This is a genomic window from Burkholderia sp. AU16482 (genome assembly GCF_002223285.1).
GTDB classification, from domain to species: domain Bacteria; phylum Pseudomonadota; class Gammaproteobacteria; order Burkholderiales; family Burkholderiaceae; genus Burkholderia; species Burkholderia semiarida.
In genome coordinates this window covers 961,532-1,076,612 of the sequence record NZ_NKEY01000003.1, presented here as the reverse complement: position 1 = coordinate 1,076,612, position 115,081 = coordinate 961,532, and the positions used below count along the sequence as shown (strand labels likewise).

The 115,081-nt window shown below is 66.3% G+C and carries 100 protein-coding genes, 2 tRNA genes and 1 pseudogene (2 of these 103 cut by a window edge); 33 read left to right on the top strand and 70 right to left on the bottom strand.

Annotated features, from left to right (window positions below; all coding sequences use genetic code 11):
* The 6 genes from CFB35_RS07520 to CFB35_RS07495 form a co-directional block, all read right to left on the bottom strand.
* On the bottom strand, positions 1-930 hold the 5' portion of the coding sequence (locus tag CFB35_RS07520) for a fimbrial protein (protein ID WP_059575730.1). Its footprint begins 345 nt before the window's first position; only the first 930 of its 1,275 coding nucleotides appear in the window; its start codon is at positions 928-930; its stop codon lies beyond the left edge, outside the window.
* A gap of 60 nt (positions 931-990) precedes the next feature.
* Positions 991-2,322, bottom strand: a complete 1,332-nt coding sequence (locus CFB35_RS07515; protein ID WP_059575966.1) for a type II and III secretion system protein family protein — start codon at positions 2,320-2,322, stop codon at positions 991-993.
* 65 nt (positions 2,323-2,387) lie between these two features.
* Positions 2,388-3,311: a Flp pilus assembly protein CpaB gene (gene cpaB, locus CFB35_RS07510; protein ID WP_059575732.1), complete on the bottom strand. Its 924-nt coding sequence runs from the start codon at positions 3,309-3,311 to the stop codon at positions 2,388-2,390.
* Between the two features lie 90 nt (positions 3,312-3,401).
* Positions 3,402-3,848, bottom strand: coding sequence for a TadE/TadG family type IV pilus assembly protein (locus CFB35_RS07505; RefSeq protein ID WP_059575733.1), 447 nt, complete (start codon positions 3,846-3,848; stop codon positions 3,402-3,404).
* Positions 3,845-4,345, bottom strand: a complete 501-nt coding sequence (locus tag CFB35_RS07500; RefSeq protein WP_059575735.1) for a prepilin peptidase — start codon at positions 4,343-4,345, stop codon at positions 3,845-3,847. Before CFB35_RS07500 ends, CFB35_RS07505 begins: the two co-directional genes overlap by 4 nt.
* Positions 4,346-4,442: 97 nt before the next feature.
* The gene (locus CFB35_RS07495) at positions 4,443-4,661 is read right to left on the bottom strand and encodes a Flp family type IVb pilin (protein WP_059575738.1); all 219 of its coding nucleotides are present in this window, start codon (positions 4,659-4,661) and stop codon (positions 4,443-4,445) included.
* 678 nt (positions 4,662-5,339) lie between these two features.
* On the opposite strand from CFB35_RS07495, the gene CFB35_RS07485 reads away from it, so the two are divergent.
* From CFB35_RS07485 to CFB35_RS07470, 4 genes are all read left to right on the top strand, one after another.
* The gene (locus tag CFB35_RS07485; RefSeq protein ID WP_059575740.1) at positions 5,340-6,995 is read left to right on the top strand and encodes a collagen-like triple helix repeat-containing protein; all 1,656 of its coding nucleotides are present in this window, start codon (positions 5,340-5,342) and stop codon (positions 6,993-6,995) included.
* A gap of 40 nt (positions 6,996-7,035) precedes the next feature.
* Positions 7,036-8,385, top strand: a complete 1,350-nt coding sequence (locus CFB35_RS07480) for a collagen-like triple helix repeat-containing protein (RefSeq protein WP_059575742.1) — start codon at positions 7,036-7,038, stop codon at positions 8,383-8,385.
* Between the two features lie 144 nt (positions 8,386-8,529).
* Entirely contained in the window at positions 8,530-10,215 is a 1,686-nt protein-coding gene (locus tag CFB35_RS07475; protein ID WP_059575744.1) for a ShlB/FhaC/HecB family hemolysin secretion/activation protein, read from the top strand.
* Between the two features lie 174 nt (positions 10,216-10,389).
* Positions 10,390-10,851 carry a DUF2147 domain-containing protein gene (locus CFB35_RS07470; RefSeq protein WP_059575745.1) on the top strand — a complete coding sequence of 154 codons (462 nt, stop codon included), beginning with the start codon at positions 10,390-10,392 and terminating at the stop codon, positions 10,849-10,851.
* Between the two features lie 110 nt (positions 10,852-10,961).
* Here CFB35_RS07470 and CFB35_RS07465 read toward each other — a convergent pair whose 3' ends face one another.
* The 6 genes from CFB35_RS07465 to typA all read right to left on the bottom strand — a co-directional run bounded on the left by CFB35_RS07465 (position 10,962) and on the right by typA (position 20,649).
* On the bottom strand, positions 10,962-11,372 hold the full coding sequence (locus CFB35_RS07465) for a transposase (protein WP_059575747.1): 411 nt from the start codon (positions 11,370-11,372) through the stop codon (positions 10,962-10,964).
* Positions 11,373-11,520: 148 nt separating this feature from the next.
* Positions 11,521-12,618 carry a cell division protein ZapE gene (gene zapE / locus CFB35_RS07460; protein ID WP_059575749.1) on the bottom strand — a complete coding sequence of 366 codons (1,098 nt, stop codon included), beginning with the start codon at positions 12,616-12,618 and terminating at the stop codon, positions 11,521-11,523.
* 98 nt (positions 12,619-12,716) lie between these two features.
* On the bottom strand, positions 12,717-14,147 hold the full coding sequence (gene lpdA / locus CFB35_RS07455) for a dihydrolipoyl dehydrogenase (protein WP_059575751.1): 1,431 nt from the start codon (positions 14,145-14,147) through the stop codon (positions 12,717-12,719).
* A gap of 81 nt (positions 14,148-14,228) precedes the next feature.
* Complete coding sequence (gene odhB, locus CFB35_RS07450) at positions 14,229-15,506, bottom strand: 2-oxoglutarate dehydrogenase complex dihydrolipoyllysine-residue succinyltransferase (RefSeq protein WP_059575753.1); 1,278 nt, start codon at positions 15,504-15,506, stop codon at positions 14,229-14,231.
* A gap of 135 nt (positions 15,507-15,641) precedes the next feature.
* Entirely contained in the window at positions 15,642-18,506 is a 2,865-nt protein-coding gene (locus tag CFB35_RS07445; protein ID WP_059575755.1) for a 2-oxoglutarate dehydrogenase E1 component, read from the bottom strand.
* A 316-nt stretch (positions 18,507-18,822) separates the two neighbouring features.
* Complete coding sequence (gene typA / locus CFB35_RS07440) at positions 18,823-20,649, bottom strand: translational GTPase TypA (protein ID WP_059575756.1); 1,827 nt, start codon at positions 20,647-20,649, stop codon at positions 18,823-18,825.
* Between the two features lie 329 nt (positions 20,650-20,978).
* Here typA and CFB35_RS07435 point away from each other — a divergent pair, with 329 nt between their 5' ends.
* The 4 genes from CFB35_RS07435 (at position 20,979) to CFB35_RS07420 (ending at position 25,909) form a co-directional block, all read left to right on the top strand.
* The gene (locus CFB35_RS07435; RefSeq protein ID WP_059575757.1) at positions 20,979-21,470 is read left to right on the top strand and encodes a MarR family winged helix-turn-helix transcriptional regulator; all 492 of its coding nucleotides are present in this window, start codon (positions 20,979-20,981) and stop codon (positions 21,468-21,470) included.
* Positions 21,471-21,557: 87 nt separating this feature from the next.
* Positions 21,558-23,054, top strand: coding sequence for an efflux transporter outer membrane subunit (locus CFB35_RS07430; RefSeq protein WP_059575759.1), 1,497 nt, complete (start codon positions 21,558-21,560; stop codon positions 23,052-23,054).
* A 52-nt stretch (positions 23,055-23,106) separates the two neighbouring features.
* Entirely contained in the window at positions 23,107-24,321 is a 1,215-nt protein-coding gene (locus CFB35_RS07425; RefSeq protein WP_059575761.1) for an HlyD family secretion protein, read from the top strand.
* A 28-nt stretch (positions 24,322-24,349) separates the two neighbouring features.
* Positions 24,350-25,909, top strand: coding sequence for a DHA2 family efflux MFS transporter permease subunit (locus CFB35_RS07420; RefSeq protein WP_059575763.1), 1,560 nt, complete (start codon positions 24,350-24,352; stop codon positions 25,907-25,909).
* A 107-nt stretch (positions 25,910-26,016) separates the two neighbouring features.
* Here the strand turns inward: CFB35_RS07420 and truB are convergent, their stop codons facing one another.
* From truB to CFB35_RS07375, 9 genes are all read right to left on the bottom strand, one after another.
* The gene (gene truB / locus CFB35_RS07415; protein WP_059575765.1) at positions 26,017-26,949 is read right to left on the bottom strand and encodes a tRNA pseudouridine(55) synthase TruB; all 933 of its coding nucleotides are present in this window, start codon (positions 26,947-26,949) and stop codon (positions 26,017-26,019) included.
* 13 nt (positions 26,950-26,962) lie between these two features.
* Positions 26,963-27,361 carry a 30S ribosome-binding factor RbfA gene (gene rbfA, locus CFB35_RS07410; RefSeq protein WP_059575767.1) on the bottom strand — a complete coding sequence of 133 codons (399 nt, stop codon included), beginning with the start codon at positions 27,359-27,361 and terminating at the stop codon, positions 26,963-26,965.
* A 114-nt stretch (positions 27,362-27,475) separates the two neighbouring features.
* On the bottom strand, positions 27,476-30,394 hold the full coding sequence (gene infB, locus CFB35_RS07405) for a translation initiation factor IF-2 (RefSeq protein ID WP_059575770.1): 2,919 nt from the start codon (positions 30,392-30,394) through the stop codon (positions 27,476-27,478).
* A gap of 91 nt (positions 30,395-30,485) precedes the next feature.
* On the bottom strand, positions 30,486-31,961 hold the full coding sequence (gene nusA / locus CFB35_RS07400) for a transcription termination factor NusA (protein ID WP_059499058.1): 1,476 nt from the start codon (positions 31,959-31,961) through the stop codon (positions 30,486-30,488).
* Positions 31,961-32,419 carry a ribosome maturation factor RimP gene (gene rimP, locus CFB35_RS07395; protein ID WP_059575772.1) on the bottom strand — a complete coding sequence of 153 codons (459 nt, stop codon included), beginning with the start codon at positions 32,417-32,419 and terminating at the stop codon, positions 31,961-31,963. Before rimP ends, nusA begins: the two co-directional genes overlap by 1 nt.
* 452 nt (positions 32,420-32,871) lie before the next feature.
* Positions 32,872-34,608, bottom strand: coding sequence for a 23S rRNA pseudouridine(2605) synthase RluB (gene rluB / locus CFB35_RS07390; protein WP_059575774.1), 1,737 nt, complete (start codon positions 34,606-34,608; stop codon positions 32,872-32,874).
* 60 nt (positions 34,609-34,668) lie between these two features.
* The gene (scpB, locus tag CFB35_RS07385) at positions 34,669-35,706 is read right to left on the bottom strand and encodes an SMC-Scp complex subunit ScpB (protein WP_059575776.1); all 1,038 of its coding nucleotides are present in this window, start codon (positions 35,704-35,706) and stop codon (positions 34,669-34,671) included.
* Positions 35,707-35,978: 272 nt separating this feature from the next.
* On the bottom strand, positions 35,979-37,181 hold the full coding sequence (locus CFB35_RS07380; RefSeq protein WP_059575778.1) for a pyridoxal phosphate-dependent aminotransferase: 1,203 nt from the start codon (positions 37,179-37,181) through the stop codon (positions 35,979-35,981).
* 75 nt (positions 37,182-37,256) lie between these two features.
* Positions 37,257-38,159 (bottom strand): LysR family transcriptional regulator, encoded by a 903-nt coding sequence (locus tag CFB35_RS07375; protein ID WP_059575780.1) that lies wholly within the window; start codon positions 38,157-38,159, stop codon positions 37,257-37,259.
* 430 nt (positions 38,160-38,589) lie between these two features.
* Here CFB35_RS07375 and CFB35_RS07370 point away from each other — a divergent pair.
* Together CFB35_RS07370 and CFB35_RS07365 are read left to right on the top strand one after the other, a co-directional pair.
* A pseudogene (locus tag CFB35_RS07370) lies at positions 38,590-38,985 on the top strand (transposase); the annotation flags it as partial.
* 201 nt (positions 38,986-39,186) lie between these two features.
* Positions 39,187-39,438: a hypothetical protein gene (locus CFB35_RS07365; RefSeq protein WP_059608805.1), complete on the top strand. Its 252-nt coding sequence runs from the start codon at positions 39,187-39,189 to the stop codon at positions 39,436-39,438.
* A 197-nt stretch (positions 39,439-39,635) separates the two neighbouring features.
* Here CFB35_RS07365 and CFB35_RS07360 read toward each other — a convergent pair whose 3' ends face one another.
* Positions 39,636-39,953 (bottom strand): hypothetical protein, encoded by a 318-nt coding sequence (locus CFB35_RS07360; protein WP_059575782.1) that lies wholly within the window; start codon positions 39,951-39,953, stop codon positions 39,636-39,638.
* A gap of 160 nt (positions 39,954-40,113) precedes the next feature.
* Here CFB35_RS07360 and CFB35_RS07355 point away from each other — a divergent pair, with 160 nt between their 5' ends.
* The 3 genes from CFB35_RS07355 to CFB35_RS07345 all read left to right on the top strand — a co-directional run bounded on the left by CFB35_RS07355 (position 40,114) and on the right by CFB35_RS07345 (position 41,721).
* A complete protein-coding gene (locus tag CFB35_RS07355; RefSeq protein ID WP_059575784.1) occupies positions 40,114-40,830 on the top strand; it encodes a YdcF family protein in 717 nt (238 codons plus the stop codon).
* Between the two features lie 221 nt (positions 40,831-41,051).
* On the top strand, positions 41,052-41,327 hold the full coding sequence (locus tag CFB35_RS07350; protein WP_059575785.1) for a hypothetical protein: 276 nt from the start codon (positions 41,052-41,054) through the stop codon (positions 41,325-41,327).
* Between the two features lie 136 nt (positions 41,328-41,463).
* Positions 41,464-41,721: a hypothetical protein gene (locus tag CFB35_RS07345; protein ID WP_059575787.1), complete on the top strand. Its 258-nt coding sequence runs from the start codon at positions 41,464-41,466 to the stop codon at positions 41,719-41,721.
* 52 nt (positions 41,722-41,773) lie between these two features.
* On the opposite strand, the gene CFB35_RS07340 is transcribed toward CFB35_RS07345, so the two are convergent.
* The 4 genes from CFB35_RS07340 to CFB35_RS07325 form a co-directional block, all read right to left on the bottom strand.
* On the bottom strand, positions 41,774-42,064 hold the full coding sequence (locus tag CFB35_RS07340; RefSeq protein ID WP_059575789.1) for a putative quinol monooxygenase: 291 nt from the start codon (positions 42,062-42,064) through the stop codon (positions 41,774-41,776).
* Between the two features lie 526 nt (positions 42,065-42,590).
* Positions 42,591-43,799: an outer membrane protein assembly factor BamC gene (gene bamC, locus CFB35_RS07335; RefSeq protein WP_059575791.1), complete on the bottom strand. Its 1,209-nt coding sequence runs from the start codon at positions 43,797-43,799 to the stop codon at positions 42,591-42,593.
* Positions 43,800-43,939: 140 nt separating this feature from the next.
* Positions 43,940-44,016, bottom strand: a tRNA-Pro gene (locus CFB35_RS07330).
* A gap of 129 nt (positions 44,017-44,145) precedes the next feature.
* Entirely contained in the window at positions 44,146-44,859 is a 714-nt protein-coding gene (locus CFB35_RS07325) for a bifunctional 2-polyprenyl-6-hydroxyphenol methylase/3-demethylubiquinol 3-O-methyltransferase UbiG (RefSeq protein ID WP_059575793.1), read from the bottom strand.
* 390 nt (positions 44,860-45,249) lie between these two features.
* Between CFB35_RS07325 and CFB35_RS07315 the strand changes: the two genes are divergently transcribed.
* Entirely contained in the window at positions 45,250-47,460 is a 2,211-nt protein-coding gene (locus CFB35_RS07315; protein WP_059575796.1) for a hypothetical protein, read from the top strand.
* A gap of 85 nt (positions 47,461-47,545) precedes the next feature.
* Here the strand turns inward: CFB35_RS07315 and CFB35_RS07310 are convergent, their stop codons facing one another.
* From CFB35_RS07310 to CFB35_RS07245, 13 genes are all read right to left on the bottom strand, one after another.
* Complete coding sequence (locus CFB35_RS07310) at positions 47,546-47,959, bottom strand: MerR family transcriptional regulator (protein WP_059575799.1); 414 nt, start codon at positions 47,957-47,959, stop codon at positions 47,546-47,548.
* Between the two features lie 56 nt (positions 47,960-48,015).
* The gene (locus tag CFB35_RS07305; RefSeq protein ID WP_006486093.1) at positions 48,016-48,402 is read right to left on the bottom strand and encodes an integration host factor subunit alpha; all 387 of its coding nucleotides are present in this window, start codon (positions 48,400-48,402) and stop codon (positions 48,016-48,018) included.
* 72 nt (positions 48,403-48,474) lie between these two features.
* Positions 48,475-50,904 carry a phenylalanine--tRNA ligase subunit beta gene (pheT, locus tag CFB35_RS07300; protein ID WP_059575800.1) on the bottom strand — a complete coding sequence of 810 codons (2,430 nt, stop codon included), beginning with the start codon at positions 50,902-50,904 and terminating at the stop codon, positions 48,475-48,477.
* A gap of 98 nt (positions 50,905-51,002) precedes the next feature.
* A complete protein-coding gene (gene pheS / locus CFB35_RS07295; RefSeq protein WP_059575802.1) occupies positions 51,003-52,016 on the bottom strand; it encodes a phenylalanine--tRNA ligase subunit alpha in 1,014 nt (337 codons plus the stop codon).
* A gap of 148 nt (positions 52,017-52,164) precedes the next feature.
* The gene (gene rplT / locus CFB35_RS07290; protein ID WP_004192938.1) at positions 52,165-52,524 is read right to left on the bottom strand and encodes a 50S ribosomal protein L20; all 360 of its coding nucleotides are present in this window, start codon (positions 52,522-52,524) and stop codon (positions 52,165-52,167) included.
* 30 nt (positions 52,525-52,554) lie between these two features.
* On the bottom strand, positions 52,555-52,752 hold the full coding sequence (gene rpmI / locus CFB35_RS07285) for a 50S ribosomal protein L35 (RefSeq protein ID WP_004191477.1): 198 nt from the start codon (positions 52,750-52,752) through the stop codon (positions 52,555-52,557).
* Positions 52,753-52,942: 190 nt separating this feature from the next.
* Entirely contained in the window at positions 52,943-53,467 is a 525-nt protein-coding gene (infC, locus tag CFB35_RS07280) for a translation initiation factor IF-3 (RefSeq protein ID WP_081066449.1), read from the bottom strand.
* A gap of 49 nt (positions 53,468-53,516) precedes the next feature.
* A complete protein-coding gene (gene thrS / locus CFB35_RS07275; RefSeq protein WP_006486105.1) occupies positions 53,517-55,424 on the bottom strand; it encodes a threonine--tRNA ligase in 1,908 nt (635 codons plus the stop codon).
* Positions 55,425-55,695: 271 nt separating this feature from the next.
* Positions 55,696-55,772: transfer RNA gene (locus tag CFB35_RS07265), tRNA-Val, on the bottom strand.
* Between the two features lie 84 nt (positions 55,773-55,856).
* On the bottom strand, positions 55,857-58,091 hold the full coding sequence (locus tag CFB35_RS07260) for a bifunctional (p)ppGpp synthetase/guanosine-3',5'-bis(diphosphate) 3'-pyrophosphohydrolase (RefSeq protein ID WP_059575806.1): 2,235 nt from the start codon (positions 58,089-58,091) through the stop codon (positions 55,857-55,859).
* 39 nt (positions 58,092-58,130) lie between these two features.
* Positions 58,131-58,484: a RidA family protein gene (locus tag CFB35_RS07255; RefSeq protein WP_006486103.1), complete on the bottom strand. Its 354-nt coding sequence runs from the start codon at positions 58,482-58,484 to the stop codon at positions 58,131-58,133.
* 79 nt (positions 58,485-58,563) lie between these two features.
* Positions 58,564-59,460: an alpha/beta fold hydrolase gene (locus CFB35_RS07250; protein WP_059575808.1), complete on the bottom strand. Its 897-nt coding sequence runs from the start codon at positions 59,458-59,460 to the stop codon at positions 58,564-58,566.
* Positions 59,461-59,583: 123 nt separating this feature from the next.
* Positions 59,584-60,492: a LysR family transcriptional regulator gene (locus tag CFB35_RS07245; RefSeq protein WP_059575810.1), complete on the bottom strand. Its 909-nt coding sequence runs from the start codon at positions 60,490-60,492 to the stop codon at positions 59,584-59,586.
* 135 nt (positions 60,493-60,627) lie between these two features.
* Here CFB35_RS07245 and CFB35_RS07240 point away from each other — a divergent pair, with 135 nt between their 5' ends.
* The 3 genes from CFB35_RS07240 to CFB35_RS07230 are packed head-to-tail and all read left to right on the top strand — an operon-like array spanning position 60,628 to position 62,959.
* Complete coding sequence (locus tag CFB35_RS07240) at positions 60,628-61,185, top strand: ester cyclase (RefSeq protein ID WP_059575812.1); 558 nt, start codon at positions 60,628-60,630, stop codon at positions 61,183-61,185.
* An 11-nt stretch (positions 61,186-61,196) separates the two neighbouring features.
* Entirely contained in the window at positions 61,197-62,207 is a 1,011-nt protein-coding gene (locus CFB35_RS07235) for a polysaccharide deacetylase family protein (protein ID WP_059575814.1), read from the top strand.
* A 38-nt stretch (positions 62,208-62,245) separates the two neighbouring features.
* Positions 62,246-62,959 carry an SDR family oxidoreductase gene (locus tag CFB35_RS07230; RefSeq protein WP_059575818.1) on the top strand — a complete coding sequence of 238 codons (714 nt, stop codon included), beginning with the start codon at positions 62,246-62,248 and terminating at the stop codon, positions 62,957-62,959.
* Between the two features lie 75 nt (positions 62,960-63,034).
* On the opposite strand, the gene CFB35_RS07225 is transcribed toward CFB35_RS07230, so the two are convergent.
* Both CFB35_RS07225 and CFB35_RS07220 read right to left on the bottom strand, forming a co-directional pair.
* On the bottom strand, positions 63,035-63,676 hold the full coding sequence (locus CFB35_RS07225) for a CoA transferase subunit B (RefSeq protein ID WP_059575820.1): 642 nt from the start codon (positions 63,674-63,676) through the stop codon (positions 63,035-63,037).
* A 1-nt stretch (position 63,677) separates the two neighbouring features.
* Positions 63,678-64,382, bottom strand: a complete 705-nt coding sequence (locus CFB35_RS07220; protein WP_059575822.1) for a CoA transferase subunit A — start codon at positions 64,380-64,382, stop codon at positions 63,678-63,680.
* A 220-nt stretch (positions 64,383-64,602) separates the two neighbouring features.
* Here CFB35_RS07220 and CFB35_RS07215 point away from each other — a divergent pair, with 220 nt between their 5' ends.
* Entirely contained in the window at positions 64,603-65,148 is a 546-nt protein-coding gene (locus CFB35_RS07215) for a LuxR C-terminal-related transcriptional regulator (RefSeq protein WP_059575823.1), read from the top strand.
* 122 nt (positions 65,149-65,270) lie between these two features.
* On the opposite strand, the gene CFB35_RS07210 is transcribed toward CFB35_RS07215, so the two are convergent.
* Entirely contained in the window at positions 65,271-65,711 is a 441-nt protein-coding gene (locus CFB35_RS07210; RefSeq protein WP_059575825.1) for a thioesterase family protein, read from the bottom strand.
* Between the two features lie 32 nt (positions 65,712-65,743).
* Positions 65,744-66,526, bottom strand: coding sequence for an SDR family oxidoreductase (locus CFB35_RS07205; protein ID WP_011545236.1), 783 nt, complete (start codon positions 66,524-66,526; stop codon positions 65,744-65,746).
* A gap of 180 nt (positions 66,527-66,706) precedes the next feature.
* Here CFB35_RS07205 and CFB35_RS07200 point away from each other — a divergent pair, with 180 nt between their 5' ends.
* A complete protein-coding gene (locus CFB35_RS07200; RefSeq protein ID WP_089464717.1) occupies positions 66,707-68,380 on the top strand; it encodes an electron transfer flavoprotein-ubiquinone oxidoreductase in 1,674 nt (557 codons plus the stop codon).
* A 151-nt stretch (positions 68,381-68,531) separates the two neighbouring features.
* Here CFB35_RS07200 and aroC read toward each other — a convergent pair whose 3' ends face one another.
* From aroC to CFB35_RS07185, 3 genes are all read right to left on the bottom strand, one after another.
* Positions 68,532-69,632: a chorismate synthase gene (gene aroC / locus CFB35_RS07195; protein ID WP_059575828.1), complete on the bottom strand. Its 1,101-nt coding sequence runs from the start codon at positions 69,630-69,632 to the stop codon at positions 68,532-68,534.
* 267 nt (positions 69,633-69,899) lie between these two features.
* Entirely contained in the window at positions 69,900-71,834 is a 1,935-nt protein-coding gene (locus CFB35_RS07190; RefSeq protein WP_059575968.1) for an MFS transporter, read from the bottom strand.
* 140 nt (positions 71,835-71,974) lie between these two features.
* Positions 71,975-72,430 carry a CBS domain-containing protein gene (locus tag CFB35_RS07185; protein WP_034207093.1) on the bottom strand — a complete coding sequence of 152 codons (456 nt, stop codon included), beginning with the start codon at positions 72,428-72,430 and terminating at the stop codon, positions 71,975-71,977.
* A gap of 157 nt (positions 72,431-72,587) precedes the next feature.
* Between CFB35_RS07185 and CFB35_RS07180 the strand changes: the two genes are divergently transcribed.
* Positions 72,588-72,905: an Mpo1-like protein gene (locus CFB35_RS07180; RefSeq protein ID WP_059575830.1), complete on the top strand. Its 318-nt coding sequence runs from the start codon at positions 72,588-72,590 to the stop codon at positions 72,903-72,905.
* A 15-nt stretch (positions 72,906-72,920) separates the two neighbouring features.
* On the opposite strand, the gene CFB35_RS07175 is transcribed toward CFB35_RS07180, so the two are convergent.
* Positions 72,921-74,249 carry a YihY family inner membrane protein gene (locus CFB35_RS07175; protein WP_059575832.1) on the bottom strand — a complete coding sequence of 443 codons (1,329 nt, stop codon included), beginning with the start codon at positions 74,247-74,249 and terminating at the stop codon, positions 72,921-72,923.
* Between the two features lie 145 nt (positions 74,250-74,394).
* On the opposite strand from CFB35_RS07175, the gene wrbA reads away from it, so the two are divergent.
* From wrbA to CFB35_RS07155, 4 genes are read left to right on the top strand one after another with little or no spacing between them, the layout of a single operon-like run.
* Entirely contained in the window at positions 74,395-75,015 is a 621-nt protein-coding gene (wrbA, locus tag CFB35_RS07170) for an NAD(P)H:quinone oxidoreductase (protein WP_059575834.1), read from the top strand.
* Positions 75,012-75,404, top strand: a complete 393-nt coding sequence (locus tag CFB35_RS07165) for a DUF2069 domain-containing protein (protein WP_059575836.1) — start codon at positions 75,012-75,014, stop codon at positions 75,402-75,404. Before wrbA ends, CFB35_RS07165 begins: the two co-directional genes overlap by 4 nt.
* 18 nt (positions 75,405-75,422) lie before the next feature.
* Positions 75,423-76,844: an FAD-binding oxidoreductase gene (locus tag CFB35_RS07160; protein ID WP_059575838.1), complete on the top strand. Its 1,422-nt coding sequence runs from the start codon at positions 75,423-75,425 to the stop codon at positions 76,842-76,844.
* Between the two features lie 25 nt (positions 76,845-76,869).
* Positions 76,870-77,709: a metallophosphoesterase gene (locus CFB35_RS07155; protein WP_059575840.1), complete on the top strand. Its 840-nt coding sequence runs from the start codon at positions 76,870-76,872 to the stop codon at positions 77,707-77,709.
* 59 nt (positions 77,710-77,768) lie between these two features.
* On the opposite strand, the gene CFB35_RS34930 is transcribed toward CFB35_RS07155, so the two are convergent.
* Positions 77,769-77,921 (bottom strand): hypothetical protein, encoded by a 153-nt coding sequence (locus tag CFB35_RS34930; protein WP_167351608.1) that lies wholly within the window; start codon positions 77,919-77,921, stop codon positions 77,769-77,771.
* Between the two features lie 117 nt (positions 77,922-78,038).
* Positions 78,039-78,980 carry a LysR family transcriptional regulator gene (locus tag CFB35_RS07150; protein ID WP_059575842.1) on the bottom strand — a complete coding sequence of 314 codons (942 nt, stop codon included), beginning with the start codon at positions 78,978-78,980 and terminating at the stop codon, positions 78,039-78,041.
* 136 nt (positions 78,981-79,116) lie between these two features.
* On the opposite strand from CFB35_RS07150, the gene CFB35_RS07145 reads away from it, so the two are divergent.
* Genes CFB35_RS07145 through CFB35_RS07130 form a run of 4 tightly spaced genes read left to right on the top strand, consistent with a single transcriptional unit; the run spans position 79,117 to position 84,037 of the window.
* Positions 79,117-80,730 carry an efflux transporter outer membrane subunit gene (locus CFB35_RS07145; protein WP_143328701.1) on the top strand — a complete coding sequence of 538 codons (1,614 nt, stop codon included), beginning with the start codon at positions 79,117-79,119 and terminating at the stop codon, positions 80,728-80,730.
* Between the two features lie 14 nt (positions 80,731-80,744).
* A complete protein-coding gene (locus tag CFB35_RS07140; protein WP_059575845.1) occupies positions 80,745-82,949 on the top strand; it encodes an FUSC family protein in 2,205 nt (734 codons plus the stop codon).
* On the top strand, positions 82,946-83,149 hold the full coding sequence (locus CFB35_RS07135; protein WP_006476212.1) for a DUF1656 domain-containing protein: 204 nt from the start codon (positions 82,946-82,948) through the stop codon (positions 83,147-83,149). Before CFB35_RS07140 ends, CFB35_RS07135 begins: the two co-directional genes overlap by 4 nt.
* 12 nt (positions 83,150-83,161) lie before the next feature.
* Positions 83,162-84,037 (top strand): HlyD family secretion protein, encoded by an 876-nt coding sequence (locus CFB35_RS07130; protein WP_059575847.1) that lies wholly within the window; start codon positions 83,162-83,164, stop codon positions 84,035-84,037.
* Positions 84,038-84,058: 21 nt separating this feature from the next.
* On the opposite strand, the gene CFB35_RS07125 is transcribed toward CFB35_RS07130, so the two are convergent.
* A complete protein-coding gene (locus CFB35_RS07125) occupies positions 84,059-85,732 on the bottom strand; it encodes a methyl-accepting chemotaxis protein (protein WP_059575849.1) in 1,674 nt (557 codons plus the stop codon).
* A gap of 405 nt (positions 85,733-86,137) precedes the next feature.
* Between CFB35_RS07125 and CFB35_RS07120 the strand changes: the two genes are divergently transcribed.
* A complete protein-coding gene (locus CFB35_RS07120; RefSeq protein WP_059575851.1) occupies positions 86,138-87,373 on the top strand; it encodes an MFS transporter in 1,236 nt (411 codons plus the stop codon).
* 68 nt (positions 87,374-87,441) lie between these two features.
* On the opposite strand, the gene CFB35_RS07115 is transcribed toward CFB35_RS07120, so the two are convergent.
* The 5 genes from CFB35_RS07115 to CFB35_RS35275 form a co-directional block, all read right to left on the bottom strand.
* Entirely contained in the window at positions 87,442-88,236 is a 795-nt protein-coding gene (locus CFB35_RS07115; RefSeq protein ID WP_373453005.1) for a 5'-methylthioadenosine/adenosylhomocysteine nucleosidase, read from the bottom strand.
* Positions 88,236-90,599, bottom strand: a complete 2,364-nt coding sequence (locus tag CFB35_RS07110; RefSeq protein ID WP_059575855.1) for a UvrD-helicase domain-containing protein — start codon at positions 90,597-90,599, stop codon at positions 88,236-88,238. The genes CFB35_RS07115 and CFB35_RS07110 overlap by 1 nt, the downstream gene beginning before the upstream one ends.
* Before the next feature lie 142 nt (positions 90,600-90,741).
* Positions 90,742-91,167, bottom strand: coding sequence for a type VI secretion system amidase immunity protein Tai4 (locus CFB35_RS07105; protein WP_059575857.1), 426 nt, complete (start codon positions 91,165-91,167; stop codon positions 90,742-90,744).
* Positions 91,164-91,295: a type VI secretion system amidase effector protein Tae4 gene (locus CFB35_RS35280; protein ID WP_256939966.1), complete on the bottom strand. Its 132-nt coding sequence runs from the start codon at positions 91,293-91,295 to the stop codon at positions 91,164-91,166. Before CFB35_RS35280 ends, CFB35_RS07105 begins: the two co-directional genes overlap by 4 nt.
* Entirely contained in the window at positions 91,279-91,503 is a 225-nt protein-coding gene (locus tag CFB35_RS35275) for a hypothetical protein (protein WP_256939974.1), read from the bottom strand. Before CFB35_RS35275 ends, CFB35_RS35280 begins: the two co-directional genes overlap by 17 nt.
* 372 nt (positions 91,504-91,875) lie before the next feature.
* Here CFB35_RS35275 and CFB35_RS07095 point away from each other — a divergent pair, with 372 nt between their 5' ends.
* Complete coding sequence (locus tag CFB35_RS07095; RefSeq protein ID WP_059575859.1) at positions 91,876-94,743, top strand: valine--tRNA ligase; 2,868 nt, start codon at positions 91,876-91,878, stop codon at positions 94,741-94,743.
* A gap of 87 nt (positions 94,744-94,830) precedes the next feature.
* A complete protein-coding gene (gene galU / locus CFB35_RS07090) occupies positions 94,831-95,715 on the top strand; it encodes a UTP--glucose-1-phosphate uridylyltransferase GalU (protein ID WP_059575861.1) in 885 nt (294 codons plus the stop codon).
* Positions 95,716-95,768: 53 nt separating this feature from the next.
* On the opposite strand, the gene CFB35_RS07085 is transcribed toward galU, so the two are convergent.
* From CFB35_RS07085 to CFB35_RS07055, 7 genes are all read right to left on the bottom strand, one after another.
* Positions 95,769-96,383: a DUF4136 domain-containing protein gene (locus tag CFB35_RS07085; RefSeq protein WP_059575864.1), complete on the bottom strand. Its 615-nt coding sequence runs from the start codon at positions 96,381-96,383 to the stop codon at positions 95,769-95,771.
* Positions 96,384-96,420: 37 nt separating this feature from the next.
* A complete protein-coding gene (locus CFB35_RS07080) occupies positions 96,421-98,808 on the bottom strand; it encodes a CHASE2 domain-containing protein (RefSeq protein ID WP_059575866.1) in 2,388 nt (795 codons plus the stop codon).
* Positions 98,809-98,818: 10 nt separating this feature from the next.
* Complete coding sequence (locus CFB35_RS07075) at positions 98,819-100,180, bottom strand: FecR domain-containing protein (protein WP_059575868.1); 1,362 nt, start codon at positions 100,178-100,180, stop codon at positions 98,819-98,821.
* Complete coding sequence (locus CFB35_RS07070) at positions 100,177-100,881, bottom strand: response regulator transcription factor (protein WP_027784223.1); 705 nt, start codon at positions 100,879-100,881, stop codon at positions 100,177-100,179. The genes CFB35_RS07075 and CFB35_RS07070 overlap by 4 nt, the downstream gene beginning before the upstream one ends.
* A gap of 268 nt (positions 100,882-101,149) precedes the next feature.
* Positions 101,150-101,584, bottom strand: a complete 435-nt coding sequence (locus CFB35_RS07065) for a hypothetical protein (protein WP_059575870.1) — start codon at positions 101,582-101,584, stop codon at positions 101,150-101,152.
* Positions 101,585-101,794: 210 nt separating this feature from the next.
* Entirely contained in the window at positions 101,795-102,022 is a 228-nt protein-coding gene (locus tag CFB35_RS07060; protein ID WP_006402122.1) for a sulfurtransferase TusA family protein, read from the bottom strand.
* Positions 102,023-102,139: 117 nt separating this feature from the next.
* Positions 102,140-103,075 carry a LysR family transcriptional regulator gene (locus CFB35_RS07055; RefSeq protein ID WP_059575872.1) on the bottom strand — a complete coding sequence of 312 codons (936 nt, stop codon included), beginning with the start codon at positions 103,073-103,075 and terminating at the stop codon, positions 102,140-102,142.
* 109 nt (positions 103,076-103,184) lie between these two features.
* Between CFB35_RS07055 and CFB35_RS07050 the strand changes: the two genes are divergently transcribed.
* Complete coding sequence (locus CFB35_RS07050) at positions 103,185-104,705, top strand: CoA-acylating methylmalonate-semialdehyde dehydrogenase (RefSeq protein ID WP_059575874.1); 1,521 nt, start codon at positions 103,185-103,187, stop codon at positions 104,703-104,705.
* 57 nt (positions 104,706-104,762) lie between these two features.
* On the opposite strand, the gene CFB35_RS07045 is transcribed toward CFB35_RS07050, so the two are convergent.
* The 8 genes from CFB35_RS07045 to CFB35_RS07010 all read right to left on the bottom strand — a co-directional run bounded on the left by CFB35_RS07045 (position 104,763) and on the right by CFB35_RS07010 (position 113,758).
* Positions 104,763-105,647 (bottom strand): MurR/RpiR family transcriptional regulator, encoded by an 885-nt coding sequence (locus CFB35_RS07045; RefSeq protein WP_059575876.1) that lies wholly within the window; start codon positions 105,645-105,647, stop codon positions 104,763-104,765.
* A gap of 283 nt (positions 105,648-105,930) precedes the next feature.
* The gene (locus CFB35_RS07040; protein ID WP_060010081.1) at positions 105,931-107,103 is read right to left on the bottom strand and encodes a Gfo/Idh/MocA family protein; all 1,173 of its coding nucleotides are present in this window, start codon (positions 107,101-107,103) and stop codon (positions 105,931-105,933) included.
* A 31-nt stretch (positions 107,104-107,134) separates the two neighbouring features.
* A complete protein-coding gene (locus CFB35_RS07035) occupies positions 107,135-108,061 on the bottom strand; it encodes a TIM barrel protein (RefSeq protein WP_059575880.1) in 927 nt (308 codons plus the stop codon).
* A 39-nt stretch (positions 108,062-108,100) separates the two neighbouring features.
* The gene (locus CFB35_RS07030; RefSeq protein WP_059575882.1) at positions 108,101-109,114 is read right to left on the bottom strand and encodes a Gfo/Idh/MocA family protein; all 1,014 of its coding nucleotides are present in this window, start codon (positions 109,112-109,114) and stop codon (positions 108,101-108,103) included.
* A 74-nt stretch (positions 109,115-109,188) separates the two neighbouring features.
* Positions 109,189-110,100 (bottom strand): sugar phosphate isomerase/epimerase family protein, encoded by a 912-nt coding sequence (locus tag CFB35_RS07025; protein ID WP_059575970.1) that lies wholly within the window; start codon positions 110,098-110,100, stop codon positions 109,189-109,191.
* Positions 110,101-110,144: 44 nt separating this feature from the next.
* A complete protein-coding gene (locus CFB35_RS07020; protein WP_059575884.1) occupies positions 110,145-111,170 on the bottom strand; it encodes an ABC transporter permease in 1,026 nt (341 codons plus the stop codon).
* 27 nt (positions 111,171-111,197) lie between these two features.
* Positions 111,198-112,763: a sugar ABC transporter ATP-binding protein gene (locus CFB35_RS07015; RefSeq protein ID WP_059575886.1), complete on the bottom strand. Its 1,566-nt coding sequence runs from the start codon at positions 112,761-112,763 to the stop codon at positions 111,198-111,200.
* A gap of 68 nt (positions 112,764-112,831) precedes the next feature.
* Positions 112,832-113,758: a sugar ABC transporter substrate-binding protein gene (locus CFB35_RS07010; protein WP_059575888.1), complete on the bottom strand. Its 927-nt coding sequence runs from the start codon at positions 113,756-113,758 to the stop codon at positions 112,832-112,834.
* 315 nt (positions 113,759-114,073) lie between these two features.
* Between CFB35_RS07010 and iolC the strand changes: the two genes are divergently transcribed.
* Positions 114,074-115,081: the 5' portion of a 5-dehydro-2-deoxygluconokinase gene (gene iolC / locus CFB35_RS07005; protein ID WP_059575890.1), read on the top strand. Its footprint extends 945 nt past the window's final position; 1,008 of the gene's 1,953 nt are visible here — the first part of the coding sequence; its start codon is at positions 114,074-114,076; its stop codon lies beyond the right edge, outside the window.

Sequence of the window (115,081 nt, the reverse complement as noted above, 5' to 3'; positions counted from 1 at the left end):
CGCCGATACGATCGACGCGACGCCCTGATCGCAGACGAGCCATGCTTCGTCGGCGGAGCTCGTGATTTGTGCCACGAATTCGCGATTCGAAAAACCGCCGAGGTCGACGATCTGCTGATCGAAGAATGCGCGAAACCGGTTCAGCAAACCGGCGCACGACGCGTACGACACGTCGCGCAGCGCGCCAAGATCCGCCGGCAGCGTCGTCAACGCAACGCCGCTCTCATGCCGGGTCAGCGCAGTATTCACGAAGGTCCTGTCGATGCGGCGCAGGTTGTGAACCGCATCGATGAAATGGAATTCACAGCGCGTATTCAGGAACAACGCGCCATCACCCGCTGGTAACCCGAGGTCGACGAGCGCGGTCTGGCGACCGGCCGGCGTCCCGCCGTTCGGCACGCCGCTCCCGTCCGGGCTCACCGAGCGCTTCTGCAACCATACGGCCAGATTCGCCGCGAGCGTGCTCACCCCCATGCCCGCACGCGCGCCGAGCAATGCAACGAGCTTGCCGTGGCGGCTCGCCGGCTCGCCGACGTTCTCCAGCAACCCGCGCGTGGTGCGCAAAGCATCTTCCGCCGGAGCCGACACGTCGATGAAATCGCGGACGCCGGCGCGCAATGCAGCGAGCGTGCTCTCCGGCTGTGCGAGCGAACCCAGCGCGACAATGGGCAGCCCCGGATGCGTGGCGCGAATCGCAGCCGCGGCAATGCTCGCCGCCGCGCTGCCGTCGGAGAAATCGATAAAAACGAGCGTCGGATTGAGGCCCGTAATGCGTTGCGCCAGCACACCCGGATCGAGCGATGCGGCCTCGACCGCGCCGGCCGATACGAGCGTATCGGCCAGCCAGCGGACATGTGCCTCATGCTGCGACGCACAAACGAAATAGTCGGTCACGGCGGGTTCACACAAGGATTGAATTCGCGCATTCATGTCGAACACCCCCGATTACACAAGGCGTGGCGTTGCATCGCAAGCCGCGAGACATTCCACTCATTTCGAAAATCCGGGAGCAGCGTCGGGCGACGCAACTCCGCCCAGATACGATTTCCAGACCGGCCCGTCGCGCTGCTCGGACAACTCGCCGGGCGTCGCGGGCAACACTGCACCCTTGGCAATCGGCGCAACGAGATGCGGCGTCACGATGATCAGCAGTTCCTTGTCGTTCTGCTGATAGCTCAGATTCTTGAAGAAGGACCCGATGATCGGCAGATCGCCGAGCAACGGCACCTTGCTCACGTTCGACATCGTCTGGCGATCGATCAGCCCGCCAATCACGAAGCTCTCGCCGTCGCCCAGTTCGACGGTCGTATCCGCGCGGCGCGTCGTAATGCCGGGCACTGCGACGCCGCTGATCGTCACGCTGTTCACGAAGTCGAGCTGACTCGATTCGGGCGCGACCTTCAGCGCGATCCGGCTCGGACTCAAGACCGTCGGCGTCAACGAGAGCCCGACGCCGTATTGCTTCCACTGGATCGCCGTCGAACCGAGCCCCTGCGGCGATGGCACCGGAATCTCGCCTCCCGCGAGGAAGCTCGCGCTCTGCCCGGACAGCGCGACCAGTGTCGGCTCGGCCAACACGCGCGCGAGATTGTTCGCCTCCAGCAGAGACAGGTCGGCAAAGATGCCGCGTCCGGCCGCGTTCACGACCAGGTTGAATGCGGACGCGACTGGCGATCCGAGCGTCGGAACGTATCCCCTGGTCCCCGGGCCCGACCCGCCGCTATAGGATTGCACGCCGCCCGGCGAAAACGATCCGAACGAAAAGCCGTTGCTTTGCTTGAAGAAATTGAACCCGACCTGCTTGAGCACCGAACGGCTGAATTCGACGACCCGCACATCGACTTGCACGACGCTCTTGCCGGGCACCGTCGAGCGGTCGATCACGGCGCCCTTGCCGCTCATGTTCTTGCCGACCGCGGCCGCACGCGCATGTGCCTCGAGCGACGCGGCCGAGCCTTGCAGCACGGCCGTGCCGCCGTATGCATTCACGCGCGGCGTAGCGCCGTCGAGCACGGCTTGCGCGGCCGCGTCGACCACCGCGACGTTCCAGATCCTTGGTTCATCGTGCCCGCGCTCCCACAGCATCACGTTGGTTGCGCCGGGAGCCTTCGCAGTGAGCAGCACGGAACCGGAGCGGCTACCCTTCATGATCAGCACGTCGGCAATTGCCGGATCACCGACTGCGACGCGCTGCAGCGTGCGGCCCGCCGAAATCTGCCGTTGTGCGCCGACGGCGAGTTCGATCGTAGCGCTCGCGCTTGCGAGCGAAGCGAAGGTCATGATGCAGATGGCAATCGCGAATGCAATCAGAGTGTTTTTCATCGTTTGGTAGACCGGCGCGCGGCCTTTTGCTTGTCGTCGCTGGTATCGATGGCCGTCGACCTGGTTCAATAAGCAACCGTTTCCGACCGGCCGCCGCGAATCACTTCGATGCCGCCCCCCCCGCTCGGCCGTACAGGCGGCGGCAGGTGCGACGGCAACGGAGGCAGGTTCGTACTGGCTACGGGCGTTCTCGGTGTGCCCGACAGTTGCTGCAGCGAGACGCCTGCTGCGGCCAGCGCCGACGGCGACAGCTTGTTATCCGTACGTACTGCGACCGTCTGCAGCGCAAGATCGTCGTCACGCGGGTTGCGCAATGCCAAGGTCAGGCGGCCGGTCGCCTCGCCGAGCGTCAGCGCATCGACCTGCGCGGTCGGCACCGCGAGCACCGCGATGCGGGCGCCGGTCGGTTGCCCATTACCACCGTTGTTGTTGCCGCTGTCGCGCTCGGCGGTCGCATCGCCGAACGACAGCACCCTGACCTTCGACAACAGAAGCCGCGCCTGTGTCTGCGAAACCTCGCCGTCAAGCATCGTGCTGCCGACTTCGCGTTTCAGGTTCAGGAACACGTCGACGAAATTTCCGGGCCGCAGGCGGTTGCCGACCGCGTTCGTTTCGTCGACCCGAACCGCAACCGCGCGCTCGCCGGGCTGCACGTCCTCGGCAAGCCCCGACACGAGTGCATCCGCAACGACCGGGGTCGAGGCCGGAATGTCGCGAATCGGCACGCGGCCAGCCAGCGCAGCGGGGTCGCTGAAAGCGCCTGCCGGTGCCGGCACCGTCGCCTGGATCTTCAGCGCATCGGCCGGGATCGGCTGTCCACCGGACAAAGCACGCGTTGCAATGACGATCGGCACCGCCGTTGCCGCCACCATCGGCTGTGCCGGCGTGGGACTTGACACGCTGCGTCCAAGCACCCATGCATAGATTCCGAGCAGAACCGCGATCGCAATCAGCAGCCCCGCGATGATCTTCGTTATGTTGTTGGCCATGTTGTCGTATGGATGCCGGATTGAATCCAATCAGTTTCTTCTTGTCGCGCGATTTGCACGTGACAGATCTATCGCATCATGATGCCCAACTCACAGCATCGACTGCGGAATTTGCACCACTGCCGTACCCGTCAGTGGTTTGGTCATGATCGTCCCGAGGAACGGCATGATCGTCATCCAGCTATCAGGCGTATAGCTCACCGTGACCGTCAGGCAGTACAGCAACGGCGTAGGCGTTCCGTTGTAGTTGCACTGCTGCGCCACCACGTTGGGCGGACTGCTGTTCAGCCAACCTAGAACGTTCTGCGTGGTCGTCTTGGCGTTCGCGACGCGCGTCGAGAGGTCCGGTGCATAAGCCAACCCAGCACGCGCGCCCTCGCTTGCAGCCAGCGTCAAGCTCTGCTGAATAAGGAAAATCATCCCGAAACTCAGAATCGCGTAAAAAATCACGAAGAACAGCGGAAACACGATTGCAAACTCCACCGCTGTCGCTCCACGTTGCCGTCGCCATCTCCGGCATGCGTTCTGTCGTTTCATCGCACGCCCCCGATTGCGACCAGATAGACCAACCAGGCGGCAGCCGGCACCGCGAGGCATGCGGCATAAGGCGTCGCGCGATACCCGCCAACTGCCAGCACTGGCGCGCGCTGCCGCCACAAGCCTCCGAGCGACGTGCGCGACAACAGCATCAGCACGAGCGCGTGCAGCCCTGCAGCCAGACTGGCAGCCACCCAGAGCCAAAGCAGCGCATGCGCACCGCACCAGATGCCGAGCACGGCGAAAATTTTGACGTCTGCTGCGCCCATGACGCGCAGAAGGAAAAACGGCATCAAACCGATCAGGCCGATCAGCATGCCGACCACTGCCTGATGCACGGAAATGCCAAATGGACTCGCGGCCACGCATGCAGCGCCGACCCCGCCGATTAATCCGGCCACGACAAGGGTGTTCGAAATACGGCGGAAACGAATATCGCTGACCACGACCGAGCCAGCCCAGGTCAGAAATATCCCGCTAAAAATGAGATGTTCCATCGCACCACGATCCGCAGCAGATGCAAGGGCGGGCGGATTACCGAGGTAGTCCGCCCGCTACTGCGCCACGACGACTTCCGGAAAAGAAGAAGTCGGCTTAGGTCGTCGGGGTTGCCCGAATCGCGGAGGCAGAACAGTTCGTAGACGAAGGAGACGACACGCACGTGCCGAGATTGGTGAACATGTTGCCGAGACTGCTGCCGATGTTCGTCACCCCGGCGACGATCGCGACAGCGATAAGACCCGCGATCAGCCCATACTCGATCGCGGTAACCCCGTCTTCTTCCTTAAGGAAACGCTTGATGATTGCTTTCATTTTATTCCTCGTGCCTGTATTTACGTTTTCTGGCCTTTTATACGTATACGTCCCCGCATATCTGGCCGTTTGCCCCGGACCGTTCGCCACATCTGCTGTAACGACAACCGGGTGCGCTTTCTTTATAGGTCGCCCCGAAGGGCATTGCTCACGATTTGATGCAAGTTAACATTCGCGATAGCGCTCCTCCTCGAACGTAGTGTACCGAACCGTACATACCCTTACATCTGCTCCGGATTCTATATCCGATCCTATTTGAATTCCAACCTCTTTTAACCACTCTGCCGGAAAAAAATGACCAGGAGCACAACGTATTTGTACGGCGTTTCGGTACGACTTACACATAGGATTTACGATAGGTTAGATGTGCACACCTAATCCACCAGTAAAACAATTGCTGCGTCCACCAAGCCCGTGTGGGCCCCGCGTTACGCCCCGCGCGTAACGCCATTGTTGTGACGTTACGTTACGAAACGGGCGAAACCGTTCTCATTCCCTTGCACTTAAACAGATTCAACAATCTTTCAATTTCCGGAACTTCCTTTTCCGACAAGGAATTGCCTCGTTTAAAACCTGTTGCCGAGCCGTTGGGCATCGAAGTGGCACGACAGTTGCAGAGTAGTCCTCGCACCACTCAACACAACGCAGTTCACAACACACTTCTAATGCGAGGACGAAATGGACATTAAGGTTATCCCTCATGGCGTGTTCCGGACGACTCTGATCGCGGCCACCGTTGCAGCCATGCTTTCCCTCTCCGCGTGCGGCGGCTCCGGCTCCATCAGCCAGGGCCTCGGCGGCGGCTCGAGCTCGGGCGGCGGCGATACGATCTCCACGTCGGGCGGCAATGGCTCGAGCGGTACGTCGGGCACGAGCGGTACGTCCGGCACCAGCGGCACCTCGGGCACGAGCGGCACGTCCGGCACTAGCGGGACCTCGGGTACGAGCGGTACGTCGGGCACCAGCGGAACTTCGGGCACGAGCGGTACGTCCGGCACGTCGGGTGTATCGGCGAATCCAGTGGGAAATGTCCTCGCAAGCACCGGCAACATCATCACGAATGCCGGCGGCACCGTCTCCGGCCTCGGCTCCGTCATCGGCAGCCAGACGCTGCCGGGCGTCAATCCGGCCACCACGCAAGCCGCGGGCGGCATCGTACAAAGCGTGGGCGGCGCGGTTACCGCCCTGGGCAACGGCCTCGGCAGCGGTCTCGGCCAGCTCGGCGCGACGAAGGATCCGGTCGGCACCACGGTTGCCAGCACCGGCGGCGTGGTCAATCAGCTCGGCGGCGCAGTCACGCAAACGGGCAACCTGGTCACGAGCCTCGGCAGCGGCCCGCTGTCGCCGCTCGCGCCCGTCACGGGGGCCGTCGGCGGCCTCGTCTCGACGCTCGGCGGCGCCGTCTCGAACGGCGGCACCACGCTCACCAACGCGCTGTCGACCGGCCCGATCCAGCAAGTCACGCAAACGGTCAGCTCGGCCATCACGCCGATCACGACGATGGTCGGCCAGACGACCCAGACGATCGGTTCGGCAACCGGCCTCGGCGCACCGGTCAACACGCTGCTCGGCACGGTCGGCAACGGCCTGAACCAGGCCGGCGCCCTGCTCGCATCGACGGGCGGCAACCCGGTCACCACGGGCCTCGGCAACACCGTCTCGTCGACCGGCAACACCGTGAAGGCGGTCGGCGGCCTGCTCACGGGCGGCACCGGCGGCGTGACCAACCCGCTCGCTCCGCTCACCGGCATCGTCTCGACGGTCACCGGCGCCCTCGGCGGCGCAACGGGTGGCGGCAGCGGCCCGCTCGCGCCGGTCACGGGTCTCGTCTCCACGGTCACCGGTGCACTGGGTGGCGCAGCAGGCGGCAGCGGCGGCCCGCTTGCGCCGGTCACGGGTCTCGTGTCCACGGTCACCGGTGCACTGGGTGGCGCAGCAGGCGGCAGCGGTGGTCCGCTCGCGCCGGTCACGGGCCTTGTCTCGACGGTCACGGGTGCACTGGGTGGCGCAGCAGGCGGCAGCGGTGGTCCGCTCGCGCCGGTTACCGGTCTGGTCTCCACCGTGACGGGCGCGCTCGGCGGCGCAGCAGGCGGCAACGGCGGCCCGCTCGCCCCGGTTACGGGCCTCGTCTCCGCGGTCACCGGCGCACTCGGCAGCGTAGCGGGCGGCGGTAATCCGATTGCCGCTCCGGTCCCCGCTGTCACCAGCACGGTTGGCGCACCGGCACTGAGCGGCGGCACGGGTGCCGTCACGAACTCGGGTTCGTCGTCGAATCTGCTTGCGCCCGTCACGTCGCTGATCGGCGGCCTGCTCGGCGGCACGCACGGCAAGTAATCCGACATCCATTCATCGAAAAGACAGCGAGGAGTCCATCATGTCCCAGCAACGTTCCATCACGGCCGCCGCCCTGCGCCAGTGGCGCGTGCCCCTCACCGCCTTCGCCGCGGCGTGCCTGCTGGCCGCCTGCGGCGGCGGCGGCGTCAGCTCGCCGCCGACCAGCAGCAACGACAACAACAACCCGAGCACGAGCGGCACGCCGGGCACGAGCGGCACCAGCGGCTCGTCGACCGGCACCAAGGGCGTCATCAGCACGGTCGGCCAGACGGCCAGCGACCTCGGCAGCACGGTCGGCAACATCAGCCTGCCGGGCCTCGGCGACGGCGTGACGAAGGGCGTCGGCAGCACACTGGCGAGCACCGGCACGATCGTCGGCGCGGCAGCCGACGCGGTGAGCAACGGACTCGGGCAGATCGGCTCGACGAAGGACCCGGTCGGCACCACGGTGGCCGGTCTCGGCAACGTCGTCGGTGCCACCAGCAACACGGTGTCCGGCCTGAGCTCCACGGTGAAGGCGCTGGGCACGGGCCCGCTGGCACCGCTCGCGCCGGTCACGACGCCGGTCGGCACCGTGCTGGACACGGTCGCCAACGGCCTGACGGCCGCCGGCACGACGATCGGCTCGACGCTGTCGTCGGGCGCCGTGCAGCAGGTCACGCAGCCGATCAGCTCGGCGATCACGCCGCTCGTGATCACCGCCGGCCAGGTCACGCAGCAGGTCGGCACAACGACCGGCCTCGGCCAACCCGTCTCGGGCCTGCTCGGCCAGATCGGCGGCGCCATCAGCTCGGCCGGCAAGCAGGTCGGCGCAACGTCGAGCCAGCCGCTCGTCGGCGACGTCGGCCAGCTCGTGACCGCGGTCGGCAATACCGTGACCAACGCCGGCGGCCTCGTCAATCCGAACGGCCCGAACGGCGCGGCACCGATTCCCGGCCTGATCACGAGCCTCGTCGGCGGCTCGACGGCAACCGTCCAGAACGGCTCGTCATCGGGTTCCGGTTCGACGAACCCGCTCGGCGGCCTGTTGTCGGGTCTCGGCTCGACGCCGCTCGGCTCGCTCACGGGCGCGCTCGGTGGTGCAACGGGCGGCTCGGGCAGCAGCCCGCTCGCACCGGTCACGGGCCTCGTCTCGACGGTCACCGGCACGCTCGGCGGCGCAACGGGTGGCGCAGGCAGTGCAAACCCTCTCGCGCCCGTCACCGGTTTGCTGAATACTGTCACCGGAGCAGTGGGCAGTGCGGCAGGGTCCGGGGGCTCGAGCCCGCTCGCGCCCGTCACGTCGCTGGTCGGCAGCGTGTCGGGTACGGCATCGTCCGGCAGCGGTTCGACGGGCCTGCTGGCGCCGGTCACGGGGTTGCTGGGTACGCTGGGTAGCGTCGGCAAGTAAGGAGGACGGTCGCGTCATCGCAGCCGGAGCGAATGACGCGGCCGTACCAACACGCCCGGCATGGCGGCACGCGGCGCGCGACACCCTGGTGTCGCGTGCCGGCATTACAAAGAAGACGAAAAGCAAGGCCTACGAGGAAGAACAATGAAATCCAGACTCGACAGATGGATGATGCTGCTCGCCATCGCGGCAGCAGGCACGGCACAGGCACAAACGCGCGTCGGCGGTAACCCGCTCGACTCCCTCCCCCAGATCAACGCACCGAAGACGGGCCCGAACGTCACCGTTCAGGTCGCGCCGCAGGCCCCGCAATTGCAGGAGCTGCTGTCGCGGCACCTGACGCCGAAGACGTTCCAGGTCGAAGGCGTGAAGTCGATACCGTTCGAGGAAATCACGCGCCGCTTCACGCCGCTCGTCGGCAAGGACATCACGATCGGCGAGCTGATCGAAACCGCCAACGGCGTGACGAAGCTGTATCAGGAACGCGGCTACGCGCTGTCGTTCGCGTTCGTTCCCGCGCAGACGTTCGAGAACGGCGTCGTGCGCATCACGGTGGTCGAAGGGTATGTGTCGGACGTCAAGGTCACCGGCAAACCCGGCGCGATGGAACCGAAGATTCGCGCGATTGCCGCGCACATCACGGCCGATCGTCCGCTGCGCCGGGCGACGTTCGAGCGCTACGTGAACACGTTCGGCCTGCTGCCCGGCCTCACGGTGAAAGCGAACGTCCCGCCGCCGCAAACCACCGACGGCGCGACGACGCTCGAGCTCGCAGTCGATCGCAAGCCATTCAACGTCAGCACGGGGGTCGACTTCAACCACCCGGGCGTCCAGGGTCTCATCACCGCGACCGAAAACGGCCTTACGCGGTTCGGCGAGCAGTTGAGCATCTCGGCGCTCGCACCGCCGGGACGCGACAAGCAGACCTACTTCGCGTTCAGCGGCGCGCTGCCGGTCGGCAGCAGCGGCCTGATCACGCGTCTCGATGCGAGCACGTATCGCGGCAAGCCGACCGACAACCCAGGCCTGCCGTCGTCAGTCGAGCGCACGGTCAAGAACGAGAAGCTCGGTCTTTCGGCGTCCTATCCGATCTTGCTGAACAACCAGCGCAGCCTGCTCGGCACCGTGTCTGGCTATGCGTCGCACAACGAAGATCGTTACCAGAGCAAGATCAACGGCAACAGCATCGACACGCGCTCGCAAGTCCGCGTGCTGCAGATGCAGCTCGACTACACGAGTGTCCAGCCGAAACAGGTGCAGAAGCTGAGCGTCAACGTCGCGAAGGGCTTCAACATCCTCGGCGCATCGAAAGCGCAGGACATTACCGTCGGTACGACGACGACCTCGGTGGACAGCCCGATCTCGCTGACTTTCGTTCGCACCGGCGCGACGTTCACGCAGACGAACGAATGGCCGTTCCGGATCGGCACGTCGGTTTCGCTGACCGGGCAATACAGTCCCGACTCGCTGCCGACGTCCGAACAGATATCGTTCGGCTCGACCCGTTACGCGCTCGGTTACCAGCCGGGCGAAACGTCGGGCGACTCGGGCTGGGGGATGTCGCTGGAAGTCAACCGCGGCTTCACGCCGGGCTGGACGTATCTGAAATCGATCACGCCGTACATCGCGTACGACATGGCCCGCGTGTATCTGCACGCGGGCACGCCATCGCCGAACCGCATGTCGTCGGTCGCCGTCGGCGTGCGGCTCACGGACAGCCGCTACTACAGCCTCGATCTGAACGTCGCGAAACCGGTGGGCGATGCGCCGGTCGAAAGCGCGTCACGCAGCCCGCGCATCAACGCCGCGTTCTCGTATCAGCTCAACTGATCGGTCACCCAAACCACGAAACGGCCGGCGCGATGCCGGCTGTTTCGATTAGAGTCCCCTCTATCAAACGTAGCGTGCTGTTTCACGTATTCTGGCGAAGCTCGCAACATGCCCGCCCCATGCAGACGGTCGTGCGAGCGAATCGAACAGACATGCAAAACAAGGAGGAAGACAATGATTCAACTGACCCGCCCGTTGCGTGCAATCGCCATCGCCGGCGCCCTGCTCGCGAGCGCAGCGCCCACGTTCGCACAGGCCGACAGCCCGATCGGCATGTGGCAGACGATCGACGACAACACCCATCAACCGAAGGCACTGGTACAGATCGCCGAGGACGGCGACGGCTCGCTGACGGGCAAGGTCGTCAAGGGACTCGGCGCGAACGATACACCCGATCGTCGCTGCACCGCGTGCACGGACGAGCGCAAGGATCAGCTCATCAAGGGCATGACGATCATCAAGGCGATGAAGAAGGACGGCGACCACTGGGACGGCGGCAACATCCTCGACCCGGAGAACGGCAAGGTCTACAAGTGCAAGATGACGCTTGAAGACGGCGGCCAGAAGCTCGTGGTGCGCGGCTACATCGGCGTGTCGCTGCTGGGCCGGTCACAAACCTGGGTTCGCCAGCAATAACGCGGTACGCGCCCGAACGCGCGATTAGCACGACTCAATAAAAAATCGGCCTGCGACGACGTCGCCAGGCCGATTGCTTTTGGTGCGCGCACAACGGAAACCGATGGTCATCACGCTGCGTGCTTCATCGCATCCGGTGCATAGCTGCCCGGTGCGCGATATGCGGGCGCCGCGTTGCTGCGCGCCTGCGCCGCCTTCGATTGCGTGTGCTTGCGCATCCGCGCGGACAGTTCATTGCAAAGATTCATGCCGGCGTCGCCATAGAGCTCGCGCATCACGTTCATCAACGTGCCCGTTTCGTGCCATACCTTGAAGCGGCGATGACATGTTTGATACGACGGGTAACGGCGCGGCATGGCCGACCACGTTGCGCCGCTGTAGATCACCCACAGCACACCGTTCAGCACGGCGCGTGTATTGGCTAACGGCCGGCCGCGCAACTCGGTGCGCGGCTGCATTTCGGGCAGAAGCGGCGCGACGCAGCGCCATTCGTGGTCGGTCAAATCGCGATACGGTGTCATGGACATCTCCAGCCTTAATAACCATGACACCACAATATCCGCTCACCTCAACGATGAATATAAGACAAATCCGAAAATACCCGAAGATTGACGAAATTTAACCGAAATTGATGTTTAAACCCCGCCACTTCCCCGACCGGCAACCGGTTCAGGTCAACGACGTATCGACGATACGGCGCGGCGTTTCGAGATACTCCTTCGACTGCATCTCGACGATGCGCGAGACCGTACGCGCGAATTCGTTGGCCATCGGGCCTTCGACGTACAACGCCTCGGCCGGCACCGCCGCGGACATCAGCAGCTTGACCTTGTGATCGTACAGCACGTCGATGAGCCATGTGAAGCGGCGCGCTTCGGACGCCATCCGCGGCGACATCTGCGGCACCTCGGACAGCACGATCGCATGGAAGCGGCTCGCCAGTTCGAGGTAATCGTTCTGCGAACGCGGGCCGCCGCACAACGTCGCGAAATCGAACCACACGACACCGTCCGCCTTGCGCAGCGCCTTGAGCTCACGCTTCTCGATATGCAGGATCGGGCTCTCGTCGGGCACGGCCGCGAGCTTGCCGAATGCATGGCGCAATTCGCGATCGGCGTCCGCGCCGAGCGGCGTGTGATACATCTTCACCTGCGCGAGCGTGCGCTGGCGATAGTCGACGCCCGCATCGACGTTGAGCACGTCGAGCTTCTCCTTGATCAGCGCGATCGCCGGCAGCATGCGGTCGCGATGCAGGCCGTCCGGATACAGGTCGTCGGGATCGTAATTGGACGTCATCACGAACTGCACGCCGTTGTTGAACAGGCGATCGAGCAGCCGGTACAGGATCATCGCGTCGGCGATGTCCGACACGTGGAACTCGTCGAAGCAGATCAGCCGGTAGCGCTTCGCGATGCGTCGTGCGAGTTCGTCGAGCGGATCGGCCTGCCCTTTCAGCTCCTCGAGCTCGCGGTGCACTTCGCGCATGAATTCGTGGAAATGCAGGCGCGTCTTGCGCTGCACGGGCACCACCGCGTAGAAGCTGTCCATCAGGAAGCTCTTGCCGCGGCCGACACCGCCCCACATGTAGACGCCGCGCGGGAGATCCGGATGATTGATCAGCTTCTTGAACGCGTTCGAGCGGCGCGCCTTGTACTCGACCCATTCGTCGAAACAGCGCTGCAGGCGATCGACGGCCGCGCGCTGAGCGGGATCGGACTGATAGCCGCGCGTGGTCAGCTCGCGCGTGTAGTATTCGGTGACGTTCATCGGGCAAACCGGAAAGGACGAAGGCGAGCGGGAAACCCCGCCCGCCTTCGTCATGAGACGGCTGCGCCGGCCGACGGCCGGCAGGCGCTACACCGTGCTCAGCTGTTCAGCGAGCGCTTGTCGACGGCGAGCGCCGCTTCGCGCATCACTTCCGACATCGACGGGTGCGGATGGCAGATGCGGGCGATGTCTTCCGACGCCGCCTTGAATTCCATCGCCACCACGGCTTCCGCGATCAGGTCCGACGCGTTCGCGGCGATCACGTGCACGCCGAGCAGTTCGTCGGTCTTCGCATCCGCGATCATCTTCACGAAGCCGTCCGGCGCGTTCATGCCGAGCGCGCGGCCGTTGATCGAGAACGGGAACTTGCCCGTCTTGATCTCGCGGCCTTCCGCCTTCAGTTGCTGCTCCGTCTTGCCGACCCATGCGATTTCCGGGTACGTGTAGATCACCCACGGAATGCAGTTGTAGTCGATGTGCGGCTTCTGGCCGTCGATCACTTCCGCGACCAGCACGCCTTCGTCTTCCGCCTTGTGCGCGAGCATCGGGCCGCGCACCACGTCGCCGATCGCGTAGACGTTCGGCACGGCCGTACGGCAGTGGTCGTCCACATCGATGAAGCCGCGCTCGTTCGCCTTCAGGCCGATGGCCTCGAGGCCGAGGTTGTCGGTGTTCGGCACGCGGCCGACCGACACGATCAGGCGGTCGGCGTCGAGCGTCTGCGCATTGCCGTCCTTGTCCGTGTAGGCGATCGACACGCCGTTCGCGGTCGTCTTCACGTCACCGATCTTCACGCCGAGATGGATGTCGAGGCCCTGCTTCTTGAACAGCTTGGCCGCTTCCTTCGCGAGCGCTTCGTCGGCTGCGCCGAGGAATGCCGGCAGCGCTTCGAGCACCGTCACTTCGGCGCCCAGACGGCGCCACACCGAGCCGAGCTCGAGGCCGATCACGCCTGCGCCGATCACGGCGAGCTTCTTCGGCACCGAGTCGAACGTCAGCGCGCCTTCGTTGTCCGACACGATCTTGTTGTCGACCGGAATGCCCGGCAGATGACGCGCCTTCGAGCCCGTCGCGATGATCACGTTCTTCGCGGTGACGACTTCGGCTTCGCCCTCGCCGCTCACTTCGATCTGCACGCCGGCATCGGTCTTGCCGGTGAACTTGCCATGGCCCTTCAGCCAGGTGATCTTGTTCTTCTTGAACAGGAACTCGATCCCGCTCGTCATCTTCTCGACGATCGCATCCTTGCGGCCGAGCATCTTCGCGACGTCGATCTTCACGCCGTCGACGGTGATGCCGTGGTCGGCCAGGTGATGCGACGTGTTCTCGAACTCTTCCGACGAAGCCAGCAGCGCCTTCGACGGGATGCAGCCGACGTTCAGGCAGGTGCCGCCGAGCTTCAGCGCGCCGGCCGGGTTCTTCCACTTCTCGATACAGGCAACGGTCTTGCCGAGCTGCGCGGCGCGAATCGCGGCGATGTAGCCGCCAGGGCCGGCGCCGATCACGACGACGTCAAATTCCTTGGACATGACAATCCTTTCTACTTGTACGCCTGCACGTTCGCGCGTGGGCGCGAACGTGCAGAACGGGTCGATGCAGTGAGACTCGGCTTACAGGTCGAGCAGCAGGCGTGCCGGATCTTCCAGCGCGTCCTTCATCGCGACGAGCGACAGCACGGCTTCGCGGCCGTCGATGATGCGGTGGTCGTACGACAGCGCGAGGTAGTTGATCGGGCGGATCACGATCTGGCCGTTTTCGACGACCGGGCGCTCCTTCGTCGCGTGCACGCCGAGGATGGCCGACTGCGGCGGGTTGATGATCGGGGTCGACAGCATCGAGCCGAACACACCGCCGTTCGAGATCGAGAACGTACCGCCCGTCATTTCCTCGATCGACAGCTTGCCGTCCTTCGCCTTCTGGCCGAATTCGGCGATCTTCTTCTCGATCTCGGCGAGACTCAGCTGATCCGCGTTGCGCAGGATCGGCACGACCAGGCCGCGCGGCGACCCGACCGCGATACCGATGTCGAAGTAGCCGTGGTAGACGATGTCGTTGCCGTCGATCGACGCGTTCACCAGCGGGAACTTCTTCAGTGCATGGACGGCCGCCTTCACGAAGAACGACATGAAGCCGAGCTTCACGCCATGTTCCTTCTCGAACTTGTCCTTGTACTTGTTACGCAGCTCCATGACCGGAGCCATGTTCACTTCGTTGAACGTCGTCAGGATCGCGTTGGTCTGCTGCGACTCGAGCAGACGCTCGGCGATACGCGCACGCAGGCGCGACATCGGCACGCGCTGTTCCGGACGGTCGTTCAGCCAGGTCGCTGCCGACGCCGGCACCTTCACTTCCGGCAGCGACGGCTTCGCGGCGGCGGTCTTCGCCGGTGCGGCGGCCGGAGCAGCCTTCGGTGCGCTGCCTGCCGCCAGCGCGTCGCCCTTCGTGACGCGGCCGTCGCGGCCCGAACCCGCGACGTCGCCCGTCGACAGGCCCTTCTCGGCCAGCAGCTTGGCCGCGGCCGGCGACGCAGCCGCCGAGCTCGATGCGGTGGCGGCGGCCGGTTGCGCAGCCGGTGCGGCCGCGGCGGGCGCGGCCGCCGGCTTGACTTCGGCGGCGCCTGCCGCGGCTTCGGCGGCACCTGCCTTCGCTTCGGTGTCGATCGTCGCGATCACCTGATCGGCGACCACCGTGTCACCGTCGTTCTGCAGCACTTGCGCGAGCACGCCCGCCGCCGGCGCCGGCACTTCGAGGACGACCTTGTCGGTCTCGAGTTCGATCAGGATTTCGTCCTGCGCGACTGCTTCGCCCGGCTTTTTCTTCCACTGCAGCATGGTGGCTTCCGACACCGACTCCGACAGCTGGGGGACTTTGACTTCTACGATAGCCATGTGATTTTCCTGGATGCTTAATCTGGGGTATGACGAGGTTCGTGCGATTCCTTCAGCCGGTGCGGCGCGCCACGCGCCGGCGGGCCAAAAGGAACGGGAAAGCGCCGTGCGCCTTCCCGTTTCGCTTGACGTCGGTTATTTCGCGATCGATGCGCTCTTCAGGCGGCCGAATGCACCTTCGATCAGGGCCTTCTGCTGCTCGTAGTGCTTCGCGTAGTAGCCAACCGCCGGCGAGGCCGAAGCCGGACGGCCGCTGTACGCCAGCTTCTGCCCTTCCTTCATGCCTTCCTTCAGGTGGTGCTCGACGTAGAACCAGGGGCCCTGGTTCTGCGGCTCGTCCTGCACCCAGACCACTTCAGTCGCGTTCTCGTACTTCTTCATTTCGGCTTCGAACTGCTTGTGCGCGAACGGATACAGCTGCTCGATACGGATGATCGCGACGTCGTTCGCCTTCGCTTCGCGGCGGTGCGCGACGAGGTCGTAGTACACGCGGCCCGAGCACACCAGCACGCGCTTGACCTTCTTCGCGTCGATGCCGCCGTCGATTTCGCCCAGCACCGGCTGGAACGAGCCCTTCGCGAGTTCCGACAGGTCCGACACCGCTTCCTTGTGGCGCAGCAGCGACTTCGGCGTCGCGACGATCAGCGGCTTGCGGAACAGGCGGATCATCTGGCGGCGCAGCAGATGGAAAATCTGCGCCGGCGTCGTCGGCTGGACGACCTGCATGTTGTGATCGGCACACAGCTGCAGGAAACGCTCGATACGCGTGGACGAGTGTTCCGGACCCTGGCCTTCGTAGCCGTGCGGCAGCAGCATCGTGAGACCCGACACGCGGCCCCACTTCACTTCGCCCGACGAGATGAACTGGTCGATCACGACCTGCGCGCCGTTGACGAAGTCGCCGAACTGCGCTTCCCACAGCACGAGCGTGTTCGGCTCGGCGGTCGAGTAACCGTATTCGAAGCCCAGCACCGCTTCTTCCGACAGCACCGAGTCGATCACCGTGAACTTCGCCTGGCCTTCGGCGATGTTCTGCAGCGGCACGTACGTGCCGTCGTTCCAGCGCTCGCGGTTCTGGTCGTGCAGCACCGCGTGACGGTGCGTGAACGTGCCGCGGCCCGAGTCCTGGCCCGTCAGGCGCACCGAGTAGCCCGATGCGACGAGCGACGCGAATGCGAGATGCTCGGCCATGCCCCAGTCGAGCGGCTGGTCGCCGCGCGCCATGTTGCGGCGGTCGTTGATCACGCGCTCGACGAGCGGGTGAACCTTGAAGTTTTCCGGGACCGTCGTGATGCGTTCGCCCAGGCGCTTCAGTTCGGCGAGCGGCACGGCCGTGTCGGCTGCGTCCGTCCACTTGCGGTTCAGGAACGGCACCCAGTCGACCGCGTACTTGCTCTTGTAGTTCGACAGGACCGGGTCGACGGTATGGTGGCCGTCGTCCATCGCCTTGCGGTACGCCTTCACGTAGTTGTCGGCGTCTTCGGCGGTGATCACGCCCTGCTGCACGAGCTTCTCGGCGTACAGCGCACGGGTGCCCGGGTGCTGCGCGATCTTCTTGTACATCAGCGGCTGCGTGACGGCCGGCGTGTCCTGCTCGTTGTGACCCAGCTTGCGGAAGCAGACGATGTCGATCACGACATCCTTGTGGAACTGCATCCGGTAGTCGATCGCGATCTGGATCGCGAGCACGACGGCTTCCGGATCGTCGCCGTTCACGTGCAGCACCGGCGCTTCGATCATCTTGACGACGTCGGTACAGTACAGCGTCGAGCGCGCGTCGCGCGGGTCGGACGTCGTGAAGCCGATCTGGTTGTTGATGACGATGTGCAGCGTGCCGTGCGTGCCGTAACCGCGCGTCTGCGCGAGGTTCAGCGTTTCCATCACGACGCCCTGGCCGGCGAAGGCCGCGTCACCGTGGATCTGCACCGGCAGCACTTGCAGGCCGTCCTCGTCGCCGCGGCGGTCCATCCGCGCCTTCGCGGAACCTTCGACCACCGGGTTCACGATTTCGAGGTGCGACGGGTTGAACGCGAGCGACAGGTGGACCGGGCCGCCTTCCGTCGACACGTCCGACGAGAAGCCCTTGTGGTACTTCACGTCGCCGGCCGGCAGGTCGTCGACGTGCTTGCCTTCGAATTCGGCGAACAGGTCGGCCGGCATCTTGCCCAGCGTGTTGACCAGCACGTTCAGACGGCCGCGGTGCGCCATGCCGATGATGATTTCCTGCACGCCGCTCTTGCCCGCGTGCTGGACGACTTCGTCCATCGCCGCGATGAAGCTTTCGCCGCCTTCGAGCGAGAAGCGCTTCTGGCCGACGTACTTGGTGTGCAGGTAGCGCTCGAGGCCTTCGGCGGCCGTCAGGCGATTCAGGATGTGCTTCTTCTTGTCGGCCGAGAACGACGGCGTCGCGCGGGTCGACTCCAGGCGCTCCTGCCACCAGCGCTTCTGTTCCGGATCGCTGATGTACATGTACTCGGCGCCGATCGTGCCGCAGTACGTGTCGCGCAGACCCTTGACGATGTCGCGCAGCGACGCCTGGTCGAAACCGAAGTACAGGTTGCTTGCGCTGTACGTCTGGTCGAGATCGCCCTCGGAGAAGTCGTAGAAAGCCGGTTCGAGCTCGGGGATGGCGGGACGTTCGCGGCGCTTCAGCGGATCGAGATTGGCCCATTGCGAGCCGAGGAAGCGGTAGGCGCTGATCAGCGACTGGACGTGCACCTGCTTGCGTGCGGTCGCGAGGTTGCTGGTGCTTTCGCGCGGGATGAAGGCATTGGCCTTCGCACGCTCGGCGAACGATTCGACGATCGGGAAGTGAGCGACGTCATTGGCGTTCGAGCCGTCCGTTGCAGGCACGTTCTGCAGCGCGTCGAAATACTCTCGCCAGTTCTCCGGCACCGACGCCGGATTGTTGAGGTATGCATCGTACAGTTCTTCAACGTACGAAGCATTGCCGCCGAACAGATAGGAGTTCAGCTGAAACTGCTTCATTACATCTGACATTTTACGCTCACCTTTCTTCGAGCTTCTCGAGAAATAGCGGGTTACTCAACCTTCCGCGACACGGCCTGACCGTTTAGCGGATTGCGAATCAAGTCTTGCTTGGAAGGACCTAAAACTTGCGTGCGCGCAGCATATCACAGAACCGATACCGGAGTTCGCGGCGAAATGTGCGTGAAAGCACCGCGCGACGGGGTTTTGCCGGATTGCGGCGGCCCGCGGGAACAGTGTTTTGCAGGCAATCCGGCTGCACGATGCGCGGATGCGAAAAAGGCTGCCCGAAGGCAGCCTTTTCGTCGTGCTCGGGAACGGTCGATGCTCAGTCGACCGCGCCTTCGCGGCTCGCGCGGCGACGCTCGTGCTCCTTCAGGAAGCGCTTGCGCAGGCGGATCGACTGCGGCGTCACTTCGACCAGTTCGTCGTCGTCGATGAATTCGACCGCGTATTCCAGCGACATCTGGACCGGCGGCACGAGACGCACGGCTTCGTCGGTACCCGACGCACGCACGTTGGTCAGCTGCTTGCCCTTGATCGGGTTCACGACGAGGTCGTTGTCGCGGCTGTGGATGCCGATGATCATGCCCTCATACAGCGCGTCGCCCGGCTTCACGAACATGCGGCCGCGATCCTGCAGCTTCCACAGTGCGTAGGCGACCGCTGCGCCGTCGTCCTGCGAGATCAGCACGCCGTTGCGGCGCTCGAACACCGAGCCTTCCTTGACCGGCGCGTACGAGTCGAAGATGTGGCTCATCAGGCCCGTGCCGCGCGTGAGCGTCAGGAATTCGCTCTGGAAGCCGATCAGGCCGCGTGCCGAGATCTTGTATTCCAGACGCGTACGGCCGCGGCCGTCCGACGCCATGTCCAGCATTTCGCCCTTGCGGCGGCCAAGCTCTTCCATCACGCCGCCCTGGTGTTCGTCTTCGACGTCGACCGTCAGCAGCTCGTACGGCTCGTGCCGCACGCCGTCGATCTCCTGCATCACCACGCGCGGACGCGACACGGCCAGCTCGTAGCCTTCGCGACGCATGTTTTCGACGAGAATCGTCAGATGCAGCTCGCCACGGCCCGACACTTCGAACACCGTTTCGTCGCCGGTATCCTTCACGCGCAGCGCGACGTTGTGGTTCAGTTCCTTCATCAGGCGGTCGCGGATCTGGCGGCTCGTCACGAACTTGCCTTCGCGGCCGGCGAGCGGCGACGAGTTGACGAGGAAGTTCATCGTCAGCGTCGGCTCGTCGACGGTGATCATCGGCAGCGCTTCCGGCGTGTCGACCGCGCAGATCGTCGCGCCGATGCCGACGTCTTCAATGCCGTTGATCAGCACGATGTCGCCCGCTTCGGCCGACTCGACCTGCACGCGCTCCAGGCCCTTGAACGACAGCACCTGGTTGATCTTGCGGTTCAGCACCTCGCCTTCCGGGCCGAAGCGCATCACGACCGGCTGGCCCGGCTTGATGCGGCCGCGCGTGATGCGGCCGACACCGATCCGGCCGACGTACGTCGAATAGTCGAGCGACGTGATCTGGAGCTGCAGCGGGGCTTCCGGATCGGCCGGGCGAACCGGCACGTGCGCGAGGATCGCTTCGAACAGCGGGCGCATGTCGCCTTCGCGCGTGGCCGGATCGAGCGACGCATAGCCGTTCAGGCCCGACGCGTAGACGATCGGGAAGTCGAGCTGCTCTTCGGTCGCGCCGAGCTTGTCGAACAGGTCGAAGGTCTGGTTGATCACCCAGTCGATCCGCGCGCCCGGACGATCGATCTTGTTGACGACGACGATCGGCTTCAGGCCGAGCGCGAGCGCCTTCTTCGTGACGAAGCGCGTCTGCGGCATCGGGCCTTCGACCGCGTCGACGAGCAGCAGCACCGAGTCGACCATCGACAGCACGCGCTCGACTTCGCCGCCGAAGTCCGCGTGCCCCGGCGTGTCGACGATGTTGATGTGCGTGCCTTCGTACTCGACCGCGCAGTTCTTCGCGAGAATCGTGATCCCGCGCTCTTTTTCGATGTCGTTCGAGTCCATCACCCGCTCCGCAATCTGCTGGTTCTCGCGGAAGGTGCCGGACTGGCGGAGCAGTTGGTCGACGAGCGTGGTCTTGCCGTGGTCGACGTGGGCGATGATGGCGATATTGCGAAGGGCGCGGGTCATAGAAACCTGGAAATCGTTTGAACGCGCAAACGCGCGCGCTCGTGTTTTTCACGGGCGCGCGCGTTGCAGCTTGGAAAGCCTCAAATTATAGCACGTGCGCGTGTCGAGAGCCGACCCGCCCGTTGCAACGCAGCAAAACGGGAGCGCCGCGCGGCGCTGCCGAACTGCTCAAAGGTCCGGCGCACCGGCACCGTGCGGCGAAGAAACCTTACCCGGACAAGGGACTCTCGCGGGACACAGCACGCGTTTTGCCGTTCGATTAACATTTGCCGCGGCAAGCAATTGTGCCTATACTGCTGCCTAGTCAACTATTGCAGCTTCAGGGTTTTATGTCGGATTCTTCTACCCCACCGCCCGTTTCGCCGCTGTCTACGTATCAGATGAACGATAGCGTCGGTTATCTGATGTCCCGCGTGAAGTCGGTGATGACCAACCTCGTCACGCAGCGCACGCAGGAAGAACTCGGCATCACGGGCACGCAGGCGAGCATGCTGTTCATGATCGCGGTCGGCAAGTGCTCGACGGCCGCCGAACTCGCGCGCGAATACGGGATCGACGCCAGCGCGGTCACGCGCCTGCTCGACCGGGTCGAGAAACGCGGCCTGCTGTCGCGTGTGCGCAGCATCGAGGATCGTCGCGTCGTGCGCCTCGAGCTCACCGACGAAGGCCGTGCGCTGGCCGAACGGCTGCCGCCCATTTTCCGCAGCGTGCTCGACCAGGTGCTGGACGGGTTTACGCCGGAAGAAGTCGGGTTCCTGAAGAGCATGCTGCGCCGCATTCTCAGCAACTATTGCGAGACGGCCGGCGGTAGCGTCACGTAATAGTTGCCATAACAATTACTTTTGACAGATTAATGTAAGGAAATCCTTGCAGTGTCCATCATTCATTCCGAGTCAGGGGTTAGCGCGATGAAATCCTCCCCGTTGTCCGTGCGCGCCGGGTCGTGCCGCGCCGCCGTCGCCGCCGCGGTCGCCGCGCTGGCGCTCGCGGGCTGCGCGAATTACATCGGCATCAAGAGCGACAAGCAGATTGCCCCCGCGTCGCAATTCGAATCCGCCCAGAGCCTGCCGGCCCAGGGCGGCCAGTGGCCCGCGCTCGACTGGGCCAGCCAGTTCGGCGACCCGCAGTTGCCGAAGCTGATCGACGAAGCGTTGCAGGGCAACCCGTCGATCGCGCAGGCGCAGGCGCGCATCGCGAAGGCTTCGTCGTACATCGAGTCGTCGCGCTCGAACCTGATGCCGAAGGCCGAAGCCAGCTATTCGTGGACGCGCGAGCTGTACTCGTCGAACGCGCTGTTCCCGCCCCCGTACGGCGGCCAGTGGTACAGCGAGAACAACGCGCTCGCGAGCGCCTCGTGGGAACTCGACCTGTGGGGCAAGAACCGCGAACGCCTGCACACGGCCGTATCGCAGGAAAAGGCCGCCGAAGCCGACCTGCAACAGGCGCGCATCACGCTCGCGTCGTCGGTCGCGCGCACCTACAACTCGCTCGCGCAGCTCTATGCGCTGCGCGACATCGCGCAGCGCGAGATCACCAACCGCGAGACGGTCGGCAAGATCACCGACGGCCGCGTATCGGCCGGCCTCGACACCAACGTCGAGCGCCAGACGGCCCGCGGCAACATCGCGACGACGCAGGCTTCGCTGTCGGACCTCGACGGCCAGATCACGACGGTGCGCTACCAGCTCGCCGCGCTGCTCGGCAAGGGCCCGGATCGCGGGCTGCAGATCGCGGCGCCCGTGATGAACCCGAGCGGCGACGTCACGCTGCCCGGCAACCTGCCGGCCGACCTCGTGTCGCGCCGCCCCGACATCGTCGCCGCGCGCTGGCAGGTCGAAGCCGCGATGCACGACGTGAAGGAGGCGAAGGCCGAGTTCTTCCCCGACGTGAACCTCGCGGCCGGTTTCGGCTTCGATGCGTTCGGCTGGGGCAAATTCCTGAATTTCGCGAGCCGCCAGGCGCAGTTCGGGCCGGCGATCCACCTGCCGATCTTCGATGCCGGCGCGCTGCGCGCCCAGCTCAAGGGCCGCTATGCCGACTTCGACCTGTCGGTCGCGAACTACAACCAGACGCTGATCAGCGCGCTGAACGACGTCGCGACGCAGGTCGCGTCGATCCGCGCGGTCGATCGCCAGATGGGCGACGCCCAACGTGCGCTCGACGCGTCGACGCGCGCGTACGATCTCGCGGTCATCCGCTACAAGGCCGGCCTGTCGCCGCAACTGCAGGTGCTGACGGCGGACAGCAACCGCCTCGCCTCGGAGCAGACGGTGACCAACCTGAAGATGCGCCGGCGCGACATGCAGCTCGCCCTGATCAAGGCGCTCGGCGGCGGGTTCGACGCGACCGGCACGCCGCTCGCCGCACCCGATGCCGCCGCGCCGACCAAACAGGCCGCCAACTGATCCGGCGCCACCACTACGCAGACACTCGAAATAACGGACGGAGAAAATCGCCATGAGCGACCAACAAAACGCCGCCAGCGCGCAGCCGCAGAATAACGGCAAGCGCAAGCGAATGATGACGCTGCTCGTCGCGGTCATCGTGATCGCGGCCATCGCATACGGCCTCTATTACTTCCTCGTCGCTCGCTTCCATGAAGACACCGACGACGCATACGTGAACGGCAACGTCGTGCAGATCACGCCGCAGGTCACCGGCACCGTGATCGCCGTGAAGGCGGACGACACGCAAACGGTCAAGGCCGGCGATCCGCTCGTCGTGCTCGACCCGGCCGATTCGCAGGTCGCGCTGCAGCAGGCGGAAGCCAACCTCGCGCAGACCGTGCGCCAGGTGCGCGGCCTGTTCGTCAACGACGATCAGTACCGCGCGCAAGTCGCGCTGCGCCAGTCCGACCTGTCGAAGGCCCAGGACGACCTGCGCCGCCGCCTGGCCGTCGCGCAGACGGGCGCCGTGTCGCAGGAAGAAATCTCGCATGCCCGCGACGCCGTGAAGGCCGCGCAGGCATCGGTCGACGCCGCGCAGCAGCAGCTCGCCTCGAATCGCGCATTGACCGCGAACACGACGATCGCATCGCATCCGAACGTGATGGCCGCCGCCGCGAAGGTGCGCGACGCCTACCTCGCGAACGCGCGCAACGTGCTGCCGGCGCCGGTCACCGGCTATGTCGCGAAGCGCTCGGTGCAGGTCGGCCAGCGCGTGTCGCCCGGCAACCCGCTGATGTCGGTGGTGCCGCTCAATGCCGTGTGGGTCGACGCGAACTTCAAGGAAGTCCAGTTGAAGCACATGCGCATCGGCCAGCCGGTCGAAATGACGGCCGACATCTACGGCTCGTCGGTCACGTACCACGGCAAGGTCGTCGGCTTCTCGGCCGGCACGGGCTCGGCGTTCTCGCTGCTGCCGGCGCAGAATGCGACCGGCAACTGGATCAAGGTCGTGCAGCGCCTGCCGGTGCGGATCGAGCTCGACCCGAAGGATCTCGACAAGCATCCGCTGCGCATCGGCCTGTCGATGCAGGTCGACGTCAACATCAAGGACGAACGCGGCGACCAGCTCGTCAACGCGCCGAACACCGTCTACGAGACCAACGTGTTCGCGAAATACGGCGACGAAGCCGACGCCGAAATCGCGCGCATCATCGCCGAGAACGCAGGCGGCAATGCATCGGCGCCGGTCGCGGCGAAGCAGAGCACCGCCGCGAAAATGATGTAACCGTTCCGACTTCGGAAAGGCAACCGACATGGCACAGGCTCCCGCCTCCTACCCGCCCCTGCAGGGCGGGCAACTCATACTCGGCACGATCGCGGTGTCGCTCGCGGTGTTCATGAACGTGCTCGACACGTCCATCGCGAACGTCGCGATCCCGACCATCTCGGGCGACCTCGGCGTGTCGTCCGACCAGGGTACGTGGGTCATCACGTCGTTCGCGGTCGCGAACGCAATCTCGGTGCCGCTGACCGGCTGGCTGACCGACCGTTTCGGGCAAGTGCGCCTGTTCCTCGCGTCGATCATCCTGTTCGTCATCTCGTCGTGGATGTGCGGGCTGTCGCCGAACCTGCCGTTCCTGCTCGGGTCGCGCGTGCTCCAGGGCGCGGTCGCGGGCCCGATGATTCCGCTGTCGCAGGCGCTCCTGCTGTCGAGCTATCCGCGCGCAAAGGCACCGATGGCGCTCGCGCTATGGGCGATGACGACGCTGATCGCACCCGTCGCAGGCCCCATTCTCGGCGGCTGGATCTCGGACAACTATTCGTGGCCGTGGATCTTCTACGTCAACATCCCGGTCGGCGTCGCCGCCGCCGCCGCGACGTGGATGATCTATCGCAATCGGGAGTCGGCCGTGCGTCGCGCGCCGATCGACGGCGTGGGCCTCGCGCTGCTGGTCGTCTGGGTCGGCTCGCTGCAGATCATGCTCGACAAGGGCAAGGATCTCGACTGGTTCGCGTCGACGACCATCATCGTGCTCGCGCTGACCGCCGTCATCGCGTTCGCGTTCTTCGTGATCTGGGAGCTGACCGCCGAGCACCCGGTCGTCGACCTGTCGCTGTTCCGCATCCGGAACTTCACCGGCGGGACAGTCGCGCTGTCGATCGGATACGGCCTGTACTTCGGCAATCTCGTGCTGCTACCGCTGTGGCTGCAGACCCAAATCGGCTATACCGCGACCGACGCCGGCCTCGTGATGGCGCCGGTCGGGCTGTTCGCCATCCTGTTGTCGCCACTTACCGGGAAGTATCTGCCGCGCACCGATCCACGCTTCATCTCGACGGCGTCGTTCCTGACGTTCGCGCTGTGCTTCTGGATGCGTTCGCGCTACACGACGGGCGTCGACGAATGGTCGCTGACGCTGCCGACGCTCGTGCAGGGTATCGCGATGGCGGGCTTCTTCATCCCGCTCGTGTCGATCACGTTGTCCGGCCTGCCCGGCCACCGCATTCCCGCGGCGTCCGGCCTGTCGAACTTCGTGCGGATCATGTGCGGCGGCATCGGCACGTCGATCTTCCAGACCGCGTGGGACCACCGCAACAACTTCCATCACGCGCAACTGGTCGAGCAGGCGAACCCGTACAACCCGACGTTCAACCAGGCCGTCACGCAGATGGGCAATCTCGGGCTGTCGCAGAACCAGGCGCACGGGCTCATCAACAACATGGCCACGCAACAGGCCGCGCAGCTCGGCGTGAACGACCTGTTCTACATCTCGGCGGTGATCTTCGTGCTGCTGATCGCGCTGATCTGGATCACCAAGCCCGAACGCGCGGGCGGCGGCGATGCCGGTGCGGCGGCGTCGGCGGCACACTGAGCACTACCCGGCAGCGCATCACTGCGCGGTCACGCGAAACAAAAAGCCCGGTCGAAATCGACCGGGCTTTTCTTATTCCGCCGCGTGCAGTCATGCGCGCTGCTGCGTCATTGAGCCGTCACGACGAGCCGTTCCGGTGCGAGCACGCCATTCGCCTTGCGTGCCACGCCGAGCAACCGCGTTGCGTCGTACACGCGCACGCGCTCGCCCTCGGCCGCGTCGATCGGCTCCAATGCCGACAGCGGCAGGCGCTGGCCGTGCAGAAACCGCTTCGCGCACGCGTCGTCGAGCCGAACGGCGGGGAACGTCGACAGCAACGCATCGACCGGCTGCAGCCATGCATCGCGCGCCGCCTCGGCAGCGTCCGACAGCGCATCCAGCGTCACCGCATGCTCGAGCGTCAGCGCGCCGACGCCCGTGCGACGCAGCATCGTCAGATGCGCGCCGCAACCCAGCGCCTCGCCAATATCCTCCGCGAGCGTGCGCACATACGTGCCCTTGCTGCAGGTCACGCGAAACGTCACGTCGGGCAGCTCGCACGCAAGCAGTTCGAGCGCGTGGATCGTCACGTTGCGGCCTTCCCGCTCGACCGTCTGGCCGGCCCGCGCATATTCGTACAGCGGCTTGCCGTCGCGCTTGAGCGCCGAATACATCGGCGGCACCTGCACGATGTCGCCGGTGAAGCGCACGAGCGCCGCTTCCACCGCCGCACGATCGCATTCGACGGGCCGCGTGTCGATCACGTCGCCTTCCGCGTCGCCGGTGGCCGTGCGCTGGCCGAGACGCATCGTCGCTTCATAGGTCTTGTCGGCGTCGAGCAAATCCTGCGAGAACTTGGTCGCCTCGCCGAAGCACAGCGGCAGCAGGCCCGACGCCAGCGGATCGAGCGTGCCGGTGTGACCGGCTTTCTTCGCGAGAAGCAGGCGCTTTGCGCGAATCAGCGCATCGTTGCTCGACAGGCCGACCGGCTTGTCGAGCAGGAGAACGCCGTCCAGCACGCGCCGGGGCACGCGCGGACGTTGGGGTGCTGCATTCGTCATAGGCCGGTCGAGCTCAATCGTCCTTGGCAGGCGCATCGGCCTCGCCGTCGTCCTTCGCGCGCGTCGAGTTCGCTTCCTTGATCAGGCGCGACATTTCGACGGCCTTCTCGATCGTCTGGTCGTAATGGAAATGCAGCGTCGGCACCGTATGAATGTGCAGGCGCTTGAACAGCAGGTTGTGCAGGTGGCCCGACGCGTGGTTCAGCGCCTCCTGCGTCTTGTCCGGATCGCCGGTGAGCGCCGTGAAGTAGACCTTCGCGTGCGCATAGTCGGGCGTGAGTTCCACGCTCTGGATGGTCACGATACCGATGCGCGGATCTTTGACCTCGCGCATGATGAGTTCGGACAGATCGCGCTGAATCTGATCGGCGATCTGAACGTTGCGATTGGGGGAAGTACGTTTCCTGGACATGATCGATCCGTGATCCGTTTATCAGGATGAAGCGGCGGCCATTTTCGGCACGCCACCATGAAAATGGGCGGGACAGGCCCAAGCCTGCCCCGCCCATGAGCCGATACGCGACGATTACAGCGTACGCGCGACTTCGGTCACTTCGAAGACTTCGAACTGGTCGCCTTCGATGATGTCGTTGAAGTTCTTCACCGACATACCGCACTCGAAGCCTTGCTTCACTTCCTTCACATCGTCCTTGAAGCGCTTCAGCGATTCGAGTTCGCCCGTGAAGATCACGACGTTGTTGCGCAGCACGCGCACCGACGACGAGCGCTTGACGATACCGTCCGTGACCATACAGCCTGCGACCGTGCCGACCTTCGGTACCTTGAAGACCTGGCGCACCTCGACCATGCCGGTGACCACTTCGCGCTTCTCCGGCGCCAGCATGCCCGACATCGCCGCCTTCACCTCATCCACTGCGTCGTAGATGATGTTGTAGTAGCGGATATCGATGCCGTTCGCCTCGGCCAGCTTGCGCGCCTGTGCATCCGCACGCGTGTTGAAGCCGATGATGACCGCCTTCGATGCCGTCGCGAGGTTGACGTCGTTTTCGCTGATGCCGCCGACCGCGCTGTGCACGATCTGCACGCGCACTTCGTCGGTCGACAGCTTGAGCAACGACTGCACGAGCGCTTCCTGCGAACCCTGCACGTCTGCCTTGATGATGAGCGGCAGGTTCTGCACTTCGCCTTCGCCCATCTGCTCGAGCATGCTTTCCAGCTTCGCGGCCTGCTGCTTCGCGAGCTTCACGTCGCGGAACTTGCCCTGACGGAACAGCGCGATTTCACGCGCCTTGCGCTCGTCCGGCAGCACGATCACTTCCTCGCCCGCGCCTGGCACTTCCGACAGACCCTGGATCTCGACCGGGATCGACGGGCCGGCTTCCTTCGTCGGCTTGCCGTTCTCGTCGAGCATCGCACGGACGCGGCCGTAGGCCGTACCCGCCAGCACGATATCGCCGCGGTTCAGCGTACCGGACTGCACGAGGATCGTCGCGACCGGGCCTTTACCCTTGTCGAGCTTCGCTTCGATCACGATGCCCTTGGCCGGCGCTTCGACCGGTGCCTTCAGTTCCAGCACTTCGGCCTGCAGCAGCACGTTTTCGAGCAGATCGTCGATACCTGCGCCCGTCTTGGCCGACACCGGCACGAACGGCGAATCGCCGCCGTATTCTTCCGGCACGACGCCTTCCGCGACCAGCTCCTGCTTGACGCGATCGGGGTTCGCTTCCGGCTTGTCGATCTTGTTGATCGCGACGACGATCGGCACGCCACCCGCCTTCGCGTGGGCGATGGCTTCCTTCGTCTGCGGCATCACGCCGTCGTCGGCCGCCACCACCAGCACCACGATGTCGGTCGCCTTCGCGCCGCGTGCACGCATTGCCGTGAACGCTTCGTGACCCGGCGTATCGAGGAACGTGATGACGCCACGCGGCGTATCGACGTGGTAAGCGCCGATGTGCTGCGTAATGCCGCCCGCTTCGCCCGCGGCAACCTTCGCGCGGCGGATGTGGTCGAGCAGCGAGGTCTTGCCGTGGTCGACGTGACCCATCACCGTGACGACCGGCGGACGCGGCAGTTGCTCCGCATCGGTACCGGTTTCGCCCTCGACGAGCAGCGCTTCCGGATCGTCCAGCTTCGCGGCGACCGCGCGGTGGCCCAGCTCCTCGACGATGATCATCGCCGTTTCCTGGTCCAGCACCTGGTTGATCGTGACCATCTGGCCCATCTTCATCATCACCTTGATGACTTCGGAGGCCTTGATCGACATCTTGTGCGCGAGATCGGCAACCGACACGGTTTCCGGCACGTGCACTTCACGGACGATCGGTTCGGTCGGCGCCTGGAACGACGATGCGCTGTCCTGGTGACGGCCGCGACCCTTCGGGCCGCCGCGCCAGCCGCGGTCGACGCCGCCGCTCGAATCGCCGCGCGTCTTGATGCCGCGACGCTTCGCTGCGTCGTCCTGCCAGCCGCCCTTGCCTGCGCCCGGCTTCTTGTTGCGGTCGCCCGCGCCTGCCGGCGCCTGCGTCGCGGCCGGTGCCGCGGCGCCGGCCGGCTTCTTCACGGCCGGACGCGCCTGCGCACCTTCCGGCTTCGCCGGCTTGTGCAGCGTGCCCTTCGCTTCGGCCGGCTTCGCCGGTTCCGCCGGCTTCGGCGGCTCGACTGCCTTGACCACGGCCTTGCGCGGCGTGTTCATCATTTCGCGGATCGCGCGTGCTTCGGCTTCGGCCGCCGCGCGGCGCTTGCTGATCTCTTCCTGCTCGGCGCGCGCCTTGTCGGCCGCCTCGCGAGCAGCGTCCTCGGCCTTCTTCGCCGCTTCGCGCTGCGCCGCACGTTCCGCGGCTGCACGCGCTTCGTCCTGCGCGGACTGCGTCGGCGCCGTTTCCTGCTCGGCCGCGGCGGCCTGCCGGGCTGCCGCCTGCTGCGCCGCGGCGGCTTCCGCCGCTGCACGCTTCGCCGCCGCTTCTTCCTCGGCGCGACGGCGCTCGGCCTCGGCCGCTTCCTCGCGGGCGCGACGCTCGGCTTCCTCGCGTTCGAGGCGTTCCTGACGCTCGCGCAGCTCCTGCGCCTGCTTCTCGAGCAGTTCGGCCTCGCGGCGCGCCTCTTCCTCGCGACGCTTCAGTTCCGCATCGTCGTCCGCTTCGGCAACCTGCGCCTGACCCTGTTCCGCACCGTCGGCCACGTCGTCGCGCTTGACGAACGTACGCTTCTTGCGAACCTCGACCTGAATGGTGCGAGCCTTGCCCGTCGCGTCAGATTGCTTGATCTCCGACGTATGCTTGCGGGTCAGCGTGATCTTGCGCTTGTCGCCGTCGGTTGCGCCGTGCGACTTGCGCAAATGATCGAGCAGACGCGCCTTGTCCGCTTCGGACAGCGCATCGTCTTCACTCGCTTTCTGGACGCCCGCTGCCTGCAGCTGTTCGAGCAGCACACCAGCAGGCATTTTCAGTTCCGCGGCAAATTGGGCTACGTTGTTACTCGCCATTCATTCCTCTTAGTGCAAGGACCGATTCCTTGCGGTTAGCATCGGGTCAGGCCATACGGCCGCCATCAAATCAGTGCGCCATGGTCATTTCTCACTGGAACCAGTGTTCACGTGCTTTCATGATCAACGCCTTAGCGGCATCCTCTTCCATCCCGGTCATGTCGACCAGTTCATCCACAGCCAGCTCGGCGAGATCGTCGCGCGTCTGCACGCCATGTTCGGCCAGCTTCGCGAGCAACTCCGGCGTGATGCCGTCGAGGCTCTTGAGATCCAGCGCCGCGTTCTCGACCTTTTCTTCGTTCGCGATGGCCATCGTCAACAGCGCGTCGCGTGCGCGGTTGCGCAGTTCGTGCACGGTGTCCTCGTCGAACGCTTCGATTTCGAGCATTTCGTTGAGCGGCACGTACGCGATCTCTTCGAGGCTCGTGAAGCCTTCGTCGATCAGGATGTCGGCAACTTCTTCGTCGACGTCGAGACGCGCCATGAACAGTGCACGCAGCCGGTCGCGTTCTTCGCCCTGCTTCAGCGCGGATTCGTCCGGCGTCATGATGTTGATCTGCCAGCCGGTGAGCTCGCCGGCAAGGCGAACGTTCTGACCGCTGCGGCCGATCGCGACAGCCAGTTCGTTCTCGTCGACGACGACGTCCATCGAATGCTTTTCTTCATCGACGACGATCGACTGGACGGCTGCCGGCGCGAGCGCGCCGATCACGAACTGGGCGGGATCCTCCGACCATAGCACGATGTCGATGTTTTCGCCACCGAGCTCGTTGCGTACGGCCTGCACGCGAGAGCCGCGGATGCCGACGCAGGTGCCGATCGGATCGATCCGCTTGTCGTAGGCGATGACGCCGATCTTCGCGCGCACGCCCGGGTCGCGGGCAGCCGCCTTGATCTCGAGCAGGCCCTGCTCGATTTCCGGCACTTCCATCTCGAACAGCTTCATCAGGAATTCGGGCGCCGTGCGCGACAGTTCGATCTGCGGGCCGCGCGCGGTGCGGTCGACCTTCGCGATATACGCACGCACGCGGTCGCCCACGCGCAGGTTTTCCTTCGGGATCAGCTGATCGCGGCGCAGCAGCGCCTCGACACGGCCCGATTCGACGATGAAGTTGCCCTTGTCGAGGCGCTTCACCGTGCCGGTCATGATCTTTTCGCCGCGCTCGAGGTAGTCGTTCAGGATCTGCTCGCGCTCGGCGTCGCGCACCTTCTGCAGGATCACCTGCTTCGCGGCCTGCGCACCGATGCGACCGAATTCGATGGACGGAACGGGTTCCTCGACATACTCGCCGACTTCGACGTCGGGATTCTGCTCACGTGCCTCGAACAGCAGGATCTCTCGATCCGGCTCCTGCAAGCCTGCCTCGTCGGGCACGACGAGCCAGCGACGGAAGGTTTCGTGCTCGCCGCTTTCGCGATCGATATGGACGCGGATTTCGGCGCCTTCGTCGAACAGCTTCTTGGAAGCGGAAGCGAGCGCGGCCTCGAGGGCGCCCAGCACCACATCCTTGTCGACGTTTTTCTCGCGCGCCAGCGCATCCACCAGCATCAACACTTCGCGACTCATTATTTGCGGCTCCTAAAGTCAACTTGCGGAATCAGGCGGGCTTTGTCGATATCGGCCAGCGTGAAATCCAGCATGGCTGCCTCGCCCTTCTTCCCCTCAAATTCCAAACCGATCGTTTCGCCATTCGGCGCGTGCAGAATGCCCCGGTACGTCTTGCGCCCGTCCAGCGGCTTTTTCAAGGTCACGGAAGCTTCGCTGCCGGCGAAGCGCTCGAAGTCGGCCAGCTTCTTCAACGGGCGGTCGAGCCCCGGGGACGAGACTTCGAGCCGTTCGTAATCGATGTTTTCGACCGTCAAGACGTGCTGGAGCTGACGTGTGACCTTTTCGCAATCTTCGAGCGAGATGCCGGCAGGCTGATCGATATAGATGCAAAGCATGCCGCGCCCGGTGCGCTCGAGATCCACCAGCTCGTAGCCGAGCCCGGTGACCGTGGTTTCTATCAGTTCCGTCAGTTGCACAGTGTCCTCTCAGGTGTTCGCGCCCGCCGCTCGCGATTCACCCGCGGGCGCGCGCCTTAGCCGGCGCAGGAAGCGCTACCCGAGATGCCTAACCGTTTCAGCAAAAAAAAATGGGCGGAACGCCCATCTTCTTACTGGTGGTCGCACCTGAGCCGCACATTGAATCCGTACGCCCAGCGACTCCGCGATTATAGCGATTTTTGGCGCAAACGCCAAGCCAGCCGGTAAAAGCAGCGCGTCGGCTGCCTTTACGGACCGAAAATGCGAAATCGGGCTGCCCGATCGACCGATATCACCCTGCCGTACCGGTGATCGCCGTTGTCGCGGCACGCGACATCGATGCAGCCGAACCCCGTCAATACAATGCGTCGCGTCGACACAACCGGCCGGATGCCGGCCAGACCGACGAGCCGGCGGCTTTACGCCGCCGTACGACGCCAATCAACAGCGACTTAACGGCTGCGCGTGCGGCTGCGCTGCGGACGCTGGCCGCCGCGCGGGCCGCCGTTGCCTGCGCCGTCGGCACGATTGCCGCCCGGATTGCGATTGCCGCCGCCCTTGCCACCGCCGCGCTTGCCGCCCGCGCCATCGCGCTTGGGACCTGCGCCATACGACGCGCGATTGCCGTCGACATCGCGACCGCCGCCGGCGCGGTTGCCGTCGCGCCCCATGCGGTTGCCGTCGCGGCCGCCGCCCGTGCGATTGCCGTAGCCCGACGGCGCAACCGGCAGGCTGCCGTAGCCGCTCAGACCCGGCAACCCCGGGCCGCCGCGCCGGCCACCGCCGCGACGCGGCTGGTCGAGTTGCCCGTGCGTCGTCAGCACCGGCTCGCGGCTGATGAAGCCCATCGACGTCTGCATCGGATCGGGCTGGCGACGCTCGGCCGGACCGGCAGCGCCGCGCTTGCCCTTCTCCTCGGACGGCGCCTTCAGGCCGACGGTCGCCATCAGCTTGCGCACCTGCGCGTCGTCGAGCTCCTCCCAACGACCACGCTTCAAGCCGCGCGGCAGCGGAATCGGGCCGTGACGCGTACGGATCAGCCGGCTCACCATCAGGCCGACCGCCTCGAACATCCGGCGCACTTCGCGATTGCGGCCTTCGGCCAGCGCGACGTGATACCAATGATTCGTGCCTTCGCCGCCGCCATCGCGGATACGCAGGAAATTCGCCGGACCGTCGTCGAGCTCGACGCCGTGCAGCAACTTCTGCCGCATGCCTTCGGACAGCTCGCCGACGACGCGCACCGCGTACTCGCGCTCGACGCTGTAACGCGGATGCATGAAGCGGTTCGCGAGGTCGCCGGAAGTCGTCAGCATCAGCAGACCTTCGGTATTGAAGTCGAGGCGCCCCACCGCAAGCCATTTCGCCGTCTTCATCGGCGGCAGGCGGTCGAACACCGACGGACGGCCTTCCGGATCCGCGTGGCTGACGATTTCGCCGGTCGGCTTGTGATACAGCAGCACGCGCGGCGGCTTGTTCGGCAGCTTGCGCTTGACCGGCTTGCCGTTGATCCGCACCTGGTCGGTCGGCATGATCCGCTGGCCGATGTGCGCGGGCTCGCCGTTCACCGACACGCGGCCGGCGACGATCAGCTCTTCCATTTCGCGACGCGAACCCATGCCTGCTTCCGCCAGCACCTTGTGGAGCTTCGGCGCGTCGTCGTCCGGCGACAGCACGCGCTTGTTCGCCGGCTGGTTGCGCCCGCGCCGCAGCATCGGCGCACGGACGCCGCTACCGCCCGCGGAGTTGTCCGCATCGAAGGCGGGCGACGTCACGTACGCAAACAGTTCGTCCTGGGACGCATCGCCTTCAACGGGTTTCGCCAAGCCACCTTCTGCCTTCGATGCCCCGCGACGGCCCTGGCCGCCCTTGGCCGCGCCTTCGCGCTTGCCGGCCGGCTTGCGAGTGCCCTTGGCCGCGCCTTCCTTGCGAGGCGCACGCGCCGGCTGCGCATCGGCAGCCTCGGCCGGCTGCGCATCCGCGCCCTCGGCGCCCTGCTGCTCGCCTTCGGCGCCCTTCGACTTGGCCGCCGCGCGACGCCGCGCGATCAGGCTGCGCGGACCGCGCCGCAGACCGCGGCGGGGACGCTCGTCGCCACCCGCGGCCGAAGCATCCTGCTCCGGCGCATCGTCGGCACGCGCTGCCTGCACGGCAGGCGCGGACGATTCAATATCGTGGATATCTGTCAAAACAACCTCAAAATGTCAGGTCTCGCGCCCGGCGCGGGCGCGGCAAGAAGTTGGCCGCGATCAGGCGCGACGCTGTTCGGGTTCTGCTTCGTCGTCCGGCAGCGCGTCGGCGCCGATGGGCGCACTGGCGCTTCGTACGGCATCCGCGAGACTGTCGGACGTGTCGTCCAGCGTCTCGTCGTCCGCAGGACGGGAGCGGGGGGCGTCGGCCTGATCGGCCTCGCCGGGCGTGTCGCCGGCCGCTTCCGCTCCGTCTCCGGCAGCCGCTTCGGCGGCCGGCTTGCGATCTTCCTCGCTCGAATCCGCACGCTGCGGCTCGGGCTGCACATCGGTCGACACGGCTTCGGCGCCGACCTGTTCCGTCCGTTCCGCGTGCCCACGATCAGCATCGAGCGTATCGCGACTCGGGAATTCCTGCGTCGACGCGACGTCGGCCACGGCATCGCCCGGCACCTCGGCCGACTCGCCGGCGGGCACGTCATCCGCCTGCGCCTGCGGCACGTCGGCCGCAGCCTCGTCGGTCACCGGCACGTCGCCGTCGAAATCCATGGCCTGCTGCGCGAGCAGCGCGGCCTCGATGTTCGCGGCCGGCTCTTCGAGCGCCGGCAGGTCGTCGAGCGCCTTCAGGCCGAGATCGTCGAGGAATTGCTTGGTCGTCGCATACAGCGCCGGACGCCCCGGCACGTCGCGATGACCGATCACCTCGATCCAGCCGCGATCCTCGAGTTGCTTGACCACCTGCGTATTGACCGTGACGCCGCGAATCTCTTCGATGTCGCCGCGCGTGACGGGCTGCCGGTACGCGATGATCGCGAGCGTTTCGAGTACCGCGCGCGAATATTTCGGCGGCTTCTCGGGATGCAGCCGATCGAGATAATGACGCATCGCCGGCTTGCTCTGAAAGCGCCACCCGGTCGCCAGCGCCACCAGTTCGACACCGCGACCGGACCAATCCTGTTTCAGATCTTCGAGCAACGTGCGGACCGTGTCAGCCGACACGCCGTCGGCAAAGAGCTTGCGCAAATCGCCGAGCTTCAGCGGCTCCTGCGCACAGATCAAAGCAGTCTCGAGGACGATCTTCGCCTCTTGGGTATTCATGCAGCTAGGCCAGACCCTGTGGTCAAACGAACCGGATCAACAAACAGACGAAAGGAACGGAAGACGCGCTCGCCCGATTCTGATCGGTCATATTGATGGGAGCACGAACCGGGGGCGGCGAACCAACTTCAGGCCAGGCCCAAACCGGACGGAACAGCACGGCTCAACGACGGAACCGCGTGACTGAACGCCATATTACGCAAAATTGCCCGGTGCGTAAAGATGAGCGGAACAGGCCGCCGCCCAGGCCGCATGCCCGCTCCGGCCCCGCTTCAGCGAGCGCCGGCGCCGCGTGCCAGGAACCGGCGCAGCCGCTCCACGCCCGCGTCGAGTCGCGCCGGATCGCACGCATAGCACCAGCGCACGAACCCTTCCCCCTCGGGGCCGAACGCGCGCCCGGGCGCAAGGCCGAGCCCTGCCTCGCGCACCAGCGTCGTGCAGAACGCCAGGCTGTCGGCCGCGCCCGGCAGCCGCAGGAACAGGTACATCGCGCCCGGCGGCGGCGGCACCTCGACGCCCGGCAACGTCCGCAGCGCGGCGACCAGATGGTCGCGCGCGTCGCGCAGCGCCGAGACGAACGACCGCACGAACGGCTCGCCGTCGCGCAACGCGACCACGGCCGCGGCCTGCACGAAACCCGGCGCACACGACGTGTTGTATTCGACGAGCTTCGACAGCTCGCCCATCACCGACGTCGGCGCAACCAGCCATCCGAGCCGCCAGCCCGTCATCGCCCATGCCTTCGAGAAGGAATTCACGACCACGACGCGCTCGTCGCGCGACGCGATATCGAGGAACGACGGCGCACCGCCCTCGCCGAATGCAAGCCGCTCGTACACCTCGTCGGCGACCAGCCAGATGCCGTGACGACGGCAATGGGCGAGCACGGCCTGCTGATCGTCGCGCGACATCGTCCAGCCGGTCGGGTTGTTCGGCGAATTGATCAACAGCATCCGCGTATCGGGCGTCAGCGCCGCGAGCAACCGGCCGACGTCGAGCTGCCAGCCCGCGTCGCCGTAATCGAGCGGCACGCAGTCGACCCGCGCGCCGAGAATCTTCGGAATCTCGACGAGATTCGGCCACAACGGCGTGACCGCGACGACACGCTCGCCCGGCCCGACGAGCATCTGCGCAGCCAGCATCAGCGCATTCACGCCCGAGCTCGTCACGGCGACCGTGCCGGCCGCCGTCGCGCCGTGACGCGCGCTGACATAGGCCGCGATCGCGTCGCGCAGCGGCGCCGTGCCGAGATTGTGCGTGTAGAAGGTCGCGCCCTCGCGCAGCGCCGCCGCTGCGGCGTCACGGATGAAATCCGGCGTCACGCGATCGGATTCGCCGAACCAGAACGGCAGCACGTCCGGCACGCCGAAGCCGGCGTTCGCGACTTCGCGGATCAGCGACGGGCGCAGCGCGTGCACCGCGGCGCGCGCCGCAGGCTCATCGTTCACCGGGAAAAAACCTGCGGAATGCGTCATCGAGAACCACCGCCAACGAACACGATCCACGTAGTGTACCGGCCGGCAAGCCGGGCCGGCTCACGCCGATGCGCATCACTCGAGGTCCTCGGCCCGCGCCGGCATCTGCCGCACGAGCTCCCAGATCGCCTGCGCGGCGGGCGACAACGACCGGTCGCGGCGGCGCACCAGCTCGACGGTGCGTTCGGTGCGCGGCGTGAGCGGCCGCGCGACGAGCGTCGAGCCGGCGGGCAGCGGCAGCGACAGCCATGGCTGCACGCTCACGCCGACACCGGCCTCGACCAGCCCGAACACGGTCGCCGAATGCCCGAGTTCCTGCATGACCGTCGCGTTGACGCGATGCGTGGCCAGCGCCGCATCGATCAGCGGCCGGCTGCCCGACGCATGGTCGAGCAGCACGAGGCGCTCGCCGTCCAGCGCCGCCCACGGCACCTCGGACCGCGCCGCGAGCGGATGGTCGGCGCGCGCGACAAGGCAGAACGAATCGGTCATCAACGGTTCGCAGACGAGATCGGCGACCGTCAGCGGCCCGATCACGACGCCGAAATCGACTTCGCTCGACTTCACCTTGCGCAACACGTCGCTCTGTACGTCGTCGCGCAGGCCGAGCGTCACGAACGGGAACTGCCGCTCGCACGACGCCACCACGCGCGGCATCAGCCTGCATGCGATCGTCGGGCTTGCCGCGACGATCACGCGCCCGCGGCGCTGCTCGCCGATCTCGCGGATCTCGCGCAGCGTATCGTCGAGATCGTCGAGCAGGCGCGACACGCTCGCGATCAGATTCGCCCCGACATCGGTCAGTTGCACGTCCCGCGTCGTGCGGTCGATCAGCTTCAGCCCGAGTTCGGCCTCGAGCTCGCGCACGCAGCGGCTGACCGCGGACTGCGTGAGCCCGATCTCGTCACCCGCCCGGCTGAAGCTCTTGAGCCGCGCGACTTCGATGAACACGCGAAGCTGGCGCAGCGTAACGTTCATCCCCTGACCTCATCAATCGTCGATATCGATGCGCGATTTTAATGCGCGAAACCGGCTTCGGTGACGAATCCGGCGTCCCTCGCCCATGTTTCGCTGCGGTGCAATACGTTCGCAAACGCACGTGACATGGGCGAATTGCACAAGATTGGTGATTGTCCCGATTTGCTCACGGGTTATTTTGGCGTCTTATACGCCCCTAGCTGACTTAGCCGTTAGCTCGCTGCCAAGCGGCTCTCGAGGGATTCACCTCCGACATGGCACGCTTCGTGCATTACCTTGCGCACAGGGTGCAGGTTTCGTCGGACGGAAGAGCAGAAACACCGCTGCCGGCCAACCGGACGCCCCCACCCGGCACTCGACGATCGAGTGCTTGAAGAGTGCGCGGCGCAGGGCAGCGCACCGGAGTTAGCTTCGCTGAGGTGAGGACATGATGCTGTTCGACGATTTGAGAGATAACGAATGGGCGCTGGTCGAGGGTCTGTTTTGCTCGGAACCCGCACGGAGTGAGCGGCGCGGCCGTCCTCGCGTGGAGGCTCGTTCGGTGGTCAACGCCGTGCTGTGGGTGCTGTCGACGGGCGAAGGCTGGTCCAAACTGCCGGGCCGCTATCCGTCCCCGCCGACCTGCCGCCGCCGCTTCGACGAATGGCAGGCGGACGGTACGCTCGCCGAAATCGTGAAGCGACTCGGCACGAGCGGCCGGCAGATTTCGCTGCGTGGACGCATCGGCGCAAGCGCGGCGAAGCCACCCGCGCCGCCGAGCCGCGATCGGTTGCGCGGCGCCTTCTGGACCAATCCGGAATCCTGGCGCGCGCCCGTCAAGATGGCGTAACGAATGCTCGATCGGGCGGCTTCGGCCGCCCGGTTTCTTTCTGCGACGCGATCTTGTTGCGCCGCATGCATTGCAGTCGATTACCGTTGTCGTGCCGCGAAACATCTATTTACCAATATTTACAGCAAGCCTGCACTCCCACGCTTACCTTAGCGACATATCAACAGGCCGCACGGACGGCTTGAAGGGAGCCCCGCCATGAAAACAATGTCACTGCTCGTTGCATGCGGCATTGTCGTTTCCGTGGCGCTCGCCGCTCCGGCCCATGCCGACGATCGCGTGAAGCCGCCCCATCGCCAGCAGGATCACCGCAATACCCTCCGCCAGCCGCCGTCAGGCAACCCGTCCAGCCGGCAAACCGTGCCGCGCGGCGACTTGCGCGGCGACATCGCCAGCAACGCGCGGGCGCGGATCGGCTCTCAGTCGCCCGGCGTGCCACGCCATCCGTAGACGTCCTGCCGATTTCGAGATTTCGCGAAAGAAAATGTCCGCATCCGGGAACTGCGCCGCATGCGGCGGGTCAACATCGTTGCCATGAGCACAGCGTGGCAGCAGCAAAAGTATCCGGTACGCCCGTATCTTCGCGATACGGGCTTTTTTTGCGTCGCGGGCCCGCGTGGCGATGCACGGGGCGGGATGGAATACCGCTACAGACGGCTTTCGAGAATCGCCACGGCGCTCGCTTCGCTCAACGCGTAGTCGTCCATGCGGCGATCCGTCCAGGAAAGTAATTTCTCTTCGCGCTCGAGGCGCGAGAATTCGGCTCGACCGCTGTCGGTCAGTACGGCAATGTCGACCGGTGCATGGAAGCCCGGTGCGGGGGCAACGGTCTTCTGCCGGACCGTGTCCATCAGCCCGAGCGAACGGAGATACTCGAACACGCCCGGGCGGCGTGCCCACGGTACCTGGCGGTACTGCACTCGTCTCAATGCGTCGAGCACCGCTTCGTTGGAATACGTGGCCATCTCGATTCTTTCTTAAAGTGCAGCGACAATGCGAAGCGGCGCGCCGGGCGGGGTCTCCGCCCGCCCCAACCGCCACCGATTCTGGAGGCCGACGTTCTCCGGCGTCGCGTCAGGGCCAGATCGTCAGTCCTCCATAAAAAGACACCATACCCCAATCAAATTGATTCTGTTCGATTCATTTGTACTTCTCTTCATCGGTTTCATGCTCTGCCGCAAGCAGCGTAGAACCATTTCGATCGCCGCCGTCGCGCTGTTCTGGCTGCTGGCGACGGGCTGGCTTGCGGCGCCGCTGATCGCCTGGACCGAGGCCGGCGTCACGCCGGTCGAACATCCCGACATGCACGGGCGAACCACGCTGATCCTGATCGGCGCCGGCACGCGCCGCACCGACACCGGATTGCAGCCGCCGCCCGATGGCGTCGCGCGCATCCGCAAGGTTGCGGCGCTCTACCGCACGTGCCGGCAACAGGCCGAACGCTGCACCGTGGTGATGTCGGGCGGCGACCCGCAGCATCACGGCGACACCGAGGCGGCCGTCTACGGGCGCCAGCTCGTCGCGCAAGGCGTGGCGCCGGCCGATCTCGTGCTCGAACCGAACAGCCGCACAACCTACGAAAACGCGAAATTCACTGCATCTATACTACGCCCACAGTGTGACGACGCGCGCATTCTCGTCACGTCGTCGTACCAGATGCGCCGGGCCCTGCTCGACTTCCGCCATTTCGGCATCGATCCGCAACCTGTTTATGCGAATCGCCGACGCGCGCAAACGGGCTGGCTGCCGCGCTGGCGCAACGTGGCCAACGCCGAGCAGGCGTTGCACGAACTGGTCGGGATCGCGCAATTCCACGTATATCGTTGGCTCGGCTGGTTTTGACGACATCGTGAAAATCGGCGCGAAAATCGCGGCTCCACCCTCGATGGCCGACGCGTGACGAACTGCGCGGAGTGTTGCGCGACTTCAACGGGGCCTTGCATCGTGCGACGATCCGGTGCACATTGATCCGTCACTTTTGTTACACTCGACACGCACTCGATTGCAGTCGCCAGACAAAACGGCAACACTCGGGTTCATCACCACTTAGCGGAGGTAAAGCAATGAAGAAGACGTCCCTGGCTATCCTGGTAGCGATGTCGGCGCTGACTGGCGCAGCGTATGCGCAAGAGAGCACGCAGATCCAGACCATCACCGATCCGGCCAAGATCGCCGAGATCGAGCAGCGCGCCCAAGCACTGCAACAGCAACAAGCGGCCGAAGCGGCTCAGCCGGCGGCGCAGGAAGAGCATCACCACGGCAAGAAGGCTGCGCATCACAAGGCAGCAGCGAAGAAGGCCGCCAAGAAGGCGAAGGCTGCAGACGCTGCCAGCCAGTAAGTTCGGCGGCACCGCTCCAGCGAAAAGCCGAATCCGGGCAACCGGGTTCGGCTTTTTTGGTTGCGGCGCCCGCGCGCTGTGCTAAAGTCGCGCACCGAAATTTTCCACCCGTGCGCACCCCGGTGCGGAGGACAGCATGAGCAACATTCAACTCGACATCGAGTGGACCGAAGCCGCCACTCGCAAGATCAAGCAACTGATGCCCCGCGGCTCGGACGACGCGTTCCTCGCGCTGCCGCCGATCGAGTGTCTGCCGATGGAGGGCGACGTGCTGTTCCTCGGCCCGCAAGGCAAGCAGCAGCCGTTCATCGTTGCCGAGCGCCAGTATCACCACGACGGCGACGCCGACTGGACGATCATCCTGATCCTCGACGTACCCGGCGCGTCACACTGACGCGCCGCCGCGACCGGACACGTCCGGTCGCCCCACTCCGCCGCACTCCGGCTCAGATGAGTTTCGACAGCACGCGGATTTCGGAACGCTCGATCCAGTCCGCGGCCGCTTCGCGATAGGCGAGAATGTGCGCGGAACGCGCATGAGCGGCCAGCGCCTCCTCGCTCTCCCAACGCTCGACGAATACGAATCGCGCGGGCTCCCTCAGATCCCGGTGCAGGTCATACTGCAACGCCCCCGCTTCGTTGCGGGTTGGTTCGACGATTCCCTCGAGCACGACGCGCAGTTTTTCCTCGGCGCCCGGCTTCGCCACGATCAGCGCCACGACTGCGATTTCCGCCATTCCCGCCTCCTTCATTCAAAAAGTCCGAGAATACGCGCATCGCGCACCAGCGACGCCGATAAGGCATGACGACGGCACAAAAAAAATAGCCCGCGCTTCAGAGAAGCGCGGGCGAAACCGTCGCCCTACGAGGATAGGCGACGGGGCCATCGAGATCCGCACGCTGGCGCGGATCGTCATCTGTTAACCGACGCTTGTCGCGACGGCATTTGAAAGGCGTCGATACCGTTGTTCAGGCGCTCGCGGCGCATTCCGGACTCTGACGCCATCCTCCCTGCTCTAACGATTCGAACATATAAAGCAGGTTGCGTGCCAAGCATCCAATCCACCTTCACCCCCTTGATTCATAAGGATAATTTTTATATCGGCGACAATGTGACACGTGTTCCGTCGTCGTAACGCGACGGATGTTACGTAACGTCACGAGGCGGGGCCGAACCACCCGAACGCGCGCCCGCGCTGGCGAGCGGCGATGAAAAAAGCCCGCCGAATGGCGGGCTTTCCAAGGGTGCGGGAAACGCCGGAATCAGCGGAGCTGATTCACGAGCAACCCCATGATCTGGCGAGCCGCCGACGACGTGTCGATCGCCCCCGAATCGTCGACGACCGCGACGCGCGTCTGATCGGCCGTGAGCGCCTTCACGTTGACGCGATACTGCTTCGCCTGCTTTTCCTTCTTGCCGTGGAACAGCTGGCTCCAGAAGCCCTGCTCGGCCGAGCTCAGATCCTTCGGATCGACATAGCGCACGAAATACAGGCCCTTCGAGCGATCGCGATCGTCGACCGTGAAGTTCGCGCGATCGAGCGCGAGACCGACGTGCAGCCACGACCGGTCGTACGGCTCGCCGAGCGTGACTTCGGACGGCACGGCTGCTTCCGCCGCGTCGTTGCCTTGCGCCGACGTGCGCGAGACGTTCTGCGCCGCAATCGCCGCGGCAGCCTTCGACGACGCGTCGGTATCCGCCTTCTTGTCCTTCGGTACCACGTTGTCCTTGATGTTCGCGATCGGAGCCTCGCCGTTCTTCGCGCGCTGCTCGTTCTGCGCGAGGACAGCCATCAACCGCTTCAGGTATTCCGTCTCGAGCGCCGGATCGTTCGGCTTCGGTTCCCACTTGCTCGAATCATTGTTCGCGCCGGTGATCGCCTCGCGCATGCCCTTCTGGCTGATGAACACATAGGTGCCGCCGTTCGGCGCCGAATCGAGACGCGTGCGGTACTTGTTGCGCTCGGCCGTCACGTACGAATTGCCCATCGCCTTCGAGATCACGCTGCGGATCAGGCCGTCGTTGATCTGCGGATGGGTTTCGTTCCAGTCGGTTTCCATCACGCCCTTGTCGCGCTGGTCGACCACGAGCAGGAAGCCCTGCTCCTGCCAGAAACGGCGAACCTGCGGCCAGATCGCGGCCGGCTGCTTGCCGTCGATCACGAGCCAGCTTTCCGTGCCGTCGCGCTGGATATGCATGCCGGCCACGGCCGGCGCGACGGTGTCCAGCGCAGGCGCGGCCTGCTGGACCTGCTGGAGCGCGGACAGGGAAGTCGCGCCGCCCTGGGGCGGCAGCGAACGCTGATCGGCCGTCTCGTCGAGCATGTTGGGCGGCACTGCGAGCGACGCTTCCTTCGATTTCGAATCGCTCTTGTAGTCCACTTTCGTGGGCGACGACGTACCGCAACCGGCGACGAGCGCGCCGGTGGCGAGCACTGCAGCGAACCGCATGGTAAGACGAAGATCAGTCATGTTCGGGGAATCCTCTTCCGCTAAATCACGGCGCTTTCCGTGGATCAACCTTGCATTTTACCGGGGCCGCGCTGCGATGTGCAAAAAAGCGACGGCCAAGAAAAAACCCGCGTCAGCCTGAGCTGACGCGGGTTCTTGTCTGGTCGGGGCGAGAGGATTTGAACCTCCGACCACCTGCACCCCATGCAGGTACGCTACCAGGCTGCGCTACGCCCCGAAAGAAAAAAATTATAACAGACAGTTTCCCGATTTAGAACGGGTCGCATGCATTTTGTGCGTGTTCCCGTGAAATTTTTTGGTTCGATGGCGCGCATGCAAGCGACCTGCGGCGGTGCCCCCGTCGCCGTCACCGCTTGCGCGCGACACAGATGACCGTCAGGCCGGCAACGCGATTGAAGCGGAACATCGGCAACTCGATGCGGCAGATCGTCTTGAGCAAGCCGTTGACGAACGGATGATGACGACGCAATTGCGACGCGGGCTCGCGCGGATGCGAACGTGCCCGCTCGCCGAGCCGCAGTGCGGCCGCGAGCGGAAACGTGAGGCCGAAATAATAGGCGCCGTGCTCGACGTCGAGCCCTGCACGCCGGACCACGTTCTCCAGCCCACCGAGCGTATACCTGCGCTTGTGCTCGAGGAAATCGTCGTGGCCGCTCCACAGGAACTGGAACGCGGGCACCGTGATCAGGAACCGGCTGCCCGAAGGCGCGCCCTGCACATACTGCGTCAGCAGTCCGACGTCGTCGTCCACATGTTCGAGCACGTCCATCAGCAACACGAGATCGGCATCGAATCGATCGACGGAGCGCCGAAAGTGAATGGGCTTGCCGGCCGCCTCGCCGTCGCTGTCGTCGGCATAGCTCGTATCGACACACCATGCTTCCGTCGCCTGCGTGCGTTCGAGCAGATGCTTCGAGAAAAACCCGGAGCCCGCCCCGACGTCGAGTATCCGGTTCGTGCCTGACGCGCCGAGGAACCGGCGAATCGCGCTCGCCTTCGACGCGTAGTACCAGTGATCGCCCACCCCCGCACCCAGTACGTCGACTTCCTTCAGGTCCATGGCGCTTCCCCGTGATGGCTGCCGTGTTGTGATGTCGAACCCGCCACTGATGCCGATCTTACCCCGCCGCCGTCGCCGATCGTATCCGTCGATGCCCGGGGCCGCGCCGCCTCTGCATCGGGCGAAACCCGTGCCGCCCAACGCGGGCCGCGAGTTTTCAGGATCGCTTCGAACGATAGCCACCGGCGGCCCGCACAAACCAAACGACCGTTTGATCCGGCCGTACCCCCGGCGCGAATCCGTTGTCTGGCCGCCCGCCGGCGCGGCGCGCCGGGGCGGCGGTTGTTTGGTGACGCCGCTCTAGCGCGCTATGACACACTGCACGGCATCGACGCTCGCGCCGGGCACTGGCGCGCCGCCGTCGATCAAGACAAGACATGGAGACAGACGATGCGGAATGCGGTCCGGCGCGGCCATCGCTCGCCTTTGGCAATTTTCGACTGGTTTTCCGGCCGGCGACGCACGGCCGCCCCGCGGTCGCACACGACATCCCGCCTGTTCGGCTGCGGCGCGCTGGTGCTCGCACTACTCTGCGCCGGCTGCGCGGAATCCGCCGCGCAGCGCGACAGCAACACATCCATCGCATCCACGAAGATCGAACGCGCCAAGGCCGAGCGCCTCGCGCGCGAACGGCAGCTCGCGCGCACCGTGCCGTCGCTCGCGTCGATCAGCCTCACGCAGCCGCGCCCGTTCACGCTGCGCGACTCGGGCCAGAACGGCGCGATGACGTTCCTGCGCGACGTCGATTTCCGCGTCGTCAACAATCTCGGCTTCTTCATCCACCAGTTGTCGGCCACGCTCGTGCCGACGCAAGCCGGCGCGCCGATCGTATTCGACGATCCGACGAGCTTCGAGATCGACGTGCACGAAGGCACGGTCACGCTCGACAACGCGAAGCTGACCGCCCTCTTCAACACTTACATCTTCGGCTATCGCAACGCGCCGCTGCGCAAGCTCGCGGTGTCGGCCGGCGACGGCGTGATCCATCTGCAAGGCGAGATGCGGCGCGACGGCTGGGTACCGTTCTCGCTGACCGGCACGCTCGCGGTCCGCGACGGCAGCCAGCTCGTGTTCCACCCGACCGGCGTACGCGTGTCGGGCCTCGACGCGCAGCCGGTGATGCGCGCGGCCAACGTGAAAATGGCCGACCTGTTGAAGGTTCAGACACCGATCGCGCAACTCGCCGGCGACGATCTCGTGATGGCCGTCGACAAGCTGATGCCGCCGCCGCGCCTGAAACTCACGATCACCGCCGTGCGCGTGACGCCGGCCGGCCTCGACCTGAAGCTCGACGACGGCACGCATGCCGGCTTCGCGATGCCCGCGAACGCGCCGCAGCAGGCGATGGTCATCCGCGGCGGCGACGTGAAATTCATGCGCTCGATGCCGATGAACGCGGACATCCTGATCGGGCCGGTCGACCCATCGAAGCGCGACCAGACGTTCGTGTTCGACCTGTATCACTATCGCGACCAGGTATCGGCCGGCTATTTCAACTTCGACGAAAGCGGCGCGATGACGATCCGGATGCCTTCGTATACGGGCCCGGCCAGCGGCGCGGCGCTCGGCAACGCGGCCGCGCGCCTGAACGACAGCTTCCTCGCCGCGCAGCAGAATGCGCTGCGCGACGTGCGCCAGCACTGGGAAGCGTCCGCGCTCGCGGCAGACGCGGTGCGGCCCGGCATGCAGAAGGTCGCGATGCGACGCACGTCGACGACGCCGTTCAACGAACGGTACGTATCGAACCGCAACCCGACGATCCATCTGCGCAACGTCGATTTCAACCTGTCCGGTGACATCGGCTTTCATGTCGACGATCTCGACGTGGAACTCGTGTCGAAGCGCCCGGGCGAACCCGTCGATCTCGACGACCCGAACCAGTACGACATCCGCATTCTCGGCGGCACGGTCGTCGAGTCGTGGAAGGCGATGTCGGCGCTGTTCAACAACTACCTGCTCGACTATTCGCCGCGCTCGCTGAACGACCTGCAACTGAGCGCGGACGGCCAGAACCTGCGCGTCCAGGGCGGCATCAAGCTGTGGAATCACGTACCGGGTGTCTGGCTGCCGACGGACATGAAGGGCTCGCTGACGGTGCTCGACGACCGGCATCTCGCCTTCACGCCGTCACAGGTGTCGGTGCTCGGCATCCCGCAGGCCACGCTGCTGCGCTCGCTCGGCATCGAGCTCGCATCGCTGACGCCGTTGCGGCGACGCGGCGCGGAACTGCGCGGCGACACGCTCGTGCTCGACCAGTACACCGTGTTCCCGCCGCCCGTGCTGAACGGCAAGCTCGCCCAGGCCACCGTCGAGCGCGATGGACTGCGTCTCACGTTCCGGCGCGCGGCGGGCGCGCCCGCGCCGAAGCGGCCGCAGATCGACGCGCCAAGCTACATGTGGATGGAAGGCGGCGACATGAAAATGTTCAACGTGCTCGAACTGAACGTGCGCGCGCTGATCCGGAATTCGGCCGAGGCCGGTCCGATGCGGTTCGACCTGTACGACTATCGCAGCCAGGTCGCGCAGGGCTCGGTGCGGATGCTGCCGGACGGCACGCTGGTCGTCGACACCGGACAGAAGAATCCGCTTGCGTCGCGCTGATCCGCAAGCAAGCACGGCCCGCATGAAAAAAGCCCGGTGGCAGATCGCCAACCGGGCTTTCCAACGCATCCTGCGCGGCGCGCACTCAGTCGTGTTTCAGTCCGTCGATCACGTCCAGCAACGCAAGCCGCAACGCAATGACGTCGACGTTTTCGCCGGGCTTGCCCGTCCGACGCGCATCGTTTGCCTGCGCGTCGGATTCGACCGGCTCCGCCGCGGCCCGCTCGCTGCCCGGCGAATCGAGCCGGTTGCGCGCGCCGTTGATCGTAAAGCCCTGCTCGTACAGCAACTCGCGAATCCGCCGGATCAGCAGCACCTCGTGATGCTGGTAATACCGCCGGTTGCCGCGCCGCTTCACCGGCCGCAACTGAGTGAATTCCTGTTCCCAGTAACGCAGCACATGTGGCTTGACCCCGCACAGCTCGCTGACTTCGCCGATCGTGAAGTAGCGCTTCGCGGGAATCGGAGGCAAAACGACTTTCTCAACCGTGGTGGTCATCGTCGGTTAACCGTCGGTAAGGGATGCGCGGGGCCGCGCAGGGGCGCCGGCGCGTGTTACTCCGCGCCGTTTTCGACCAGCGCCTTCAGTTTCTGGCTCGCGTGGAAGGTTACCACCCGGCGGGCCGCGATCGGAATCGCCTCGCCCGTCTTCGGATTGCGGCCCGGACGCTGCGGCTTGTCGCGCAACTGGAAATTGCCGAACCCCGACAGCTTGACGCTTTCACCGTTTTCGAGCGCGTCGCGGATCACTTCGAAAAACGCCTCGACCATGTCCTTCGCTTCACGCTTGTTCAGCCCGACGCTGTCGAACAACAGCTCCGCCAGTTCCGCCTTCGTCAGCGTCGGCGTCTCGGTGGACGCCGGCGCCGAAGCGTCGCGGTTCATCGCGCTGCGTTGCGCCGTCAGGAGGGCTTCGAATTCACTCGAGGTCATGTCGTTCATATCTGCCATACAGCGCGTTGAATCAAAACTTACGATGGAAAAAAGCCGCCCGCGAACGGGCGGGCCCTCTCCCTAGCCGCGCAGACGCGCACCGGCACGCGCCATCCGCTCGACCAGCGTCTGGATCGCCTGATCGACGACCTCGTCCTGCAGCGTGCCAGCCGCGTCCTGCAGCGTCACGCGGAAGGCAAGGCTCTTCTCGTTCGCGGCAAGGCCACCGGAAGTATTTGATTTTGCACGAAATTCGTCGAAGAGTACAACCTTCTGAACGAATCGGCAGGCGTCTTCCGCAAGCGCCTTCTTCATTTCGTCGAAAAGGGCCTGTACCTCGACCGCCTGATCGACGACAACGGCGATATCGCGACGGACCGGCGGGAATTTCGACACGTCGGTCGGCGCGGGCAGCGCACGTGCGATCAGCGCGTCCGCGTCGATCTCGAACATCACCGGCGCGTGCGGCAGCTCGTACTTCTGCATCAGACGCGGATGCAGTTCGCCGATCCAGCCGACCGCGCGGCCGTCGACCTCGATGCGTGCGCTGCGGCCCGGATGAAGGGCCGGATGCTCGGCCTTCACGAAGCGTGCCACCGCCGGCGCGAGCAGCGCTTCGAGATCGCCCTTCACGTCGAAGAAATCGACCGCGCGGGTCGCCACGCCCCACTGCTCGTCGAGTGCCGGACCGTACGCAAGCGCACCGACGCGCTTCGGCTGCGCATGACCCTCGACCGCCAGCTCGCCGGCCTTCACCGACGGATCGGCGACGAACACGCGGCCCGACTCGAACACGCGCACGCGATCGGCGCGCCGGTTCAGGTTGTGGCGCAGCACGGCGATCAGGCTGCCGAACAGCGTCGTGCGCATCACCGAAAGCTGGCTCGCGATCGGATTCAGCAGACGAATCGGGTTGTCGTTGCCCGCGAAATCGCGCTCCCACTCCGCATCGACGAAGCTGAAGTTGACGGTTTCCGCGTAGTCGCGCGCGGCCAGCGCGTGACGGATGTCGTGGATCGAACGCCGCGTCTCGTGGGTCGCGCGCATTTCGCTCGTCGCGACCGGCGGCCGCGCGGGGATCTTCTCGAAGCCGTAGATGCGCGCCACTTCCTCGATCAGGTCTTCCTCGATCTCGATGTCGAAGCGGTGCGACGGCGGCGTGACGAGGAACGCGTCGTCTTCACGCTCGAACGGCAGGCCGAGGCGCGTGAAGATGTTCGCGATCTCGTCGGCGCCGATCTTCACGCCGATGATGCGATTCGCGCGCGACACGCGCATCTTCACCGGCGCGCGCTGCGGCAGGTTCACCGCCTGATCGTCGACCGGGCCGGCCTTGCCGCCGCAGATCTCGAGGATCAGTTGCGTGATGCGCTCGACGTGTTCGACGGTCGTCGCGTAATCGACGCCGCGCTCGAAGCGATGGGCCGCATCGGTCGAGAAGTTGTACTTGCGCGCGCGGCCGCGGATGCTGTCCGGCCACCAGAACGCGGCTTCCAGGTAGATGTTGGTCGTATCGAGCGTGACGGCCGTGCTGTCGCCGCCCATGATGCCGGCCAGGCTTTCGACCTGACGGTCGTCCGCAATCACGCCGACCGTTTCGTCGAGTTCGACCGTGTTGCCGTTGAGCAGCTTCAGCGATTCGCCGCGCTTGCCCCAGCGAACCTCGATGCCGCCGTGGATCTTGTCGAGATCGAACACGTGCGACGGGCGGCCGAGCTCGAACATCACGTAGTTCGAAATGTCGACGAGCGCGGACACGCTGCGCTGGCCCGAACGCTCGAGGCGCTCCACCATCCACTGCGGCGTCTTCGCGCGCGCGTTCACGCCGCGGATCACGCGGCCCGAAAAACGGCCGCACAGATCCGGCGCGGCGATGCGCACCGGCAGCGTTTCGTCGAGCTCGACGTTCACCTGGCGGATGTCGACCGGCGTCAGCGGCGCGCCGGTGATCGCGGCCGTCTCGCGCGCGATGCCGAATACCGACAGGCAGTCGGCCTTGTTCGGCGTCAGCTTGATTTCGAAGATCGTGTCGTCGAGATTGAGGGTCTCGCGGATGTCCTGGCCGATCGGCGTGTCTTCCGGCAGGATCAGCAGCCCGCTGTGGTCTTCCGACAGCTTCAGCTCGCGCGCCGAGCACAGCATCCCCTGGCTCTCCACGCCGCGCAGCTTCGACAGCTTGATCGCGAACGGCTTGCCGCCCTCTTCCGCCGGCGGCAGTTCCGCGCCCACCAGCGCGACCGGCACCTTGATGCCGGGCGCCACGTTCGGCGCGCCGCAGACGATGTTCAGCGTCGCGCCGGTGCCGGCGTCGACCTGGCAGACATTGAGCTTGTCCGCATCCGGATGCTTGACGACTTCGAGCACGCAGCCGACGACGATCTTCGACGTCGGCGGCGCCGCCTTGCTCAGCGATTCGACTTCGAGCCCCGCCATCGTCAGCGCGTGCGACAGCTCGTCGGTCGTCAGCTGCGGGTCGACAAAGGTTCTCAACCAGGATTCAGGGAATTGCATGGATGTCTACGTTCGAAACAGGTTAGATCGGCGCCCGGGCCCCTTCGGAAACGTCCGGCGGGGGCATGCACGGGCACATGTCGGCGCGGCGAGCAGCGTTACGCGAACTGGCGCAGGAAACGCAGATCGTTCTCGAAGAACAGCCGCAGATCCTGCACGCCGTAGCGCAGCATCGTCAGGCGCTCGAGACCGCTGCCGAACGCGAAACCGATGTAGCGCTCGGGGTCGAGGCCCATGTTGCGGATCACGGTCGGATGCACCTGGCCCGAGCCGGAAATTTCGAGCCACTTGCCGGCGTTCTTGCCTTGCTCGAACATCATGTCGATCTCGGCCGACGGTTCCGTGAACGGGAAATACGACGGACGGAAGCGCACGAGGATGTCGTCGCGCTCGAAGAATTTTTTCAGGAAGTCGGTATAGACGCCCTTGAGATCGGCGAAGCTGATGTTTTCGTCGATCCACAGCCCCTCGACCTGATTGAACATCGGCGAGTGGGTCGCATCGCTGTCGACGCGATACGTGCGGCCCGGCGCGATCACCTTGATCGGCGGACGGTTCATGCGCGCATAACGCACCTGCATCGGGCTCGTGTGCGTGCGCAGCAGCAGCTGGCGGCCGTCGGCATCCTTGCCTTCGACGTAGAAGGTGTCCTGCATCGAACGCGCCGGATGGTTCTCCGGGCTGTTCAGCGCCGTGAAGTTGTACCAGTCGGTCTCGATTTCGGGGCCGTCGGCCACGTCGAAACCGATCGAGCCGAAAATCCGTTCGACCCGCTCCCACGTGCGCATCACCGGGTGCAGGCTGCCTGTGCCGGCGCCGCGGCCCGGCAGCGTCACGTCGATCGCTTCGGCGGTGAGGCGCTGATTCATCAGCGCGTCGGCCAGTGCCTGGCGACGGGCGGTGAGCGCGGCTTCAACCTGCTGCTTCGCGACGTTGATGCGTGCGCCTTCGGTCTTGCGTGCTTCGGGATCGAGCTTGCCGAGGCCCTTGAGCAACTCGGTCAGCGCACCCGATTTACCGAGAAATCGAGCTTTCTCGTTTTCGAGCGTGGTGATGTCGGCAGCCTGTTCGAAGGACTGCTGCGCGTCGGCGACAATCTGGTCCAGATCCATAGATCCCATCATTTCCAACGTCATTCGGTCTTGGCGAGAAAATCTACCCACCAAACAAAAAAGGGGCTCGGAAGAGCCCCGTTTTCGCTGCAGCGGCCGAGACTACCGGAACCTCGCTGCAACTAACCACGCAGTGCTAATTTCGCAATTAGGCTGCAACGGCGGCTTTCACCTGCTTGACGATCGCAGCAAAAGCAGCCTTGTCGAACACCGCCATGTCGGCCAGCACCTTACGGTCGAGTTCGATCGACGCCTTCTTCAGGCCGTTGATGAACACGCTGTAGGTCATGTCGTGCTGGCGAACTGCCGCGTTGATACGCGTGATCCACAGTGCGCGGAACACACGCTTCTTGTTGCGGCGATCGCGGTACGCGTACTGACCAGCGCGCATCACCGCCTGCTTGGCGATGCGGTAGACGTTATTGCGACGGCCGCGATAACCCTTGGCCAGGTTGATGATCTTCTTGTGGCGGGCCCGTGCGGTTACCCCACGTTTGACTCGAGGCATGTTTCTCTCCTTGGAGTATCAGTTGAGGGGTTACGCGAACGGGAGCATCGCGCGGACGGAGTTCAGATCGGAATCGTGAACTGCCGTTGCGCCGCGCAGATGGCGCTTGTTCTTCGTGGTTTTCTTGGTCAGGATGTGGCGCTTGAAGGCTTGACCGCGCTTGACGGTACCGCCCGGACGCACCACGAAGCGCTTTGCAGCGCTCTTCTTGGTCTTCATCTTAGGCATGACGAACAACTCCAGTTTATTAGATGGCGATGGGTGTGCGGTTGGCTTGCGCCCTTGACCCGCCCTTCGAAACCCAGTCCACTTGTGTACGGCGAACCGCTTGCGCAGCCGCCGTCGTTGCTGGCGCGCCGCCCTGACCGGGCAACGCGCCGAACCACTGTCGAACCTGCGCGCGATGCGCGCGGGCCCGTTACTTCTTTTTCTTCGGCGAGAGCACCATGATCATCTGGCGCCCTTCCATCTTCGGCATCTGCTCGACCTGGCCGACTTCGTCGAGATCCGTGCGCAGACGCTCGAGCATCCGCATACCGATTTCCTGGTGAGCCATTTCGCGGCCGCGGAAACGCAACGTGATCTTCGTCTTGTCGCCCTCTTCGAGGAAGCGCACGAGATTGCGGAGCTTGACGTTGTAATCCCCGTCATCGGTACCCGGACGGAACTTGACTTCCTTGACCTGGATGACCTTCTGCTTCAGCTTCGCTTCGTGCTGCTTCTTCGATTCCTGGTACTTGAACTTGCCGTAATCCATCAGACGGCAAACCGGCGGCACCGCTTGCGGCGCGATTTCCACCAGGTCAACATCCAGTTCTTCCGATTTACGGAAAGCGTCAGCGAGTTTTACGATACCGAGCGGTTCATTCTCGATCCCGACCAGGCGCACTTCCGGCGCAGTGATTTCACCGTTGATGCGGTGCGACGACTTATCAGTAGCGATGTTACGTTTCCTCTAAAAATTAAAAAAACGAGCCGCGCTGCCAGGGCGGTTACTTGAACGAGCGCAGGTCTTCCTGCAGACGCTCAACGAAGGCTTCGACCGGCATAACGCCAAGGTCGACGCCGCCACGGGCACGCACGGCTACCGTTTGCGCATCACGCTCCTTATCGCCCACGACGAGGAGATAAGGCACCTTTTCCAGCGTGTGCTCGCGTATTTTATAGCTAATCTTCTCGTTGCGCAAATCGGCCGCCACTCTAACCCCTTGTTTTTGCAACGATTGGGCCAGAGACTGCGCATATTCGGCCTGACTTTCGGCGATATTGAGCACAATTGCCTGGTACGGCGCGAGCCAAACCGGCATTGCACCAGCATGGTGCTCGATCAAAATGCCAAGGAAACGCTCCATCGAACCGACGATCGCACGGTGCAGCATCACCGGCCGGCGGCGGCTGTTGTCTTCCGCCACGTACTCGGCGCCCAGGCGCTCCGGCAGCACCATGTCGAGCTGCAGCGTGCCGCACTGCCACGAACGGCCGAGCGCATCCTTGATGTGGTACTCGATCTTCGGGCCGTAGAACGCACCCTCGCCCGGCAACTCTTCCCACGTGAGGCCACAGGCGGTCAGTGCATCGCGCAGACCCTGCTCGGCGCGATCCCACGTCTCGTCCGTACCCGCACGCTGATCGGGGCGCAGCGACAGCTTGATGTCGATGTGATCGAAACCGAAATCCTTGTACACGCTCATGGCCAGCGTGTTGAACGCGATCGATTCCGAGATGAACTGGTCTTCCGTGCAGAAGATGTGCGCATCGTCCTGCACGAAGCCGCGCACGCGCATCAGGCCGTGCAGCGCACCCGACGCCTCGTTGCGGTGGCACGAGCCGAATTCCGCGTAGCGCAGCGGGAGATCGCGGTACGAACGCAGGCCGTGCTTGAACACCTGGACGTGGCCCGGGCAGTTCATCGGCTTGATCGCGTAGTCGCGCTTCTCCGACTCCGTCGTGAACATGTTCTCGCGATAGTTCTGCCAGTGGCCCGACGCTTCCCACAGCGAGCGGTCCATGATCATCGGCGTCTTGATCTCGAGATAGCCGGCTTCGTTGACGCGGCGGCGCATGTACTGCTCGACCTGCTGCCACAGCGCCCAGCCCTTCGGATGCCAGAACACCATGCCCGGCGACTCTTCCTGCATGTGGAACAGGTCGAGCTGCTTGCCCAGCTTGCGGTGGTCGCGCTTTTCCGCTTCCTCGAGCATGTGCAGGTACTGGTCCTGGTCTTCCTTCTTCGTCCAGGCCGTGCCGTAGATCCGCTGCAGCTGCTCGTTCTTCGAATCGCCGCGCCAGTACGCGCCGGCGACCTTCATCAGCTTGAAGACCTTCAGCTTGCCGGTGGACGGCACGTGCGGGCCGCGACACAGATCGGTGAAGCCGCCGTGCGAGTACAGCTTGATTTCGTCGCTTTGCGGAATCGATTCGATGATCTCGGCCTTGTACTTCTCGCCGATGCTGCGGAAGTAACCGGCCGCCTCGTCGCGCGACACGACACGGCGCGTGACCGGCTCGTCCTTCTTCGCGAGTTCCTGCATGCGCTTTTCGATCTTTTCCAGATCTTCCGGCGTAAACGGGCGGTTGTACGAGAAGTCGTAATAGAAACCGTTGTCGATCACCGGGCCGATCGTCACCTGCGCGTCCGGATACAGTTCCTTCACCGCATACGCGAGCAAGTGGGCGGTCGAATGGCGGATGATGTCGAGGCCGTCGGCATCCTTGTCGGTGACGATCGCGAGCGACGCGTCGCGGTCGATCACCGTCGACGTATCCACGAGCTCGCCATCGAGCTTGCCACCAAGCGCAGCCTTCGCAAGACCGGGACCGATCGAGGCCGCAACCTCGGCGACTGTCACCGGATGCTCGTATTGTCGAACTGAGCCGTCAGGCAAGCGTATCGAAACCATAGCACTCTCCGTGATGCCGACAGTGGGCGGCAGACCAGGTACGCGAGATCGAACTCACGCATGAAAATTTCGCGACAAAAAAAATGCGGCCCCGCTTTCGAGGGGCCGCATTCGATACTTCACTCAAACTGAAAGGGCGAAAACGTTCCTCGACTAGCGTCGCTCCGAAGTGGTTTCGGTCAACGTTCGCGGTGTCATAACCGTATTCGCCTTGTTCGCGTTGAGTTGTGTACTGCTTCGAACACCCGGAGGCCGGGCATTCTCAATTCGTTGGTAGGCTCGATTGGACTCGAACCAACGACCCCCACCATGTCAAGGTGGTGCTCTAACCAGCTGAGCTACGAGCCTAGAGAAGCTGAGATTATATGGGGCGGCGGCCGGCTTGGCAAGTGTTTTATGCGGCCGCAGCAAAATGACGCCGTTCCAACCCCATTACGACTTCCGCCCCGCCCGCACGACGCCCTGCACCTCGCCGAGCAGCGTGCACGCGCGCTGCACCTGCGCCGAATTCGATACCTCGACCGTGAACTGCATGAACGCCGCATTGCGGCGGCTCTGGGTCTTCACGCCCACGACGTTGATCTTTTCGCGCGCGAACACTTCGGAGATATCGCGCAGCAACCCTTGCCGGTCGCTCGCCTCGATCATCAGGTCGACCGGATAGACGGACGCGCCGCGCCCGCCCAGCACGTCGGCCGACCACGTCGTCTGCAGCACGCGCTCCGGCGCGCGCTCGACCATCCGGCGAAACGTCGGGCAGTCGCTGCGGTGGATCGACATTCCCTTGCCGCGCGTGACGAAACCGCTGATCGGATCGGGCGGCGCCGGACGGCAGCAGCGCGCCAGTTGCGTCAGCAGCGCGTCGACGCCCACCACCAGCACGCCGGTCGACGCGCCGTGCGCGACGCTCGCACCGCTGCTGCGCTTCTCGAAATCGGCCGGCGCCTCGGGCGCCGGTTCCGGCGGCGGCGCATCGGACAGCGCGTGCTCGACGTTGCGCAGGCTGAACTCTTCCTTGCCGACGACCGAGAACAGTTCCTCGGGCGACTTGAAGCCGAGCTTCGCGGCGAGGTTGTCCAGGTTGACCGACGTCTTGCCCTCGCGCTGCAGCGTCTTTTCGACGAGCGCGCGGCCGTGCGCGACGTTTTCTTCCTGCTCGATCGAGTTGAACCACGCACGCACCTTCTGCCGCGCGCGCGAACTCTTCAGGTAACCGAGCTGCAGGTTCAGCCAGTCGCGCGACGGCCCGCCTTCCTTCACCGCAACGATCTCGACCGTCTGGCCGTTGGCGAGCGGCGTGTTCAGCGGCACCATCGCCCCGTCGACGCGCGCGCCACGGCAGCGATGGCCGAGCTCGCTGTGCAGGTGGTACGCGAAATCGACCGGCGTCGCGCCCTGCGGCAGCGCGATCACGCGCGCCTGCGGCGTCAGCACGTAGATGTGGTCGTCGTCGAGCGACGTCTCGCGCAATTGCGCCCACGCCTGGTCGCCCGACACTTCGGCGCCGTCCTCGACGTCGTCCTTCCATGCGAGCAACTGGCGCAGCCACGCGATCTTCTCGTCGTACTTGTCGCTCGCCGAGAACTGGCCGCCATAGCCGCGCGCGCCGGCCTCCTTGTAGCGCCAGTGCGCGGCGACGCCGTACTCCGCGAAACGATGCATCTCCTGCGTGCGGATCTGCACTTCGAACGCGCGGCCGTCGTCGCCGATCACGACCGTATGCAGCGACTTGTAGCCGTTCGGCTTCGGCCGCGAGATGTAGTCGTCGAACTCCTTCGGCACCGGCTGCCACAGGTGATGCACGATGCCGAGCACCGCGTAGCAATCCTTGATGTCGGGCACGATCACGCGAAACGCGCGCACGTCGTACAGCTCGGAGAAATCGAGCTCCTTGCCGCGCATCTTGCGCCAGATGCTGTAGATATGCTTCGGCCGGCCGCTCACGTCGGCCTGGATGTGCGCCTGCGCGAGCTCGTGCTGCAGCCGCGCGATCGCCTGCGTGACGTACGCCTCGCGCTCGATGCGCTTTTCGTCGAGCAGCTTCGCGATCCGCTTGTAGGTGACGGGATCCTCGAAGCGGAACGCGAGATCCTCGAGTTCCCACTTCAGTTGCCAGATACCGAGACGGTTCGCGAGCGGCGCATAGATCTCGAGCGTCTCGCGCGCGACGTCGGGCGGCGGATCGAGCTTCGCGGCCGCGTAGTAGCGCAGCGACTGCAACCGCGACGCGAGCCGGATCAGCACCACGCGGATGTCCTGCGCGAAGGCGAGCAGCATCTTGCGCAGCGCCTCGATCTGCGTGCGCCGCTCCTCCGCCGCGTCGCGCCCGGCGTCGGGCTTCGCGTTCTGCGCGGCGCGCAGGCTGACGGTACCGAGCCGCAACAGCTTGCGCACGTCGGCCACGAGCCGCGCGACCTCGTCGCCGAAACGCTCGGTCAGCTCGCGCTCGGGGTCGCTCAGGTGCGGCGTCAGCACGAACAGCGCGGCGGCCTGCATCGCGTGCGGATCGACGTTCAGCGTGCGCATGATCGCCGCCGTGCCCGCCGAGTGATCGGCGAGCAGCTCGCCCGACGACAGGCGCGCGTCGCCGGCCCGCTCGCGCACGAACGCGAGCACGTCGTCGAACGACGGCGCCGCGACGGGAGAAGCGGAAACGGATTCGGTCATGGCACGGCCTGCCGGAATACGGTCATCGTCGGATAACGCTCAGCTCCGCTGCGCGGCGACGACCACGATCTCGACGAGCAGCGCCGGATCGGCGAGCTTCGCCTCGACGGTCGCGCGCGGCGGCGTGTTGCCCGGTGCGACCCATGCGTCCCACTCCGCATTCATGCCTTCGAAGTTCGCGAGATCCGAGATGTAGATCTGCACCGACAGCAGATGCGCCTTGTCGCTGTTCGCTTCGGCGAGCAGGCGATCGATGTGGCCGAGCACTTCGCGCGTCTGGCCGCGGATGTCCTGCGTGGTGTCTTCGGCGATCTGGCCGGCCAGATACACGGTACCGTTGTGGATCGCGGTTTCGGAGAGACGGGCCCCGACGTGGTGACGAATGACTGCCATGAAATGTTCCGGTCGTGATGGGTAAGGAATCGGGCGGCGGCACGGCCCACGTGCCGCCGAACCGCATATTATGACGCGTTTATGCGTCGCCTTCGACGAAAAACCGCCGCGCGAGCGCAATCTGGTCGGCGCTGACGAACGCCGGCGCGTGGCCCGCGCCCGGAATCTCGACCTGCGTCACATGCCGGCCGCGACGCACCATTTCATCCGCCGTCTCGCGCGACAGCAGGTCGGACGTCTCACCGCGCACGACGAGCAGCGTCGCGTCCGTCGTCTCGATCGCGCGCCACAGCGCGGCCTCGCCGAGCGCGGCCAGCTCGGGTGTCGTCGCCTTGAACGGCTCGGCGATGCGCGGGTCGTAGCGCATCGTCCAGCCGCCTTCGGGCAATTCGTGCAGCAGCGGCCCGTTGATCTCGCGCCACTCGTCGGCGCTCAGCGCACCGAACGGCAGCGACAGCGACGTCAGATAGTCGATTCCCTCCTGCTCGGTCGCAAAGCGCGGCTGCACGCCGAGGTACTCGCCGATGCGCGTCAGCGAATCGGGCTCGATGCGCGGGCCGACGTCGTTGACGATCATCCGGCGCAGCGGCGAACCCGGCAGCCCGGCGAGCGCCATGCCGATCAGCCCGCCCATCGACGTGCCGAACCAGTCGACCGATTCGACGTCGAGCCGTGCAATCAGCGTCACCATGTCGGCCACGTACTGCGGAATCGCATAGAGCCGCGGATCGGCCAGCCGATCGGACCGGCCACGCCCGGCGACGTCGGGGCAGACGACGCGATACGTATCCGACAGCGCAGCGGCAAGCCGGTCGAAATCGCGCCCGGACCGCGTCAGGCCGTGCACGCAGACGAGCACGCGCGGATTCGCGGGATCGCCCCACTCGGTATAGGCGACATGGTGAAGGCCGGCCGCGCTCGCGCACTGCACGCGCCGCTGGCGGGGAACCGCGGGATTCGCTGGGGTCGTTGGCATCGTTGGCATCCTGTCGAACGGGGGCGACGCGCAGGGCAACGCTTGCGGCGCCCGATGCAAACGATTGTAAACCGCTTCGGAATCACGAGGCGCCACGCGCCCGGCTCACCGCCCGGGACGGGTTCAAGCGTCGCGGCGCCACGCGTGGCGCAACTGCTCGCGCAGGAAATCGACGAACGTCCGCACGCGCAACGGAACATGGCGGCCGCCGGGATAGACGGCATGCAGCGGCGCCGCGGGCGCCTCGAAGGCCGGCAGCACGCGCACGAGCCGGCCGGCATCGAGATCGGCGCCGACGTCCCAGATCGACTTCAACGCAATGCCCGCGCCTTCGAGCGCCAGCGTGCGCGCCGCGCCGCCGTCGTTCGTCAGCAGCGCGGCCGTGACCTCGACCGCCACGCCGCCTTGCGCGCCGTCGAACCGCCATTCGGCACGCGGCTGGTCGCCCATCACGATGCATCGGTGCGCGCGGAGCTCGGCCGGATGAGCCGGCCGCCCGTGCGCCGCGAGATAGCCCGGTGACGCGCACAGCACGCGATGATTCGGCGCCAGCTCGCGCGCGATCATCGTCGAATCGGCAAGATTGCCGATTCGCACGGCGACGTCGATGTCGGCTGCGAGCAGATCGACGACCGCATCGGTCAGCACCAGCTGCACGGTCAATTGCGGATGTCGCTGCTGAAAGGCCGCCACGAGCGGCGCGATGCGCAGGCGGCCGAGCTCGCCGGGCGCCGTCACGCGCAGCACGCCGCTGACCGTGCCGCGACGATCGCGCATCAGCGTTTCGGCATGCTCGACCTCGGCCAGGATGCGCAGCACCTGCGCGTGAAACTGCGCGCCGTCGTCGGTGAGCGTTTGCTGCCGCGTCGTCCGGTGCAGCAGGCGCACGCCGAGCCGCGACTCGAGATGCGCGAGCCGCTTGCTGACGACGGACAACGACAGGTCGAGCTCGCGCGCCGCCGCCGACAGGCTGCCGGCCGACACGATCCGCGCGAAGGTATCGAGCGCCGGGAAATCGTCGATGAGCGTCATGGTGCCAGCCTCGCTTCAATCTTTCCTTTTTTCGAAGAATCCATTCGCCTTTTGCCCGTATTTGCATGTAGAACGGAAACCTACCATACCTGTTCCGCGTCGTCGCATGACGCTCTTCACAGGACCCTCGAAATCATGTCGATCCGCCTTCGTTCGGCCGCCCGCCCCGTCGCGCACGCATTCGCGGCAGCCGCTTGCGTCGTGGCACTCTGGCCCGCCGCGTCCCAGGCCGCCGATCTCGTCTCGCCGCACAGCCTGACCGTCGCGGCAGGCTTGCCGGCCGCGCAGGCTCGCGCGCAAATCCTGGCCGCGCGCCGCTACGGCAGCTTCTGGGATACCGGCGACCCCGCCCTCGCCCGCGCGGCGCTCGCCGACGACTTCACCGACCAAACCCTGCCGCCCGGCCGCGAACAAGGCATAGCGGGGCCGATCGCGGCCTCCGGCACGATGCGCGGCGCGATCCCGGACCTGCGCTGCGACATCGAACAGATGATCGTGGCTGGCGACCGGGTCGTCGTGCACCTGCATTTCCGCGGGCATTTCACCGGCGCATTCAACGGAACGGCCGGGCGCGGACAGGCAATCGACTTCATCGCGACCGATATCTACCGGATCGATCACGGCCGGATCGCGGAAAACTGGCACATCGAGGACAACCTGACGCTGATGCGTCAGCTCGGGCTCGTCGGCTGACGGAGAGGACGATGACTCACGATAACGACACGCCCGCGACACCCCTGCCGCGCCGCACGTTCCTGGCCCAGGCCGGCGCCGGGCTCGCTGCCGGCGTCGCGCTGGCCGCAGGCACGCCCCTGCCTGCCACCGCCGCGCCGACGCCGGCGCCCGCGGCGCCGGGCGCTACGCCGTTCTGGCCCGACGGCGCGCGGCTCGTGATCTCGATCTCGATGCAGTTCGAGGCGGGCGGACAACCGTCGACCGGCGCGGACAGCCCGTTTCCGGCCGTCGCGTTTCCGCCGTCGGTGCCGATCGATCTCGCGTCGGCCACCTGGTTCGCGTATGGCTACCGGGAAGGCATTCCGCGCCTGCTCGACCTGTGGGATCGACACGGCGTGAAAGTGACGTCGCACATGATCGGGGAAGCCGCGCGCCGGCACCCCGAACTGGCGCGCGAGATCGTGTCGCGCGGCCACGAAGCCGCCGCGCACGGCCCGACGTGGCGCGCGCAATTCGCGATGAACCGCGACGACGAGCGCCGCTTCCTGACCGAAGCGCGCGACATGGTCGAAGCGGTGACCGGCCAGCGCCCGACCGGCTACAACTGCAACTGGCTGCGGCGCGGGCCGCATACGTTGTCGCTGCTGCAGGAACTCGGCTACGTGTATCACATCGACGACGTCAGTCGCGACGAACCGTTCATCGAGACCGTCGATGGTCGCGATTTCGCGGTGGTTCCGTACACGCTGCGCAACAACGACATCCTGCTGATCGAAGGCCGCAACTACTCGCCGACGATGTTCGTCGAGCAAATCAAGCTCGATTTCGACCAGTTGTACGCGGAAGCCGGCCACAGGCGGCGGCTGATGTCGATCAGTGCGCACGACCGGATCAGCGGCACGCCGCAGATGGTCCGTGCGTGGGACGACTTCCTGCACTACGCGCGATCACACCCGGGTGTCGCTTTCATGCGCAAGGACGACATTGCGCGCTTCGCGCTGCATAGCCCGTCGACGCTGCGCGAAACCGAAACGATCTGACCGGATGCCGTTCAACTCATCACCCAGGAAAGACCTTCATGAATGATCCGCTCCACGGAAAGAAAGTACTCGTCGTCGGAGGAAGCTCCGGCATCGGCGCCGCCACCGCGACGGCATTCGCGCAACGCGGCGCGCGCGTGACGATCGCGTCGCGCGATCCGGGCAGGTTCGATATCGACGCCATACCGGGCGAGCACGTGCGAACCGAAACGCTCGACATCACAGATACGGCGAACGTCGATGCATTCTGCGCCCGCGCCGGCCAGTTCGACCACGTCGTGATTTCTGCCGCGAAGACGGCCACAGGACCGGTCCGCGCGCTGCCGCTTGACGACGCGCAGGCGGCGATGGACAGCAAGTTCTGGGGCGCCTACCGCATCGCCCGCGCGATCGATATCGCGCCCGGCGGTTCGCTGACGTTCGTGTCGGGCTACCTCAGCGTGCGGCCGAGCGCGTCGTCGGTCCTGCAAGGCGCGATCAACGCGGCGCTCGAGGCGCTCGCCCGCGGGCTGGCGCTGGAGCTCGCGCCGGTGCGTGTGAATACCGTGTCGCCGGGCCTGATCGCGACGCCGCTATGGGACAACCTCGCTCCCGACGCACGCGACGCGATGTATGCGGGCGCCGCGCAGCGGCTGCCGGCACGCAGGGTCGGTCAGCCGGAGGATGTCGCGAATGCGATCGTGTACCTGGCGGCAACGCCTTATGCAACCGGCTCGACGGTGCTGATCGACGGCGGCGGCGCGATTGCGTGACACATGCGGTCATGACAAAACGCCCCGCGTTCCGTCGGGAACGCGGGGCGTCGAGGATGACGCAACGAGGTAATGTCAGGCCACGGCACTGACGTCGAGCGGTGCGCCCGTCTTCGCCTGGATCTCGTCGACGCTCACGCCGTCGGCGAGCTCGAGCACCTTCAGCCCGGCCGGCGTCACCTCGATCACGCCGAGATCGGTGATGATCAGGTCGACCACGCCGACGCCCGTGAGCGGCAGGTTGCATTCGTCGAGGATCTTGTGCTGATCGCCCTTCGCGACATGCTCCATCAGCACGACGACGCGCTTCACGCCCGCGACGAGGTCCATCGCGCCGCCCATCCCCTTGATCATCTTGCCCGGGATCATCCAGTTCGCGAGATCGCCCTGCTTGCTGACCTGCATCGCGCCGAGGATCGCGAGGTTGATGTGACCGCCGCGGATCATCGCGAACGAATCGGCCGACGAGAAGATCGACGAACCCGGCAGCGTCGTGACGGTCTGCTTGCCGGCGTTGATGAGATCGGCGTCGACTTCGTCCTCGGTCGGCGACGGGCCGATGCCGAGCAGGCCGTTCTCCGACTGCAGCCACACCTCGACGCCTTCCGGCACGTGGTTCGCGACGAGCGTCGGCAGGCCGATGCCGAGGTTCACGTAGAAGCCGTCCTGCAGTTCCTTCGCCGCGCGCGCGGCCATCTGGTCACGATTCCAGGCCATGTCAGTCTCCTTTCGCGCGTACGACGCGTTGTTCGATGCGTTTTTCAGGCGTCGCGTTCAGCACGATGCGCTGCACGAAGATGCCAGGCGTATGGATGTGGTCCGGATCGAGCGCGCCGTTCTCGACGATCTCCTCGACCTCGGCCACGGTGATCTTGCCGGCCATCGCGCACATCGGGTTGAAGTTGCGCGCGGTGCGGCGGTAGATCAGGTTGCCGGACTTGTCGGCCTTCCACGCCTTGACGAGCGCGACGTCGGCCGTCAGCGACGGCTCGAGCACGTAGTGGCAATCGCCGAACTGGCGCGTTTCCTTGCCTTCCGCGATCACGGTGCCGTAGCCGGTATTCGTGAAGAACGCGGGAATGCCCGCGCCGCCCGCGCGCAGCTTTTCGGCGAGCGTGCCCTGCGGCGTGAATTCGAGCTCGAGCTCGCCGGCCAGATACTGGCGCTCGAACTCCTTGTTCTCGCCGACGTACGACGAGATCATCTTCTTGATCTGGCGCGTTTCCAGCAGCAGGCCAAGGCCGAAACCGTCGACGCCCGCGTTGTTGCTGATGCAGGTGATGCCCTTGACGGCCGAATCGCGCAACGCCGCGATCAGCGCCTCGGGAATGCCGCACAGGCCGAAGCCGCCCACCGCGAAGGTCTGTCCGTCGCGGACGATTCCCTCCAGCGCGGCAGCCGCGCTTGGATAGACTTTGTTCATCTGTTGTCCCTTCCTCTATGGAAACCAGCAAAACCGGTTCACGCGCCACGTGGCGCAAGCCCGCCGCACCATTCTATGCATGCGCGGCGATGCCTGCGTCGAAGCGCGCTGTTTTTATGTCGCGACACACCGCCGCGAGATGCCTGAAAGGGTACGATGTGACGCCGATGCGGCACAATACGCAAAAATACATAAGCATTTGCCTCCGCTTGCCTGCGCCATGCCCGAGCTCGATTACCAGACCGCCTTCCACCTCGCGCCGCTCGGCCTCGTGCTGTCGCGCGACCGGGTGATCGAGGATTGCAACGACGCGCTCGCGTCGATCTTCCGCTGCGCACGGGCCGACCTGATCGGGAAATCGTACGCGGTGCTCTACCCGTCGACGGACGAATTCCAGCGCATCGGCGAGCGCATCGCCCGCGTGATGGTCGCGAACGGCGTCTACTCGGATGACAGAATCATGAAACGCGCGGACGGCGAGCTGTTCTGGTGCCACGTGACGGGCCGCGCGCTCGACCGCACCGCGCCACTCTCGGCGGGCGTCTGGACCTTCGAGGATTTGAGCGCGACGCGCCGCGTCGCGGTGGAGCTGACCCCGCGCGAGCGCGAGATCGCCGCCCAGCTCGCGACCGGCAAGACCAGCAAGCAGATCGGGCGCGTGCTCGACATCAGCTCACGCACGGTCGACATCTATCGCGCGCGGCTGATGCGCAAATACGGGACGAACAACACGCCGGAACTGCTGCAGCGCCTGCTCGGGCAGTAAACGCGCATTGCATAGCATCGCGACGCGCGAATGACGATCGGCCGCGCGCGGCGGCCGATCCGGGGAAACATCGGGCACGGCGCGCCACCGGCGGCCTTGCGCAGGCCTGCCGGTATCCGCGCTCAGCCGACTTTCGTCGCGAGCGCGCGCTCGATCGTGTCGCGCAGCAGTGGCGGCAGCGGCACCGACTTGCCGAGCGCGTAGTCGACCCACACGCAGCGCGCGTTGCCGCGTGCATAGACATGCTGCGGATCGTCCGCGCGCGTGAGCTCGAAGCCGGTGTCGAAACTGCTTCGGCCGGGCTTTGCAGCCGACATCTTCGCGATCACGTCACCCGGATAGTGCAGTTGCTTCAGGAACTCCATCGACGCGGTGACGATGACGGGCCCCTGCCCCTCGCCGTTGCCGCCCGCAATGCCGAGCTGCTCGAACCACGAGATCCGCGCCTGCTCCATGTAGCGGAAATAGACCGTGTTGTTCACATGGCCGAACGCGTCCATGTCGCCCCAGCGGATCGGCATCGACATCTCAAAAACGGGAGAGTAATCGCTTGTTGCGCTCATTGCAGTCTTCTTTGTTGCGAAATGTCATCCGCTCACGCGAGGCCGAAGCCGTCGTCCGCGGAGATGATCGAGCCATTGATGAACTGCGACTCGTCGGCCGCGAGCAGCAACAACAGCCCGTCGAGATCCTGCGGCTTGCCGACGCGCCGGCGCGGCAGCATCGACTGCAGCTTCTGGCCCTGCTCGGTTTCCCACAGGTAATGATTGATTTCGGTATCGATATAGCCGGGACAGATCGCGTTCACGTTGATGCCGTGGCGGCCCCACTCCAGCGCCATCGCGCGCGTCATCTGCACGACCGCCGCCTTGCTCATCGCGTACAGCCCGATCTGCGGAAACACGCGCAGCCCGGCCACCGACGCGATGTTGATGATCCGGCACGGCGGCTTGCCGTTGCCGCCGCCGTTCGCGCGCATGATCATCCGCTTCGCGACTTCCTGCGCGACGAAAAACGCGCCGCGCGTGTTCGTATCGAACACGAATTCGAAATCCGCCGGGGTGACGTCGACGAGCTTCTGCATCGTCGACACGCCCGAATTGTTCACGAGGATGTCGATCGTGCCGGCTTCCGTCTCCGCATGCGCGACGGCCGCCTTGATGCTCTGGACGTCGGTCACGTCGAGCGACACGACGTGCGCGGCACCGCCCGCCGCCTCGATCTCCGCACGCAGCTCCTTCAGGCGCTCGACGCGGCGGCTCGCGAGCACGACCTTCGCGCCGGCCTGCGACAGCACCTGCGCAAAACGCTGCCCGAGGCCGCTCGACGCGCCCGTGACCAGCGCAACCTTGCCTTCCAGATTGATCGATCGACCCATTTGCACATCCCCTTTCGATGTCGTTGCGCCAGCCCGGGCTGGCACAGCCCGAGCGGCATTACCCTAGCACAAAAAATAGAACGATCGTGCTAATCTACCTGCATGTTGTTGCGGCAAGCGTTTCGTTTCGCAGACAATACGCTCCCGAATAAAAGCATTCTAACGGTTAGAGGAACGCCAATGACCCCCGCAAGCCTCATCGAGCAATACGGCCCGCGCGAATCGATGGAATACGACGTCGTGATCGTCGGCGGCGGCCCCGCCGGGCTGTCGGCGGCGATCCGGCTCAAGCAGCTGGCCGCCGAGAAAGGCGCCGAGATCGGCGTGTGCGTGCTCGAGAAAGGTTCCGAGATCGGCGCGCACATCCTGTCGGGTGCGGTGATGGACCCGCGCGCGATCACCGAGCTGTTTCCCGACTGGAAGGAACGCGGCGCGCCGCTCGACGTCGAGGTGACGGAAGACCGTTTCCTGTTCCTGTCCGAGAAGAGCGCGGTCACGACGCCGAACTGGGCGCTGCCCGACAACTTCAAGAATCACGGCAACTACGTGATCTCGCTGGGCAACGTCACGCGCTGGCTCGGCCAGCAGGCCGAGGCGCTGGGCGTGGAAATCTTCCCTGGCTTCCCCGCCGCGGAGATCCTCTACAACGACGACGGTTCGGTCAAAGGCGTCGCGACCGGCAACATGGGCGTGGGCAAGGACGGGGAGCCGACCGAGAACTTCCAGCTCGGCATGGAGCTGCACGCGAAGTACACGCTGTTCGCCGAAGGTTGCCGCGGCCACCTCGGCCGCCAGTTGATCGCGAAGTTCAAGCTCGACGCGAACGCGGATCCGCAGGCGTACGGGATCGGCATCAAGGAACTGTGGGAAATCGATCCGGCCAAGCACAAGCCGGGGCTCGTGATCCACACGGCCGGCTGGCCGCTGAAGTCCGATACGTACGGCGGCTCGTTCCTGTATCACATGGACAACAACCAGGTGGTGGTCGGCTTCGTCGTGGGCCTCGGCTACACGAACCCGTACCTGTCGCCGTTCGAGGAATTCCAGCGCTACAAGACGCATCCGTCGATCCGCGCGTTCCTCGAAGGCGGCAAGCGCGTGTCGTACGGCGCGCGCGCGATCACGGCCGGTGGCCTGCTGTCGCTGCCGAAGACGGTGTTCCCGGGCGGCGCGCTGATCGGCGACGACGCGGGCTTTTTGAACGCATCGCGGATCAAGGGCAGCCATGCGGCGATCAAGACCGGGATGCTGGCGGCCGATGCGGCATTCGACGCGGTGCAGGCCGGGCGTCAGTCGGATGAGCTGAACGCGTACCCGGACGCGTTCAAGCAATCGTGGCTGTACACGGAGCTGTACCGCGCGCGCAACTTCAAGCAGTGGATGGCCAAGGGCCTGTATCTGGGCACGCTGATGGTCGGGATCGAGCAGAAGGTAATGGGCGGCAACGTGCCGTGGACGCTGCATCACCAGCACGCGGACCACGAGATGCTGAAGCCGGCGTCGCAATGCGAGCCGATCGACTATCCGAAGCCGGACGGCAAGCTGACGTTCGATCGCCTCTCGTCGGTGTTCATCTCGAACACGAACCACGAGGAGAACCAGCCGGCGCACCTGACGCTGAAGGACGCGAGCGTGCCGGTGAACGTGAACCTGCGCACGTACGCGGGGCCGGAGGCGCGTTTCTGCCCGGCGGCGGTGTACGAGTTCGTGAAGAACGACGACGGCGGCGATCGGCTCGTGATCAACGCGCAGAACTGCGTGCACTGCAAGACCTGCGACATCAAGGACCCGACGCAGAACATCGTGTGGGTCACGCCCGAAGGCGGCGGCGGGCCGAATTACCCGAACATGTAACGACCGGAACGCGCCGCCACGAGCGGCGCGTTTTGCGTGGGTCACGGCATACCGCCGCAAACGAAACGGGGCGCTGCATCACGCAGCGCCCCGCTTGCATTCATCGTTTGCCGGACGAGGCGACACGCGCCGCGCCCCAACCTGCTTCGTATCAGGTCGCGCTGCCGGCGATCTTCGGCGTCGACGTCTCGACGTCGCCGCACTGCGCACGATGGCGCAGCGCATGGTCGATCAGCACCAGCGCGAGCATCGATTCGGCAATCGGCGTCGCACGAATGCCGACGCACGGATCGTGGCGGCCAAAGGTTTCGACCGTCGCCTCTTCGCCGGACTTCGTGATCGAGCGGCGCGGCGTGCGAATGCTCGACGTCGGCTTGATCGCGATCGACACGGTGATGTCCTGCCCCGTCGAAATCCCGCCGAGCACGCCGCCCGCGTGGTTGCCGACGAAGCCGGCCGGCGTCAGTTCGTCGCCGTGCACCGAGCCGCGCTGCGCGACGCTGTCGAAGCCCGCGCCGATCTCGACGCCCTTCACCGCGTTGATGCTCATCATCGCCTTCGCGATATCGGCATCGAGCCGGTCGAATACCGGTTCGCCCCAGCCGACCGGCACGCCCGACGCGACGACATCGATGCGCGCGCCGATCGAATCGCCGTCCTTGCGCAGCGCATCCATGTACGCCTCGAGCTCCGGCACGACCGCCGCGTTCGGCGAGAAGAACGGGTTCTCGTGCACATGCGACCAGTCGACGAACGGCACGTCGATCTCGCCGAGGGCGCTCATGTAGCCGCGCACCTCGACCCCGAAGCGCTCGCGCAGCCACTTCTTCGCGACCGCGCCGGCGCCGACGATCGGCGCGGTCAGGCGCGCGGACGAGCGGCCGCCGCCGCGGTAGTCGCGGATGCCGTATTTCTGCCAGTAGGTGTAGTCGGCGTGGCCGGGACGGAACGTCTCGACGATGTTGCCGTAATCCTTGCTGCGCTGGTCGGTGTTGCGGATCAGCAGCGCGATCGGCGTGCCGGTCGTCACGCCTTCGAACACGCCCGACAGGATCTCGACCTCGTCGGCCTCCTGCCGTTGCGTCACGTGCCGCGACGTGCCCGGCTTGCGGCGATCGAGTTCGACCTGGATGTCGGCTTCGGTCAACCCCATCCCCGGCGGGCAGCCGTCGATCACGCAGCCGATCGCGGGACCGTGCGATTCGCCGAAGGTCGTGACAGTGAAAAGCGTGCCGAGGGTATTGCCGGACATGATGGAACCGCCCAAAGAGAAATGGGCAAACCGATGCGCTGCCGGGGCCGCGGGCAGGTCGATCGTTTGCCGGTCGAAAAAGAGGTAAACCGCTATTATGCCAGCCGTCCCGGGCCCGCGGGCCGTGTGAACCGTTCAGATCACCCGGGCAGGCCGTGGCCGCGGCGTGGCCTGCGGTCGCTCGGCCGCACCGGGGCCGGGCAGGCCGTGCGGCTCGCCGCGCTCGTCGCTGCGCGGCAACCGGCAACCCGCACCCGGCCGCCCCGCCTACTTCCGCGCGCCGCGCAGCTCGGTCACTGCCGCCTGCAGCGCTTCGGGCGTCGCCATCGACGCCGGGATCGGCTCGCCGACCGCCAGCGTCAGCCGGCTCATCACGCCGCGCTTGATCGGCCGCGGCATCCGCGCATCGGCATGCCGCGAAAAATAGCTGCCCCACAGCCCGCGCAGCGCCATCGGGATCACCGGCGCCGGCGTGCGGCTCAGGATCTCGGTGATGCCGTGGTGAAACGTGTTGATGTCGCCCGTCTTCGTCAGCTTGCCCTCGGGGAAGATGCACACGAGTTCGCCGTCCTTCAGTGCTGCCTCGCACAGGTCGTACGCACGCGCGAGCATCGCGGCATCCTCGTGGCGCGGCGCGATCGGGATCGCCTTCGCGTGCCGGAATACCCAGCTCGCGAAACGCGTCTTGAAGATCCGGTGATCCATCACGAAACGAATCGGCCGGGGGCTCGCGGCGGCGAGCACGAGCGCATCGACGTAGCTCACGTGATTGCACACGAGCACCGCCGCGCCTTCCGCCGGAATCCGCTCCGCGTGCACGAGGCGGATCCGGTAGAACGTATGCACGAGCACCCACGCGACGAAGCGCAGCAGGAACTCGGGCACGAGCAGGTAGATATACGTCGCGACGACCACGTTCAGCAGCGCGGTGACGAGGAACAGCCCCGGGATGTCGACGCCGGCCTTGGTCAACCCCATCGCCATCACGGCCGACAGGATCATGAACAGCGCGTTGAGGATGTTGTTCGCGGCGATGATCCGCGCGCGGTGGGTCGGCGCGCTGCGGCTCTGGATCAGCGCGTACAGCGGCACGCTGTAGAAGCCGCCGAACATCGCGAGCAGGAACAGGTCGGCGAGAATCCGCCAGTGGCGCGCACCGGCCAGGAATTCGCCGACCGACAGCAGATGGCCGGGCGACGGCAGCGCGTGGCTCGCGAAATACAACTCGATGGCGAACACGCTGATGCCGATCGAGCCGAGCGGCACGAGGCCGATCTCGACGCGCCGCTGCGACAGCCGCTCGCACAGCAGCGAGCCGAGGCCGATGCCGACGGAGAAGGTCGCGAGCAGGATCGTGACGACGTCGGGGCTGGCGGACAGCACGTCCTTCGCGAAATTGAAGAACGACGTGAGGAACGTCGCGCCGACGAACCACAGCCACGAGATGCCGAGCAGGCTCAGGAACACCGTGCGGTTCTGGCGCGCGAGCTTCAGGTTGCGCCAGGTCTCGCTGACCGGGTTCCAGTTGATCACGAGGTCGGGCTGCGGCGCGGGCGTGGGCGGCACGCGCTGCGCGACGAGCCGCCCCGCCAGCGCGATGACGACGACGCTCACCGCGAGCACGCGTTCGCCGCTGCCTTCGATGCCGGCCGCCGCGCCGCCGATGATCGTGCCGATCAGGATCGCGATGAACGTGCCCATCTCGACGAGCCCGTTGCCGCCGACCAGCTCATGTTCGCCGAGATGCTGCGGCAGGTACGAATACTTGACGGGCCCGAACAGCGTCGAGTGCATGCCCATCATGAACGTGCACAGATACAGCAGCGTCGCGCTGTGCGTGACGAAGCCGGCCGCGCCGACCAACATCAGCACGATCTCGAACGATTTCACGAAACGCGTGAGAGTCGCCTTGTCGTATTTGTCGGCGATCTGGCCGGAGGTGGCCGAGAACAGCACGAACGGCAGAATGAAGATCGCGGAAATCAGGAATGCGGCCGTCTTCGCATCGACGCCGGAAAACCGTGCGGTGTGATACGTGACGAGCGACGTGAAGCCGATCTTGAAGACGTTGTCGTTCAGCGCGCCGAGGAACTGGGTCGTGAAGAACGGCGCGAAGCGGCGCTCGCGCAGCAGGTCGAACTGCGATGCGTGGGCGCGCCGTTCGTCGCGCCGCCCCGAAGTGGCTTGCGTGTGATCGCTCATGCGGAATACGCGCGCATCGTCTGGGCGAAGCTGCGCGGGCCTCGTGTCGTTGTTGAAAAAAAAAACGGCGCAGGCCATGCCTGCGCCGCCGCGTGCCGGATGGCGGCGCCCATGCATCGACGTGCCGGGCGCGGCGCGATTCACGGCTTGTGCGCTTCGGCTTCCGATTCCGGCCAGTCGCGGATGTATGCCTTCAGCATCCGGTTCTCGAAGCTCTGCGCCTCGACGACCGTCTTCGCGACGTCGTAGAACGAAATGACGCCCATCAGCACCTTCTTGTCGAGCACCGGCATGTAGCGTGCGTGACGCTCGAGCATCATCCGGCGCACTTCGTTGACGTCCGTTTCCGGCGTGCACGTGAGCGGCTCGTCCATCACCTTGCGCACCTGCACGTCGCCGATCGCGCCGCCATTTTCGCGCAGGCGCAGGATGATCTCGCGGAACGTCAGCATCCCGACGAGATCGCCGTACTCCATCACGACGAGCGAACCGATGTCGTGTTCGGCCATCGTATCGACCGCTTCGCGCAGCGGCTTATCGGGCGTCACGGTAAACAGCGTGTTGCCCTTCACTTTCAGAATATCGCTGACGCGCATCGTAGTCCCCTCATGCTTGAATGCAAAATCTCTTTCGATCCTATCGGAAAGCCTGTCAAAAGGAAAGCACGGGCCCGCGCGGCGGCCCGCCGCCGCTTGCGGACGCCGGCCGCCCGCCGCACAATGGCCTTGTGAACGGCGGCCCGAGGAGACGGCCATGGCGCATACGCATACGGAGCAATTCGCCAGCTTCGCTGACTTCTACCCGTATTACCTGAACGAGCACCGGAACCTGACGTCGCGGCGGCTGCACTTCATCGGCTCGCTCGGCGTGATCGGCTGCGTCGCGATGGCGGTCGCGACCGGCCACTGGCCGTGGCTGCCGGCGGCGGTCGTGTGCGGCTACGGGTTCGCGTGGGTCGGGCACTTCTTCTTCGAGAAGAACCGCCCGGCCACGTTCCGGCACCCGATCTACAGCCTGATGGGCGACTGGGTGATGTTCAGGGACATCTGCACCGGCAAGATCCCGCTGTAGCCGCCCGCCCCGCCTTCACGCAGGCCGCGGCGGCCGCGCGTGCGGATCCTCCACGCGCGGCGCCGGGCCGGCGCTCCCGGCCGGCTGCCCGCCCGCGAGCCGGTGCGCGGCGATCAGCGATGCGAGCGTCACGTCGAACCGGTCGCTCGACAGCACCGCGAGCAGCGCCGCGCCTTCGACGTGGCTGCGGCGCCGCTCCAGTTGGTAGGTCAACTCCGCGCGGTCGATCACCAGCACGTCGAACAGTTGCGCGAGCGTCAGTTGCTCCGGGTTCGCGAGCAGGATGTAGCGCGGCGTGGCCTCGTCGCCGCCCTCGAGCCGCGCGACCCATTCCCGCTCCTCCATCGTCGTCAGCAAGCGCTGCGCGGTTTCCATGTCGCAGCGCAGCATCGTCGCGAGCCGCATCGCCGTGTAGCCGCGCTTGCCGGCCGCGCGCGCTTCGGCGAGCCGCGCGAGCAGTTCGAGCGCGTCGAGCAGGTCGCTCCCCGGATAATGGATGCGGTGGAACTGGCCCACCCGAATCGCCGGCAGCGCCGACGCGACCATCGCGCCGAGCAGCGCGATGAACCAGCTCAAATACACCCACAGCAGGAACACCGGCAGCGCCGCGAACGCGCCGTAGACAGCCGTATATGTCGGAATGCGCCGGACGTAGTAGCCGAAGCCGCGCTTCGCGAGCTCGAACGCGATGGCCGCGAACAGCCCGCCGATCACCGCATCGCGCCATGCGACCGCGCAGTTCGGCAGGTACACGTACAGCAGCGTGAACGCGAGCACCGTCAACGGCAACGACGCGAGCGCGAGCAGCCACTCGACGATCGACGTGGACGGCCCCGCGCCGGTGAACGCGAGCGATTGCGTGAACAGGTACGACGAGATCGACAGGCTCACGCCGAACAGCAACGGCCCGAGCGTGATCAGCGCCCAGTACGCGAGCACGCGCTGCGCGAACGGCCGCGGCTTGCGCACGCGCCAGATCAGGTTGAACGCCGATTCGATCGTCATCATCGTCATCACCGACGTGACGACGAGCACGATCAGGCCGGCCGTCGTCAGCCCCTTGGCCTTCGATGCGAACTGGTTCAGGTACTTGAAGATCTGGATGTTGAACTGCGCGGGCATCAGGTGATCGGCGAGGAACCCCTGCAGCGAGATCTGGAACGACGCGAACATCGGGAACGCGGTGAACAACGCGAACGCGACCGTCAGCAGCGGCACGAGCGCCAGCAGCGTCGTGAAGGTCAGGCTGCCCGCCACCTGCGGGATGCGATCCTCGGCGCTACGCCGGGCCGCGAACTGCGCGAGGCGCTTGATGGTATCGAGATCAACGCTCAACTTCGGCAAACGGCTTCTCCTTCTTGATGCCGCGCGCGTCACGGCGCGCCGCCGCCGCGCTGCGCGACGGCTTCAGCCCCTATAATAGCCGCTCGATTCCAGCAGGGGCCGACTGCACCGGGCATGCGCGCGGCCGCACGCGGCTCCGTCGCCCATGAAAGACATTCTCGTCCTCTATTACAGCCGCCACGGCGCCACGCGCGACCTCGCGCTCGCGATCGCGAACGGCATCGACAGCGTGCCGGGCATGCAGGCGCGCGTCCGCACCGTGCCGCCCGTGTCGGCCGTCTGCGAAGCCACCGCCCCCGACATCCCGGCCGACGGCCCGCCGTACGCGGAACTGCGCGACCTCGAGGAATGCGCGGGCCTCGCGCTCGGCTCGCCGACCCGCTTCGGCAACATGGCCGCGCCGCTCAAGTATTTCCTCGACGGCACGACGCCGCAATGGCTGTCGGGCGCGCTGACCGGCAAGCCCGCGAGCGTGTTCACGTCGACGGGCAGCCTGCACGGCGGCCAGGAATCGACGCTGCTGTCGATGATGCTGCCGCTGCTGCATCACGGGATGATGATCGTCGGGATCCCGTACACCGAATCCGCCCTCAGCACGACACGTACCGGCGGCACACCGTACGGCGCGTCGCACGTCGCGCAGCACGATCGGTCGTCACCCGGCGGACTGTCCGCGGACGAGAAGGCGCTCGCGGCCGCGCTCGGCGTACGGCTCGCGCGCGCCGCCGCGGCCCTTTCCAGCGCCCAGGCCGCCGAGGCGGCATGAACGCCCCCGCCCGCTCCGCCGTCGCGGCCCGGCCGCACTACGCGCTGGCCGCCGCCGCGTGTCTCGTCGCGCTGATCGCGCTGTCGCTCGCCTGGGAGCTGTGGCTCGCGCCGCTGCGCCCCGGCGGCTCCGCGCTGATGCTCAAGGCCGTGCCGCTCGCGCTCGCGCTGCCCGGCGTCTGGCGGCGTAACATCTATACGATGCAGTGGGCGAGCATGCTGATCCTCGTCTATCTTGCCGAAGGCATCGTGCGCGGCATGTCCGATCGCGGGCTGTCCGCGACGCTGGGCTGGTGCGAGACCGCGCTTGCCGTCGGCTTCTTCGTCGCGGCGCTGGCTTACGTCGCGCCGTTCAAGCGCGCGGCGAAAAAGCCGCGCGCCACGTCCTGACCCTTACGCGACAAGGTGATGATGTCCTCCGAAGCTTTCGTTTCCGCGTGCCGCGACGCGATCGGCGCCGACCACGTGCTGACCGATCCGCACGATACCGAACCGTTTCTCATCGACTGGCGCCGCCGCTACAAGGGCGCGGCGTGCGCGGTGCTGAAGCCCGCGAACACGGCCGAAGTCGCCGCACTCGTGAAGCTGGCCAACGCGCACGGCATCGCGCTCGTGCCGCAGGGCGGCAACACGGGGCTCGCGGGCGGCGCGACGCCCGATGCGAGCGGCAGCCAGGCCGTGCTGAGCGTCGCGCGCCTGAACCGCGTGCGCGCGCTCGATCCGCACAACAACACGATCACCGTCGAAGCCGGCGTGATCCTCGCCGACGTGCAGGCGCGCGCCCGCGAAGGCGGCCGGCTGTTCGCGCTGAGCCTCGCGGCGGAAGGCAGCTGCACGATCGGCGGCAACCTGTCGACCAATGCGGGCGGCACCGCGGTGCTGCGCTACGGCAACGCGCGCGAGCTGTGCCTCGGGCTCGAGGTCGTGACGCCCCAGGGCGAAATCTGGGACGGGCTGCGCGGGTTGCGCAAGGACAACACGGGCTACGACCTGCGCGACCTGTTCATCGGCGCCGAAGGCACGCTCGGGATCATCACGGCGGCCGTGATGAAGCTGCATCCGCTGCCGGCCGCGCAGGTCACGGCACTGGCCGCGCTCGAATCGCCGCACGCGGCGCTCGATTTCCTCGCGCTCGCGCAGCGCGCGGCCGGACCGCTGCTGACCGGCTTCGAGCTCATGTCGGATTTCTGCATGCAGCTGGTCGGCAAGCACTATCCGCAACTGCGCTACCCGTTCGCGCAAACGCATGCGCAGACGGTGCTGCTGGAGCTGTCCGACAACGAAAGCGAAGCACATGCGCGCGCGCTGTTCGAGAAGCTGATGGAAGAAGCGTTCGAGGCCGGGCTCGTGGTCGACGCGGTGGTCGCGGAGAACCTCGCGCAATCGCGTGCGTTCTGGGACCTGCGCGAGCACATCCCGCTCGCGCAGGCCGACGAAGGGCTCAACATCAAGCACGACATCGCGGTGCCGATCTCGTCGATCGCACGCTTCATCGACGAGACCGACGCGGCGATCCAGCAGGCCGCGCCGGGCGCGCGAATGGTCACGTTCGGCCACCTCGGCGACGGCAACCTGCACTACAACGTGCAGATGCCCGAAGGCGGCAATGCGAAGGCGTTCCTGGCCGCGTTCCAGGTGCCGATCAACCGGATCGTCTACGACAACGTGCACCGCCACCACGGCACGATCAGCGCGGAGCACGGCATCGGCCAGTTGAAGATCGACGACGCGCAACGCTACAAGTCGCCGGTCGAAACGGCGCTGATGCGCACGCTGAAGACCGCGCTCGACCCGCGCGGCCTGATGAATCCCGGCAAGGTCCTGCGCTGAAGCCGCCTACTCCGGAGCCAATCCCGTGAAAGTCCGCGTCCTGTCCGACCTGCATCTCGAAAGCAACCTGCCCGACGCGATCGCGCATGCCGACGCGGATCTCGTCGTGCTGGCCGGCGACATCCACAATCACGCGGAAGGCCTGCGCTGGGCCGCCGAGACGTTCGACCCCGCGGTGCCGGTGATCTACGTGCCCGGCAATCACGAGTACTACGACGGGGAATTCGGCGCGCTGGAAACGGCGATGCGCGACGCGGCGCACGCGCTCGACAACGTGCACTACTTGAACAACGGCGTCTACGTCGATCCCGCGCAACGCTTTCGCGTGCTGGGCACGACGCTCTGGGCCGATTTCTCGCTGTTCGGCCGCGACGAAGCCAGCGTCGCGCGCGCGATCGATGCCGCGCTGAGCGTGATGCTCGATTTCAAGGGATTGATCCAGGTAACCTGGCCGCACGACGCAGCGTTGCATGCGGCAGCGAGTGCGCCGGACGCACCGGACCGGGATTTCTCGCCGGCCGACGCGATCGCGCTGCACCGGCAAGGCCGCGCATGGCTGGAAGCGCAGCTGGCGGCGCCGTTCGCGGGCAAGACGATCGTCGTCACCCATCATGCGCCGCACCGGCGCTCGCTGGCGCAACGCTATGCGGACGATCTGGCTTCGGCGGGGTTCGTGACGGATATGGCGGACCTGGTGCGACCGCCCGTGGATCTGTGGTTGCACGGCCACACGCATACGTCATTCGACTACGTGACGGACAGCGGCACGCGCGTGGTATGCAATCCACGCGGCTACTTTCATCGGCGCACCGGCGAATGGGAAAACCCCGCGTTCGCGTGGGACAAGGTCGTCGAGCTCGGCTGAGCGCCGAGCCCGGCCCGCCGCGTGGCGCGGCCTTCCCGACCAGAAGCGTGACGGCGGGATCAGCGGCCGGGGCGGCGCGGCTCGCGCACACGGACCGGCACGGGCTTCATTTGCGCCTTCGCCTTCATCGCACGCAGCAGGTCGCGGCTCGCCGCCGCGGCGGCAACCGCGCCCAGCAGGACGCCAAGGCCGATCATCAGGTGCGTATCCATCGCTACTCCGGTGTGATGTATCTCGTTAATTCCAACAGTATCAAACTGTCCGACACACGTTCGTAAAAAAATGTTGCGTGAAGGACAAATCTCGTCAGATTGCGGCCCACCGCGCTGTCATGTCGCATGCGTGTACTGTTCGAGCGCCGCTTCGTCCGCTTCGAGCGTGACCGGCAGCTCGTCGCGCAGGAAATCGACCCAGGTCCGGATTTTCGCGTCGAGGTACTGCCGCGACGGATACAGCGCGTAGATGTTCATCACGTGCGACCGGTACTCGGGCATCACGCGCACGATGTGGCCGCTGCGCAGCCAGCCGATCGCCGAATAGAGCGGCAGCCCGCCGACGCCCATCCCTTCCCGCACGGCCACCGCGAGCGCCTCGGCGACGTTCACGCGAAACGGGGGAGCCTTGATCGGCACGACTTCGTCGCCGTTCGGCCCCGCCAGCGCCCATTCATCGAAGTGAAAGCCCGGCGCGACCATTCCGAGGCACACGTGCTGCGCGAGGTCGGCCGGCCGCTGCGGCACGCCGTGCGACTCGATGTAGCCGGGCGATGCGCAGACGACGCTGTAGCTTTCGCCGAGCCGCTGCGACACGAGCCCCGAATCGGGCAGATCGCGGCCGACGACGATCGCGACGTCGTACCCCTCGTCCAGCAGGTCAGGCATGCGCTGCGCGAGCGTGAGCTCGACGTGCACGTCCGGATAGCGCGTGCGGTAGCGCGAGATGGCCGGCACCAGGTAGTGCTGGCCGAGGCTCGTGAAGCAATGGACCTTCAGCTTGCCGGACGGGCGCGCATGCGCGTCGCCGGCCTCGGCTTCGGCCTGGTCGACGTAAGCGAGGATCTGTTCGCAGCGCTGCAGATAGCGCTCGCCGGCTTCGGTCAGCGCGATCCGGCGCGTCGTGCGGTTCAGGAGACGCGTGCGCAGGTGGGCCTCGAGATCCGAGACCGCGCGCGACGCGTAGGCGGTGGTCGAATTCATCTGCTGGGCGGCCGCGGTAAAGCTGCCCGCGTCGACCACGCGGACGAATACCCGCATGTTTTGTAACGTATCCATCCCACTACCCGTTTGAATGCGGAGGGATTGTTGCACATCCGCTAGCCAATATTATCCCAGGATTCGTAAAAATGAGTTTCGCCGTTGCCGGTTTATTCAGGAATCGCTGAAAAATATAATCCCCCCCGACCCATCTATGTCCGAAAGGGAGAAAATCGTGCAGTCTCGGGGAAAAACAGGGACGCTCGCACTGGCGGTTCTTGCAATCTCATTAATAATGGCCGGCTGTGCGAGCATGGGCGACAACCGGACCCAGTCCACGCGCATCGAAGCGAACGCGCTCGACGCCGGCGCGGCCATCCGCGCGGCGGACCGCGACGCGGGCTGGCCCGCCGCCGACTGGTGGCGCGCGTACCGCGACCCGCAGCTCGATGCATGGATCGCCGCCGCGCAGGCCAGCAACCCCACCCTGGCGGCGGCGAGGGCACGCGTGCGCGAAGCGCAGGCCATGGCGCGCGTCGCCCGTTCGGCCGAACTACCGCAGATCAACGGCAATCTGTCGCTGATGCGCGAGCACTGGCCGGACAACGTGTACTACGGCCCGGGCCCGCTCGCGAACGCCGACACCTGGAACAATACCGGCACGCTCGGCCTGTCGTACCACCTCGACCTGTGGGGCAAGGACAAGAACGCAACCGAACGCGCGCTCGACACCGCGCACGCGACCGCCGCCGACGCACGGGCGGCGAAGCTCGAACTTGAAGTCAACGTGGTGCGCGCGTATGTGGGCATGTCGATGAACTACGCGCTGCTGGATCTCGCGCATGAAACGTTCGAACGCCAGCGCTCGCTCGCCGATCTCGCGCGCAAGCGGCTGCAGGCCGGCCTCGGCACTCAGCTCGACGTGAGCCAGGCGGAATCGACGCTGCCCGACTACGAGCGCCAGATCGACACCTATGAAGAAGCGATCCAGCTCGCGCGCCACCAGCTCGCCGCGCTGGCCGGCAAGGGCCCGGGCGCCGGCGACGCGATCAAGCGGCCGCAGCTCGCGCTCGATGCGCCGGCCGGCCTGCCGTCGGCGCTGCCGGCCGACCTGCTCGGCCGCCGCCCCGACGTCGTCGCGGCGCGCTGGACGGTCGACGCGCAGGCGCGCGGCATCGACGTCGCGAAGGCGTCGTTCTACCCGAACATCGACCTGCTCGCGACGGTCGGCGGCTTCGGCGTGACCGCGCCGTTCACCGACTTCCTGCGCGCGATGAACGGCGGCTGGACGGCCGGCCCCGCGCTGTCGCTGCCGATCTTCGAAGGCGGCCGGCTGCGTGCGCAGCTCGGCGCCGCGAATGCCGGCTACGACCAGGCGGTCGAGCGCTACAACCAGACGATCGTCGGCGCGCTCAAGGACATCGCCGACCAGGTCGTGCGGATCCGCTCGCTCGATACGCAGAAGAAGGACGCCGCGCGCTCGGTGGCGGCCAACAATCGCAGCTATCAGTTGTCGCGCGAAGGCTTCCGCCGCGGGTTGACCGATTACGTGAACGTGCTGGTCGCGCAACAGCAACTGCTGCGCGCGCAGGAGACGGCCGCCCGCATCGACGCGGAACGCCTCGCCGCGCACGCGCAGCTGATGGCCGCGCTCGGCGGCGGGGTCGAGACGGGCACGGATGGCCGGGGCGACCCACCGCCGAAGGACGAAGCCGCCGTCGGCGCCGCCGCGCCAGCCGCCGCATCGGGCACGAAGCCCGCGGCCGCCGTCGGCCGGCCCGCGCAGGTCGCAACCGCCGACGCGTCCGCCGCGCCGGACGCACGGTAACGCGGAGCGCCGCCATGTCAGCCTCCTCCCCCGCTTCCACGCCCGCCGGCGGCCCGTTCGCGGCCTGGTACGCCGCGTTCGGCGACTGGGCCCGCACCGACGGCGCCGCGTGGCTCTACCTGTTCAAGGCGCTGCTCGCCGCGTTCATCGCGACCGGCGTGTCGATGCGGCTCGACCTGCCCGCGCCGAAAACGGCGATGACGACCGTCTTCATCGTGATGCAGCCGCAAAGCGGCGCGGTGCTCGCGAAGAGCTTCTACCGGGTCGCCGGCACGATCTTCGGGCTGATCGCGACGCTCACCTTCGTCGGGCTGTTCCCGCAGCAGCCGCAACTGTTCCTGCTGGCGATCGCGCTGTGGATCGCCCTGTGCACGGCGGGCGCCGCGCGCAACCGCAACTTCCGCAGCTACGGCTTCCTGCTGGCCGGCTACACGACCGCGCTGATCGGCCTGCCCGCGTCGCAGCACCCGGACGGCGCGTTCATGAGCGCGCTGACGCGCGTGGCCGAAATCATGGTCGGGATCGTATCGGCCGGCGTCGTCAGCGCACTCGTGTTCCCGCAGTACACGGGCGAGCAGATGCGCACGACGGTACGCAAGCGCTTCGGCACCTTCGTCGATTACGTCGCGTCGACGCTTTCGGGCCAGCTCGACCGTGCGCATATCGAAACCATCCATACGCGCTTCGTCGCCGACGTGGTCGGGTTCGAGGCCGCGCGCAGCATGGCCGTGTTCGAGAATCCGGACACGCGGATGCGCAGCGGCCGCCTCGCGCGGCTGAACAGCGAGTTCATGAGCGCGTCGAGCCGTTTCCATGCGCTGCATCAGTTGATGAACCGGCTGCATGCGACCGGCGCGCAGGCCGCGATCGACGCGATCGAGCCGTACTTCCGCGAAATCGCGCCGCTGCTGCTGACGCCCGCCGGCGAACCCGTGCGCACGGCAACCGACGCGGCGCATGCGGCCGAACAATTGCTCGCGTGGCGCGACGCGCTGCCGCGCCGCATCCGCGCGACGCGCGCGACGCTCGAAACGCAGCCGGCGTTTCCGCTGCTCGACTTCGATACGGCCGCCGAGCTGCTGTACCGCTTCATCACCGACCTGCGCGAGTACGCGGCGACCTACGCGTCGCTGTCGAGCGCGACGCACGAGCGCGAACGCTGGATCGAACGCTACGAGCCGCGCACCAACGCGACGGCGACGGCGATCGCGGCGATTCGCACCGCGATCGTGATCCTCGTGCTCGGCTGGTTCTGGATCGAGACCGCCTGGCCAAGCGGCGTGACGATGACGCTGACGGCGGCGTCGGCCTGCGCGCTCGCGTCGTCGGCGCCGCGCCCGACCGCGATGGCCGCGCAGATGGGCATGGGCACGGCACTCGCCGTCTGCACGGGTTTCCTGCTGATGTTCGGCATCTACCCGCACATCGACGGCTTCCCGCTGCTGTGCGTCGCGCTCGCGCCGCTGCTCGCCATCGGCATCTACATGTCGTTGAAGCCGAAGCTCGCGGGCTACGGGATGGGCTACCTGATCTTCTTCTGTTTCCTCGCCGGCCCGGACAACGTCACGCACTACGACCCGACGAGCTTCATGAACGATGCGCTCGCACTGGTGCTGTCGATGCTGGTATCGGCGATCGCGTTCGCGGTACTGTTCCCGCCGACCGCGCCGTGGCTCAAGAAACGGCTGTTCGCCGATCTGCGCCATCAGGCCGTCGCGGCCGGGCACGCACGGCTCGCGGGCCTGCGCACGCGCTTCGAAAGCGGCGCGCGCGACCTGATGTACCAGGCGCACACGCTGTCGGCCGACCAGCCCGACGTGCAGCGCGACGCGCTGCGCTGGATGTTCGCGGTGCTCGAAGCCGGCAACGCGACGATCGACCTGCGTCACGAGCTTGCGGCGCTGCCGCCCGACCCGCGCTATGCGAGCACGATGCCGTGGCGTCGCGCGATCGAGACGATGCGCACGGCGCTGTCGGCGCTGTTCTCGAAGCCGAGCGCCGCGCGCTTCGACGCGACGCTCGCCGCGACCAATGCGGCGATCGACGCGACCCGGCAAACGCTCGACGCGGTCGAGCCGTCGCGTGAAGAGCGCCACCGGCTGCAGCGCATCCTGAGCCATCTGCATTTCGTGCGGACCGCGCTGCTCGACCCGGAATCGCCGCTCGAGCCGCTCAACCGCAACCGCCCCGTGCGTCCCCAACCAGGAGCCTCGTCATGATGCCGCGTGAAATCGCCATTCTCGATGCCTACATGCCCACGGTGGTGCTGATGTTCGTCCTCGGCGCGATCGCGACCTGGGCCGTCGACCGCCTGCTCGCCTACACGGGCCTCTACCGTCTCGTCTGGCACCCGTCGCTGTTCAGGGCCTGCCTTCTCGTCTGCATTTGCGGCGGACTGAGTCTTGCCGTTTACCGTTGATTCCGAACCATCATGATGCTCAGAAAACTCTTCGGCTTCGTCGCGACCGCCGTCATCCTTCTCGTCGCGATCCTGATCGGGCGCTCGCTGTGGGTGCACTACATGGACGATCCGTGGACGCGCGACGGGCGCGTGCGCGCGGAGATCGTCAACGTCGCGCCGGACGTGTCGGGCGCGATCGTCGAGCTGCCCGTGCATGACAACCAGCTCGTGAAGAAAGGCGACCTGATCATGCAGATCGATCCGTCGCACTATCAGATCGCGGTCGAGCAGGCGCAGGCGGCGGTGGCCGCCCGCCGCGCGGAACTGCAGATGCGCCGCGACGATGCGGCCCGCCGCGCGGACCTCGATGCGCTCGTGGTATCGAAGGAAAACCGCGAGAACGCGGCGCACAGCGCATCGAGCGCCGAAGCACAGTACCAGCAGGCGCTCGCCGCGCTCGACGCCGCGAAGCTCAACCTCGAACGCACGCGCGTCGTCTCGCCGGTCGACGGCTACATCACGAACCTGCAGACCTTCAAGGGCAACTACGCGGTGGCCGGCCAGGCGAAGCTCGCGATCGTCGACAGCCACTCGTTCTGGGTCTACGGCTACTTCGAGGAAACCAAGCTGCCGCGCGTGAAGATCGGCGCGCCGGCCGAAATGCGGCTGATGAGCGGCGGCGTGATGAAGGGCCACGTCGAGAGCATCTCGCGCGGCATCTACGATCGCGACAACCCGCAAAGCCGCGACCTCGTCGCGGACGTGAACCCGACCTTCAACTGGGTGCGTCTCGCGCAGCGCGTGCCGGTGCGCATCAAGATCGACGAAGTGCCGGCCGACGTGGTGCTGTCGGCGGGCACGACCTGCACGGTCATCATCGATCCGGACAAGCAGAAGAAGCGGTAATCGGCGGGGCGCGCCGCACGGTCAGTGTGCGATGCGGAAGCGCCCGACCAGCGCCTTCAAGGCCTGCGCTTGCTCGTCGAGCGCGTTCGCGGCCGCGGCCGCCTGTTCGACGAGCGCCGCGTTCTGCTGGGTGCCGGCGTCCATCTGCGTGACCGCGCGGCCGATCTCGTCGATCCCCGCGCTCTGCTCGTCCGACGCCGCCGAAATCTCGCCGATGATGTCGGTCACGCGCTTGACCGCACGCACCACGTCGTCCATCGTGCGGCCGGCGTCGTGCGCGAGCGCCGCACCGTTCGCCACGCGCTCGACCGACGCGCCGATCAGTTCTCGGATCTCCTTGGCCGCGGTCGCCGAGCGCTGCGCGAGCAGCCGCACCTCTCCGGCGACCACCGAGAAACCGCGCCCCTGCTCGCCGGCGCGCGCGGCCTCGACCGCCGCGTTCAACGCGAGAATGTTGGTCTGGAACGCGATCCCCTCGATCGTGCCGATGATGTCGCGGATGTTCTTCGCGCTGTCGTCGATCTCGCTCATCGTCGCGACCACGCGCCCGACGACTTCCCCGCCCGTCTCCGCCACCGCCGACGCATTGGCCGCGAGCGTGCTCGCCTGCCGCGCGTTCTCGGCGTTCTGCCGCACGGTCGACGTGAGCTGCTCCATGCTGGCCGCGGTGCGCTCGAGCGCGACGGCCTGCTGCTCGGTGCGCCGCGACAGGTCGAGGTTGCCGGTCGAGATCTCGCCGGACGCGGCCGCGATGGCTTCGGCGCTCACCGCGATCTCGCCCACGGTTGCCGCGAGCCCCGTCTGCATCTCGGCCAGCGCGCGCACCATGCTGTCGCGATCGTGCCGGCCGAGCGTGATCGGCCGCGTCAGGTCGCCGCGTGCGATGTCCGCGGCAATCTCCTTCGCAAGCGCGGGCTCGCCGCCGAGCTGCGACGCGAGGCGTCGTACGACGCGTTCGGCGATCGCGACGGCCAGCACGATCAGCGCGGCCGTCATTGCCGCGATCATCGCGAACGACGACGAAAAAATGGTCGCGGACGCATCGAGCGTCGCCTTCGACTTTTCGCCGCGCGTCTTCACGAGTTCGGCGACGAGTTTTTCGAGCTTGCTGGTTTCGACCAGCAGCGACACGTCCTGCGTGCCGACCTGCCAGTTCATCTGCGACAGGTCGAGCGGCTGCGCGCGCACCAGCGCGACGAAATCGCGCAGATGCGCGCTCCACGTGCCAACCGCCGTCGAGAACGCGCGCAGCCGCGCCGAATCGCCAGCGTCGGCCGGATCCGCATAGCGCTGCAGCGTGCCGAGCGCCTGGCCGATCGACGCGAGCCCCGCGCTCACTTCGGCGCCGAGTTCGTCACGCTCCTTCGCGGTGGTCGCGGTCAGCAGCATCTTCTGCGCGCGGCTCGCGCGCAGCACCTCGGCCCGCACCTCCGCCGCCGCCCGGCTCGCGACGTGGCCCTGCTCGTAGACCGACGCGATCGACGCGTTCAGCCGGCTGATCTGCCATAGCGAGAACACGCCGATCGCGAGCGTACCGGCCAGCAGGATCGCGAATGCGGCGCGCAACGTCGCCTTGACGGTCCACGGCCGGCGCTCTCGGCGCGCCGCTCGCGCGCGTCGCGTGACGCGACCGGCGGCGACGTCGGATGCGGCGGCTGCCGCACCGGGCTGTGGATGCAAAGATGCTGCTTTCATCGAACTATCCCCGTATGGATCACGCTGCCGGAAAGGTCGGTCCGGCTGTCCCGCGATGGCAGGCCATGCCGCGCGTCCTGCGCCCGCCCGGCGGGTAGCCGGCGCCAGGCGCGGCGCGCGTGTTGTCATTGGGTCGTTCTACGGCCGCCACCGCCGTTTCTTGAGTCCGGAAAAACACGCACCGGGCCCCGGCGCGGCCCCGCCGAAGGGCGGACGCGCCGCCAGCGTTATACCCGTCCAAAAAAGCACGCAGCAGCCGATCCGTCCGACGAATGTCCGATTCGCGATAAAACTTGGCCTGACATTCTTGATACGCCACATTACACTTCATTGACGCATCAACGAATCAACCCACGCGCCGATCGCCAACAGAGCGCGCCTGCCACCTCAACTCGTTCAGTTCACATGGAAACCAGCCTCGACTCCCGGGCCGGCGCAGCCGCCGCCCAGCCGTCCGCACCGCCCGTTGCCCGCACCGTCTACCCGGTGCTCGGCGCGATCAGCTTCTCGCACATGCTCAACGACATGATCCAGTCGTTGATCCTCGCGATCTACCCGATGCTCAAGAGCCAGTTCGCGCTGTCGTTCGCGCAGATCGGCCTGATCACGCTCACTTACCAGATCACCGCGTCCTTGCTGCAACCGCTCGTCGGCCTCTATACCGACAAGCGTCCGAAGCCGTATTCGCTGCCGGTCGGCATGGGCTTCACGCTCGCGGGGCTGCTGCTGATGTCGGCGGCGTCGAATTTCCCGATGCTGCTCGTGGCCGCCGCGCTCGTCGGCTGCGGCTCGTCGGTGTTCCATCCCGAATCGTCGCGGGTCGCGCGGATGGCGTCGGGCGGCCGGCACGGGCTCGCGCAGTCGGTGTTCCAGGTGGGCGGCAATGCAGGCTCCGCGCTCGGGCCGCTGCTCGCCGCGCTCGTGATCATTCCGCACGGCCAGCACAGCATCGCGTGGTTCTCGGCGGCCGCGCTCGTCGCGATGATCGTGCTCACGCAGATCGGCCACTGGTACAAGAAGCATCCGTCGATGAAGAAGAAGACCGCGTCGGCCGGCCACCCGACGCTGTCGCGCGGCCGCGTGATGGGGGCGATCGGCGTGCTGGTGCTGCTCGTGTTCTCGAAGTACTTCTACCTCGCGAGCATCAACAGCTATTTCACGTTCTACCTGATCGACAAGTTCCATCTGTCGGTGCAGGCCGCGCAGATCCACCTGTTCGTGTTCCTCGCGGCGGTGGCGGCCGGCACGCTGATCGGCGGCCCGGTCGGTGACCGGATCGGCCGCAAGTACGTGATCTGGGTGTCGATCCTCGGCGTCGCGCCATTCACGATGCTGCTGCCGTACGCGAACCTGTTCTGGACGAGCGTGCTGACCGTGATCATCGGCGTCGTGCTGGCGTCGGCGTTCGCCGCGATCCTCGTCTATGCGACCGAGCTGATGCCCGGCAAGGTCGGGATGGTCGCGGGCCTGTTCTTCGGCTTCGCGTTCGGCCTGGGCGGCGTGGGTGCCGCCGTGCTCGGCCAGCTCGCGGACGCGACGAGCATCCCGTTCGTCTACAAGGTGTGCTCGTTCCTGCCGCTGATCGGCGTGCTGACGGTGTTCCTGCCGAACCTCGAAGGCAGCGGGCGCAAGCAGGCATGACGACCGGCCGGCCGCGGCACACGCGCCGCGGCCGGCCGATTCGAATGGAGAAGGGTTCGACGGCGGCTTCAGGCCGCCGTCGTCGCATGCAGCGTCAGGAAACGCTTGAGGATGCCGGACGAGTAGCTGCCCGCGATCGCCGACAGGAAGTGCGAGAACGATTGCGTCGCGTGGTCGTCGGCCGTATCGGAGATCGTGCGCACGAGCGCGAACGGCACGTCGTGTTCGGCGCACACCTGCGCGATCGCCGCGCCTTCCATTTCAACCGCGAGCGCGTCCGGCAGCGCGTCGCGCAGCGCGAGCACTTCCCGCTCGCTCGACACGAAGCGGTCGCCGCTGATGACGAGCCCCGCGTGCAGCGCCGCGCCGGCGAGCCCGAAGCGTTCGGCGAACCGCGCGCCCTCTTCGTCGACGAACAGCGCGCACGCGGCCCGCAAGCGGGCCGTCAGCGCCGCGTCGGTCGCGAAACGCGTGATGCCGAGCAGCGGCACCTCGTAGCGCGGAAAGAGCGGCGATGCGTCGAGATCGTGCTGCAGCAGCGTATCGGCCACGACGACGTCGCCGACGCGCACCGTGCGCGACACGCCGCCCGCGACGCCGGTAAACACCACGCCCGACACGCCGAATACGTGGATCAGCGCGCTGACCGTCGCGGCGGCCGCGACCTTGCCGACCCGCGCGAGCGTGACGACGCAGGCCGCGCCGTGCACGGTGCCGACGTGATAATCGCGGCGGCCGAGCGTGACCGTCTTCATCGCGCTGTCGGCGCGCATCGCGGCGATCAGGTCGCCGAGTTCCTCCGGCAGCGCGGCCAGAATGCCGAGCGGACGCGCGGCAGGCGCAACACCCAGGTCGACGTCCATCATTCCACCGCCTGCAGTTTCGCGACCGCGAGCGCGAGCCACTTCTCGCCGTGGCGCTTGAACTTCACCTGCGCCTTCGCATCGGTGCCGTTGCCTTCGAGCGCGGTGACCGTGCCTTCGCCGAACTTCGTATGGAATACCTGCTGGCCGACCCGGAAGCCGGCGTCGGCTGCGCGCTGCTTGTCCGCGAACGCGGGCAGCGGCGCGGACACGGCCGCATCGACGATCTGCTCGCGACTGCCGCCGCCGGGGCGCGCGAACCAGTCGCGCCCGTAACCGGCGTTGTCCGAGCGCCCGCCCCAGCGCGAGCCGGCCTCGACCTTCGGCGTGAGCCACTTCAGCACGTGCTCCGGCAGTTCGTCGAAGAAGCGCGAGCGCACGTTGTAGCGGGTCTGGCCGTGCAGCATCCGGCTTTGCGCGAACGACAGGTAGAGCCGCTCCTTCGCGCGCGTGATCGCGACGTACATCAGCCGGCGCTCTTCCTCGAGGCCGTCCGATTCGAGCACGCTGTTCTCGTGCGGGAACAGCCCTTCCTCGAGCCCCGTGATGAACACGGCCGAGAACTCGAGCCCCTTCGCCGCGTGCACGGTCATCAGCTGCACCGCGTCCTGTCCGGCCTGCGCCTGGTTGTCGCCGGCCTCCAGCGACGCGTGCGACAGGAAGCCGGCGAGCGGCGTCATCGTGTCGGGGTTCTGGGCGGGGTCGGCGGGCGACGCCGCATCGAGCACGTCGAGCGCCGGATCGTCGGTCGCCGTGCCCAGCTCGGGCGCCGCGATCGCGCCCGCGCGCAGCGGGATCGAGCGAGCCGGCGTGTCGAGCCCGTAGCCTTCCTCGGCGATGAACGCGGTGGCCGCGTTCACGAGTTCCTGCAAGTTTTCGAGGCGATCCTGGCCTTCGCGCTCGCCCTGGTAGAAATCGGCGAGGCCGCTCGCGCGCACGATGTGCTCGACGGTGTCGGGCAGATTCATATGCTGCGTGTCGGCGCGCATCTTCGCGATCAGGTTCGCGAACCCGCCGAGGCTCGTGCCGGCCTTGCCCGTCACGTACGGAATCGCGGCGGCCATCGAGCAGCCGTACAGGCGCGCCGCGTCGGCCAGTTGCTCGACCGAGCGCGCGCCGATTCCGCGGGTCGGGAAGTTCACGACGCGTGCGAATGCGGTGTCGTCGTTCGGGTTGTCGATCAGGCGCAGGTACGCGAGCGCGTGCTTCACTTCCTGCCGCTCGAAAAAGCGCAGGCCGCCGTACACGCGATACGGAATGCCCGACGACATCAGCGTGTGCTCGATCGAGCGCGACTGCGCGTTGCTGCGGTACAGGACGGCCACTTCGCTGCGCGCCATCCCGGTATTGATCAGCGAACGGATCTCCTCGACGATCCAGCCGGCTTCCTGCGAATCGGTGCTGGCTTCGTACACGCGCACCGGCTCGCCGTGGCCAGCGTCGGTGCGCAGGTTCTTGCCGAGGCGGTGCGCGTTGTTCGAGATCAGCTGGTTCGCCGCGTCGAGGATGTTGCCGTGCGAACGGTAGTTCTGCTCGAGCTTGATCAGGTTGCGCACGCGGAATTCGTCTTCGAAGTCGCGCATGTTGCCGACGTTCGCGCCGCGGAACGCGTAGATCGACTGGTCATCGTCGCCGACCGCGAAGATCGCGTTCTCGCCGCCTGCCAGCATCTTGAGCCACGCGTACTGCAGCTTGTTGGTGTCCTGGAATTCGTCGACGAGGATGTGCCGGAAGCGCGCCTGGTAGTGCGCGCGCAGCGGCGCGTTGTACGCGAGCAGTTCGTAGCAGCGCAGCAGCAGCTCGGGGAAGTCGACGACGCCTTCGCGCTGGCACTGCTGGTCGTACGCCTGGTACAGCTCGACGAACTTGCGGTTGAAGTTGTCGGTCGCGTCGACCTTGTCCGGGCGCAGCCCCTGCTCCTTCGCGTTGTTGATGAAGTACTGGACGTTCTTCGGCGGGTACTTTTCGTCGTCGACGTTCGCCGCCTTCATCAACCGCTTGATCGCGGACAACTGATCGGCCGTGTCGAGGATCTGGAAAGTCTGCGGCAGGCCGGCGTCGCGCCAGTGCGTGCGCAGCATCCGGTTGCACAGGCCGTGGAACGTGCCGATCCACATCCCGCGCGTGTCGATCGGCATCATCGCCGACAGGCGCGCCATCATCTCGCGCGCGGCCTTGTTCGTGAAGGTGACGGCGAGCACGGTGGGCGGCGATGCGTAGCCCTGCTGGATCAGCCACGCGATGCGCGTGATCAGCACGCGGGTCTTGCCGCTGCCCGCCCCTGCGAGGATCAGCGCCGGTTCGTTCGGCAACGTGACGGCGGCGAGTTGTTCGGGGTTCAGATTGGCGAGCAGATCGGGCATGGAGCGGCAGCTGACGGGCGAGAAAAATGCGGACCCGACATTATAAGTCCGTCGCGTGCAATGCCGTGGCCGACCGATGTGGCATCGCGTCCCGACGATGCCACTTTCCTGCCGGCGACGGCTTCGGCGCCCGTCACCCGCGTTATTTCCTGGGCCGCCTGGCGGGTTTGTCGCCGATCCAGTCGGGATGTCGGACATACCGGCGAACTTGTTCGTCGAGCTCGGGGCCGTGATACAGGTCCAGGCATTTCAGCAGAGCAAATTCGGCCCCGGCGTAACCTTCCACGGGATTGCCGTAATCGCGGTGCAAATAGTGTTCAGCAAGGCGCTCGACCGCCGGATCGCCCTTCTCGTCATCGTAATAAGTCCATTCCAGGAACGCACTCTTGGTCATTTCGGCATCCTTGCCTGCCGGCGATCCTCGGTAAGCGATCGACAGGCAGGCCGCCAACGCCCTGTCCTTGTAATTCTCCGCATTGGTACGCCGCACGGCCATGACGGAATCGGCCGCTTCGGCAGACAGTGCCGAACATAGCGCGACGGCGCAGACTGCCCGAAAAACGTTCATTTGAGCGTCCAGAAATAAGCGCGGCTAGTGCGATAGTTCGCCCCCGGCTCGTTGAAATAACAAGCGTCGTAGCACTGGCGCCCATTGAACAGCGTCGCATGCCCGCTGGCGTCACTCCACCCATGCACCTCGAAAAGGACAAGACCACGTTTGCCCGCCAGTGAGCCGCCACCACTCGGCGGATAGGCAACGATTTGGGGGGGCGCCCCAAATAACTTTCAGAAACGAGATCACATCTCTGACACGATAGAAATAGTGCCGGCGATCAGCCCCCTCCCTGGTCTTGCCCGACATGAACGGGACGATTACGCCTGCTTCATTCAGGATGTAGCTCATACGAACCGCACATGTGTTCCGCCAAGGATTAGTTTTATCCCGGATATGCGCGGCGACGTTGCCTCCGATCACCTGCGCCACTCTTTCGCCCGAACGGGCCGGATCGTAAATCTTCGTTGACGCCGCCCACGCGGCGGCAAATGTCGGTCGCTTCACTCCATTCTCCTTGGTGGCGACGGCGGACCGGTGCGGCAGGGAGCCCATGCCCGACTTACATCCGTAGCCAGACCCGCAAGTTAGCGCTCGCAACACGCGTCAGCAATTGGACACGTACGAACTGACTGCATAGGCCGCGAACGGCTCACTCGACGCCTGGCGATTTATAATGTCAGGTTCAAGTCTCCAACACGCATTTTTCGGCAAATTTCCACCATGAGCGACAACACGCTGGCGAAGAGCTTCGAACCCCACACCATCGAGTCCCAATGGGGGCCCGAGTGGGAAAAACGCGGCTATGCCGCCCCGGCATTCGATCCGGCGCGCCCCGATTTCGCGATCCAGTTGCCGCCGCCGAACGTCACCGGCACGCTGCACATGGGCCACGCGTTCAACCAGACGATCATGGACGGCCTCGCCCGCTACCACCGGATGCTCGGCGAGAACACGCTGTGGGTGCCCGGCACCGACCACGCGGGGATCGCCACCCAGATCGTCGTCGAGCGCCAGCTCGACGCGCAGGGCGTGTCGCGCCACGACCTCGGCCGCGAGAAGTTCGTCGAGCGCGTGTGGGAATGGAAGCAGAAGTCCGGCTCGACGATCACCGGCCAGGTGCGCCGCCTCGGCGCGTCGACCGACTGGTCGCGCGAATACTTCACGATGGACGACAAGATGTCGGCCGCCGTGCGCGACGTGTTCGTCACGCTCTATGAACAGGGCCTGATCTATCGCGGCAAGCGCCTCGTCAACTGGGATCCGGTGCTGCTCACCGCCGTGTCGGACCTCGAAGTCGTGAGCGAGGAAGAAAACGGCCACCTGTGGCACATCCGCTACCCGCTCGCCGACGGTTCGGGCTCGCTGACCGTCGCGACCACACGCCCCGAGACGATGCTCGGCGACGTCGCGGTGATGGTCCACCCGGAAGACGAACGCTACGCGCACCTGATCGGCAAGCTCGTCACGCTGCCGCTGACGGGCCGCGAGATTCCGGTGATCGCCGACGACTACGTCGACCGCGAATTCGGCACGGGCGTCGTGAAGGTCACGCCCGCGCACGACTTCAACGACTATCAGGTCGGCCTGCGCCACAACCTCGCGCCGATCGAGATCCTGACGCTGGACGCGAAGATCAACGACAACGGCCCCGAGCAGTATCGCGGCCTCGATCGCTTCGACGCGCGCAAGGCGATCGTCGCCGACCTCGACGCGCAGGGCTTCCTCGACTCGGTGAAGCCGCACAAGCTGATGGTGCCGCGCGGCGACCGCACGGGCGTCGTGATCGAGCCGATGCTGACCGACCAGTGGTTCGTCGCGATGACGAAGCCGGCGCCGGAAGGCACGTTCAATCCGGGCAAGTCGATCACCGAAACGTCGCTCGACGTCGTGCGCAGCGGCCAGATCAAGTTCGTACCGGAAAACTGGACGACCACCTACTACCAGTGGCTCGAAAACATCCAGGACTGGTGCATCTCGCGCCAGCTGTGGTGGGGTCACCAGATTCCCGCGTGGTACGGCGAGAACGGCGAGGTGTTCGTCGCGCGCGACGAGGAGCAAGCGCGTGCGCAGGCCGCGGCGAAGGGCTATGCGGGCGCGCTCAAGCGCGACGAGGACGTGCTCGACACGTGGTTCTCGTCCGCGCTCGTGCCGTTCTCGTCGCTCGGCTGGCCGAACGAAACGCCCGAACTGCAGCACTTCCTGCCGTCGTCGGTGCTCGTCACCGGCTTCGACATCATCTTCTTCTGGGTCGCCCGGATGGTGATGATGACGACGCACTTCACCGGCAAGGTGCCGTTCCACACCGTGTACGTGCACGGCCTCGTGCGCGACGCGGAAGGCCAGAAGATGTCGAAGAGCAAGGGCAACACGCTCGACCCGATCGACATCGTCGACGGCATCGATCTCGACACGCTGGTCGCGAAACGCACGACGGGCCTGATGAACCCGAAGCAGGCCGCCACGATCGAGAAGAAGACGCGCAAGGAATTCCCGGACGGCATTCCGGCGTTCGGCACCGACGCGCTGCGCTTCACGATGGCGTCGATGGCGACGCTCGGCCGCAACGTGAACTTCGACCTCGCGCGCTGCGAAGGCTATCGCAACTTCTGCAACAAGCTGTGGAACGCGACGCGCTTCGTGCTGATGAACTGCGAAGGCCACGACTGCGGCGCCGACAAGCCCGAAGTGTGCGGCGCGGGCGACTGCGGCCCCGGCGGCTACCTCGATTTCTCCGCGGCGGACCGCTGGATCGTGTCGCTGCTGCAGCGCACCGAAGCCGACATCGCGAAGGGTTTCGCCGATTACCGCTTCGACAACATCGCGAGCAGCATCTACAAGTTCGTGTGGGACGAGTACTGCGACTGGTATCTCGAACTCGCGAAGGTGCAGATCCAGAACGGCACGCCGGAACAGCAGCGCGCGACGCGCCGCACGCTGCTGCGCGTGCTGGAAACGGTGCTGCGCCTCGCGCATCCGGTCATCCCGTTCATCACGGAAGCGCTCTGGCAGAAGGTCGCGCCGCTCGCCGGCCGTTATCCGCAGGGCAAGGCCGACGGCGAGGCGTCGCTGATGACGCAGGCCTACCCCATCGCGAACCTGCAGAAGATCGACGAGGCGTCCGAGCAGTGGGCGGCCGACCTGAAGGCGATCGTCGACGCGTGCCGCAACCTGCGCGGCGAGATGAACCTGTCGCCGGCCACCAAGGTGCCGCTGCTGGCCGCCGGCGACGCCGAGCGCCTGCGCTCGTTCGCGCCGTACGTCCAGGCGCTCGCGCGCCTGTCGGAAGTGCAGATCCTGGCCGACGAAGCGTCGCTCGACCAGCAGGCGCACGGCGCGCCGATCGCGATCGTCGGCCCGAACAAGCTGGTGCTGAAGGTGGAAATCGACGTCGCGGCCGAACGCGAGCGCCTGGCGAAGGAAATCACGCGCCTGACGGGCGAGATCGCGAAGTGCAACGCGAAGCTCGGCAACGAGGCTTTCGTCGCGAAAGCGCCGCCGGCCGTGGTCGAACAGGAGCAAAAACGCGTCGCGGAATTCCAGAGCACGCTCGAAAAACTGCGTGCTCAGCTCGATCGGTTGCCTGCGTAACAAAGGGTAAGGTCATTTGCGTTCACTATAATGCGGACGTGAACATAGACCGTCTGACAAGTCGATTACAGGAATAAAGGTTCGATCATGTTGAAAGTCACCAAGGCGGTATTCCCCGTGGCCGGTCTCGGCACGCGGTTCCTGCCGGCAACGAAGGCGAGCCCGAAGGAAATGCTGCCGGTCGTCGACAAGCCGCTGATCCAGTACGCGGTCGAGGAAGCGATCGCTGCCGGCATCACCGAGATGATCTTCGTGACCGGGCGCAGCAAGCGCGCGATCGAGGATCACTTCGACAAATCGTACGAAGTCGAGGCCGAACTCGAGGCGCGCGGCAAGGAAAAGCTGCTCGAGCTGGTGCGCAGCATCAAGCCGAGCCATGTCGACTGCTTCTACGTGCGCCAGCCGGAAGCGCTCGGCCTCGGCCATGCGGTGCTGTGCGCGGAAAAGCTGGTCGCCGACAATCCGTTCGCGGTGATCCTCGCGGACGACCTGCTCGACGGCAACCCGCCGGTGATGAAGCAGATGGTCGACGTGTTCGACCACTATCACAGCTCGGTGATCGGCGTCGAAGAGATCCCGCCGTCGGAGACGAAATCGTACGGGATCGTCGACGGCAAGGAATGGGAAGAGTCGATCGTCAAGATGTCGGCGATCGTCGAGAAGCCGGCGCCGGAAGTCGCGCCGTCGAACCTCGGCGTGGTCGGACGCTACATCCTGAAGCCGCGGATCTTCGAGCACCTGCGCGCGCTGAAACCGGGCGCGGGCGGCGAACTGCAACTCACCGACGCGATCCAGGCGCTGCTCGCCGACGAACAGGTGCTGGCCTACAAGTATCAGGGCACGCGCTACGACTGCGGCAGCAAGCTCGGCTACCTGAAGGCGACGGTCGAATTCGCGCTGCGCCACCCGGAAGTCGGCGCGGAGTTCGAGACGTATCTGCGCACCCGCGACGGCGGCCAACCGGCCGTCTGAACGCGGCAAGGGCCTGCCGCGGCGGGCCCGCCCTCACCTTGCGGCCGGCGCCTTCAGCGCGCGTCGGCCGGCTTCACCGAGACGACGCCCGGCATGCCGCCCGCGTCGTCTTTTTTCGTCTTGACCAGCCAGCCGGTGCCGTCGCCGAACGGGACCTTCGCCAGCGCGCTCTTCACGAGCGCTGGCGCGGCCTGCTGCGTACCCGGATCGCGATCGCGCAGCGACGCCGACACGCGATAGACGTCGGCGCCCGATTTCGCATCGACGAAACGCAGCGTCAGCACGTGGCGGTACACGCGGCCCATGAACGGCAGCGCGAGCGGCGCGGGCCCGTCGACCGTCACGCATGCGCTGCTCGCCGCGCCGCAGCGCTCGGCGCTTGCCGCGACCGCCGCCGGCTGCGTCGCGTACGCGATCGACAACCGGTAACGCGCATCCTTGAGCGGCTGCGCATCGAAGCCGCGGCGCGCGAGTTCGTCGCGCACGAGCGTCTCGATCTGCCGGTACTCGGCATCGCCCGCCTGCGCGGCCGTCCGCACGAAATCGTAGCCGTGCGCACCGGAGGCGAACGCATCCGGCTGCCCGACCGCACTCACGCCGCTCGTGACGCCGGCGCAACCCGCCAACAGCGACGCCGCCAGCGCGGCCGCCGCCCATTGCTTTCTCATGGCTTTCCCCAAATGCCTGCCGTCGCGCCCGGCCCTGTCAGGCGGACGGCTCGTCGATCGCGGGCAGCGACACCGTCACCGCGGTGCCGACACCCACTTCGCTGTCGACCGACACGCTGCCCCCATGGCGCGTGACGACCGTCTTCACGAACGCCATGCCGAGCCCGGAACCCGAGATTTCGGGCCGCTCGCCGGCATGGAACCGCTTGAAACGCTCGAACAGATGCCGCTGATCTTCCGGCGCGATGCCGTACCCCTGATCGCGAATCGTACAGAACATCCGCTTCGTTGCGTGCTCGACCGTCAGCGTACACGTGATCACCGTGTCGGACGGACTGTATTTGACCGCGTTGTTCAGCAGGTTCACGAACGCGCGCGTGATCAGCGAGCGGTCCGCGCGCACCCAGCACATGTCGGCGCCCACGTCGGTCTCGATGCGGATGTGTTTCGCCTGCGCCTGCGGCCACACCTCGTCGCTCGCATCGATCAGCACGTCGACGAGGCTCGTCGCCTCGAGCTGGTACGCCTGCGACTCGGCGCGCGCCAGTTGCACGAACTCGTCGGCGAGCGACAGCGCGCGGTGCGCATAACGCTCGATCCGCGCGAGCAGCCCGCGCATCGCATCGCTCTCGACGCGGTCGCGCTCGATCTCGACCAGCGCGAGGATCGACGACTGCGGCGAACGCATGTCATGCGACAGCAGGTGCAGCGCTTCCTCGCGCTGCCGCTCGGCCGCGTGCAGTTCGGTCACGTCGACGAGGCCGGCGATCCAGCCGGTCACGCGACCTTGCGCGTTCGTGCACGCGGCGTAGCGTAGCAGATGGTCGAGCCCGTCCCGGTCGCGCACCTCGATGCCGCGCGCCATCGCGTCGTGCTCGGCCTCGAGCGTCGGGTCGAGCGCGGCCGGCCAGTGCTCGCGGATCGCCGCGTCGTGCTCGGCGTTGCCGTCGACCGTCTTCATGAACGTCAGCTCGCCGAGCGCGATGCGCAGCGGCCGCCCTTCCGGCAGCGGCAGCGCGAGCCGCGACCCGTAGCGTTTGGCCGCATGATTCGCGATCAGCACGGTACCGGCGAGGTCGGTCACGAAGATCGGTTCGGGCATGCTGTCGAGGCTGTCCCACACGAAGCGCTTCATGTCCTGCACGCGCTGCGCGGCCTGCGCCATCAGCGCCATCTGCCGCTCGAGCACGTCGCCGCCGACGTTGCGCGTGCGCGGCGCCTCGGGCAGCAGGTGCGGCTCGTCGGCGAGCTTCTGCAGCTCGCGACGCAGATACGACATCGTCATTTCCAGCCGCCGCCAGTTCCAGATCGGGTAGACGGCGATCAGCCCGAAGATCGCCGGCGCCGGCGTCAGCCAGATGCGCGCCTCGAACAGCAGCGCCACGCTCGCGACCACGGCGAGCGCGGCCAGGCTCAGCGTCAGCAGCAGCGCGCGCCACGGCGACAGCATCAGGAAGCCGCCCAGCAACACGGCGAGCGGCAGCAGCGACGCGATGAACAATCCCGCGCGCGACGCGGGCGAGATCGCGCTGCCGGTCGCCAGCATGTCGAGCACGTTCGCATGGATGTACACGCCGGCGAGCGGACCGAACTCGCCGGACACCGGCGTCGCGAAGCGATCGTACAGCCCGGACGCGGTCACGCCGACGACGACGATCTTGCCGCGCAGGGCGTCGGGTTTCACGCGCCCTTCGAGCACGTCGTCGAACGACAGCGTCGGATACGCGGGCGTGTTGCGGCTGAACGGGATCAGGTAGCGGCCCTCGCCCGCCGCATCGCGCGACAGGTCGTGCGCGTTCGCGCCGGGCACGCCGCCGACGGGGTGCAGCCGGCCGGCCTGGATCGCGCGGTACACGGGCACCATCAGTTGCGGCCAGCGCACGCGGCCGTCGCTTTCGAACAGCGCGACGCTGCGAACGATCCCGTCGCGATCGACTTCGAGATTGATATGGCCGAGCCCCGTCGCGCGCGCGGCGAGCGCGGCGACCGGCGGATCGACGGAACGCGCGCCGTCCGCCTGCTCGGGGCTGAGCAGCACCGGCAGAAAGGTCGGCACGCGGCTCATCGCGTCCGCGAACGCGCGATCCTCGGGCGACGGTTCGGTAAACAGCACATCGTAGACGACGGCGGCCGGCTGCGCGCGCGCGAGCGTGTCGAGCAGCCGCGCGTGCACGTCGCGCGGCCACGGCCAGCGACCGAGCGCGGATACGCTCTGGTTGTCGATGTCGACGACGACCACGTCGGGCGACAGCGGCAGGCTGCGCAGCATCAGCAGCCGGTCGTAGATCAGCCCGTCGACGCTCGACGACAGGCGGCCGAGCGCGCACGCGAGGATCACCGCGATCCCGAGGCAGCCGATCGCGATCCATTCGATCAGGAAGCGGCGGCCGAGGCGCCGCCGCGGAGAAACGGAGTCGTGTCTCATGCGCCGCGGGTCAGCGCGACAACGTGAACGCGCTGACCGGACTGGTCTTCTCGTAGAACTTGCCGCCTTCGAAATCCTCGACGGTCACGGCCCAGAAATAGTCGCCCGGCGGCAGGTGCGCGACGGTGATCTGGCGCGCGTGCAGGCCGACCTGATCGACGACCGGCGCGCTCAGGTCCTTCGAGCGCGACAGCACGAAGCGGTAACGCGCGTTCTTGCCCGAGCCATTCGGCGACCAGCGGAACTCGTAACCGCCCGCGCCCTGCGACGCGCTCGCGTCGAGCCCCATCACGCGGCGTTCGAACGCATAGGTGCGCGGCCGCCCCTCGAGGCCGTTCGCATCGATCGCGGCGATCCGCACGAAGTAATTCCCGTTCGGCACGTCGCGGAACACCGCGCGCGGCGAATCGGTACGCGTTTCGCGGAACAGGTCGAGCAGCCCCGCATCGTGCGCGAGCTGCACGCGATACGCATGCGCCTGCGCGAGCGGCGTGACGTCGAAGGCGACGTCGGGCTCGTCCTGCACCTTGTCGGGATGCGCGAGCGTTGGCGCGCCCAGCAGTTCGACGGGCGCGCCGACCGCGCCGGACGACGTCGCGACGCTGCCGAAATTCGCATGCACGAGGGTCGCGTCGGCCGGCCGCCGGCCGCCCGCGACGCCGACGGTGCCGTCGAGCACTTCGACGCGCGTCGTCGCATTGCCGGCCGCGTCGTAGTTCACGCGAAAGCGCGTGCCGCGCACGCCGGCCACGACCGACGGCGAGCGGATCTGGAAGCGGTCGTCGCGTTTCTTCAGGTGGGTGACTTCGCTGTCGACGGAGCCGCGCGTGAGTTCGAACTCGCGATCGAGCGTGCCGGTCAGCACCGTGCGGCGCAACGACTTCAGGTCGAGCTGGCTGTCGGGCGGCAGGCTCATGTGCGTGCCGTCGCTCAGCTCGATCGTCACGAAGCCGTTCGCGCCCGTGCGCACGCGGTCGCCTTCGGCGAGCGTCGCATCGTTCGCGAGCGGCGCGAAGGCGCCGCCGGACGCGCGCTCGGCCGTGCCCTGCACCGCGACCACGCGTGCGGTGAGCTTTTCCTTGCGCAGCCGCGCGACCGGCAGCTTCAGCGCGATGCCGGGCTGCAGGTGCTTCGGCGCCGGCACGCCGTTGATCTGCTGGAGCAGTTGCCAGTCGTCCGCGCCTTGCAGGTAGCGCGCGGCGACGTCGTACAGCGTGTCGCCCGCCTGCGTGCGATAGACGACCATCTTTCCCGCGGCGGCGGGCGGCTGCGCGACGGCGGGCTGCACGGCGAACGCCAACGCCGCCGCGCAGGCCGCTTGCAGCGCCGCCGTACGCAGGCTCGCCGTGCGCGGCGCGATTCGCGTGATCACTCCGGTTCCCCCTGGCCGACCCGTTCGAGCCGGTAGCCGTACCCGTAGATCGGCGCGAGACGGTAGCCGTTTTCGGGCCGCAGGCCGAGCTTGGTGCGCAGCATCGAAATGTGCGTATCCATCGTGCGCGACGGGATGTCGGTCGCCTGCTTCCACACGAGGTCGAGAATGTGCGCGCGCGACAGCGGCCGGTCGAGATGCTGGAACAGCAGCAGCGCGAGCTCGAATTCCTTTTGCGTGAGGCTCACGGCCTTGTCGCCGACGTACGCCTGCTTCAGGTTCACATCGAAACGGAACTGGTCGAACTCGCGAACGGTCGCCTCGGCGTTGACCGGATACGCGCGGCGCAGCAGCGAACCGATGCGCGCGCGCAGGATCGGGCCCGACACGGGCTTGACCACGTAATCGTCGGCGCCGGCGTTGAGGATCTGCGTGATACCCGCCTCGTCGTCGCGGCTCGTCATGAAGATGATCGGCAGGCTGTGCTCGGTCTGGTTGGCGCGCACCCACTTGAGCACTTCCTCGCCGGACATGTCGGGCACGTTCCAGTCGAGCACCAGCAGATCGAACGTCTCGCGCTGCAGGCGCTTTTTCAGGGCCTTGCCTTCCTTGAACGCGTAGCACGTGTGGCCGATGGCCGTCAGCGTTTGACTGACGAAATCCGTCTGGGCCGGATCGTCATCCAGTACAGCAATTCTCATAGCACCCCGCAAATCGAAGTCGGTTCGTCCATTCGGCTCCCGCGCCTGCCCCGGCCGCGCAGCATGCGCGCGGCGTTCCGGATACCGGCCGGCGAGCCGTCGTTCGCCGCTCGCGCCTCCTGCGCAAACCGGCGCCCCCGGCTAAATATCTCAAAAACGGGGCACGGACGAACCGGCGATTTCATCATAGTAGTATGAAATTCGCCAAGAAATTGCGCGGACTATCGCCCTTTCTTCGAATAATCCCTTCTGTTGCGCAACCGGACGCCTATTCGGCGCCCGCGATGCCGGCCACCGGCTCGGCACAGTCGTCTGTCGGCACGCGCGGCGACGGCGGCTCCGCCAGCGGCGGTTGCGCAAGCATCCGCTGCAGCTGGTCGCGCACACGCTCCCACGCGCCGGCCGCGTAGTCGGGCTGGCCCGCCGCCCATGCCTGCGCCAGATCGAACACGCGCTCGATCGTCGCGCCGCAGTAGGTCGGGCCCGAGCCGTCGTCCCGCGCGGCATCGCGCAGCCGTTCGTCGAGCCACTCGGCCAGCCACGGCATCTCGGCGGCGGCCGAATCCGCATACGCCTCCAGCGCGGCACGCGCGTGGCGGTCCTGTTGCGGATCGAGCTCGATCCGGCTCAATTCCGACGTGCGCACGGGCGCAATGCTTTCCGCTCCGGACGGGCTTCCAAAGGTCCCTGGTCTGAAGGACATGTCCTCTCCCCGTTGTACGACGGTAGCGTCAGGCATGGCCCCCGAGCCCGCCGTGCGACGTACCGTGGCCGGCGCCTCCGCTGGGAGCGGACGACCGGCCGGCTCAGTATACGCAGCCGGTCGCGCGACGAGGTTTAAGAATTGTCAGAAAGGAGCGGCAAGACACGGCCGGCCGGAAGCCTGCCGCGGCGGGATGGGTAATGCGCGCCTTCAGCGGCGGCGCATCAGGAACACGAAGGTCTTGTCCTGCGTCGTCGATTCGACGATCTCGTTGCCCGTCTGCTTCGCGAACGCGGCGAAATCGCGCTGCGAGCCCGGATCGGTCGCGAGCACCTTGAGGATCTGCCCGCTTTCCATATCGGCAAGCGCTTTCTTGGCACGCAGGATCGGCAACGGGCAATTGAGCCCGCGCGCGTCCACTTCCTTGTGAATCTGCATCGGCTGTCGACCTTCGAATGACGCGCCACACCTGGCGCGGGAGGAAGCCGCGATTTTACCGCAGCGCCGCCGCGCCTGCCCGGGGCGCCCACGGCCCGGCGCCCGCCGGCATCCGGCTCATGCGCCGGAGAAACCGCCCGCGAGCCGTTCGCGCAGGTGCCGCACGAGCGCGCGCACCGCGCTCGGCACGACGGGGCTGTACGGGCGGATCGCGAAAATATGGTCGCCGAACGCGCCCGACGGCCGCCAACCGTCGAGCAGCGCGACGAGGCGGCCGGCATCCAGATCGCGCCGCGCGCTGAAATCGGGCAGCAGCGCGATGCCGAGCCCGCCGAGCGCGGCCTCGCGCATCGCCTCGCTGTTGTTCGCCGCGAAACTGCCGCGCACCGGCACGCTCACGCGCTCGCGCCGGCGGCCGTGCGGCTCGAAGCTCCACGCGGCCGGCTCGTTCTCGCGCAGGTAGCACAGGCAGCTGTGATCGACGAGTTCGCCCGGGTGGCGCGGCGCGCCGCGCGCGTCGAGATAGTCGCGGCTCGCGACCAGCAGCGAACGCGTGTCGCACAGCTTCCACGCGACGTGGGTCTGCGGCGCGGTGGTCGTATGGCGGATCGCGAGGTCGAAGCCCTCCTGCGTCAGCGAATGCAGGCGATCCGACAGGTCGAGCTCGATCTGCACGCCCGGGTGCCGGCGCAGGAAATCCGGCAGGTGCGGCACGACCTGCTGGCGCCCGAGCGCGACCGGCACCGTCACGCGCAGCAGCCCGCGCGGCTCGCCGGCGAGATCCTTCACGCGCGCGAAATGCTGGCCGATCGACTCGAACGCGTCGCGCGTGCTGTCGACGAGCGTCTGCCCCGCATCGGTGAGCCGCACGCTGCGCGTGGTGCGGCGCACGAGCGGCACGCCGGCCGCCTTTTCGAGATCGGCGATGCGCTGGCTCATCGCGGCCTTGCTGATGCCGAGCCGCTGCGCGGCAGCCGTGAAACTGCCCGCCGCGGCCAGCACCGTCAGCGAATGGATATGCGGCCAGAGCGCCTGGACATTTTGCTGATTCATCCGCCGATTATTCAGAATTCTGAACAGTGAATCAAGTTTGGCGGCCTTCTCCCGCCCTGCCGGTTTCCCTAGACTGGGCGCTGTTCCCCCTCGTCCCCAGGAGACACGCATGACCACGGTTCCCGCGTATACGTCCGACGCCGACGTCGGCCACTACATCGACGGCGCGCCCGTCGCCGGCCGCAGCGGCCGCTTCCAGGACGTCCTCAATCCGGCGCTCGGTCGCGCGGTGCGTCGCGTGGCGCTGGCCGACGACAGCGAAGTGCGGCAGGCCGTCGCCGCCGCCCACGCCGCGTTCCCGGCCTGGGCCGACACGCCGCCGATCCGCCGCGCACGCGTGCTGCACCGTTTCCTGCAACTGATGAACGAGCACCGCGACACGCTCGCGGCGATCATCACCGCCGAGCACGGCAAGGTGTTCTCGGACGCGCAAGGCGAAGTCGCGCGCGGCATCGACATCGTCGAATTCGCATGCGGCGTGCCGCAACTGCTGAAGGGCGACTTCACCGACCAGGTCAGCACCGGCATCGACAACTGGACGATGCGCCAGCCGCTGGGCGTCGTCGCGGGCATCACGCCGTTCAACTTCCCGTGCATGGTGCCGTGCTGGATGTTCCCGGTCGCGATCGCGACGGGCAACACGTTCGTGCTGAAGCCGAGCGAGCGCGACCCGTCGGCCGCGCTGTTCATCGCCGACCTGCTCACGCAGGCAGGCCTCCCGGCCGGCGTGTTCAACGTCGTGCAGGGCGGCAAGGACGCGGTCGATGCGCTGCTCGACCACCCGGACGTGCAGGCCGTCAGCTTCGTCGGCTCGACGCCGATCGCGGCGTACGTGCAGCAGCGCGCGGTGCAGTCGGGCAAGCGCGTGCAGGCGCTCGGCGGCGCGAAGAACCACCTCGTCGTGATGCCCGATGCGAACATCGAGCAGGCCGTCGACGCGCTGATCGGCGCTGCGTACGGCTCGGCCGGCGAGCGCTGCATGGCGATCAGCATCGCGGTGCTGGTCGGCGACGTGGCCGACAGGATCGTGCCGGCGGTCGCCGAACGCGCACGCAAGCTGGTGATCGGGGACGGGATGTCGCCGGAAGTCGAGATGGGCCCGATCGTCACCGGCGAAGCGCTCAAGCGCATCGAAGGCTATATCGAGCAGGGCGTGAACGAAGGCGCGCAACTGGTGGTGGACGGGCGCGGGCTGCGCGTGCCGGGCCGCGAGGCCGGCTTCTTCACCGGCGGCACGCTGTTCGATCACGTGCGCCCCGACATGCGGATCTACCAGGAAGAGATCTTCGGGCCGGTGCTCGGCTGCGTACGCGTGAAGGATTTCGGCGAAGCGGTCGACCTGATCAACGCGCACGAGTTCGGCAACGGCGTTTCATGCTTCACGAGCGACGGCGGCATCGCGCGCGAATTCGCGCGGCGCATCCAGGTCGGCATGGTCGGCATCAACGTGCCGATCCCGGTGCCGATGGCGTGGCACGGCTTCGGCGGCTGGAAGAAGAGCCTGTTCGGCGACATGCACGCGTACGGCGAGGAAGGCGTGCGCTTCTACACGCGCCAGAAGTCGGTGATGCAGCGCTGGTCGTCGAGCATCGGCAAAGGCGCCGAATTCGCAATGCCGACCGCGAAGTAAGCCGGCCGGTGCGCAGCCCGTCGAGCCGTTCGGCGGGCGGTGCGCAGCCCGTCGGGATCAACCGGCTTTCGTGCCGTGCGCGCCGTCGGCGGTCGGCATATAGGACAGCTCGAGCCGGTACGCGAGCGCGACGAACAGGCTCTGCGCGAGGCCCATCGTCGCGGTCAGCGCGCGGAACCCGAACGTCGCGCTGTCCTGCACCATCAGCGTCACCTCGGCCTCCCGCGCGAGCGGGCTCATCCGGCTGTCGGTGATCGCGATCAGCCGCGCGCCGCGCCGCGCGGCCTGCTGCGCGACCTGCACGGTCTCGTCCGCGTAAGGCATGAACGAGATCGCGATCATCACGTCGCCCTCGCGCACCGACCGGATCTGCCCGAGATGCATGCTGCCGAGCGCGCTGAACAGCCCAATGCGCTTGTCGGTGTGCTGCAGCGCATAGTCCAGATACACGGCGATCGGAAACGCGCGCCGCGACCCGGCGATCCAGATCGCCTGCGTATCGGCGAGCAGGTCGACGGCCCGCGCGAGCGCCTGCGAATCGAGCGTCTGCCGCAACTGCTGCATCCCGGCGATGCTGCCCTTGATGAATTCGTCGGCGATCTGTTCGGGCTGCAGGCTCGACGAACCGGCTTCGATCACGTCGCGCAGCCGCAGGTTGTATGCGCGCCCCGGCGCGATCTGCTGCGCGAGCCCTTCGCGGAACAGCCGCTGCATTTCGGAGAAGCCGGAAAAGCCGAAGTGCTTCGCGAAGCGCACGACGGCCGACGGCTGGACGCCGCAGGCCTCCGCGAGCGACTGGATGCCTTCCAGCCCAAGCTGGTCCCGATGCGTTTCCACGTGGCGCGCGATCACCTTCAGGCGATTGCTGAGGCCGTCGTACTCCTGCGTCAGGTGCTGCAGGAACGCCTCGACGGTGGCGGGAGGTTTCTCGGATGAACTCATCGGATAGCGCGAAGTTGACGGCCCCGATGCGCGCGCGTGGCTGACGGACGCGGCCCGGGGCTCGACTGGATACATGCATGAAGGGCGAATTTAATCACGTTTGCGGCACGGCCCGTGCCGCCAGCTCGCTCCCACGCGCTCGATCATCACCAGGGTCTGTTGACGTACGCTCCACGGCAAGACTGGAACCGATTGTCCAACGCGCGCGCGGCGGCGTAAAGATCGGGGTGTGTACCGAGGCCGGCTGCCGCGGCGAAGCGCGGCGCAGCCGGCCTTGCCCGCTTCAACGATAGTCGATCCACACGCCGCCCGCATCGGCCGAACGCACGCAGTTCTCGACCCAGCGCACGCCCTCGACGCCCGCGTGCACGTCCGGAAAGCGGATGGTCTTCAATGCCGCCGCGTCGCCGCGATCGGCCGCGTCCATCGCGAGCGCGAAGCGCGCGTACAGGTTCGACCATGCGTCGAACAGCCCTTCCGGATGCCCGGCACCGATGCGGTCTTCGCGCAATGCGTGCGGATGCAGGTACGGCATCCCGCGATCGAGCACCTGCGCGGGCTGCCCCTGGATTTCGTAGCGCAACTGGTTCGGATGCTCGTCCCACCATTCGACGCTCGCCTTCGAGCCGATCACGCGCACCTTCTGCCCGTGCATCGAGCCGGCGTTCACCGCGCTCGACCACACGTAGCCGATCGCCCCGGTGTCGTATTCCATGATCGTGAACGCGTTGTCCTCGAGCGGCGCGCGGCTCTTCACGAAGCTCTGCCGCGAACACATCAGCCGCCGGATCTTCAGCTCGGGCGCCATCACTTCCGAGATGTACAGCGGGTGCGTGCCGATGTCGCCGAGCACGTAGCTCGGGCCCGCGAATTTCGGATCGACGCGCCAGCGCGCGGCCGCGCTCGCGGCCTCGACGCCCTCGCTGTGGAAGCCGTGCGCGAACTGCATCTGCACGATGCGGATCTCGCCGAGGTCGCCGCGCGCGATCATCTCGCGCGCCTGCTCGATCATCTGGTGTCCCGAATAACCGTACGCGACGCCGACGATCCGGTTCTTCTCGACCGACAGCCGTTGCAGCGCCTCGGCCTCCTCGGTCGTGAAGCACAGCGGCTTCTCGCACACCACGTGCAGCCCCGCGTTCAGCGCGGCGCGGCAGATCTCGAAGTGCGTGTTGTTCGGCGTCGCGATCGACACCGCGCGGATGCCGTCGGGGCGACGCGCCTCGGCGTCGAACATCGTCGCGTAATCGGGATAGCAGCGCTCGGCCGCGACGCCGAGCTTCACGCCGAACTGGCGGCCGCGTTCGGGATCGATATCGAATGCGCCGGCAACCAACTGGAAGCTGCCGTCGCGCAGCGCGGCCGACCGGTGGCTGTAGCCGATCTGGCTGCCGAGCCCGCCGCCGACCATGCCCCAGCGAATCGAATGTCCAAGCAGAATCTGTCCGTCAATCATGATGGTGATGTTCCTGGTGCGTGTTCATGGGTCATGCAAAACCGGCCGACGCGAGAAACGCGCGGCTCGCGGCGACGTCGCGCAGGCTCGTGCCGGCGTTGCGCGGGTCGCGCTCCTGCTCGATCGTGATATAGCCCGCGTAGCCGATGGCGTCGAGCGCCTCGCGGATCGCGCGGTAGTCGAGCACGCCGGCGCCGATCGGGCACATCACGCCGCGCGCGCAGGCGGCGAAGAACGCGATGTGCTCGCCCATCACCGCGTCGTATACGGCTGCGTCGATGTCTTTGAAATGCACGTAGTCGAGCCGTGCCGCATGGCGGCGCAACCACGCTTCCGGGTCCATGCCCGAGTAATACAGGTGGCCGGTATCGAGACAGAGGCCCGCCGTCTCGGCCGGAATGTCGGCAACGATCCGGTCGATCTCGTCCGCGAATTCGATGTAGCCGCCCGCATGCGGATGAATCACCGCGCGCACGCCGAACTCGTCGCGCGCGATCGTCGCGATCTGCCGGATATGGTCGACCATCCGCGCCCAGCGCGTGTCGGACAGCCGCGGCGCGCGATCGCCGTGGCCGGCCGCGTAGTCGCGCTCCTCGTGGCCCCAGTCCATCACGACCAGGTACGGCGCCGCGTAGCGCTGGCCGTCCTGCGTCGGCAGCTTCGGCAACTGCGTGATCAGCGCGCAGATGTCGCGCGTCTGGCGCAGCAGGTTCGGCAGGTTCTCCGGCGACACGAGATCGTCGAAAATCGTGCCGGCCGTGATGCTCAGGCGCTGGCGCTCGAGCTCGGCGCTCACCACGTCGAGTTCGAGCGGGATATAGCCATAGGGCCCGAGCTCGATGCCCGAATAACCGGCCTGCGCGGCCTCGGCGAGCACGTGCCGCCACGGCGGCAGATGCGGGTTGTTCACGTCGTCGACGCCCCAGCAGCACGGGGCGCAACCTATCTTCATCGTCATGTCGGTCGGTCCGGTACGTCAGCGGCGGGCGGTCGCTGGTCAGCCGCGATAGAACGCGGGACGCTCGGCCATCGCGATCGGCTCGACCGCGCCGGTTTTCTGCGCCCGCACGCACGCGTCGGCCGCGACCGCCGCCGCGTAGCCGTCCCACGCGGACGGCCCGGTCAGCACGCCCTGCCGCACGCCGTCGATGAACGCCTGCAGCTCGACGTCGTACGACGCGATGAAGCGCTCCTTCCAGTCGGTCATGATCTCGACCGACTGCCGCGCCGCATGCTTGAGCCCGACGGCCGGCGGATCGGGCAGCTTCGCGATGCCCTGCTCGCCGACCACCTCGCACTGGATGTCGTAGCCGTACTGGCAGTTCACGAAGATCTCGACGTCGATGCGCACGCCGCTCGCGGTTTCGAGCAGCACGATCTGCGGATCGGCGAGATGCGCGGATGCATGGCGCGTCTTCTTCGGATAGACGACCTGCGCGCTCGTGTAATCCTCGCCGAGCAGCCAGCGCAGCACGTCGAGTTCGTGGATCAGCGTGTCGGTGATCGCCATGTCGGTCGTGTAGCGCTCGCCGACCGACTGGTTGCGGTGCGCGCAATGCAGCATCAGCGGCGCGCCGATTTCGCCGCTGTCGATCACGCGCTTCAACGCGCGATAGCCTTCGTCGTACGGCCGCATGAAGCCGACCTGCACGAGCCGCTTGCCGTGCGCGAGCTCGGCTTCGACGATCCGCATGCAGCCGTCGGCCGTGACCGCGAGCGGCTTCTCGCAGAACACCGGCTTGCCGTGCGCGATCGCGTCGAGCACGAACGCTTCGTGCGTGGGCCCCCACGACGTGACGAGCACGGCCTGCACGTCGGCGGCCGCGACCACTTCGTGGCCGTCGCCGTAGATCTCGGCGTCGAGCCCGTATTTCGTCACCGCATCGCGCGCCTGCCGCGGATCGATGTCGTTGACGGCCACGACGCGCGCGCCGGACAGCGTGCGGGTCAGTCTGCGAATATGGTCCTGGCCGATCGCGCCGCAGCCGATCACGCCGATTTGCAAGGTCATGCAGTTGTCTCCGGTGGTTCGTTCATCAGCGGCGCGGCCCATGCCGCGCCGGTCGGTAATCGGTCATCCGTCGGTCAGCGCGCGGTGCGGTCGAAATGGCGATCGACGTAGCGCTGGATCGTGTCGCGCATGTAGCGCGACGAGGCTTCCGCGCGGTCCTCCCACGCGAACACGCAGGACGACATCACGCCGTCGAAGCCGGCGGCGCCGAGCGCGCGGAAAAACTCGTCCCAGTCGATCTCGCCCTGCCCGATGTCGAGATGCTGGTGCACGCGGATCTGGTTCGAGCCGGGCGGGTTCACGATGTAGCGCAGCTGGCTGCTCTTGCGGTGGTCGAACGTGTCGGCCACGCGCACGTGCGCGAGGATCGGCGCGGCGGCCGCGATCATCGCGGCCATGTCGTCGCCGTAGTAGAACGTGTGCGGCGCGATATACGACAGCTTCAGCGACGGCGAGCCGATGTTCGTGACGATGTCGATCGCCGGCTGCAACTGCTCGATCCAGTCCTCCGGATGCGGCTCGACCGACAGCACGATGCGCTCGCGCTCGAGGATCGGCAGCAGCTCGTCCATCGACCGGAACCACGCGGCCTCGCACAGCGGCTGAGGGTTCGCGCCCGGCCGCTCGCCGACCGAGCGCTCGGGCGACGCGCCGCGCCCGAACTCCGACACCATCAGCGGGCACTCCATCTCGACCGCCACCTCGATCGCCTTCTTCCAGCAGCGCACGGCCCACTGCCGCTCGTCGTCGAACGGGCTCGCCCAGCGGTACATCGGCTGCAGCGACGCGAGGCCGACGCCGCTCGCGCGCATCGCCTGGCGGAATGCGGCCATGCGCTCGCGGGTCGCGCGCGGCATCACCCACCAGTCGAGAAAGTCGCTGCGCGGCGACAGCTCGATCTGGTCGTAGCCGAGCTCGGCCACCGCGTGCGGCAGCCGGTCGAGCGGCAGATGGCGAATCATGTAGGGATCCAGCGCGATCTTCATCTTCAACCCGGGTGGTTTCGTGGTTTAGGCGGTGGTGGAATCGCTCAGCGGCGCGACTTCTTGTTGCGATACTGGTCGGCGATCACGGCCGCGACGATGATCGCGCCCTTCACCATCTCCTGGTAATACGCGTCGATGCGGATGAACGTGAAGCCCGACGTCATTACGCCGAGGATCAGCACGCCGATCACGGTGCCCGTCACGCGGCCGAGGCCGCCCGACAGCGACGTGCCGCCGATCACGACGGCCGCGATCGCATCGAGCTCGTACATCACGCCCATGCCCGACTGCCCGGAGATCGCGCGCGCGGCCGTCACGGTGCCGGCAATCCCGCTCAGGAGGCCCGCGATCGCATAGACGAAGATCAGGTGACGCGTGACGTTGATGCCCGACACGACGGCCGCGTGGCGGTTCGCGCCGATCGCATAGGTGTACTTGCCGAAGCGCGTATAGCGCAGCACGACGTGGAAGATCGCGGCGATCACGACGAAGATGATCACCGGATTGGCGCCCGCACCGATCGCCGCGAACGGGTCGGTCAGCATCGACACCGGCATCCCGTTGGTGAACCACTTCGCGAAGCCGCGCGCGGCGACCATCGTGCCGAGCGTCGCGATGAACGGCGGGATGCCCGTCATCGCGATCAGCGTGCCGTTCAGCAGGCCGACCAGCAGCCCGACGCACACGCCGGCCAGCACCGGCCAGATGACCGGCAGGTCGGTGAGGTGCGGAAACACCGCGCGCGGGAAGTCGGACACCTGCGCGAGGCTCGCCGACACGACGGCGGCGGCCGCGACGACCGACCCCGACGACAGGTCGATCCCGCTGGTGATGATCACGAGGTTCACGCCGACCGCGATGATGCCGATCACGGCCATCTGCAGCACGATGATCTCGAGCCGCTCGGCATTGAACAAGAAGCTCTGGCCGACGACGACCCAGCCGACGATCTCGAAGAACAGGCTGATGCCGACCAGCACGAGGAAGATGCTCAGTTCGGGCGGCCACTTCGCATGCCGCGACTTGAGTGTCATGGTCTGCGCATCCGCGACCGGGTTCAGGTTGCCCATTTCAGTTGTCTCCAATCTTGTTTCGGCTCAGCGCGACGCGAGATCCATGATGCGGACCTGGTCGGCGTCCTTGCGATCGACGATGCCGGTCATGCGCCCTTCGTGCATCACCATCACGCGATCGCTCATGCCCAGCACTTCCGGCATCTCCGACGAGATCATCAGCACCGCGACGCCCTTGCCGGCGAGCGCGCTGACGAGCCGGTGGATCTCGGCCTTCGCGCCGACGTCGATGCCGCGGGTCGGTTCGTCGAGGATCAGGATGCGCGGCTGCGTGAGCAGCCACCGGCCGATCAGCACCTTCTGCTGGTTGCCGCCCGACAGGTTCTGGATGGTCTCGTGCAGCCCGGGCGACTTCACGCGCAGCATCCGGCTCATTTCCTCGCAGTCGCGCTTCAACTGCGCGTGCTGCACGAAGTTGAACTTCACGTAGCGACGGCTGAGCACCGCCGCTTCCATGTTCGCGAGCAGGTCGAGATTCAGGAAGCAGCCGGAGTCCTTGCGGTCCTCGGTGAGGAACGCCATTCCGTGCCGCATCGCCTGCGCGGGCGTCGAAATGCGCACCGGCTTGCCGTCGATGCGGATCTCGCCCGACGTGGCCGGCACGACGCCGAACAGCGCCTCCGCGACGTTCGAGCGCCCGGAGCCGACGAGGCCCGCGACACCGAGAATCTCGCCCGCGCGCAGCTCGAAGCTCACGTCGCGGAACACGCCGTCGACGCAGAGATCCTTCACCGACAGCACGACGTCGCCGATCGGCACGTCTTCCTTCGGGAACATCTGCGTGATCTCGCGCCCGACCATCATGCGGATGATGTCGTCGCGCGTGACGTCGCTCGATGCGTGCGTGCCGATGTACTTGCCGTCGCGGAACACCGAGAATTCGTCGGCGATCTCGAACAGCTCGTTCATCTTGTGCGTGATGTAGACGATGCCCTTGCCCTGCTCGCGCAGCTGGCGAATGATCCGGAACAGGTGCGTGACTTCCCTGTCGGTCAGTGCGGAGGTCGGCTCGTCCATGATCAGCACGTCCGAGTCGAACGACACGGCCTTCGCGATCTCGACCATCTGGCGGCTCGCGACCGTCAGCGTGCGCACGTCGGTTTCCGGATCGATGTCGATCGACAGCCGCTCGAACAGCTCGGCCGTGCGGCGGCGCAGCTCGGCGTGATCGATCAGGCCGAAGCGGTTCTTCGGTTCCCGGCGGATCCAGATGTTCTCCGCGACCGTCATGTAAGGCATCAGGTTGAGCTCCTGATGGATCATCGCGATCCCGCGATCGAGCGCGTCGAGCGGCCCGTTCAGCACGACGGGCTCGCCGTTGATCAGGATTTCGCCCTGGTCGGGCGTGTAGACGCCCGCGATGATCTTCATCAGCGTGGACTTGCCGGCGCCGTTCTCGCCCATCAGCGCATGAACGGTGCCGCGGCGCACGCGGAACTGCACGCCATCGAGCGCGACGACGCCGGGAAAGGACTTGCCGACGCCGCGCACCTCGAGCACGCAGTCGGCCATGGCCGCGCCGGGCGCGGCGGACGAAGCGGCCGGCGCGCTTTCGCTGGCCATCGAGCGCGCGATCCTGGCTGTAAACATGGACGTTCCTCGAAAGTCGCGCGCGAACCCGGCCGCGCCGGGCCCGCGCAGTTCAGCGGGAAAACCGGTCAGTGCTTCGCGTACTGGTTCATGTTCTCCGGCGTGACGAGCTCGAACGGCACGTTCACGTAGCGATCGACCGGCTGCTTCTTCGCGAGCTTGAGCGCCGCGGCCACCGCTTGCGCGCCCTGCCCGGTCGCGTTCTGGTAGACCGACACCTTCAGCTCGCCGGCCTTCATCGCCGCGAGCCCGTCCGGCGTCGCGTCGATACCGGCGACGACCGTCTTCGGCGTCAGCTTGCGCGCGGCCTTCAGCGCGTTGATCGCGCCGATCGCCATTTCGTCGTTGTTCGACACGATCGCGTCGAACTTCGTCCCGGAGCTCAGCCAGTTCATCGTGATGTCCTGGCCCTGCGTGCGGCTCCACTTGCCTTCGCGCTTGTCGACGATCTTCATGCCCGCGCAATCCTTCGTCGCGATCACGTCCTCGATGTCCTTGGTGCGGGCGCGCGCCGACTCGTTGGACAGCTCGCCCATCAGCACGAGAATGTCGCCCTTGCCGCCGAGCAGCTTGCACACCTGGCGCGCCTGCAGCGTGCCCGACTGCTTCTCGTCGGAGGCGACGACCGCGACGCCGGCCGGCAGCTTGTCGAAATCGACCGGCTTGCGGTTCACGTAGACGAGCGGGATCTTCGCGGCGGTCACCATCTTCGTGATCTTCGGCGTCGCGTCGGTATCGACCGCGTTCACGATGATCGCGTCGACCTTCTGCGCGATCATGTTCTGGACCTGGCTCAACTGCTTGCCGACGTCATTGCCGCCGTCCTCGATCTGCACGGTCACGCCGTCCTTCTTCGCCGAATCGGCAATGCTGTTGCGCAGGATGGTCAGGAACGTGTCGTCGAACGATGCCATCGTCACGCCGATCTTCTCGGCATGCGCGAGCGGCGCGGCCAGAATCGCGGCGGCCGCGACGGCCATCAGCTTGGTCTTCATGATCAATCTGTCTCCTCATCTCCGGGGGCGGAAGACGGCGCGTTGCGCGCCGCCGGGCCGAGTCCGATCTGGTCCGATCGGGACTGAAGCATCCGGATGAAACTGTAGATCACTTCCTCGAAAATTTGGAAATTTATTTCTACGTGATTTCACCTAGGGAACTGTATTTCCAAAAAGTCTAGACTCCGTTCCGTAGCCCGATTCCCGGCGGCAGGCAGCCTCGCGTCGTGCGGCACGTGCCGTGGACAGCTGCCGCTGGATCGGTCCCTAATCTGCCGGCAGCGCCGAACGCCGGCCGCGAGCGTGACACGTGATATGAGCCTGAACTTTCCGAGTGACCGCCCCATCGATCTCGCCTGCCTCGGCCGCGTGGCCGTGGATCTCTATGCCCAGCAGTACGGCAGCCGCCTCGAGGATGCGCGCAGCTTCCAGATGTATCTCGGCGGTTCGTCGGGCAACGTCGCGTTCGGCGTCGCGCGGCTGGGCCTGAAGACCGCGATGATCTCGCGCGTCGGCGACGAGCAGATGGGCCGCTTCCTGCGCGAGACGCTCGAGCGCGAAGGCTGCGACACGAGCCAGTTGCAGACCGACCGCGAGCGCCTGACCGCGCTGGTGCTGCTCGGGCTGAAGGATCGCGACACGTTCCCGCTGCTGTTCGTGCGAGAGAACTGCGCGGACATGGCCGTGCGCGCTGACGAGATCAGCGAGGACTTCATCGCCGGCTGCCGCGCGCTGGCGATCACCGGCACGCATCTGTCGACGCCGGGCACGCGCGAGGCGTCGCTGACCGCGTTGACGTATGCGCGCCGCCACGGCGCCGTGCGCATCCTCGATATCGACTACCGGCCGGTGCTGTGGGGGCTGACCGCGCGCGGTGCCGGCGAAAACCGCTACGTGCCCGACGCGCAGGTGACGCGGCAGTTGCAGCAGGTGCTCGGCGAATTTGACCTGCTGGTCGGCACCGAGGAGGAATTCCTGATCGCGGGCGGCGTGCCGCACGACCTGATCGCATCGTTGCAGGCGGTGCGCGCGATCACGAACGCGACGCTGGTGGTCAAGCGCGGCGCACTCGGCTGCTGCGTGATCGAAGGCGACGTTCCCGCGCGCATCGACGAGGCGCCGACCTTTCTCGGCGAGCGGGTCGAGGTGCTCAACGTGCTCGGCGCGGGCGACGCGTTCCTGTCGGGCCTGCTGTCGGGGCTGCTGCGCGGGCGCGACTGGGCCGAATCGACGCGCATCGCGAACGCGTGCGGCGCGATCGTCGTGTCGCGCCACGCGTGCTCGGCCGCGATGCCGACGCCGGCCGAACTCGCGCACTGGTTC

Coding starts and splice junctions, on each gene's coding strand:
- CFB35_RS07515 (WP_059575966.1), bottom strand. CDS start 2,322: ATGAAAAACACTCTGATTGCATTCGCGATTGCCATCTGCATCATGACC.
- cpaB (WP_059575732.1), bottom strand. CDS start 3,311: ATGGCCAACAACATAACGAAGATCATCGCGGGGCTGCTGATTGCGATC.
- CFB35_RS07505 (WP_059575733.1), bottom strand. CDS start 3,848: ATGAAACGACAGAACGCATGCCGGAGATGGCGACGGCAACGTGGAGCG.
- CFB35_RS07500 (WP_059575735.1), bottom strand. CDS start 4,345: ATGGAACATCTCATTTTTAGCGGGATATTTCTGACCTGGGCTGGCTCG.
- CFB35_RS07495 (WP_059575738.1), bottom strand. CDS start 4,661: ATGAAAGCAATCATCAAGCGTTTCCTTAAGGAAGAAGACGGGGTTACC.
- CFB35_RS07485 (WP_059575740.1), top strand. CDS start 5,340: ATGGACATTAAGGTTATCCCTCATGGCGTGTTCCGGACGACTCTGATC.
- CFB35_RS07480 (WP_059575742.1), top strand. CDS start 7,036: ATGTCCCAGCAACGTTCCATCACGGCCGCCGCCCTGCGCCAGTGGCGC.
- CFB35_RS07475 (WP_059575744.1), top strand. CDS start 8,530: ATGAAATCCAGACTCGACAGATGGATGATGCTGCTCGCCATCGCGGCA.
- CFB35_RS07470 (WP_059575745.1), top strand. CDS start 10,390: ATGATTCAACTGACCCGCCCGTTGCGTGCAATCGCCATCGCCGGCGCC.
- CFB35_RS07465 (WP_059575747.1), bottom strand. CDS start 11,372: ATGACACCGTATCGCGATTTGACCGACCACGAATGGCGCTGCGTCGCG.
- zapE (WP_059575749.1), bottom strand. CDS start 12,618: ATGAACGTCACCGAATACTACACGCGCGAGCTGACCACGCGCGGCTAT.
- lpdA (WP_059575751.1), bottom strand. CDS start 14,147: ATGTCCAAGGAATTTGACGTCGTCGTGATCGGCGCCGGCCCTGGCGGC.
- odhB (WP_059575753.1), bottom strand. CDS start 15,506: ATGGCTATCGTAGAAGTCAAAGTCCCCCAGCTGTCGGAGTCGGTGTCG.
- CFB35_RS07445 (WP_059575755.1), bottom strand. CDS start 18,506: ATGTCAGATGTAATGAAGCAGTTTCAGCTGAACTCCTATCTGTTCGGC.
- typA (WP_059575756.1), bottom strand. CDS start 20,649: ATGACCCGCGCCCTTCGCAATATCGCCATCATCGCCCACGTCGACCAC.
- CFB35_RS07435 (WP_059575757.1), top strand. CDS start 20,979: ATGTCGGATTCTTCTACCCCACCGCCCGTTTCGCCGCTGTCTACGTAT.
- CFB35_RS07430 (WP_059575759.1), top strand. CDS start 21,558: ATGAAATCCTCCCCGTTGTCCGTGCGCGCCGGGTCGTGCCGCGCCGCC.
- CFB35_RS07425 (WP_059575761.1), top strand. CDS start 23,107: ATGAGCGACCAACAAAACGCCGCCAGCGCGCAGCCGCAGAATAACGGC.
- CFB35_RS07420 (WP_059575763.1), top strand. CDS start 24,350: ATGGCACAGGCTCCCGCCTCCTACCCGCCCCTGCAGGGCGGGCAACTC.
- truB (WP_059575765.1), bottom strand. CDS start 26,949: ATGACGAATGCAGCACCCCAACGTCCGCGCGTGCCCCGGCGCGTGCTG.
- rbfA (WP_059575767.1), bottom strand. CDS start 27,361: ATGTCCAGGAAACGTACTTCCCCCAATCGCAACGTTCAGATCGCCGAT.
- infB (WP_059575770.1), bottom strand. CDS start 30,394: ATGGCGAGTAACAACGTAGCCCAATTTGCCGCGGAACTGAAAATGCCT.
- nusA (WP_059499058.1), bottom strand. CDS start 31,961: ATGAGTCGCGAAGTGTTGATGCTGGTGGATGCGCTGGCGCGCGAGAAA.
- scpB (WP_059575776.1), bottom strand. CDS start 35,706: ATGAATACCCAAGAGGCGAAGATCGTCCTCGAGACTGCTTTGATCTGT.
- CFB35_RS07380 (WP_059575778.1), bottom strand. CDS start 37,181: ATGACGCATTCCGCAGGTTTTTTCCCGGTGAACGATGAGCCTGCGGCG.
- CFB35_RS07375 (WP_059575780.1), bottom strand. CDS start 38,159: ATGAACGTTACGCTGCGCCAGCTTCGCGTGTTCATCGAAGTCGCGCGG.
- CFB35_RS07365 (WP_059608805.1), top strand. CDS start 39,187: ATGAAAACAATGTCACTGCTCGTTGCATGCGGCATTGTCGTTTCCGTG.
- CFB35_RS07360 (WP_059575782.1), bottom strand. CDS start 39,953: ATGGCCACGTATTCCAACGAAGCGGTGCTCGACGCATTGAGACGAGTG.
- CFB35_RS07350 (WP_059575785.1), top strand. CDS start 41,052: ATGAAGAAGACGTCCCTGGCTATCCTGGTAGCGATGTCGGCGCTGACT.
- CFB35_RS07345 (WP_059575787.1), top strand. CDS start 41,464: ATGAGCAACATTCAACTCGACATCGAGTGGACCGAAGCCGCCACTCGC.
- CFB35_RS07340 (WP_059575789.1), bottom strand. CDS start 42,064: ATGGCGGAAATCGCAGTCGTGGCGCTGATCGTGGCGAAGCCGGGCGCC.
- bamC (WP_059575791.1), bottom strand. CDS start 43,799: ATGACTGATCTTCGTCTTACCATGCGGTTCGCTGCAGTGCTCGCCACC.
- CFB35_RS07325 (WP_059575793.1), bottom strand. CDS start 44,859: ATGGACCTGAAGGAAGTCGACGTACTGGGTGCGGGGGTGGGCGATCAC.
- CFB35_RS07315 (WP_059575796.1), top strand. CDS start 45,250: ATGCGGAATGCGGTCCGGCGCGGCCATCGCTCGCCTTTGGCAATTTTC.
- CFB35_RS07310 (WP_059575799.1), bottom strand. CDS start 47,959: ATGACCACCACGGTTGAGAAAGTCGTTTTGCCTCCGATTCCCGCGAAG.
- CFB35_RS07305 (WP_006486093.1), bottom strand. CDS start 48,402: ATGAACGACATGACCTCGAGTGAATTCGAAGCCCTCCTGACGGCGCAA.
- pheT (WP_059575800.1), bottom strand. CDS start 50,904: ATGCAATTCCCTGAATCCTGGTTGAGAACCTTTGTCGACCCGCAGCTG.
- pheS (WP_059575802.1), bottom strand. CDS start 52,016: ATGGATCTGGACCAGATTGTCGCCGACGCGCAGCAGTCCTTCGAACAG.
- rplT (WP_004192938.1), bottom strand. CDS start 52,524: ATGCCTCGAGTCAAACGTGGGGTAACCGCACGGGCCCGCCACAAGAAG.
- rpmI (WP_004191477.1), bottom strand. CDS start 52,752: ATGCCTAAGATGAAGACCAAGAAGAGCGCTGCAAAGCGCTTCGTGGTG.
- thrS (WP_006486105.1), bottom strand. CDS start 55,424: ATGGTTTCGATACGCTTGCCTGACGGCTCAGTTCGACAATACGAGCAT.
- CFB35_RS07260 (WP_059575806.1), bottom strand. CDS start 58,091: ATGACCGAATCCGTTTCCGCTTCTCCCGTCGCGGCGCCGTCGTTCGAC.
- CFB35_RS07255 (WP_006486103.1), bottom strand. CDS start 58,484: ATGGCAGTCATTCGTCACCACGTCGGGGCCCGTCTCTCCGAAACCGCG.
- CFB35_RS07250 (WP_059575808.1), bottom strand. CDS start 59,460: ATGCCAACGACCCCAGCGAATCCCGCGGTTCCCCGCCAGCGGCGCGTG.
- CFB35_RS07245 (WP_059575810.1), bottom strand. CDS start 60,492: ATGACGCTCATCGACGATTTCCCGGCGCTCGATACCTTCGCGCGGATC.
- CFB35_RS07240 (WP_059575812.1), top strand. CDS start 60,628: ATGTCGATCCGCCTTCGTTCGGCCGCCCGCCCCGTCGCGCACGCATTC.
- CFB35_RS07235 (WP_059575814.1), top strand. CDS start 61,197: ATGACTCACGATAACGACACGCCCGCGACACCCCTGCCGCGCCGCACG.
- CFB35_RS07230 (WP_059575818.1), top strand. CDS start 62,246: ATGAATGATCCGCTCCACGGAAAGAAAGTACTCGTCGTCGGAGGAAGC.
- CFB35_RS07225 (WP_059575820.1), bottom strand. CDS start 63,676: ATGGCCTGGAATCGTGACCAGATGGCCGCGCGCGCGGCGAAGGAACTG.
- CFB35_RS07220 (WP_059575822.1), bottom strand. CDS start 64,382: ATGAACAAAGTCTATCCAAGCGCGGCTGCCGCGCTGGAGGGAATCGTC.
- CFB35_RS07215 (WP_059575823.1), top strand. CDS start 64,603: ATGCCCGAGCTCGATTACCAGACCGCCTTCCACCTCGCGCCGCTCGGC.
- CFB35_RS07210 (WP_059575825.1), bottom strand. CDS start 65,711: ATGAGCGCAACAAGCGATTACTCTCCCGTTTTTGAGATGTCGATGCCG.
- CFB35_RS07205 (WP_011545236.1), bottom strand. CDS start 66,526: ATGGGTCGATCGATCAATCTGGAAGGCAAGGTTGCGCTGGTCACGGGC.
- CFB35_RS07200 (WP_089464717.1), top strand. CDS start 66,707: ATGACCCCCGCAAGCCTCATCGAGCAATACGGCCCGCGCGAATCGATG.
- aroC (WP_059575828.1), bottom strand. CDS start 69,632: ATGTCCGGCAATACCCTCGGCACGCTTTTCACTGTCACGACCTTCGGC.
- CFB35_RS07190 (WP_059575968.1), bottom strand. CDS start 71,834: ATGAGCGATCACACGCAAGCCACTTCGGGGCGGCGCGACGAACGGCGC.
- CFB35_RS07185 (WP_034207093.1), bottom strand. CDS start 72,430: ATGCGCGTCAGCGATATTCTGAAAGTGAAGGGCAACACGCTGTTTACC.
- CFB35_RS07180 (WP_059575830.1), top strand. CDS start 72,588: ATGGCGCATACGCATACGGAGCAATTCGCCAGCTTCGCTGACTTCTAC.
- wrbA (WP_059575834.1), top strand. CDS start 74,395: ATGAAAGACATTCTCGTCCTCTATTACAGCCGCCACGGCGCCACGCGC.
- CFB35_RS07165 (WP_059575836.1), top strand. CDS start 75,012: ATGAACGCCCCCGCCCGCTCCGCCGTCGCGGCCCGGCCGCACTACGCG.
- CFB35_RS07160 (WP_059575838.1), top strand. CDS start 75,423: ATGATGTCCTCCGAAGCTTTCGTTTCCGCGTGCCGCGACGCGATCGGC.
- CFB35_RS34930 (WP_167351608.1), bottom strand. CDS start 77,921: ATGGATACGCACCTGATGATCGGCCTTGGCGTCCTGCTGGGCGCGGTT.
- CFB35_RS07150 (WP_059575842.1), bottom strand. CDS start 78,980: ATGGATACGTTACAAAACATGCGGGTATTCGTCCGCGTGGTCGACGCG.
- CFB35_RS07145 (WP_143328701.1), top strand. CDS start 79,117: ATGTCCGAAAGGGAGAAAATCGTGCAGTCTCGGGGAAAAACAGGGACG.
- CFB35_RS07140 (WP_059575845.1), top strand. CDS start 80,745: ATGTCAGCCTCCTCCCCCGCTTCCACGCCCGCCGGCGGCCCGTTCGCG.
- CFB35_RS07135 (WP_006476212.1), top strand. CDS start 82,946: ATGATGCCGCGTGAAATCGCCATTCTCGATGCCTACATGCCCACGGTG.
- CFB35_RS07130 (WP_059575847.1), top strand. CDS start 83,162: ATGATGCTCAGAAAACTCTTCGGCTTCGTCGCGACCGCCGTCATCCTT.
- CFB35_RS07125 (WP_059575849.1), bottom strand. CDS start 85,732: ATGAAAGCAGCATCTTTGCATCCACAGCCCGGTGCGGCAGCCGCCGCA.
- CFB35_RS07120 (WP_059575851.1), top strand. CDS start 86,138: ATGGAAACCAGCCTCGACTCCCGGGCCGGCGCAGCCGCCGCCCAGCCG.
- CFB35_RS07115 (WP_373453005.1), bottom strand. CDS start 88,236: ATGGACGTCGACCTGGGTGTTGCGCCTGCCGCGCGTCCGCTCGGCATT.
- CFB35_RS07110 (WP_059575855.1), bottom strand. CDS start 90,599: ATGCCCGATCTGCTCGCCAATCTGAACCCCGAACAACTCGCCGCCGTC.
- CFB35_RS07105 (WP_059575857.1), bottom strand. CDS start 91,167: ATGAACGTTTTTCGGGCAGTCTGCGCCGTCGCGCTATGTTCGGCACTG.
- CFB35_RS35275 (WP_256939974.1), bottom strand. CDS start 91,503: ATGAGCTACATCCTGAATGAAGCAGGCGTAATCGTCCCGTTCATGTCG.
- CFB35_RS07095 (WP_059575859.1), top strand. CDS start 91,876: ATGAGCGACAACACGCTGGCGAAGAGCTTCGAACCCCACACCATCGAG.
- galU (WP_059575861.1), top strand. CDS start 94,831: ATGTTGAAAGTCACCAAGGCGGTATTCCCCGTGGCCGGTCTCGGCACG.
- CFB35_RS07085 (WP_059575864.1), bottom strand. CDS start 96,383: ATGAGAAAGCAATGGGCGGCGGCCGCGCTGGCGGCGTCGCTGTTGGCG.
- CFB35_RS07080 (WP_059575866.1), bottom strand. CDS start 98,808: ATGAGACACGACTCCGTTTCTCCGCGGCGGCGCCTCGGCCGCCGCTTC.
- CFB35_RS07070 (WP_027784223.1), bottom strand. CDS start 100,881: ATGAGAATTGCTGTACTGGATGACGATCCGGCCCAGACGGATTTCGTC.
- CFB35_RS07065 (WP_059575870.1), bottom strand. CDS start 101,584: ATGTCCTTCAGACCAGGGACCTTTGGAAGCCCGTCCGGAGCGGAAAGC.
- CFB35_RS07060 (WP_006402122.1), bottom strand. CDS start 102,022: ATGCAGATTCACAAGGAAGTGGACGCGCGCGGGCTCAATTGCCCGTTG.
- CFB35_RS07055 (WP_059575872.1), bottom strand. CDS start 103,075: ATGAATCAGCAAAATGTCCAGGCGCTCTGGCCGCATATCCATTCGCTG.
- CFB35_RS07050 (WP_059575874.1), top strand. CDS start 103,185: ATGACCACGGTTCCCGCGTATACGTCCGACGCCGACGTCGGCCACTAC.
- CFB35_RS07045 (WP_059575876.1), bottom strand. CDS start 105,647: ATGAGTTCATCCGAGAAACCTCCCGCCACCGTCGAGGCGTTCCTGCAG.
- CFB35_RS07040 (WP_060010081.1), bottom strand. CDS start 107,103: ATGATTGACGGACAGATTCTGCTTGGACATTCGATTCGCTGGGGCATG.
- CFB35_RS07035 (WP_059575880.1), bottom strand. CDS start 108,061: ATGACGATGAAGATAGGTTGCGCCCCGTGCTGCTGGGGCGTCGACGAC.
- CFB35_RS07030 (WP_059575882.1), bottom strand. CDS start 109,114: ATGACCTTGCAAATCGGCGTGATCGGCTGCGGCGCGATCGGCCAGGAC.
- CFB35_RS07025 (WP_059575970.1), bottom strand. CDS start 110,100: ATGAAGATCGCGCTGGATCCCTACATGATTCGCCATCTGCCGCTCGAC.
- CFB35_RS07020 (WP_059575884.1), bottom strand. CDS start 111,170: ATGGGCAACCTGAACCCGGTCGCGGATGCGCAGACCATGACACTCAAG.
- CFB35_RS07015 (WP_059575886.1), bottom strand. CDS start 112,763: ATGTTTACAGCCAGGATCGCGCGCTCGATGGCCAGCGAAAGCGCGCCG.
- CFB35_RS07010 (WP_059575888.1), bottom strand. CDS start 113,758: ATGAAGACCAAGCTGATGGCCGTCGCGGCCGCCGCGATTCTGGCCGCG.